This window comes from Streptomyces sp. NPDC085931, assembly GCF_044540565.1.
Taxonomy (GTDB): domain Bacteria; phylum Actinomycetota; class Actinomycetes; order Streptomycetales; family Streptomycetaceae; genus Streptomyces.
This window is the reverse complement of the sequence record NZ_JBITSK010000003.1, coordinates 228,817-342,155: the sequence shown is the minus strand read 5'-3', so window position 1 is coordinate 342,155 and position 113,339 is coordinate 228,817. Positions and strand designations below refer to the sequence as shown.

The following is a 113,339-nucleotide window of genomic DNA, read 5'->3' as shown; positions in this document are numbered from 1 at the left end:
CGGCTGGAGGTCGACCACCCGGACGGCTCCCGCACCACGCTGGTCACCGACGAGCAGTGGCGCATCACCGAGGGACCCACCCTGTCCAACTCCCTCTACGCCGGGGAGACCTACGACGCCCGACGTGAACCGGGGGAGTGGACCCGCCCCGGCTTCGACGACTCGTCCTGGCGGCCGGCGAAGATCCAGGACGGCCCCGGGGGACGCCTTCGCGCGCAGCCCCACGACGGCATCGAGGTCGTCGACTCCTTCCCGCCCGAGAGGATCAGCCCGCTGGCTCCCGGGGTCCACCTGGTGGACATGGGCCGGACCATGGCCGGCTGGGTCCGGATCACCGTGCGGGACCTCCCCGCCGGCACCCGCCTGCAGCTCACCTACGGCGAGAAGCTGAAGGCCGACGGAAGCGTGTCGGCCGAGACCTCGCACGTCCCCGGGCGCTTCCAGCGCGACGAGTACATCTGCGCCGGCCGCCCGGAGGAGAGCTGGGAGCCGTCCTTCTCGTACAAGGGCTTCCGCTACGTCCAGATCAGCGGCCTGCCCGCCACCCCCGACCCCGGCCAGATCACGGGCCGGCTGGTCCACACCCCGCTGGAGGAGGTCAGCGAGTTCGCCTGTTCGGAACCCTTCTACGCGTGGCTCGACCGGGCGATGCGGCGCACCGTGCTGAACAACATGCACGGCATCCCCACCGACACGCCCATGTACGAGAAGAACGGCTGGACCGGTGACGCCCAGCTCGGCACCCCCGTGATGACGTACGCCTTCGACATGCACCGCATGCTCTCCAAGTGGCTGGGGGACCTCGCCGACAGTCAGACGGACGAGGGCCAGCTCCCCGTCATCGTGCCGAGCGGCGGCTGGGGCTACGGCGAACTGGGTCCGTCCCCGGAGTGGACGACCGTGTACCCGTTCGTCATCCGGGAGTTCTACCGGGTGTACGGCGACGACCGGGCGGCACGCGAGCACTGGACGACGCTCACCCGCTACCTGGACTGGGAGTTGTCCCGGCTGCGCGACGGCCTCGCCGTCACCGCCCTGGGCGACTACCTGCCGCCCGGCTACGGAGGCAACCCGCCCGAGGACACCCGCCTGACCGCGACGGCCTACCTGTACCGGGCGTTGCTCGACACGGCCGAGATGGGCGAAGTCCTGCACGAGCACGAGGTGGTGACGCGCTACCGGCAGGCCGCCGCGCGGCTCAAGGACGCCCTCAACGCGGAGTTCCTGGGCCCGGAGGGCCACTACCGCACGGCCAGGGATCCCGGTTACCGGCAGACCAGCAACGCGATCCCGCTCGCCTTCGGCCTCGTACCGGACCACGCCCGTGCCTCGGTCTTCGCCAGTCTGGTGCGGGACGTCGAGGAGCGCGGGAACCACCTCAACACCGGTGCGCTGGGCACCAGCGTGCTGCTGCGCGTGCTGTGCCAGGAGGGCAGGCCGGACCTGGCGCACGCCATCGCGACCCAGCGCACCTACCCGAGCTGGGGTTACTGGCACGAGCACGGCGCGGACACCATGTGGGAGATGTGGCCGCTCGACTCCCGCTCCCGCGACCACTACTTCCAGGGCACCGTGGCCCAGTGGCTGTACGAGAACGTGGCGGGACTGCGCCCGGGCGACGACGGCTACGCCACGTTCACCGTACGGCCCGACGCGCGCACCGGTGTCGACTGGGCGCGGACCTCGATCCGTACCGTGCGGGGAACCGCCGGCGTCGCCTGGGCGCAGGAGGGGGCGGTCTTCCGGATGGAGGTACGCGTGCCGGTGGGTGCCGTCGCGGACGTCCACGTGCCGGCGGCCGGCCGTGACGAGGTGCGGGCGCCCGAGGGCGTCCGCCGGCTGCGGACGGAGTCCGGCTTCGCCGTCTACCGGGTGGCGCAGGGGAGTTGGCGCTTCACGAGCCGGGGGCGGACGTCGAGCTGAGCGTCGGCGGCCGGCGAGACGAGGCGGGGGGCGCCCGCCTCGTCCGCTGCGGTGCCGTCAGCGGGGGCCGGTGAGCTGAGCGGCGAGGAGATGGGAGTCCAGCAGGGTGGGGTCGGCCGTGCGGGCGGCTCTCGTGTAGCCGGTGAGCATGCGTCTGGTCAGCAGCAGGGCCTGGGGGGAGCGCCGGGACAGGGGTCTGGTCCAGGCGGTGACGGTGTCGTCCAGGGCGTCGAGCGGGGCGACCTTGTGCAGCAGGCCGAGACGGTGGGCGGTGGCGGCGTCGAAGGTCTCGCAGGTGAGCATGAGTTCGCGGATCCGGGCGGCGCCCGCTTCCGTGATCAGACGGCCCATGGCACCGCCCCAGGCGGGTGCGAGCCCCAGCCCGACCTCGGGCATGCGGAACCGGCAGGTGTCCGCGCCGGCCCGCAGGTCGCAGTAGGCGGCCAGGGCCAGCCCGGCTCCCACGACCTTGCCGTGCAGCCGGGCGATGGTGACGGCGTGGGTGTTCTCCAGCGCCTGGCACAGGCGGTGGGCCTTGTCCGCGATGCGCAGCAGGCTGCCGCCGGTGGGATCGGTGTCCAGGGCGTCCTGGTACTCCCGGCGGTCGGCCCCCAGGCAGAAGTCGTCGCCGAGCGAGGAGAGCACCAGGATCCGTATGTCGGGCTGGTCGTGGAGGTCGTCGAGGACGTCGATGAGCGCGTCCAGGACCGCCGTGTTGAGCACGTCGTCCTGTGCGGTGGGGTTGAGCCGGACGTGGAGGACGGGGCCGTTCCTGACGAGGGCCAGGGGAGCGGGCGGGAGCGCGGTCTCGGCGGGGAGCGCGGCTTCGGGGGTGACGTCGGTGGCGGGGGCGGACACGGTGGCCGGGGCGGAGACGGTGGCGGGGGTGCGGGGGAGGTTCATGCGAGGGCTACATCCAGGTTCAGCAGGCGCCGGAACGCGACCCGGGGCGCCAGCGCGGGGCGGCGCACCAGGGTGAGTCTCGGCAGGCGGGCGGTGAGGTGGCGAAGCAGGGTCTGCGCTTCCAGCCGGGCCAGGGGTGCTCCGAGGCAGTAGTGGATGCCCCAGCTGAAGGCCAGGTGGGAGGGGTTGCGGGCCGGGTCGAAGGTGTCGGGGTCGGCGAACCGGGCAGGGTCGCGGTGGGCGGCCCCGACCATGAGGTGGACCATCTCACCGGCGGCGACCTCGGTGTCCCCGAGGCGTGTGTCCTGCCCGGCGACCCGGCTGATGACATGGGTCGGCGGGTCGTGGCGCAGGGTCTCCTCGACGAAGGCGGGCACGAGGTCCGGCTGCAGGACGAGCCGGTCCCAGCGGCCGGGGTCCTCGACGAGTCGCAGGGTCATGGTCGACAGCAGGGTCGCGGTGGTCTCCAGCGCCGCCAGCAGGACGAACAGGGCGAGGAAGTAGACGGCCTCGTCCGCCTTGTCCCGGTCCGGTTCGAGTTCGTCCCAGGTGCTGATCCACCGGGAGACCGGATCGTCGCCGGGCCGTTCGCGCCGGGTGCGCACCAGGTCGAGGAAGTACGTGCGCAGTTCGGCCATGGCGGCGTCGGAGCGGGCCAGTTGGCTGGCGTTCGGGAGCAATTCCTGGGTGAAGACCTGCTCGTGGGTGAGTTCACGCAGCCGGGGCCAGTCGGCGCTGGGCAGTCCCAGCCAGTCGCCGATGGTGGCGACGGGCAGCTCCTCGCTCACCAGCTCCGAGAAGTCGGCCTCTCCCGCGCGTACTCGCTCGTGCAGGGTGTCCAGCAGCCGGTCGACGATGGCGGACACCCGCAGGCCGATGCGGTCGATGGTGGTGCGGTCGAAGCTGCCGGCCGACCGGCGCACCCGTGTGTGCTCCGGGGGATTGAGAGCCGGCAGAGTGCGGCTGATCTCCCGGGACGAGGGGGCACTCCAGCGGGTCCGCGCGCCCTGTTGTTCTCGCCACCGGGTGTCCGGTTCGAGCCAGACGCCGTTGCGCAGCACCTGCTCGCAGGTGCTGTAACCGGTGACGAGAAACCCACCCCAGGGCGCGGGGCTGACAGCGCCGCGCGCCCTGAGCTCTGCGTAGATGGGGAAGGGGTCGGCCTGTCCCTCAGCCGTCCGGAGACGGGAGAACAGGGAAATCGTGGCCCGACGGTCCGTAGACGGAGTCGTGACGCTTCCCACGGTAGCGGCTCCTTTCTGCCAGCCGCTATCCGTACCCGAGTGATAGTTGAGTCATACAGTAACTCTGTCGTTTCATATGGTTACTTGCGTCACTCGCCGTTCATCCAGGCCCGGAAGCGGCTGAAGAGTCCTCCCTTCGGGCGCGCTGCGGCATGGGACGGCCGGTGCGCCGCGGGTGGCTGGTGAACGCCGGCGGGCGAGGGGGCCTGGACGGAAGGCGACGGCGCCTTGCGCGTGCCGACGGGCTGCGCCACGGTCCGGGGGGTGAACCGGATGGGCACGGTGACCAGCGAACGGCTCCACGGCGCCGCCACCCACGCCAGTTCGCCGAAGGGGACCCGCATCTCCACGTCGGGCAGCCGGTTGAGCAGGGACTCCACGGCCGTGGCGGCGATCATGAACGCGGGGTCCTTGGCCGGGCACGCGTGCGGGCCGGCGCCGAACGCCAGATGGGCCTTGGGGCTGAGCTGTTCGCGGTGCGCGGTGAGCTTGGGGTCGGTGTTGGCCGCCGCGAAGGAGATCAGGACCGGGTCGCCGGCCCGCAGCGTGCGGTCGCCCAACTCGACGTCCTGAGTGGGGTAGTGCCCCGCGTAGTTGGCGATCGGGGCGTAGTTCCACAGCGTCTTCACCACCGCGTCCTCCACCGGCAGGCCGGTCGGCCAGTCGTCGCTGAGGTACAGCGCGGCGCTGGTGCCGATCGCGGCCGTCAGGGGCGCGGTGCCGCCGGAGAGCAGGGTCACCAGCTGGTGCAGCACCTCCTCGTCGCTCAGCCGGGCCGAGTGCACCATCAACCGGGTGGTGAGGTCCTCGCCGGGCTGCCGGCGCTTCAGCGCGATCAGTTCGCCGAGCGCGGCGCCCAGGATCTCGTCGGCCCCCGGGGTGCCCTGGAAGATCCCGGTGATCCCGGCGATGACGCGGTCGCCGATCTCGGGCGGGCAGCCGAACAGGTCACCGAAGACCAGCAGCGGCAGCGGCTGGGCGTAGGCGGCCATCAGCTCGGCCTGGCCGAGGGGCTCGGAGCTGAACCGGCTGATCAGGTAGTCGGCCGACTGCTGGGTCAGCCGGATGAGCCGGCTCTGGTCGACGGTGGCGAGGCTCTCCGTGACCGCCTGCCGCAGCCGGGCGTGCGCCGCGCCGTCGCTGAACAGGGCGTTGGGGCGGTACCCCATCATGGGCAGGGCCGGACTGTCCTCCGGGACCCGCCCCTCGTTCAGGGCGTTCCAGCGGCGGGAGTCCCGTACGAACAGCTGAGGGTTCTGCAGGATGTACAGGCTCGCGTCGTAGCTGGTGACCAGTTCGACCTCGACGCCCGGCGCGATGTCGACGGGGGCGCTGTGCCCCATCGAGCGCAGCTTGTCGTAGGTGCGCTCGGGGTCGGAGCCGAAGTCGGGACCGTACAGCGGGATGTTGCCGTGTGCGGGGCATTCGGCAGGTACCCCGGTCGTCTCGAGGGGTTGTTGCATGGTGTGGCTCCTAGCCGAGTGAGGACAAGAGGTGCTTCACGAGCGTGATGAGGGCCTCCATCGAGGAGTCCTGGTCGCGGACGTCGCAGTCGATGACCGGGGTCTCGTCGGAGAGGTTGAGTGCCTCGCACACTTCGGACAGGGGGAAGTGCGTCCTGCCGTCGAAGGTGTTCACACCGACCACGTAGGGCAGACCGAAGGACTCGACCAGGTCCAGGATGGGGAAGGTCTCCTCCAGCCGTTCGGGGTCGACCAGGACGAGCGCGCCCAGCGCCCCCCTCGACAGGCCCTCCCACATCTGCTTGAACCGCTCCTGCCCGGGGGTTCCGAAGATGTAGAGGACCAGATCGTCACTCAGGGTCAGACGCCCGAAGTCCATCGCCACGGTGGTGGTGGTCTTGTCAGGCGTGTCGGAGAGATCGTCGAGGCCCACGCTGGCCTCGGTGATCTCCTCCTCGGTCTGCAGCGGCTCGATCTCGGAGACGCTGCCGATGTAGGTGGTCTTCCCCACCGCGAAGTGGCCCACGACCAGGACCTTGACGGAGCGGGAGACCTTGGGATCCAGATACACGGACTTACGCTCCGGTTCGAATGCGCTCCAGGCCATGGAGCACGGCGGTGAGCAGGGCGGGGTCATGGCGTTCGGCATGCGGCACCGGATTGCGCACATGGATCAGGTCGTCCTCGGCCATCTGCGCGAGCAGGATGCGCACGATGCCCAGGGGCAGCTGGGTGTGGGCCGCGACCTCGGCGACCGAGAGGTATCCGTCCGCGAGCAGGTCGATGACCGCGCGCGCCTCCGGAGCCAGGGTGCGTACCGTGGCCAGGGCCGAGTCCTGTGCCGTGATCATGGTGGTGTGCTCGTACTCGCTGTCCCGCGGCAGTACGCGCCCCTTCGCCATGACGAAGAACGGGACTAACGGGGCGGTCAGTTCGAGCTCGTCATCGGACGGGTCGTCATGCATCGCTGGCCCCTTCTCCCGGCACAGCCGGTGACGCGGGCATCGCGTCACTCAGCCGTGCGGCGAACTCCTCGATGTCACAGTCGTGTTCTGCGGCCGCGGCGAGGAAGGCACCCTCACCGGCGGCGATCAGGAAGACCCAGCCGTGCTGGAACTCGATGACCGTCTGGCTCCACTCGTCGTCCCGTTCACCGCCCGCGAAGGGCGCGGTGGCCCGGCTGTAGGCGTGGATGCCGGTCATGGCGGCCGAGATCGTGTCCGCGAGGTCCCGGTCGACCCCGGCGCTGGCGCCGCGCGGCAGACCGTCCGCGCCGAGCAGCAGGGCGTGCAGGGCGCCCGGCACCGAGGCCACCGCCCGGTCCAGCCGGTCGAGCACGGCGACGGACCTGCCCGTCTCGGCCGGGTGCGCCTGCGGGCCGTCACCGGCCTGGGCCGCGTCGGCGGGGGTCACCCGCGGCGGAGCCGTGAGGTTGTTGCCCAGCCGGGCGACCAGCCGGTTCATGCGGAACGAGAGCTGCTCCATGTCCACGTCGGGCTCAGCGGCGGCCGCCAGGTAGGCGCCCTGCCCGGCCCCGATCAGGAAGACCCAGCCGTGCTGGAACTCGATGACGGTCTGGATCCATCCCCGGTCCGGCGAAGGACCGGCGAAGTGGGCCGTGGCCCGGCTGAGGGACTGCATCCCGGCCATGGCCGCGGAGACGGTGCCCACGTCCTGGCGGGTCAGGCCGTCCGTGGAGCCGCGGGGTATGCCGTCCGCCGACAGCACCACGGCGTGCCGTGCCTTGGGCACGTTGGTCACGATGTCCTGGACCATCCACGACAGGTCGGTCGTACTCATGCGTTGTCGGACCCTTCGGACATGGGGGTGTCGAGGGAGGCCACGTCGCGCCCGGTCTGGGTGCCGCGCTGCAGGGCGCCCAGGCTGCCGGCGCCGCGACGCCGCACGGCGCGCCTGGCCGGCTGGTCGGCCCCGGGGGAGTCGCTGACGGACGTGATGCGGGTCCCGCGCTTGGGCAGACCGTTGGCCGTGCGCTCCGGGGTGCGGCCCTGCACCGGCCGGATGCTGCTCACGGGCGCCGCCTCCGGGGCGGCGGGGGTCTCCTCCATGGTCCACAGCTCCTCGGGCAGCAGGACGACGGCCCGGACGCCGCCGTACCGGGAGACACCGGTCACGTCCACCTTGAAGCCGTACTGCCGGGCGATCAGGCCGATCACCGGGAAGCCGAACTTCGGCTGGGTGCCCAGCTGGGACAGCCGGGGGGCGTCGTCGCCGGACAGCAGCGCACTCGCCCGCTGCCGGTCCTCGTCGCTCATGCCGACGCCGGCGTCGTCGATGATGATGCAGAGATTCTGCTGGACCTGACGGAACGTCACCTCGATCGGCGCGTCCGCCTGGGAGAAGCTGGCAGCGTTGTCAAGCAGCTCGGCGACGGCCAGGGCCACCGGTGCGACGGCGGAGGCCTTCAGCGCGATGCCGCTCGGCTGCATGATCTCCACGCGCTGGAAGTTGCGGATCTGGCTCTGGGCGCTGCGGACGACGTCGTAGACGCTGGCGGGCTGGTTGCGCCGGCCCAGCGGCGCACCGCACATCACGGCGATGCCCTGCGCCTTGCGCGCCATCTGGGCGTTGGCGTGCGTGATGTCCATCAGGTCGTTCAGGACCGGGTGGCCGCCGTACTCGCGCTGGACCCCGTCCAGCAGCGTCGTCTGCTCGGCCGCGAGACTCTGCAGGAAGCGCGCGGCGCCCTTGAGGACCGCCTTGATGTTCTCCTCGGCCGCCTGCTCCGCTTCGCGGATGACCCCGTCCTGCTCGTTCCTGATCCTCGCCAGCTCGGCCTGGACGCGTCCCAGCTCGTTCTGGCTGTACTGCAGCCGCGCCTGAAGCTCGGCCTCGGACTCCTTCTTCCTCCTCGTCACGCCTCTGCTGCGGAGCACGAGTGCCACGACGGCGGCGACGGCTGTCACCGCTATCGCAACCAGGCACCAAAGAAGCACGTCTTGAGTCATGGAAACCTTTCCCGGCGCGTCACATGCGGGCGTCGGGGGTACGCCGCGCAAGAATCCGCAACCCGTCCAGCGCACTGCACGGGGGAGTTCAGCGCGTTCGGGGTTCAGGGCCCTGAGCAAAAGTGGATCAAGGTCGCAGACGGCGGAATGCTATCACCGTCAACCCGGTGCGCCGGAGGTCGCTCCTCGGGGCTTCACACCATCAACATGCCGTGCAGCTCAGGGGGGTTGACGGTCCGTTCGCCCGCCTCGGGGATCACACCGGGTGCCATCCCGGCGTCGCCGCCGCCGGGGGCGTGGGCGTGGCCGCCGCGTTCAGGCTGAGCCGGGAGACGATCCGGTAACGGTCGCCCCGGTAGATCGAGTGGACGTACTCCACGGGCCGGCCGTGCGTGTCGCTGGTGTGGCGCTCGAAGAGCAGCGCGGGGGACAGCTCGGGCACGCCCAGGAGCCTGGCCTCGGCCTGGCTGACGACCGTGGGCTCGATGGTCTGCGTCGCCTCGCTGACCTGCACCCGGTGCCGCTCGCGCAGATGCTCGTACAGATCGCCCGTCTCCAGCTCCCGGGCGGTGAGCGCGGGGACCAGATCGGCCGGGATGTGCAGGTGCTCGATGGCCATCGGGGCGCCGTCGACCAGCCGCAGGCGTGCCGCGTAGACGATGCCGGCCGCGGGGGACAGGCGCAGTTTGCGACCCACCCGGGCGCCCGCCGTGATGGTGGCGAACTCCAGCAGGCGGCTCGACCAGGTGCCGGACGCCTGCGGCAGGATCATGCCGTGGGACTCCGAGACGAGTTCCTGGGTGATCTTCTCGGGGGCCACGAACATGCCCCGCCCGTGCTCGCGCACCAGCAGCCCGGCCGCGACCAGTTCGTCCACGGCCGCCCGCAGGGTGGGGCGGGACACCTTGAGCGTGGCGCACAGGGCCCGTTCGGAGGGGATCGCGTCCCCGGGGCGCAGCGTCTCGATGAGCTGCAGGATGTGGTCGCGGACCCGCTCCCGCTTGAGTACCGCCCCCGACTCGCCCGCGTTCATGCCCGACCGCTCCCGCCCCGCCGTACGCCGATGCTGCTCGTCCCGTTGGGTGGACTGTTTACCACTCGCCGCCCACTGGTCAAGTGGGCGGCCGAAAAGTGAGGCCGACGCGGGGGATTGACGCCTCTATTGGTCTATGCCATTTTCATCGACCAACGAGAGGTCATCTGTCCAGTTGCCCAACTGGTCAAGTGCCGTGGCGCCTTCCCTCCCGAGGTGAACCGTGAAGCTCCGCATGCTCGCAGGACTGTCCGCACTGGTGATCGCCTCCGGCGTCAGCGCCTGCGGCGACGGCTCGGAATCGTCCGGTGACTCCGCCGGCGGCGCCACGACGATCGACGTCTGGCTCATGCGCGACAGCGTCTCGGCGCAGTTCCAGAAGGAGTTCGTCGCGGGCTTCGAGGCCGCGCACCCGGACATCGACGTGCAGGTCCAGATCCAGGAGTGGGACGGCATCGGGGAGAAGGTCACGGCCGCCCTCGCCAGCAACGACGCCCCGGACGTCATCGAGACCGGCAACACCCAGGTCGCCCAGTACGCGCAGAGCGGCGGCCTGCTCGATCTGAGCGACAGGACCCGCGAACTCGGCGGCGAGAACTGGCTCAAGGGCCTGGCCGAGCCAGGATCCTTCGACGGCCGGCAGTACGGCATCCCGTACTACGCCGCCAACCGCGTCGTCATCTACCGCACCGACCTGTTCGACAAGGCCGGCATCGACGCGGCCTCCCTCACGACACGCGAGCGGTGGCTGACCGCCACCGAGAAGCTCGACTCCGGCGGCACCCAGGGCATCTACCTGCCGGGACAGATGTGGTACGCCCTGGCCGGGTTCATCTGGGACGAGGGCGGCGACCTGGCCACCCGGTCCGGCAGCACCTGGAAGGGCGCGCTCGACACCCCGCAGGCGCTGCGCGGCATGGACTTCTACCAGAGGCTCCAGGCTCTCGGCAAGGGCCCCAAGGACTCCGACGAGGCGGAGCCGCCGCAGGCCGAGGTCATGGCCAAGGGCCAGGTGGCCCAGATCATCTCCACGCCCGGCGGTGCCAACGTGGTCACCGAGAACAACCCCGACCTCAAGGGCAAGCTCGGCTTCTTCCCCATCCCGGGCAAGACCGCCGAACGGCCCGGCTCGGTGTTCATCGGCGGCTCCGACCTCGTCATCCCCGCGGCCTCGGGCAAGCAGGACGCCGCCTTCACCTTCGTCAAGGAACTCACCGGCGACCACTGGCAGCGCAAGCTGGCCGCGGCCATGAGCTACGTGCCCAACAAGACGACCCTGGCCGACGCGGTCGCCTCCGACCCCGGCGCGTCGGCCATGGCGGCGGGCGCCGCCGTCGGCCGGGCCACGCCCAACACCCCCGGCTGGGCTGCCGTCGAGGCGAAGAACCCCATCAAGGACTACATGACCGCGGTCCTCACCGGCGCCGACGCACCGGCGGAGGCGGCCCGGGCCTCCGCGGCGATCACCGCCGCCATGAACGGCTCCTGACCCGCGACCGGCCGGTCACGGCACCCGCACCCCCGCCCCATGGGACGACACATCCGAGGAGACGGCACCGTGTCGGTCATCCGCGACTCCAGCGCGCCACCCGCCCGGCCCCGGCCGCCCGCACCGCTCCCCGCGAAGCCCGGGCGCGCGGGAGAGCACCGGGCCGGCCGCGCGGGCCCGTGGCCCTACCTGCTGGCCGCCCCCACGGTCCTGGGCATGCTGTACCTGCTGCTTTACCCGCTGGCCCGCGCCGTGCTGATCTCGCTCCAGGACTTCCGGCTGCGCCAACTCATCGCGGGTGACGCGCAGTTCGTGGGGCTGCGCAACTACCGGACCCTGCTCACGGACGAGCGCTTCTGGCAGGTCGTACGGCGCACCTTCGTCTTCATGGCGGTGAACGTCGTCCTGATCATGCTGCTCGCCACCCTGGTCGCCCTGCTGATCGAGCGACTGGGCCGCCTGTGGCGCACGGCCGTGCTCAGCGCCCTGGTGCTGGCCTGGGCGATGCCCGTCATCGCCGCCACCACCGTCTTCCAGTGGCTGTTCCACTCCGAGTTCGGCATCGTCAACTGGACGCTCCGGCACCTGGGCTTCGACTCCTTCGAGCGCTATCCCTGGTTCGCCCACGGCCCGGCCGCCTTCACCATCCTCGTGCTGCTGATCGTGTGGCAGTCGGTGCCGTTCGCGGCGATCACCCTCTACTCGGCCCTGACGACCGTCCCCGCGGAACTGTACGAGTCGGCCCGCCTCGACGGCGCCTCGGCCGGACGCGTCTTCCGCGCCATCACCCTCCCCATGATCCGGCCGATCTTCCTGCTGGTGCTCTCCCTGGAGGTCATCTGGACCTTCAAGGCGTTCGTGCAGATCTGGGTGATGACCAACGGCGGACCCGGGGACGCCACGACCATCCTGCCCGTCTACGCCGTCCAGACCGCCCTGTCGAGCCAGCGCTACGACCTCGGCTCGGCGGCGTCGATGGTCACCGTCCTGCTCATGGCAGCCGTGCTCGTCCTGTACTTCCGCCAGATGTTCCGTCAGGAGGGCGAAGCCCTGTGAGTCCCGTGAGCCCGGTGCGAGCGGCACCCCGCCCCGTGCCCCGTCGGCGCGTCCTGCTGCACACGGCCGCCGCCTCGACGATCGTCCTGTGCCTCTTCCCCGTCTACTGGATGATCACCACGGCGTTCAAACCCAACCGGGACATCCAGTCGGACACCCCGCACCTCATGCCCCACACCTGGACGTTGGAGCACTTCCGCACCGCCGTCGAGGCGGACGGATTCGCCCTGTTCTGGCGCAACAGCATCCTCGTGACCCTGAGCGCCGTCCTGCTCGCCCTCGTCGTCGCGCTGGGTGCCTCCTTCGCCGTGGCCCGCATGCGCTGGCGCGGCCGGCGGCAGTTCATGCTGCTGGTGTTCATCGCCCAGATGGCGCCTTGGGAAGCGCTGATCATCCCCGTGTACATCATCTCCCGGGACACCGGCATGCTGGACCGCCTGCCCGCCCTGACGCTCGTCTACTTCATGATGACGCTGCCGTTCACCATCGTGGTGCTGCGCGGATTCATCGCCGCCATCCCGCCCGAGCTGGAGGAAGCGGCCCAGGTCGACGGCTGCACCCGCCGGCACGCCTTCCGCCACATCACCTTCCCCCTCCTCGCCCCCGGCCTGATGGCCACCTCCCTGTTCGGCTACATCACCGCCTGGAACGAGTTCGCCTACGCCAACTTCCTCATCATCAAGCAGCAGGACAGCCGCACCCTGCCGGTCTGGCTGTCCTCCTTCCAGAACGTGTTCGGCACCGACTGGGGCGCCACCATGGCGGCCTCCACCCTCTTCGCGCTCCCCGCGCTCGCCGTCTTCCTGCTCCTGCAGCGCCATGTGACCTCCGGCTTCGCCGCCGGCGCCGTCAAGGGCTGACCCCCGCGCCCCCACCCCTCCCGGAGACAGCCGTGACCTCGCCCTCACCGCGGACACCGCTCCTGCCCCGCCCCACCAAAGCCCGTTTCAAAGCGGGCCACTTCACCCTCACCGCCGACACCCGGCTGCGCGTCACCGGCGGCGCCGAACCCGCCGCCGACCTCCTGCGCACACTCCTCGCCCCCGCCACCGGACTGCCGCTGCGCCCCGCCAGCGACGGGCCGGTCGTCCTCGCCCTCGACACCGCCCTGACGGGACTCGGCGACGAGGGGTACGGGCTGACGATCGGACCGCACTCCCTGCTCCTGCGCGCCCGCGACCTCACCGGACTCCTGCGGGGCGTGCAGACCGTCCGCCAGCTGCTGCCCGTGCAGGCCCTGTCCGCCTCGCCCCGCAAGGGCGTCGCCTGGACCCTGCCCTGCGCCGACATCACCGACGTCCCCCGCCTGCCCTGGCGCGGGGCCATGCTCGACGTGGCCCGCCACTTCCAGCCCCACTCGTACCTGCTGCGCTACGTCGACCTGCTCGCCCTGCACAAGATCAACGTCTTCCATCTGCACCTGACCGACGACCAGGGGTGGCGGATGCCCGTCGCGGCCTACCCCAAGCTCACCGAGATCGGGGGCCACCGCCGGCAGTCCCCGATCGGCCCCGGCGGCGACCGCTACGACGGCACACCCCACGGCGGCGCCTACACCAGGGCCGAACTCATCCGGCTCGTCGCCCACGCGGCCGCGCGCGGCATCACGGTGCTGCCCGAGATCGAGATGCCCGGCCACGCCCGCGCCGCGGTCGCCGCCTACCCGCACCTGGGCAACCGGCCGGAGCACACCCCGGACGTCTGGACGCGGTGGGGGGTGTGCGACACCACCCTCGGCGTGCACGAGGAGGTCTTCGACTTCTGCCGGACCGTGCTGGAGGAGGTCATGGACGTCTTCCCCTCGCCCTACGTCCACATCGGCGGCGACGAATGCCCCACCACCGAGTGGGAGCAGAGCCCCGCGGCCAGGGCCCGGGCCCGGACCGCCGGGCTCACCGGCCCCGCGGCCCTGCACGGATGGTTCCTCGACCGCGTCGGAACCTTCCTCACCCGGCACGGACGGCGCCCGGTCGCCTGGGCGGAGAGCGGCACCGAACTGCCCGACGGATTCACCGTGATGGCCTGGCGCGACCCCGCCCACGCCCTGGCGGCGGCCCGCCGCGGCCACGATGTGATCAACTCTCACTACCGTGCCACCTACCTCGACTACCCCCGCAGCGCCGACCCCGGCGAGCCGCCCGGACAGCCCGGCGGCGTCGTGACACTGCGGGACGTCCACGGCCACGAGCCGGTACCCGCAGCGGCGACCCCCGGGGCGGCCGCCCGGGTGCTGGGCACCCAGGCCCACCTGTGGACCGAGTACGCCGCCACACCGGCCCGCATCGAGTACCTGACCTACCCCCGGCTGTGCGCCCTGGCCGACGGCGCCTGGAGCGGCCCCTCCAGCTGGACCGACTTCAGCACCCGCATGGCCGGGCACGCCGCACGGCTGGACGCGCTGAAGGTCAGCCGCCACCCCTGAACCGCACCACAGCACGGCACAGCCCCGCGCGCCCGGCCCCACCGGGCGGCGGGACCATCCGTCCCATCCGGAAAGGAACGAGCATGCATCGGCCCACCGCTCCCCGCAGATGGCGCATCGCCGCAGCCGCCGCCCTGGCCATGGCCACCGGTACCACCGGCCTCGCCGCCCTGACCGGCACGGCCAGCGCCGCCGGCGAGTCCGTCACCGTCCAGTACCGCACCGGCGCCGGCTCCGCCACCGCGGACCAGTCCGAACCCTGGCTCAAGGTCAGGAACACCGGCAGCGCCCCCCTGCAGCTGTCCACCGTCAAGGTGCGCTACTACTTCAAGGCCGACTCGGCCGGAGCCGCCTACCGCTTCGCCTGCTCCTGGGCGGTGAAGGGCTGCGCCCACATCACCGGCACCTTCGGCACCCTCGCCCGCCCGACGGCCACCGCCGACCGCTACCTCGACATCGGCTTCACCGCGGGAGCCGGCAGCCTCGCCCCCGGCTCCGACACCGGGGACATGCAACTGCGCTTCCACCGCACCGACTGGCAGACGCTCCGGCAGAGCGACGACTACTCCTTCAGCGCCACCCGCACCACGTACGCGGACTGGCCGAAGGTCACCGCCCAGGTCTCCGGCACCACGGTGTGGGGGACGGCACCCGAGGGCAACGACCCGACCGACCCGCCGACCGACCCGCCCACGGACCCCCCGGCCGGCGGACAGAGCCTCTTCGACGACTTCAACTACACCAGCTCCAGCGACCCGAGGATCTCCGCGAACGGCTGGAGCGTGCGGGCCAACTCCGGTGGCCCCGGGGTGCCCGGCGCCACCTGGGCCCCCGAGAACGTGACCTTCGCGGCCTCCGGCGGCAACTCCGTGATGAACCTGCGGACCTCCACCGCCGGCACGCCGGAGTCCACCAAGCACACCGAAGTGCTCACCAAGGCGACCAAGTTCAAGAACGGCACCTACGCCGCCCGCGTCCGGTTCTCCGACGCACCCGTGTCCGGCCCGGACGGCGACCGCCTCGTCCAGACGTTCTTCACCATCAACGACCTCAAGGCCCCCATGGCCGACGACTACGCCGAGTACGACTTCGAGTACCTGCCCAACGGGGGCTGGGGCGAGCCCGCCAACATCCTCTACACGACGTCCTGGGAGACCTACAACCCCGACCCGTGGCAGGCCGTCAACCAGCACACCGAGTCCCGGCAGAGCTACGCCGGCTGGCACGACCTGGTGCTCACCATCGACAACAGCACCATCAAGTACTACGTCGACGGGCAGCTCTTCGGCACCCATGACGCCGCCTACCTGCCCGAGCGCCCCATGTCGATCAACTTCAACCAGTGGCTGATCGACCTGGCGGGCCAGACCAGCACCACTCCGCGCGCCTACGACGAGCAGGTCGACTACGTCCTGCACGTCAAGGACCAGGTGCTGACCCCGGCCCAGGTCACCGCGAAGATCAACGCTTATCGCTCCGCCGGCACCACCTTCGAGGACACGGTCCCCGCGGGCTAGCCGGACCGCTCACTCCGTGAGCCGGGCTGCCCCGCCGGCCAGGCGGGGGCAGCCCGGCAGGCGGCCTGATGCCGGGCCCGTCCGGCCCGGCTCAGGTGTTCGTCGCGCGCGAGCGGCGTTCTCCGCGCCGGCGCAGGTACAGGGGCAGGGCGTACCAGCACAGGCCGAACCAGAGCATGACTGCGGCCGCGAGCAGTTCGGCGAAGACGCCGGGCAGGACGAAGCGGAGGATCAGCAGCAGCGTGCAGCCGATGGTCAGGGCGAGGAGGACCATGCCGCACATCATCAGCCGCCCGGCGGTCTCCACCACCTCGTCCTTCATGCGCTGACCGGAGAGGAACCGGTGGATGGAGACGGGGGCGATGAGCGTCCCGGTGGACGCCGCCCCGAGCACGACGGTGGTGACGTAGATGGCGCGGTCCAGCGTCTCCAGCTCCCGGAACAGCGGGGTGAACGCGACGCTGAGCAGGAAGCCGAAGAGGATCTGCACACCCGTCTGGGTGACCCGGGTCTCCTGGAGTATCTCGTTCCAGCGCCGGTTGACGCGTTCCTGCGGCGTCTCCTCCTCCTCGGCGCCGGTTCTCTTCGCCGGGCCGTCCTGCTGCGCGGCGCACGTGGTGTTCTCGCCTTCCGGCCCGGCGGGCTGCTTCGTCGTCGTCACGGCTTCCTCCCCATGTCAGAGGCTCCGTTTGCCCCGCCGGAGCGGCTTTCATGCTGGCCGGCGGCCCACGACCCGCCCGTCCGGCCGGGCCTCGCCGGGCGCCGGGCCGTCCTGGGGGGAGTGGACGTGCGCCGCGAGGGTGGTGGCCAGGGCCTGCCAGACGTGCGCCGCGAGATCGCGGCTGCCGGCCTCGGTCGCCTGACGCGCCAGCCGTTCCAGGGCCGCGACCCCCTCCTCGACGCGGCCCGCCAGGATCGCGAGCCGGCCGTCGAGGACCGACAGCCGCACCCGCTCGCGGTGGGCCAGACGGAGGTGCTCCTCGGACAGCACGGCCCGGCACAGCGCGCGGGCGTCGTCCAGCCGGCCCTGCGCGAACGCGAGGTGCGCCTGGAGCACGCGCAGTTCCTGCAGTTGCGCGGGCGTGCCGATCAGGCCGAGGACGGGGGCGGCCTCGGCCAGCCAGCGCTCGGCCGCGGCCGCCCGGGGTGGTGACATGTGCAGCGCTGTCGCGGAGGCGGCGGCCCGCAGCCGGGCCCACAGGGCCACGTCGTCCCCGCCCTCCAGCAGGCCCAGGGCGGTGTCCAGCCGGGCCAGGGCGGTCGCCTCGTCGCCCCGGCGGTCGCTGACCTCGGCGGCCGCCCACAACGCCTCGGCCGCCAGGGCGGAGGGGGCCCCGGGCAGCAGCTCGCGTTCCATCTCGGCGACGTGCCGGGAGGCCGCCTCCCACCTGCCCAGTTCCGTCTCGACGCCGATCAGCACCGTGAGCGCGGCCAGGGTGTCGGGCACGCCCAGCTCCGCGGCGCGGGCCACGGACAGCGCCTCCACGGCCGCCGGTTCCGCGCCGCCGGCATCGCCCAGGGCGCGGCTGCAGCGGGCGTACCGCACCAGCGACCTGGCCCGCAGGTCGGGTGCCTCCAACACGCGGCTCAGTTCCAGGAGTTCCAGCAGCCGGGCGCGTTCGAGCGCGTAGTCGCCGTCGCGGCCCGCGGCGCGGCTCAGCAGCCACAGGGCCTGCCAGCGGGCGGCGGGATCCTCGCCCGGGTCCTCCTCGACCGCGCGGCCGAGCACCTCCGTGCCGTCCGAACCCGCGGGCGCCGAGGCCACGGACGCCAGCACCGCGGTCAGGGACCTGCCGTCCGAGGGGCCGGTCAGCGCCGAGGCGTCCACCCCGAGCCGCCGGGCGAGATAGGCCACGGTCCGCTCCGTGGGCCGCCGTTCACCGGACTCCAGACGGGACAGATGCCCCGTCGACATCCCGTCGCCGGCGACATCGGCCTGGCTCAGGCCCCGCGCGGCACGCAGCCTCCTCAGCCGACGGCCGAACTGCGGCTGATCCAGCATCTCCCTCCTCGGGTTCGGTGGCCCGGCCGGCACGGTATCCGCGGTTCCGTTTGCCCGAACGGGCGCGTGAGTTGTCCACACTTTAGGGAGCGCGGCACGGGGCGACAAGCCGTGTTGCGAGGCCGGCGGCGCATTACGGAGGCGGTGCCGCCACTCCGCCGGGATTGTTTGCATCGGGGGTTCTCCGTGCCCGAAATGGGCCCGGTCGCAGGGTAGTTGACGCGTTGCCGAGTTCACCTGACAAACTCTTGCCTCAGGGGTTGCCTCCGCTTAGTCTCGAAGGCGACCCCTCAAACGAACCCCCTCTCCGTATCGTGGAGGTTTCCGTGCCGCGCACTGCCCGTACGGGCTTCTCGCCACGGCAGGACTTACGGTTCGCCCGCCCGGTCGCTGCGTCGTCCGCCGACGGGACCGCGCCGCGGGATCGAGTGGTCATGACAACGTTATCCAGGTGACCCGGACGACGGTCGCCTCGGCACCGCCTCCTCAGCTCACCCCGACCCGCCCCGGGGACCCGGCGCCCGCCGCCGGCCCGGAACGACGCGGACACCCGGCCCCGGCCACCGACGAGGTGGCACGCCGTCACCGGGCGCTCGCCCGCACCCTGGCACAGCGCATCGGTCCGCTCCGCGTCCGCACACCCTTCCCAGCCCCCCACGCGCAGGAAGAAGGACGGTACGTCCGTGGCGACCACGAGTTTCCCCGACGCCTCGCCCCGTAAGAAGAAGACCGCCGCCGCGGCCGTGCCGGTCCGCCGTGACCTGATCGGCGCGCCGGACGGTGCCACCGCGGAGACCGCCTGCACGGCCCATGTCTCCCCCCGGACGCTGGCCGTCACGGCCGCGGAACCGGAATTCGCCCGCCAATTCGGCCTGAGCGCCGACGAGATATGCGGACGCGGCCTGCTCGAACTCCTCCGTTCCCCGATTCCCGGACCATTGCGGGAACAGTTCACCGCGCTTTCCTCCGGGCGTTGCCGGAGATTCAGGGAAAGGGTGACGGGCCGCGACGGAGCGGGCCGTGAATTCCCGGCCGAAATCAGCGCGATCGCCGTCGCACAGCCCACGGGTGAAATCGTCGGCCTGGTCGTCTTTCTGCGCCGGATCGAAGAGGCGGCCGGCGGCGGACCCGTACTCAGCGCCCTCGACGCGCAGGTGCTGGAAGGTGTCGCGAGTGGTGAATCCACGGTGCAGTTGGCCTCCCGTCTCTATCTGAGCCGTCAGGGAATCGAATACCGCGTCGGCCAGATGCTGCGGCGTTTCGACGCCCCCAACCGGCCCGCCCTGGTGGCGCGGGCGCACGCCCTCGGGATGTTCGCCCCCGGCCAGTGGCCCCCGCGGGTCCTTGCGGAACGCGTGCGGTAGTGCGGAGCCGGGGCCTGCCGAGCCCCGCGACGGCGGCCGTGGCGGAGACACTCCGCCACGGCCGCCGTCGTACCGGCCCGCCCCGGCAGGGGCGCCGGCCTCACGCCGCCGAGGGCTGCCACGCCTCCTGGAACCGGCGGCGGGCCCGGAACAGGCGCGAGCGGACGGTGCCCACGGGCAGCGCGAGCACCTCGGCCATCTCCTCCTCGTTCAGCCCGTAGGCGCGCAGGGTGAGGACCTGCCGGTGCGCCTGGGACAGCCGCTCCAGCACATCACTGATGTGCACCGCGTCGAGGGGATTGGCCTCCTCCTGCGAGTCCACCTCGGAGCGGCAGCTCTCCGCGCCGTAGCGCCTGGCGGTGCGGATGGCCTCGCGGACCGTCACCGAGCGCACCCAGCCGTAGAACGCCGCCGGTTCGCGCAGGGAACCGAGACCGCGGTAGACGGCGAGCAGCGCCTCCTGCGTGGCGTCGGCACCGTCGTCGTGGGTGATGGACCTGCAGATGCGCGCCACGTAGGGCGTGATGGCGGTCAGCAGGTGGTTCATCGCGTGCTCGTCGCCGGCCTGGGCCCGGGGGAGCAGCGTCAGGGGGGAGGGCAGTTCGCTGACGGTCGTCATGGCGGACAGGGGTTCCTTACACGGCCGGGCGGGCGGGGGTCGGGAGGGCGAACGGGCGGTGCTCAGCCGGCGGTGTGGGCGAGCCCCGGTTCCACCGCGTCCGTGAAACGCAGCAGCCCGGCGCGCACGTCGTCGCGGAACGCCCGCATGAAGGACGGGCTGTAGCAGGCGGTGGAGTGCGGGAACTCGATGGACAGCCGGCCCTCGAAGGAGACCACGCACGCCATGACGGGGCTGCGTCCCGCCTGCGGGAAGTAGTGCTCGCGGGCCGGAACGAGGCGCACGTCGGCCGCCCGCAGCCCGTCCGGCAGCCGCGGACCGGGGACCACGCCCATGTTCGTGGCGATCACCGTGGCCAGTTGCAGCGCGGGATTGCGGGGGATCTCCGGCGTGATGCGCATCTCGTGGAAGTGGTCGCCGCGGGCCAGGAAGTCGCCCAGCCGGGCGTGCACGGCACGGGCCAGCTCCAGCGGCTCCGCACGGGCGGACACCTCCACGGTCTGCAGATGGGTGGTGACCGCGGGAACCAGGTCGGAGGCGGGCACCGGCGGGGTGAGCCGCGTCCGCAGGTCGACGGGGGACAGGCAGCCGAGCGTGCGGGCCCCGTCGTCCCCGGGCAGGCGCCGCCGGGCCGTCGCCAGCAGCGTCGCGGCGATCAGGGCGTGCACGGAGACACCCGAGGCGCGCGCCGTACCGCGCAGCCGGGAGGTGAGGTCCGCGTCCAGGGTCAGCCGACGGACCTCGATGCGCCCCTCCGGGGCGGCACCCTCACCGCCGGCGGCGTCGTACGGGACCAGCTCGACCGGGTGCCGCCGGATCTCCTCCAGCCGGCCGTCGAGGTACTTCGCCGTGTCGGCCTCGTCGGCCGGAGGCAGCAGCCGGCTCACGGGCTCGGGCCAGCGCGGGAGTTCCGAAGCGGCAGTGCCGTCGGCAGTGCCGTCGCTGGTGCCTTCGACCAGCGCCCGGTAGCGGTCCCACAGCGCGTTGTGCGCCTCGATGCTGCTGTGGCCGTCGGCGATGGTGTGGTCGATCACCAGCACGAACAGGTGGCTCCGCCCGTCCGGAGCGCTGACCAGCACGGCACGGCTCAGCGGGCCGCCGACGGGCAGCGGCCTGTTCAGCTCCGCCGCGTAGGCCTCCTCCTCGTCGCCGGTCCGGGTGATCAGCCGGGGCCGCTCGTCCTCGCCGAGCAGGCGCAGCACGTGCCCGCCGCCGTCCTGTTCGATGCGGGACCGCAGCGGCGGGTTCGCCTCCGTCAGGGCGTCGAACGCGGCGGACAGCGCCGCGAGGTCCACCGGTCCACGCAGGGTGCAGGACAGCACGGCCCTGCTTCTCTGGCCCACGTAGAGCGTCTCGACCGGACACAGCACACGGTGCATGCCGTCAGCCTTCTTTCCGTCGTTCGTTCCGGAAATCCACGGTCCCGGGACACAATTGCCACCGCGGCGGTCCGCGGGGAGGCCGGGGGCCTTTCGAGAGTGCACGGCCGACAGTGGCCGAATCCAGCCGAGGGCCCGGCGCGCGGGGAAATCGCGTGATTTCCCTAGAAGATGCGTCCCGACGCACACTCCCCGGCACCCCGAACTCCAGGGAAACCCCTGAATCGGTGCCCCTGAAACCGGTTCACCTTGACCCCGCCGCTGCCGGTGCAGCACCGTGCTGTGCCGTGAAACCGGGGCGGGTGACGTGATCCCCCTGACCTCGTCGTGCGGTCCCTTTCCCCGCCCCGCGGGCCGGCGGTCCGGCGCGTCACCACACGCGCGGGCGGCACGGGGGCGGCCGCACCCGTCCGATCCGGCCGGGCCTTCGCCGTCCGGGACATCTACGGCTTGCCACGTGAGGGTTGCGCTATGTCACTCCAGGAGGACGCACGTCGACCGCTGTCCGGAGCCCAGGAAGGGCTCTGGTACGCCGGACGGCTCGCACCGGACAGCGCCGCGTACAACACCGCGGAGGCCGTGGAGATCCACGGACCCCTCGACACCGCCCTGTTCGAGACCGCGCTGCGGCGCGTCGTCGCCGAGGCCGACACCTTCGCCCTGCGTTTCGCCGACACCGACGACGGGCCCCGCTGCCACCCCGCACCGGACGCGGACGACTGGCCCCTGCACCGGGTCGACGTCAGCGGCGCCGGGGACCCCGAGGCCGCCGCGTGGGAGCACGTCCGCACCGACCTCGCGACCCCCGTCGACCTGGAGAAGGGCCCCCTCTTCGCGCACACCCTGCTGACCCTGGCGCCCGACCGCCACCTGTGGCTGCTGAGGGCACATCACCTGCTCCTGGACGGCTACAGCTACAAGCTCCTCGGGCGCCGCCTGGCCGACACCTACAACGCCCTGGCGCAGGGGCGGGAGCCGGAGCCCAGCGCCTTCGCACCGGTCAGCCGGCTCCAGGAGGAGGAGGCGGCCTACCTCGCCTCCGAACGGCACGCCCGGGACCGTGACCACTGGGCGCGGCGCCTGGCCGATTTGCCCGAGCCCGCCCGGCTCACCTCCCGCACGGCGGCCCCCACGGCGCCCTTCCTGCGCCGCACCGCCGAACTGACGCCCGCCGAGACCGAGGCGCTCGACGCCGCGGCGGCCCGCCTCGGGGTCCGGCGCACCGACCTGCTGACCGCCGCGACCGCCGCCTACCTGCACCGGATGACCGGCGCCGAAGACCTGGTGCTGGGCCTGGCCACGATGAGCCGCCTCGGCAGCGCCGCCCTGCGCACCCCGGGCACCGCCTCCGACGTCCTCCCGCTGCGCGTGGCGGCCGGCCCCGGCACGCCCGTCGCGGAGCTGGTCGCCGCCGTCGCCGGTGAACTGAAGGCCCTGCGCCGCCACCAGCGCTACCGGGGCGAGTTCCTCCGCCGCGACCTGGGCCTGCTGGGCACCGGGCGCCGGCTGTACGGACCGGTGCTCAACATCGTCCCGTTCGACGAGTCCCCGGTCTTCGCCGGACACCCCACCACCTGGCACCACCTGTCCGGCGGGGCCGTCGACGACTTCCAGATCTCGGTGCGCCCCGGACCCCGCGGCGGCGGCCTGTGGCTGGCCTTCGACGCCAATCCCGCCCTGTACGAGGAGGACGAACTGGCCCTGCACCGCGAGCGGTTCCTCGCGGTGCTGCACCGGCTGGCCGCGGCCGAACCGGTGACGCCGCTGGGCGACCTGGACGTCCTGCTGCCGGGTGAACACCCCCGCGACACGCCCGTCCGCACCTTCCCGGCCGAGCGGACCCTCACGGAACTGTTCGAGGCGCAGGTGGCGGCCGGGCCCGAGCGGACCGCCGTCAGCCACGGGCACGAACGGCTCACGTACGCCGCGCTCAACGCCGAGGCCAACCGGCTCGCCCGGCTGCTGACCGCGCACGGCGCGGGGCCCGGCCGGGTCGTGGCGCTCGCCCTGGAACGCGGCCTGCGGCTGCTGCCCGCCCTGCTGGCCGTCCTCAAGACCGGCGCCGCCTACCTGCCCCTGGACCCCGGCCAGCCGGCCGAGCGGCTGCGGCTGGTCGTCGAGGACGCGGCCCCCGTGGTGCTGGTCACCGAGCAGGCCCACGCCCACCTCGCCGACGCCACCGTCCCCGCCGTGCTGCTGGACGACCCGCAGGTGACGGCGGACCTCGCCCGCCGCTCCGGCGCCGACCTCACCGACGCCGAACGGCACGGCCCGGCCGGGCCGTCCGACACCGCCTACATCATCCACACCTCCGGCTCCACCGGCCGCCCCAAGGGCGTGCCCGTGCCGCACGCCAACGTCGTACGGCTCTTCGCCGCCGCGGCCGAGCACTTCGACTTCCGTGCCGACGACGTGTGGACGCTGTTCCACTCCTACGCCTTCGACTTCTCCGTGTGGGAGATCTGGGGCGCCCTGCTGCACGGCGGCCGGCTCGTCGTCGTGCCCTACGCCGTCAGCCGCTCCCCGCGCGAGTTCCTGGACCTGCTGCACCGCGAGGGCGTCACCGTGCTCAACCAGACGCCGTCCGCGTTTGAGCAGCTCGTCGACGCCGACGCCGAACACGGGGGCGACGCCGGGGCGTTGCGCTACGTCGTCTTCGGCGGGGAGGCCCTGCGCCCGGCGCGGCTGCGCCCCTGGACCGAACGGCACGGCCTGGACCGCCCGGCGCTGGTGAACATGTACGGCATCACCGAGACCACGGTGCACGTCACCCACCACCGGCTCACCGCGGCCGACCTGGACGACCCGCGCCGCGCCGGTGTCATCGGCACTCCGCTGGCCGACCTGCGGGTCCACCTGCTGGACGCCGCGGGACGCCCCGTGCCGCCCGGAGCGACCGGAGAGATGTACGTCTCCGGCGCCGGTGTCGCCACCGGCTACCTGCACCGCCCCGAACTGACCGCCGAACGCTTCCTCGACGACCCCTACGGCCCGCCCGGCACCCGCATGTACCGCTCGGGCGACCTCGCCCGGCGCCGCCCCGACGGCACCCTCGACTACCTCGGCCGCGCCGACGCCCAGATACAGCTGCGCGGCTTCCGCGTCGAACCCGGCGAGATCGAGGCCGTCCTCGCCGCCCATCCGGGCGTCTCCCGCGCCGCCGTCGTGCCCCGCCACGCCGGCAACGGCGCCCTGCACCTCGTCGCCTACACCGTCCCCTCCGGCGACGCGCCCGCGAGCCCCGCCGACCTGCGCGCCCACGCCGCCGCCCACCTGCCCGAGCACATGGTCCCCGCCGTCTGCGTCCCGGTGGACGCCCTGCCGCTGACCGCGAACGGCAAGCTCGACGTCCAGGCCCTGCCCGACCCCGACTTCACCGCCGCCGCGTCCGGCACCCGCCCCACCACACCCGAACAGGCCCTGGTCTGCGCCTTGTTCGAGGACGTGCTGCAGCTGCCGCACGAGTCCGTCGGGGTGGACGCCGGTTTCTTCGACCTGGGCGGCGACTCCCTGCTCGCCACCCGACTGCTGGCCCGTGTGCGGCACGAGACCGGCGCGGAGATCCCCATCACCGCCCTGTTCGAGACGCCGACCCCGGCCGCGCTCGCCCTGCGGCTCGCCGTACGGGCGCAGGACGCCCTGCCCCGGCCGGTCCTCGGCGAGGCCGCGCGCCCCGAGCGCGTGCCGCTGTCCTTCGCGCAGGAACGCATGTGGTTCCTGAACCGGCTCGACGAGGGCGCGGCCACCTACCACATCCCGCTCCTCGTCCCCGTCGGGCCCGGCCTCGACGCCGAGGCGCTCGACGCGGCCCTCGGCGACCTGGCCGACCGGCACGAGAGTCTGCGCACCGTGATCGCCGAGCACGACGGAGTGCCCTACCAGCGCATCCTGGCGCCGGGAGAGCTGCGCCCGGTGCTGCGGCGGATCGACTGCCCCGCAGCGGAGGCCGCCGCCCATGTCACCGCCGCGCTGCGGCGCCGCTTCGACCTGACCGCCGAAAGCCCTCTCGCAGCCTGGCTGCTGGGCACCGGCACCGAACGGGTCCTGCTGTTCGTGCTGCACCACGCCGCCGCCGACGGCTGGTCGCTCGGCCCCTTCGCCGCCGACCTGTCCGCCGCCTACGCCTCCCGCCGCGCGGGGCGGGCACCCGACTGGGCTCCGCCGGCGGTGCAGTACGCCGACTACGCGCTGTGGCAGCGCGCCCTGCTGGCCCCCGGACCGGACGGGCCCGGCCGGCTGGAACGGCTCACCGCCCACTGGCGCACCGTGCTGGACGGCCTGCCCGAGGAGTGCACCCTGCCCGGCGACCGGCCGCGGCCCACCGCGCCGCGCGGCGACGGCGCGCACGTCGAACTCGCCGTCGACGCCGCCCTGCACCGTGCCCTGCTGCACCTCGCCGACCGTGAGGGCGCCAGCCTCTTCATGGTGCTGCACGCCGCTGTCAGCGCCCTGCTCACCCGCTGCGGCGCCGGCGAGGACATCGTCCTCGGCACCCCCGTGGCGGGCCGCACCGAACCCGGCCTCGACCCCCTGATCGGCCTGATCACCAACACCCTGGTGCTGCGCGCCGACACCTCCGGGGATCCCGCCTTCCGCGACCTCCTCGCCCGGCTGCGCACCGCCGACCTGGCCGCCCTGGACCACCAGGACCTGCCCTTCGACCGCCTGGTGGAGGACCTCAACCCGCCCCGCACGCCCGGCCGCCACCCCCTGTTCCAGGTGATGCTCGCCCTGCAGAACAACAGGCCGGCCGTCCTCGAACTCGACGGCCACCGCACCGAGTTGCGGCCCACCGCCACCGGCACCGCCAAGTTCGACCTCTTCGTGGACGTCCTGGAGCGCCACGACCCCGAGGGCGGCCCCGACGGCCTGACCCTGCACGTCGAGTACGCCACCGACCTCTACGACGCCGGCACCGCCGAAGCGTTCGCCCACGCGCTGCACGACGTCCTCGGCACGGTGAGCGCCGACCCCGGGACCCGCCTCGGGGACCTGCCCGCGCTCCCCGAGCGCACCCCCGCCCCGGCCGCGGCCGACCCCGCCGTCCTTCAGGACGCGGCCCTGTCCGTGCCCGGCATCCGCGCCGCCCACGCCCTGCCCGCGGGCGGCGACACCCCGCCGCGCCTGTACGTGGTGCCCGGGCGGTCCGACGCCGCCGAACGCGTCGAGGAGTTCCTGCACCGCGCGGGCCACGGTTCCGTCCGCGTCACGGCGGTCAACGCCCTGCCCCGGGCCGAGGACGGCACCGTCGACGGCGCGGCACTGCGCGCCCTGCCCGCCGTCGACGCGACCGCGGCCCGGACCTGGCGGGAGCGGCTCGCACCGCTGCCCGGCGTCACCACGGTCGACGTGTCGGTGGAGAACGCCCCCGAGGAACTGGACCGCCGCCACACCGGACTGCCCGACCGCTCCGCCCAGGCCGCCCCCGCCGCCCGCACCGCGCAGGCCTCCGGCGTTCCGGCCGTCAGCGAGGGCCCCGCCCTCGCCGAGCCGTCCGTGCCCAGCTGGGCCGAGGCCCTGCGCCGCGCCGCCGCACGGGACCGGGGCGACATCGTGCACGTCCACGCCGACGGCAGCGAGCACCGGCGCACCTACGCGTCCCTCGTCCCCGAGGCCTCCCGCGTCCTGGCCGGACTGCGCCGGGCCGGGCTGCGCCCGGGCGACCAGGTCATCCTCCAGTGCGACGTCACCGAGGACTTCCTCGCCGTGCTGTGGGGCTGCGTCCTCGGCGACTTCGTCGCCGTCCCGCTCACCGTCCCCGCCTCCTACGACACCCCGTCCGCGGCGCTGACCAAGCTGGAGGGCATCTGGCGGATGCTCGGCCGCCCCTGGATCGTGTGCTCCGCCGGCCGCGAGGCCGCTCTGCGCGCGGTCGCCGCCCGGCAGGACTGGCCCGAGCCGCGCATCACCACCGCCGACGCCCTGCGCGAGGCGCCCGAGGACCACGACTGGCACCCCGCCGAACCGGACGACCTCCTGCTGATGCTCATGACGTCCGGCAGCACCGGCCTGCCCAAGGCGGTGCGGCTCACCCACCGCAACGTGCTCACCCGCTCGGCCGCCACCGAGCAGATGAACGGCCTCGGCGCCGACGACGTCTCCCTGAACTGGATCCCGCTCGACCACGTCACCGGCGTGGTGATGTTCCACCTGCGCGACGTGTACCTGGGCTGCCGCCAGGTGCACGCCCCCACCTCCTGGATCCTGCAGGACCCGCTGCGCTGGATGGACCTCGCCGACCGGCACCGGGTCACCGTCACCTGGGCGCCCAACTTCGCCTTCGGGCTCCTCGCCGAACAGGCCCACCGCTTCACCGGCCGCGCCTGGGACCTGTCGCCGATGCGGCTGGTCATGAACGCCGGTGAGGTCGTCGTCGCCTCCGCCGCCCGCGCGTTCCTGCACACGCTCCAGCCCTTCGGCCTGCCGCAGGACGTGATGCACCCCGGCTGGGGCATGTCCGAGACCTGCTCCGTGGTCACCGACGCCGTCCTGCCCGCCGAACCCGTCCCGGGCGAAGGGACGTTCGTCAGCTGCGGCCGGCCCTACCCCGGCTTCGCCATGCGGATCGTCGACGAGCAGGGCACGGTCCTCACCGAGGGCGAGGCGGGCCGCTTCCAGGTCCGCGGCACCTCGGTGACCGGCGGCTACCACGACAACCCGGCGGCCAACGCCGAGGCGTTCACCGACGACGGCTGGTTCGACACCGGCGACCTGGCGTTCCTGCGCGACGGCGAGCTCTACATCACCGGCCGCGCCAAGGACGTCATCATCGTCAACGGCGTGAACCACTACAGCCACGAGATCGAGGCCTGCGTCGAGGAACTGCCGTACGCCGAGCGGAGCTTCACCGCCGCCGTCGCGGTGCGCACCGATCCCTCGTCACCCACCGACGAACTCGCCCTGTTCCTGCACCTCACCCCGGAGGCCACCGCCGACCCGGCCCGCGCCCTGCGCGAGATCGCCGGCAAGGTCACCCGGGAGATCGGCGTCAGCCCGTCCTTCCTCATCCCCGTGGCGCGGGACGCCGTCCCCAAGACGGAGATCGGCAAGATCCAGCGCACCCGGCTGCGCAAGAGCTTCGAGGCGGGCGACTTCGACGACGAGGTGCGCCGGACCCAACTGCTGCTGGGCACCGCGGCCACCGTCCCCGACTGGTTCCTGCGCCCGGTGTGGCAGCGCGCGGAACGCCCCGCCGCCCGTCCCACGACGTCCGGCCGGCACACCCTCGTCCTCGCGGGCGGCGACCCGCGGGCCGGCGCACTCGCCCAACGGCTCGCCGACGCGCTGCGCTCCGCCGGGGGCCTGTGCACGGTGGTCTGCGAAGGACCGTCGTACACCCGGACCGACGCCGCGCACTACCGCGTCCGGCCCGCCGAGGAGTCCGACTACGCCGCGCTGCTGGACCGGCTGGAGCACGACCAGCGGCCCGTCGACGCCGTCCTCCACCTCGACGGACTCCGGGCGGGCCCCCGGACGGCGCCGGAGGACACGACCGGTGCGGAGCGGCTGCTCGCCTTCGCCCGGGCCCTCATCGCCCGCCCCGGCCGGCAGCGCCCCGTGGACCTGGTGCACGTGTCCGCGGGCGCCCAGGCCGTCCGCCCCGGCGACCACCCCTCCCCGCCCCACGCCCTGGCCGGAGCGCTGCTGAAGTCGCTGGCCGAGGAGTGCGGCTGGCTGCGGACCCGGCACCTCGACCTGCCCCCGGACGACGGCACCGACCCGCTGGCCCTCCTGACGGCCGAGACGGCCGCCGGCGCGGACGGCGCGGACGTGGCGTACCGCGACGGACTGCGCTACGAACGCCGCCTGGCCGCCCTGCCCGACAGCCCGCCCCGCGCCGAGCCGACCGCGCCCGACGGCTTCACCCTGCTCACCGGAGGCCTCGGCGGCGTCGGCACCGAGATCGCCGCCCACCTGCTGCGCACCCCCGGCACCCGGCTGCTCGTCCTCGGGCGCACCCCCGAGGACGAGGCCCACGCCCTGCCGCGGCTGCGCGACCGCGGAGAGGTCCGCTACGCCCGCGCCGACGTCACCGACGAAGCCCGGGTCCGCGCCGCGGTCGAGGCCGCCACCGAAGCCTGGGGCGTGCCCCTGACGTCGGTGCTGCACCTGGCCGGGACGCTCGTGGAGCGCCCCGTGGGCGAACTGGACGGCCCCACCTGGCGCCGGGCGCTGGAGGCGAAGGTGCGCGGCGCGTGGACCCTGCACCGGCTCACCGCCGACCACCCGGTCCACTCCTTCGTCATGTTCTCCTCGGTCAACGGCTTCTTCGGCGGCGCCATGAACGCCGCCTACGCCGCCGCCAACGCCTACCTGGACGCCCTCGCCGGGTACCGCCGCGGCCTCGGCCTGCCCGCCCAGTCGCTCGCCTGGAGCATGTGGCGCGAACGCGGCATGAGCCGCGGCTACGGTCTCACCGCGCTCACCGAGGCCCGGGGCTACCGGCTGCTCGACGTTCCCGCCGCGCTGCGCTCCTTCGACCTCGCCCGCACCCTCGACGAGCCGCACCTGCTGATCGGCGCCGACCGCACCGCCCCCTGGGTGCGCAGCCACGTCGTGGCGCCCGTCCGCCAGACCCGCCGCCTGGCCGCGCGGGTCGGCCTGCAGGACGGCACCGACCTCGGCGCCCTGTACCGCGCCGTCACCGGCCGCGCCCGCGCGGCCGGCCTGTCCGACGACGGGTGGACGCTGCGCTCGGCGGGCACGAGCGCCCGCCCCGACGAGACAGGCACGGAAGACGGCCTGCGGCGGCTGGAGAGCCGGCTCGCCGAGGTGTGGTGCGACGTCCTGGGCCGCGACCGCGTGGGCCTGGACGACAACTTCTTCGACCTGGGCGGCAACTCCCTGCTCCTGGTCACCGCCCAGAGTGCCGTCAACCGCGCGTTCGGCAGCGACCTGTCGGTGGTCGACCTGTTCGCACACCCCACCGTCCGGGACCTGGCCCGCCACCTGTCGGCCACCGGCGCGGGCCCGGTGCCGGACGCCGAGGCGCCCTCCCGGCCGGAGACCGGCGACGGCCTGGACCGCGCCCGGGAACAAGCCCGCCGGCAACGCGCCGCCCGCGCCCGCCGCACCGCCCGCCAGGGCAAGGACCGCGGCCATGCGTGAGCGGGCCGACGGCACACCGCACACCCACGAACCGGGAGAGGACGAGGCACAGGCCGTGCACGACACCACCGCACCCCTCGACGAGGACTTCCCCGCCGTAGCCGTCATCGGCATGGCGGGCCGCTTCCCCGGCGCCGACGACCTCGACGCCTTCTGGGACAACCTCGCGGCCGGCCGGGAGTCCGTACGGCCCGTCACCGACGAGGAGTTCCTCGCCGCGGGCGGCGACCCGCGCGACCTCGACGACCCGTCACTGATCCGCAAGGTGTCCGTCGTCGAGGGCATCGACCGCTTCGACTCCGGTTTCTTCGGCTACAGCCCCGCCGAGGCCGCCGTCGTCGACCCGCAGCAGCGACTGCTGCTGGAGACGGCCTACCACGCCCTGGAGGACGCCGGCTGCCTCGGCGCCGACCGGTCCGACGAGGCGTTCGGCGTGTACGCGGGGGCGGGGGACAGCCGCTACTACCCGGCCCACGTCCACCCCCGCTTCGCCGGGCAGCCCGGCTCGGTGGCCCTCGTCCACGCGGCCACGGCCAACTCCCTCGGCACCCTCGCCACCCGCATCTCCTACGAACTCGGCCTCACCGGGCCCAGCGTGTCCCTGCAGACGGCCTGCTCCACCGCGCTGGTCGCCGTGCACACCGCCTGCCAGGACCTGCTCGACCACCGCTGCGACACCGCGCTCGCCGCCGCCGTCTCCCTCAACCCCTCGGCCGTCCTGGGCTACCGCCACGTGCCCGACGGGCCCTTCTCACCCGACGGGCACTGCCGGGCCTTCGCCGCGGACGCCGCCGGCACCTCCTCCGGCGACGGAGTGGGAGCCGTCGTCCTCAAGCGACTGGAGGACGCCCTCGCCGACGGCGACCGCATCCGCGCCGTCATCCGCGGCAGCGCCGTCAACAACGACGGCCGCCGCAAGGTCGGCTTCAGCGCCCCCAGCGCCGCCGGGCAGACCGAGGTCATCCTCGCCGCGCAGGCCCAGGCCGAGGTCGACGCCGGCACCATCGGCCTGATCGAGGCGCACGGCACCGCCACCAAACTCGGCGACCCGATCGAGGTGTCCGCCCTGACGGAGGCCTTCCGGCACAGCACGGACCGGACCGGATTCTGCGCGCTCGGCTCGGTCAAGACCAACATCGGCCACCTGGGAGCCGCCGCCGGCATCGCCGGACTCATCAAGGCCGTCCTGGCCCTGGAACACCGGCAGATCCCGCCGAGCCTGCACTTCGAGAGGCCCAACCCGCTCATCGACTTCGACGCGAGCCCCTTCCGCGTGCCCACCGCCCTGGAGGACTGGCCCGAGGGGGAGCACCCCCGCCGGGCCGCCGTCAGCGCCTTCGGCATCGGCGGCACCAACGCCCATGTCGTCCTGGAGGAGGCACCCCGCGTCGCACCCGCCGCGCCGCGCCCGCCCGAGGAGGAGCGCCGCGTGGTGCTGCCGCTGTCGGCGCGCACCGCCGGAGCCCTGCGCGGCCAGGCCGAGGCACTCGCCCGGCACCTGGAGCGCCGGCCGGAGCTGCGCCTGGACGACGTGGCCCACTCCCTGCGCACCGACCGGCCCGCGCTGCGCCACCGGCTCACCGTCTCGGCCGCCTCCCGCGCCGAGGCCCTCGACGCGCTGCGCTCCGCCGCCCCTGCCACCCCGCCGCTGACCGACGACCCGGTCCGGGTGGCGTTCCTGCTGCCCGGCGGCGGCACCCAGTACCCCGGCATGGGCAAGGAGCTGTACCGCGACCACGCCGTCTACCGCGACACCGTCGACGAGTGCGCCCGCATCCTGCGGCCCGTCCTCGGCACCGACCTGCGCACCGCCCTCTTCGAGGAGCAACGGCCCGACGACCTCTGCGCGTTCCTCGGACTCGTCGTCACCGAGTACGCCCTGGCCCGCACCCTCATGGAGTCGGGCGTGCGCCCCGACGCGCTGATCGGCCACTCGCTCGGCGAGTACACGGCCGCCTGCCTGGCCGGCGTCATCGACCTGGCGGACATGCTGCCCCTGGTCACCGAACGCATCCGACTCATCAGCTCCGCCGGCGGGGCCACGGTCGGCGTCGCCGCCCCGGCCGAGGAGATCCGGCCCCTGCTCGACGCCGACCTGTCCCTGGCCGCCGTCAACGGCCCCAGCGCCTGCACCGTCGCCGGGCACCTCGACGCCGTCACCCGCTTCGAAGCCGAACTCACCCGCCGCGGCGTCCCGTTCCGCCGCCTGCGCATCCCCGTCGCGGCCCACTCCCACGTCCTTGACCCCGTCCTGCCGGCCTACGAGACCCACCTGCGCCAAGTCACCCTGCGCCCGCCGCGCATCCCGTACGTCACCAACGTCACCGGCACCTGGATCACCGACGCCCAGGCCACCTCCGTACGGCACTGGATCGACCACACCCGCGACACCGTCCGGTTCGCCGACGGCATCACCGCCCTGTGGGACCGGCTGCGCCCCGTCCTCGTGGAGATCGGGCCCGGCGACACCCTGACCAAGCTCGCCACCGGCCGGCTCACCGACGCGGCGCCGGTCACGGTGACCACCATGCGGCACGCCAAGGCCGAGGCGTCCGACGGGTTCGTCCTCGCCGAGGCGCTGGGACGGCTGTGGAGCGCGGGCGTGGACAGCGCCCTGCCCCCGGTGCCGGGCTCGCCCCGGCGGGTGCCGCTGCCCCCGTACGCCTTCGAACGCCTGCGCCACTGGATCGACGCGCCGGGCGCCCGGACGGACCCCGCCGCGTCCGACGACACCCCGGCCGCCGCGGACGCCGGCCTCGCCCCCCGGCCCCGGCTGACGACCGAGCACGTACCGCCGCGCACCGACCGCGAACGCGAGGTCACCCGGCTGTGGGAGGAGACCCTCGGCATCGGCGGCATCGGCCTGCACGACAACTTCTTCGACCTCGGCGGCGACTCGATGCGCGCCGTGCTGCTGGCGGGCCGGCTGCGCCAGGCCGGTGTCCTCGACGTCCCGGCGGCGACCCTGCTGGCCGCGCCCACCGTGGCCGGGGTCCTCGCCTCGGCCGACCAGCCGGCCGAGACGGCGCCGGACGGCACCACCACCGCGCTCGGCCCGCTGCTGCCGCTGCGCGCCGAGGGCACCGCCACGCCCCTGTTCTGCGTCCACCCCGGCGCGGGCATCGCCTGGCGCTACACGGGGCTGCTGCCCCACCTCGGCGGTGACCAGCCCGTCCACGGCATCCAGGCGGCCGGCCTCGACGGCACCCGGCCGCCCGCCCCGGACGCCGCCGCCATGGTCGCCCACTACCTCGACCTGGTGCGCGAGGTGCAACCCCACGGCCCCTACCGGCTGCTGGGCTGGTCCTACGGCGGATTCGTCGCCCACGCCATGGCCTGCGCCCTCCAGCGCGACGGGGAGCAGGTCGAGCTCCTCGCCATGCTGGACGCCCCCCAGCCGCACGGCACCGTCCACGACCCCGAGGCGGCCGAACGCCAGGTCGCCGCCCTGCTGTCCAGGGTGGCCGGGCTCGCGGTCGACGGGGCGTCCGTGGACACCGTCCTGGACCGGATCGACGCCCGGGTCACGGCCGACCCGTCGAGCGTCCCCGTGACCCGCGCCGAGGCCGCCGCCATCGCCGCCGTCATGCGCAACAACCTGCGCATCGCGCCACAGTTCACCCCCGGCGTCTACCGCGGCGACGTGCTGTTCTTCAGCGCCGCGGAGGAGCAGCCCACCGACTTCCCGGCGGATCTGGCGGTCCTGCCGGGCAAGGCCGACAGCTGGCGGCCCTACGTCGACGGCACGCTCCACGACCACCACGTGCCCTGCGGCCACTACGAGATGACCGAACCCGAACCGATCGCCCGTATCGGTGAAGCGGTCGCCAAGGCCCTGCGCGGTCTCGGCGACCGGGCCGCCACCTCCCCTTCCCCCTGAACCCGCGTCGAGGAGAACCAGCGTGAGTGCGACCCAGGACCTCTACGAACTCGGTGACGCGCCCGAGATCGGCACCGCCCCGAAGAAGATGTACGCCTCGCTCATCCGCCGTGAGCGCTACGGACAGCCCGTCGACGCCTTCCGCACCGAGGTGGTCGACGTCCCGCCCGTGGGGCGCGGCCAGGTCCTGGTGAAGGTGATGGCGGCCGGCATCAACTACAACAACGTCTGGGCGGCGCTCGGTTCGCCGCTCGACGTGATCGCCGCGCGGCAGAAGGCGGGCGCCACCGAGGACTTCCACATCGGCGGCTCCGACCTGTCCGGCATCGTCTGGGCGGTCGGCGAGGACGTGCGCGGGGTGAAGCTCGGGGACGAGGTGGTCGTCCTCGCCAACCGCTGGGACGAGAAGGCCGAGGACATCCGCCTCGGCGGCGACCCCACCTGGTCCACCAGCCAGCGGGTGTGGGGCTACGAGGAGAACTACGGCTCCTTCGCCCAGTTCGCGGTCGTCGACGACTACATGCTCCACCCCAAGCCCGCCCGGCTGTCGTGGGCGGAGGCCGCCTGCTACATGGCGACCGCCGCCACCGCCTACCGCCAGCTGTTCGGCTGGCAGCCGCACACGGTGCGCCCGGGTGACCCGGTGCTGATCTGGGGCGGCGCCGGCGGACTCGGCTGCATCGCCATCCAGCTCGTCCGGCACGTCGGCGGCATCCCCGTCGCGGTCGTCTCCAGTGAGGAACGCGGTGAGTTCTGCCTCAAGCTGGGCGCCGAGGGCTTCATCGACCGGCGGCGGTTCGACCACTGGGGGCGGCTGCCGGACACCTCCGACGACGAGGCCATGGGCCGCTGGCTGTCCGGGGCCCGCGCCTTCGGGCGGGCCTTCTGGGACGTGCTCGGCGAGCGCCGCAGCCCGCGCATCGTGCTGGAGCACTCCGGCGCCGACACCATCCCCACGTCCCTGTACCTGTGCGACAACGGCGGCATGGTCGTCCTGTGCGGCGGCACCACCGGCTACAACGGCGACGTCGACCTGCGGTTCCTGTGGATGCGGCAGAAGCGCCTGCAGGGCTCGCACGTCGCCACCGCCCGCGAGGCACGCGAGGTGACGCGGCTGATCGACCAGGGAATCATCGACCCCTGCCTGTCCCGGACCTTCGATTTCGACGAGATCGGCCTCGCGCACCAGCTCATCCACGACAACCGCCACCCGGCGGGCAATATGGCCGCCAGGGTCGGCGACCGCGGGTGATTCACGCCCGGCCAGAGGGGTACCTGCGGCGGGGTACGACGCACACGGACCTCCCGGAGGTACCCCCATGGGCAAGCTGGGCGACATGATGAACAAGGCCAAGCAGATGGCCAAGGGTCACCCCGACCAGGCGGACAAGGGCGTCTCGGGCGCCGAGCGCATGGTCGACGAGCGGACGGGCGACAAGTACGACGCCAAGACCGACAAGGCGGCCGACGCGGTGCGGCGTTCCTACCGGGACGGTGGCACGCCGGAGCGCTGAACCGCAGCGCCGCCCGTCCCCGGTGCGCCGGGGACGGGCGGCGTCCGCTCAGTCGCGGGTGCCGGCCCGGCCGGTGACGTAACTGAACACTCCCGCACCGACGCGCACGACCCGCACCCGCACGGCGTGCGCGGGCTCGGCGCGCAGGCACACACGCAGACTTTCCCCGCCGGGTGAGACGCGCAACTCCCGCAGACTCCCCGCCGGGCCCTCCCGGCCCTCAGCCGTGATCACGGTGAGGGCCTTCCACGCGGCCTCCTTCGCGGAGAACAACGCCGTCACCGACCCGGCCGCGCCCGCACCGGGCGGCAGCCCCGCGTCGGTGAGCAGGGACTCCTCGTCCTCGCACAGCACCAGGCGGGCCGCTTCGCGGGGGAGGGGCCGCAGCTCCAGGTCGCAGCCGACCGGCAGGCCCCGGCCGGGGGCAGCGGCCACGGCGACGGCGATCTCGGCACTGTGCGAGATCGACGCGGCCCGCCCTGGCGGGAACACCGGCAGGCGCCCCCTGCGCGGGATCTCCCCGCAGTCCAGCCCCACCGCACGCAGCGCCCGCCGGGCGGCCCGCCGGCCGGCCAGGAACTCCAGCCGGCGCCTCGGCGGCATCGCCGCGGCGGCGGCCGCCTCGGCGGGCCCCGCCGGTTCCGGCCCCGGCTCCGACACGGCGGCCACGCCGAGACCGAGCCCGGCAGCGGCCAGGAGCGGCCCGAGCGCCACCAGGCCCTCGACCGTCGACAGTGCTTCCCCGTCCCCCGACGCCGTCCCCAGGGATTCCGCACCGGCCGGAACCCGCGCGGCGGCCGCCCTCCCGGCGTCCTCGCCGGCATGCGTCGTCCGCGCGACGCCGGCCCGTGCCCGGGCTGCCCACGAGGGCTTCACCTGCACCTGAGCCGCCCACGAGGACTTCACCTGTACCTGAGCCGCCCATGTGGGTTCGGCACCTGCCTGGGCCGGCCCGACGGGTTTTCCATCTGCCTGGGCCGGCCCGACGGGTTCTTCATCGGCCTGGGCCGGCCCGACGGGTCCTGCACCGGCCTGGGCCCGCCCCACGGGGCCATCTGCCTGGGCCCGCCCCCCGGGTTCTGCGCCGGCCCGGGCCGTTCTGGGCTGCGCACCGGCCCGAGCCCTCCTGGGCTCCGCACCGGCCCGGGCCGTACCCGCCGGCGCTCCGGTCGCAGCCCCCGGTCGCCCCTCGTCCTGCGCCGTCCGCCAGGACTCCGTGTCCGTTCCGGGCGTCCAGCCGTGCTCCGTTCCGGTGGGCCCGGGTCGCATCGGGCTCCCGGTCATCGCCGTTCGCCGCCGCACGCGCTCACGCCCGCAGCAGCTTCTTGATGATCTTCCCGGCGGGGTTGCGCGGCACCTGCTCGATGAACTCGACCCGCCGCGGCCGCTTGTACGGCGCCAGCAGCCCCGCGACATGCGCGAGCAGTTCCGCCGTGCCCGGCTCAGCGCCCGGCTCCAGGGCGACGTACGCCAGCGGCACCTCGCCGTAGTCCTCGTCGGGCATGCCGACGACCGCCGCGTCCCGGACCGCCGGGTGGGTCATCAGGGCGCGCTCGATCTCCGAGGGGTAGACGTTCTGGCCCGCCCGGATGATCACGTCCTTGGTGCGGTCCACCAGGCTGATGCGGCCCTCCTCGTCCATGAAGCCGAGGTCGCCGGTCCTGATCCAGCCGTTCCGGGTGATCTCCCGCGTGGCCTCCGGGTCGTTCCAGTAGCCCTGCATGACGCCCGGCCCGCGCACCACGATCTCGCCGATCTCGCCGGGCGGCAGCTCCCGCCCGGTCTCGTCCACGGCGCGGGCGGACATGCCCGGCACGACCCGCCCGCACGGGATGCGGGCGGTGACGTCCCCGGGCGCGGGGTGCTCGTCGGGACCGAGCGTGACGAACGGGCCGCCGACCTCGGTCATGCCGTACACCTGCCGGAAGCCGCATCCGAGCCGTTCCACCGCGTCGGCGTAGACGTCGAGCGGCATCGGGGCCGCCCCGTACAGCACTTCCCGCAGGGAGGACAGGTCGGTGCGCTGGGAGGCCTTCGCCTGGAGCATGAAGCGCAGCATCTGCGGCACCAGCCACATGTGGGTGGCGCGGTGCGTCTCCACCGCGGACAGCGCCCGCTGCGGGGTGAACCCGGGCATCAGCACGACCGTCGCGCCCGCCGCCAGGTAGGTGAGGGAGACGACCATGCTGCCGTGGTACAGCGGGCAGCAGTTGACCATGACGATGTCGTCCGTGGGGCGGGCCATCACCAGCCAGCCCAGGGCGATGGCCCGGAACGACGCGCTGTCGACCGTCACCCCCTTGGCCTGCCCGGTGGTCGCCGAGGTGTGCAGCACGGCGATCGGGTCCGTGTCGGCGACGTCCGGCAGCTCCCGCTCGGCGGCGAGCGTGCCCAGCGCCGCGAAGGCGGGCTTGTCGAAGGCCACCCGGATCCGCACCGAGGACGGCAGTGCGGTGTGCCGGTCCAGCAGCTCGGACTCACCGAGGACGGCCACCGCGCCGACGCGCTCGACGATCCCGGCGACCTCGGGCTCGGCCAGGCTGTGGTTCAGCGGCACGAACAGCGCGCCCAGCCGGGCCAGCGCGAAGTAGCTCTCCAGGACCTCGATCCGGTCCTTGGACAGCACGGCCACCCGGTCGCCCCGCCGGATCCCCAGGTCGGCCAGCCCGTGCGCGAGTTGCAGCGTACGGTCATGCAGTTCGGCCCAGGTGACGCTGCGTTCCTCGTCCACCAGCGCGGTCCGGCCGGGCCGGCACTGGCGGTTGCGTTCCAGCAGTTGCGTCAGCCACATCACGCACCGCCGCTCGCGCCGGCGACCGTGCGCTCGGCCACGAAACGCTCGTAGTCGCCGATCGTGCGCAGCTCCTCCATGTCCTCGGCCGTGATCTCGACGCCGAGCCGCTGCTCGACCAGCAGCACGAGACGCACCAGGTCCCCGGAGTCGATGCCGCTGGCGGCCAGGTCGGCGTCGTCGCCGATCCGGTCGGCGTACTCGACGGTGCCGGTGAGTTCGACCAGCAACTCCCTGATGGTGCTCATGGTTTCCCCTTTCGCCCCGGCGTGCCGGCCGCCGCGGTCTACGACTGTCACCTCCTCAAGAGGCGGCCGCGGGCGACCCCACTCCCCGGGCCTTGCCGTGAGCTTTGTCACGCGCCCGAACCCGACGCGGCGGGGATAGCCGGGCCACGCCCGCGGCCTCTTACCGCAACGAAGCAACCCGCTCCGCCCGGCCCCGCGGCGGGCGGTTCCCCAGCCGAAGGAGTGATGCGCGTGCCCAGGCAGCCGGTACGGGACCGGGCCCCGGGACGGTGCCCGCAGCACGGCACCGCCGCGACGGCCACCGGACACCCGGGCGGTGCCCGGTGACCGCGCCGACCACCACCCCCGCCACCCCCGCCACCGCGGACGCTGCGGCCGCCCCGGACGAGGACGAGCTGCTCGCCCACTTCGACGCGCTCATCGCCGACGGCGAGACGATCGAACCGCGCGACTGGATGCCCGACGGCTACCGCCGCATGCTGGTCCGCCAGATCGCCCAGCACGCGCACTCCGAGATCATCGGCATGCAGCCGGAGGGCGCCTGGCTCACCCGCGCCCCCTCCCTGCACCGCAAGTCGGTCCTGCTCGCCAAGGTCCAGGACGAGGCGGGCCACGGCCTGTACCTGTACTCCGCCGCCGAGACGCTCGGCGTGGACCGCGCCGACCTGCTGGACGCCCTGCACCACGGCCGCCAGCGCGCCTCGGCCACCTTCAACCACCCCGCGCTGACCTGGGCGGACACCGGCGCCATCGCCTGGCTGACGGACGGCGCCGCCGTCATCAACCAGGCACCCCTGTGCCGCACCTCCTACGGGCCCTACGCCCGGGCGATGCGCCGCGTCTGCCAGGAGGAGGCCTTCCACGTGCGGCAGGGCTACGACCTGATGCGCGCCCTGTGCGAGGGGACACCGGAGCAGAAGGAGATGGCACAGGACGCGGTGAACCGCTGGTGGCTGCCGGCCGTGGCGCTGATGTTCGGACCGCCCGACACCGAGGCGGGCGGCGCCGACGCGCGCACCGCCGCGCTGGGAGCGGCCGTCTCCCGCCGCGCGATGGCCTGGGGCATCAAGCGCCACACCAACGACGAACTGCGCCAGCGTTTCGTCGACACCTGCGTCCCGCAGGCCGAACGCCTCGGCCTGACGCTGCCCGACCCTGCGATCCGCTGGAACGACGAGCGCGGCCACTACGACTTCACGCCCGTCGACTGGGACACCTACCGCCGCGCCCTGGGCGACGACACGCACTGGGCGCGGCAGCGCATCGCCCACCGCCTGGCCGCGCACGAGGACGGCGCCTGGGTCCGGGAGGCCGCCGTCGCATACGCCGCGAGGACGGACGAGCCGGCGGGAGCGGCCGCATGAGCGCGGCACGGGAAGGCGCGCCGGCGTCCTGGGAGGTGTTCCTGCGGGCCCGCAGGGGCCTGGCCCATCAACACGTCGGCTCGGTGCGCGCCGCGGGGCCGGACGCGGCCCTGGCCGCCGCCCGCGATCTGTACACCCGGCGGGGCGAGCCCCTGTCGCTGTGGGTGGTCCGCTCCGACGCCGTGCACACGGCCTCCCCGGACGAACGCGACCCGTACTTCGCGGGCGCCCGCCACAAGCCGTACCGCTACCCCGAGCACTACGCGCCGCTGACCGAGAAAGGCCCCGAAGGTGAGCACCACGAGTGACGTCGCGGCGGTGCGTCCCGGCCGCCCGCCGGGCGAGCCGCCGGCCGCCGCCGATCCCGACCTGGCCCGGCACCTGACGCGCCTCGGCGACGACGCCCTCGTCCTCGGCCAGCGGCTGTGCCAGTGGATCACCCGCGCGCCGACCGTCGACGAGGACCTGGCCCTGTCCAACATCGCCCTCGACCTCATCGGCCACGCCCGCACGCTCCTGTCCCGCGCCGGACGCCTCGACGGGTCCGGCCGCAGCGAGGACGACCTCGCCTACACCCGCTCGGAGCGCGAGTTCACCAACGCCCTGCTGACCGAACTCCCCAACGGCGACTTCGCCGTGACCGTGGCACGGCAACTCGCCTACACCCACTACGCCGTCCTCCACTACGAGGCCCTGGCGCACAGCGCCGATGCCGAACTCGCCGCGTTCGGCGTCCGGGCCGCCAAGGAGGTCGCCTTCCACCGGCTGCACGCCGACCGCTGGACGGTGACGCTGGGACGCGGCACCCCGGAGAGCACCCGCCGCATGCGACGGGCCCTGGAGCGGGTGTGGCCCTACACGGGCGAACTCTTCGAGGAGGACGACGTCGCGCGCCGCCTGGCCGCCTCCGGCACGGTGCCCTCACCGGCGGCGCTGCGCGACACGTGGCTCGACCGGGTCACCGAGGTCGTCAAAGAGGCGGGACTCGCCGTGCCCGCTCCCACCTGGTCGGCCACCGGCGGCCGCTCGGGCCTGCACACCGAGGAGTTCGGCCCGCTGATCGCGGAACTGCAGTCCGTGCGGCGGCAGTTCCCCGGAGGCACCTGGTGAGCGGGCCCGCACCGGTCACGGCCCGCCGTTCCGCCGAGGAGGTGCGCGAGCGGGTGGCCGCGCTCCCGGACCCCGAACTGCCGGTGATCGGCCTCGGCGACCTCGGCGTGGTGCACTCCGTCGCGCCCGGCGCCGACGGTGTGCTGGAGGTGGAGCTGATGCCCACCTACCTGGGCTGCCCCGCGCTGCCCGAGATCACCGCGGCGGTGCGGGAGGTCCTGATCGCCTGCGGTCACCCCGACGGCCGCGTCCGGCACGTCCTCACACCCGCCTGGACGACGGACCGCATCACCCCCGAGGGGCGCCGCGCCCTCGCCGCGCACGGCATCGCCCCACCCGTGTCCCCGGCACCCGGCGGCCCGGTCCCCGTCGCCCTGGGCGCGGTGCCCTGCCCGCACTGCGGCTCGACGGCCACCCGGCCGCACAGCGCCTTCGGGCCGTCCCGCTGCCAGTCGGTGCTGTGGTGCACGGCGTGCCGCGAGCCCTTCCCCCACCTGACCGCGCTGTGAGGCACCCCGTGAACACCACCTCGCCCGCCCTCCGCGACCAGGCGCCGGCCGGTTCCCGCCGCCGCACCGGCCGGCACACCCTCGACGTCACCGAGGTCCGGCGCCTGACCGCCGACACGGTTGCCGTCACCCTCCACGTGCCCGCCGAACTGCGCGACGTCTTCGCCCACCACCCCGGCCAGCACGTCGTCGTCCGGCACCGCCGGGCCGGTACCGAACTGCGCCGCAGCTACTCGGTCTGCCCGCCACCGAGCACACCGGAGGCGCTCCGCCTGGTGATCAAGAGGTCCGGCCCGGGAGGCTTCGGCGACCATGCCACCACCCGGCTCGCCGTCGGCGCGCGGCTGGAACTCTCGCCGCCCACCGGCACCTTCGCCCTGCCGGAGGTGCCCGGCGCCCACCACGTCCTCCTCGCGGGCGGCACCGGCATCACCCCCCTGGCCCCGATGGCCGTCCACGCCCTGCGCCGGGACCCGGCCTGCCGCGTCAGCCTCGTGCACTCGGTGCGCACCTCCGCCGACGCCGTGCTGGCCGACGAACTGGCCGAGGTCAAGGACGAGTTCGTGGACCGCTTCACCGTCCTGTACGTACTGACCCGGGAGGACCGGGGGAGCGGGAGCGGGCCGCTCGCCCGGCGGCTGGACGCGTCCGGGGTGCGCCGGCTGCTGGCGGCCGTGGACGCCCGCCCGGGCCCGGACACCACGTTCGCGCTGTGCGGACCGCCCGGTCTCGTCGCCACCGCACGGCGTGTCCTGGCCGATGCGGAAGCCGACCCGTCGCTCGTCCGCTGGGAGCTGTTCACGGCCGACGGCGCCGAGCCGGTGCCGGCGCGGCCGGCCGCGCCGGCACCGGAGGCGGGGGAGTACCGGGTCACCGCCCTGCTCGACGGGCGCCGCCGGGCCGCCACCGTGCTGCCGGACGACCCGGCCCTGCTCGACGCCCTGCTGCGCAGCCACCCCGACGTGCCGTACGCCTGCCGTGAGGGCGTCTGCGGCAGTTGCCGCGCGAAGGTCCTGTCCGGGCAGGTGACGGCGGACGGCGAGCACGCCCTGGACGAACGGGACCGCGCCGCCGGCTACACCCTCGTCTGCCGCGCCAGGCCCCGCACCCCCGAACTCACCCTCGACTTCGACGCCTGACCCGCCCGCCCCGCCACCCCTCAGCGAAGGAGACCCACGATGACCGCCACCGACCGCCACGCGGGAAAGACCGCCCTGGTCACCGGAGGCAGCCGCGGCATCGGCCGAGCCATCAGCCACCGCCTCGCCCGCGAGGGCGCCCTCGTGGCGGTCCACTACGGCCACGACCTGACGGCAGCCGAGCGGACCGTCAAGGAGATCCAGGCCGACGGCGGCCGCGCCTTCCCCGTACACGCCGAACTCGGCGTCCCCGGCGACGCCGACACCCTGTGGGCCGCCTTCGACGAGGCCCTGGCGGACCAGGACGCCCCGGCCGGCCTGGACATCCTCGTCAACAACGCGGGCATCACCGTCCCCCGCCCCATCGCCCAGGTGACCGAAGCCGACTACGACCGCGTCTTCGCCATCAACACCAAGGCGCCGTTCTTCATCATCCAGCGCGGACTGGACCGCCTCCGGGACGGCGGCAGGATCATCAACATCTCGTCCGTCGCCACCCGCGTCGCCTTCCCGGCGATCGTCTCCTACACCATGACCAAGGCCGCCCTCGACTACCTCACCCTCTCCCTGGCCCAGGAGCTGGGCCCCCGCGGCATCACCGTCAACGCCGTCGCGCCCGGCTACACCGAGACGGAGATCAACCCCACCCTCGCCGTCCCGGAGATCCGCCGCCGCTACTCCGAGGCCTCCACGTTCGGCCGGCTCGGCGACCCGGTGGACATCGCGGACGTCGTCTCCTTCGTGGCGAGCGACGACGCCCGCTGGGTGACCGGCCAGTGGATCGACGCCTCCGGCGGCGCCCACCTCGGTGTGTGACCCGTCCGCACCTCTAGGAGATGTGATGAACGACCGCACGACCACCCTCGACGGGCCGGCCACGGACGACACCCTGACCCGCCCCTTCGAGGGCGCCAGTCCCTACGACACGTACGTGCACGCGTCCGTCCTCAACACCCTGCAGCAGCCGCTCACCGAGGCCCCGGACGAGATGGGCTTCCTCGTCACCACCCAGGTGATGGAGCTGTGGTTCACCCTCATCGTGCACGAGTGGCGCACGGCCAAGGTCGCCTTCGCCAAGGACGACCTGCCCGCCGCCATGGACGCGCTGGTGCGCAGCCGCCGCGCGCTGACCGCCCTCGGCGGCGCCTGGGCGCCCATCGCCGCCCTGACCCCGGCCCAGTTCAACGGCTTCCGGGCCGCGTTCGGCCGGGCGTCGGGCTTCCAGTCGGCGATGTACCGGCACATGGAGTTCCTCCTCGGTGACAAGTCCGCCGGGCTGCTGCGCGCCCACCGCGGCGACCCGGCCGTCCACGAGGCGCTCGCCGAGACCTACCGCGAACCGTCCCTGTACGACGAGGTGCTGGCCTACCTGCACCGCCAGGGCCTGCCCGTCCCGCGCCACGTCCGCGAACGGGACGTGACCAGCCCCTACGACAGCGACCCCGGTGTGGTGGAGGCCTGGCGGCACGTCTACGCCGGGCCGCAGCACCACCCCCACCTCGCACTCGGCGAACTGCTCACCGACATCGCCGAACTCGTCACCCGCTGGCGCACCGACCACGTCCTGGTGGTCCGCCGGGCCATGGGAGCCAAGCCGGGCAGCGCCGGATCGGCCGGGCTGGCCTGGCTGGAGCAGCGTGCGGCCCGGCCGGTCTTCCCCGAACTGTGGGAGGTGCGCGGTGACGTCTAGGACGATCTCCGCCTTCGCGGCCGAGGAGGAGCAGCGGGTCCTGAGCCTGAAGCCGGTCCTCGCACCGGTGCACGGCCGCTACGGGGACCACCCCCACCACTCCTACGACGCCTGGCCGTCCGAGGACCCCGACGCCCCGCTGGTGATCCTGCTGCACGGCGGCTACTGGCGCTACGACCGGATGCACCTGACCCCGTTCGCGGCCTGGCTCTCCACCCAGGGCTTCAGCGTGCTGCTCCCGGGCTTCCGCCGGTCCGGCGGCGCGGGCGGCTATCCCGAGACCTTCGACGACGTCGCCCGCATCGTGGACACCCTGCCCGAGGGGCGGCCCTACGTCCTGGCGGGCCACTGCTCCGGCGGGCACCTGGCCCTGTGGTGCGCCGCCCGCGGCCTGCTGCCGCCAGGCTCCCGCTGGCACACCCGCACCCTGCCGACCCGTGTGCTCGCCCTCGCACCGATCACCGACCTCACCGCCACCCGCCGCGACCGCCTCAGCAACGACGCCGCCCTGCAACTCCTCGGCGGCGAGGAGCAGTTCACCGAGCGTCTGGCCGAGGTCGACCCCCTCACCCTGCTGCGCGACGCCGGGACCACCGGTGTCCCCACCGTGCTGCTGCACGGCGCCGCCGACGAGGAGGTCCCGCTCAGCCAGTTCAGCGACTACGCGGCCGTGCACCGGGACCTCAGGACGGTCGTCCTGCCCGGCACCGGCCACTACACCCTCATCGAACCCGGAGCACCCGGCGCCCGCGCGGTCGCCGACACCCTCCGGAACATGGCGGCCGCCTTCCCCCAGGCGGACGCCGGCCGCGCGGGCGAGGAGGCCGCACACCGATGACCACCGCACTCTCCGCCGCAACCGCCCTGGGCGAGCAGGCCGCACGGCTCGACGCCGACGACCCCCTGGCCCCCCTCCGCGAACGGTTCCTGCTCCCGCCGGACGTCGTCTACCTCGACGGCAACTCCCTGGGCCCGCTGCCCGCCGCCGTGCCGGCGGCCCTCGAGGACGTCGTACGGCGCCAGTGGGGCACCGGACTCATCGGCTCCTGGAACGCGGCCGGCTGGTGGCAGGCACCGCTGCGCGTGGGCGACGCCATCGGCACGCTCATCGGGGCCGCGCCGGGGCAGACGATCGCGGGCGACTCCACCAGCGTGCAGTTGTTCACCGCGCTCGACGCCGCCGCCGCGCTCCGGCCGGACCGCCCCCTGCTGGTCACCGACCCCGGGCACTTCCCCACCGACCGCTACCTCGCCGACGCGGTCGCCCGCCGCCGCGGCCTTGAGGTACGGCACGTACCGCCGCCGGACCTCGCGCGCTTCCTCGCCGACGAGGGCCGGCGGGTCGCCGTCGTCAGCTACTCGCCCGTCGACTTCCGCACCGGGGAGCTGTACGACATGGGGGCCCTGACCCGGGCCGCTCACGACGCGGGCGCCCTCGCGCTGTGGGATCTGTGCCACGCCGCCGGCGCCCTGCCCCTGGAGGTCGACGCCCTCGGCGTGGACCTCGCGGTCGGCTGCGGCTACAAGTTCCTCTCCGGCGGCCCGGGCGCCCCCGCCTTCCTCTACGTGGCACAGCGTCATCACGCCGCGCTGGAGACGCCCCTGCCCGGCTGGACCGGCCACGCCGACCCGTTCGGCCTGGCACGGGACTACACCCCCGCGCCCGGCATCGCCCGCGCCCGCATCGGCACCCCGCCGATCCTGTCCCTGCTCGCCCTCGAAGCGGCCCTCACCGCCTTCGGCGGCGTCGACCTGCACCAGGTCCGCGCCAAGAGCCTGTCCCTGACGGGCTTCCTCCTGCGGTGCGCGGAGGAACTCCTGGCGCCCCTGGGCTTCACCTCCGTCACCCCGGCCGACCCCGGCCGCCGCGGCAGCCAGGTCACCCTGCGCCACCCCCACGCCCACGGACTGGCCGTCGCCCTGGCCGGGCGCGGTGTCGTGGCCGACATGCGCGCGCCCGACCTGCTCCGCTTCGGCGTCAACGCCCTCTTCACCCGTCACGGCGACCTGCTCACCGCCGCTTCGCGCCTGCGCGACCTCACCGTGGAGGGCGCGTACGACCCGGCTCCTCCCAGCGCCGGACCGGTGACCTGAGCGGGCCGTCACGCGGCGGCTGCCCCGACGTCACGCCCGGGCGGACAGGCGGAAGCTCTGTGAGGCTTCACAGCCTGGTACGTCAAGGCCCTGTCCAAATGGCGTGCTGCGGTGGCTCGGTGGGGGAGGGGCGAAGGTCACAACCTCATATCGGGCGTTTCGGGCTTCGATCTTCACGGAAGAGTCACAAGTTGGCTAAGTTGGCCACTGCGTGCACGACTTCCATCGACAGGCGGACGGTTCCGTGCACTCCCGGACGGAAGGAGCGCGCCAGTCCATGGCGTCGGAACGAACCTCGCGCCCTGAAGTGGCCGACAGCGGCGGCAAGGGCAACTCCCTTGCGCCGGAGGCCTCCACCGGCTCGGCCCGGCCCGCACGCACCGGTGGTGCCCGCGATGCTGCCTGAGAGCGAGAGGCCGACCCCCGAAGAGGTCCAGCGGTACGTCGACAGCCTCTACGACCGCGCCGAGAGCGACACCGGCACCTTCAACGCCACCCGCGCCGCCGCGATGATTCCGCGCCAGCGGGGCACGGCCGCCCGTGACCGGTCGCAGAAGGACACCGAGCCGGCGATCGGGAACCTGGCCCGGCAGTGGCTCGACGCCGCCCGGGCCAAGCTGGGCCCCACCGTCGCCGCGTCGCAGCCGGACAGGAGGCCCGCCGTGGCTCCCGACCGGGCACCCCGGGCGGCGCGCCCCGTGGAACGCGCCCCGGAGCCCCTCGCCCTGGAAGCGCCCAAGGCGCCCAAGGCGCCCACCGCTCTCGCCGCGGACCGGGCCGCGCTGCCCGGGGGGTCGCCGCAGATGACGACGACCGGTTCCCTCCCCGCGCTCCCGGACCAGCGTGTCGCACTGGCCGGGGCAGGGCGGTCGGGGCAGGACGAGTGGGCCACCGGCGCCCGGTCCGCCCTCACCGATGACGCGGCCCGGTGGCCGCTGTACGAGCCCGCGTCCGCGTCCGACGCGCATCCCGGCTCGCTGCCTGACCCGCAACCCGCCGTCCCCGACCCCCTGGTGGACGGCTACCGCACGCAGCTCCCGGCCGGCGGGGCGGCGACGTACGCGGACCTTCCCCCGGCGGACGTGACCGCCTCGTACCCCGTCGTCCAGCCGGCCGACACCACGACGCAGCCCTCGGTCGGTGGGGCGGCGACCTACGCGGACCTTCCCCCGACGGACGTGACCGCCGCGTACCCCACCGCCCAGCCGGCCGAGACCACCACCCCCTTTACCTCCGGTGCGGCGGCCGACCTGCTCACCGCCTCCTCCACGCCCGGTGCGGTGGCCGACCTGCTCACCGCCTCCTCCACGCCCGGTGCGGTGGCCGACCCGCTCACTGCCCCGTACCCCGCCGCCCTGCCGGATCTCGCCGCACCTGTTCTGGAGGCTCCTGTTCCGGTGCTGCTCACCGCGCCCGCCGTCCCACCCGGCCCGGTCCTCACCGCATCGCCCGTGGCGGGGATGCCCTGGGGCGCGCCGGACGCCGGCCACCGCACCCGGGCCGAGCGGGTGATCGCCTTCGCCCGGGAGCAGCTCGGCCGGCCCTGCGTCTGGGGCGCGGTCGGACCGGGGTCGTACGACGCCCCGGGGCTGACCCAGGCCGCGTGGAAGGCCGCCGGTGTGACACTGCCCCGGACCGCGCAGGCCCAGTGGGAAGCAGGAGCGCAGGTCCCGCTCGCCGGCGTCCGGGCCGGGGACCTGGTCTTCTTCCACGACGACCTCGGCCACGTCGGCATCTGGAGCGGCGACGGCATGATGATTCACGCCCCAGGCCCGGGAGCGCTCATCCGCGAGGAGTCGGTGTTCTTCGCCGGCCAGTCGGCGATCAGAGGGGCGGTCCGCCCGACCTGATCGCCCGGCGACAAGTGAGATGAGCGGTTCCGTCATGTCCCCGGTGAGCCCGGGCACCTGACGGCTCATGACACTGCCCAAACCGTTGAAGAACGCCCTGATCGCCGTACTGGCCTATGTCTGCGTCGTCCTGGTCATGCGCTATCGGCGAGACGGCATGGACTGGGGTCCGGCCCTGTTGATCGGTCTGGTCGTCACGCCGCTGGCTCTGCTGTGGTCGGCGGGCCGGGACCGGCTCATGGGCAAGGCGGCGAGAGCGGGTGAACGGATGCGGGCCCGCCGCCGAGGGGAGGCGGCCGAGTGACGCCGGACCGGCGCCACGCCGTGGCGCCGGTGGCACGCGTGGCCGCGGTGCGCGGGCGCGGCGTCAGCGCACCGATCGGCGCCGGGCGGCCGTGACCAGGTCCTCGACGGTCGCGAGCTTGGCGCGTGGCCGGCCGTCGCGCCCGCCGCGCAGGCGCTCGGCCCGGTCGATGGCCGCCATGCCGCGGGCGTCCACCAGCTGCGGCGCGCGGCGCCGTGCCAGGCGCGGGAAGGACTTCGCGGGGTGGCCGGGCGCGGGGAGGACGCCCTGGACGGCATCGGCGAGCAGACTGGTCACCGTCTCGGCGGCGCACGCCCGGTTGGCTCCGATGCCGCCCGAGGAACCCCGCTTGATCCATCCCACGACGTAGGTGCCCGGCAGCCCGGCCACCCGCCCCTTGTCGTGCGGCACGGTTCCGGTCGTCTCGTCGAACGGCAGGCCCGGCACCGGTGTGCCCCGGTAGCCGATGGCCCGCAGCACCGTCGTGGCGGACAGCAGCGTGTCGCCGCCGCCCCCGGTGACGCGCACGGCCCGCACCCTCGCGTCGTCCTCGCCGTCGCCGCCGACGAACTCCGTGGGCGCGGAGTGGAAGCGCAGCACGATACGGCGGCCCGCGGCGGGCGGCCGCGACCAGTCGACCTGTTCGCGTCGCACCTCGCGCAGCAGCGCGGCGACCTCGTGGGGTCCGGCCGCGTCGATCGCGCGGCCGATGCGCGGGTCGTGGTCGTCGATGACCAGGTCCACACCGGGCAGCTGGGTCAGGGCGAGCAGTTCGGGCCGGGTGCAGGCGGCGTGCTCCGGCCCGCGCCGGCCCAGGAGCACGACCTCGCGCACGGCGGCGTCGCGCAGGGCACGCAGCGCGTGGTCGGCGATGTCGGTGCCGGCGAGCCGCTCCGGGTCGGTGACCAGGATGCGGGCCACGTCGAGGGCGACATTGCCGTTGCCCACCACGACCACGCGCTCGGCGGACAGGTCCACCGCGTCGGGGGCGACGTCCGGATGGGCGTTGTACCAGGCCACGAACGTCGTGGCGGACAGACTGCCCGCGAGGTCCTCCCCGGGGATGCCCAGCCGCCGGTCGCCCGAGGCCCCCACGGCGTACACCACGGCGTCGTGGTGGGCGGCGATCTCCTGAACCGACACGTGTTCCCCGACCTCCAGCCCCAGCAGCATCCGCACCCGGGGGTGGGTGTGGAAGCGGGCGAAGGTGTCACCGATCTTCTTGGTCGCGGGGTGGTCGGGGGCGACGCCGTAGCGCACGAGGCCGCCCGTCACCGGCAGCCGGTCGACGAGGGTGATCTCGGCGTTGGTGTGCAGGAGCAGGTCCTGGGCCGTGTACATGCCGGCCGGGCCCGTGCCGACGACGGCGATGCGCAGGGGGCGGAAGTCCGCGGGCAGGACACGGTCGAAGGCCGGCCGGTCCCAGGCGTGGAAGTTCGGGCTGTCCTCGGCGGGACCGGGGACCGGGGTGCCGGCGAAGTAGGCCGCGTTGATCTCGGCGTACGCCTGCTGCGGGCCGGTCAGCCGGTCCACCGGGACGATGGCGTCCACGGGGCAGGCGTCGGCGCACGCGCCGCAGTCGATGCACGCCCTGGGGTCGACGTACAGCATCTCGGTGCTGCCGAAGTCCCGTTCCTGCGGCGTGGGGTGGATGCAGTTGACCGGGCAGACGGCGACGCACGCGGCGTCGGCGCAGCAGGTCTGGGTGATGGCGTAGGTCATGGGGTCCGCTCTGTTCGAACAGCGCTGCCGGCGGGCCGGTCAGATCAGGTGGGCACGCTGGTAGAACACCAGGGCCGGCTTGGTCAGCAGCCCGGCCGAGGCCAGGAACTCCATCAGCCCGGCGCAGCTGGACCGCAGCATCGCCTTGTGGTGCTCGTTGGCACGCGCCTCGGAGATGGCCCGCTCGGGGTCCAACCCGGCGTTGGCGTACACGGACTTGTTCACCATGCTCGTCACGATCACGTAGGCGGCCACGGCGATGACGAACGCGTGGAGGTGCCGGCGGACCGGCCCCGCCTTCGCCAGGTGCCGTCGTGTCTCCTCGCGCGCGAACTTCATGTGGCGGGACTCCTCGACCACATGGATGTTGTTGATGGTCCGGACGAACGGCACGACCCGCTCGTCCCGCATCCAGTCGCGCTGCATGACGTCCAGGACCTCCTCGGCGACGAGGATCGCGGCGTAGGCGGCCTCGCCGAACGCCAAGGTCTTGAACGCGCGGCCCAGTTCGACCGCGACCCGGGGCGGGCGGTAGGCCGGTGCCTGGAGCTTCCGGGCGCCCCGGGCGAACATGATCGAGTGCCGGCACTCGTCGGCGATCTCGGTCAGCGCCCACTGGACCGACTCGTCGGTCGGGTCCTTGGCGTAGACGTCCCGGAGGATCAGCTGCTGGAGGATCATCTCGAACCAGATGCCGGTGCTGGCCACGGAAGCGGCTTCCTGCCGGGTCAGCTCCTTGCGCTGCGCATCGGTCAGCTCGTTCCAGTACGAGGTCCCGTACAGCGTGCTCCACTCCGGGCTGGCGCCGTGGAAGTTCTTGTCCAGCGGCGTCTCCCAGTCCACCTCCGTGAGGGGGTCGTAGGAGAGTGTCGCGGCCGAATCGAGCAGTCGGCCGGCGACTTCACCGGTCCGGGCGTCGTGCTCGACGCGCGGCCGGGCGGTGCTGCTTGCCATGCTCCCAACTCCTCAGTCTCGAGTGACGGACCGTCTCCGTCCGTGGCGCATGCGATCGCGAGGGCTCCGGCACGGTCCGGGCCACAGGGCCCCTCCGTCCGTCCGCGCGGAGGCGGGGGGTGTGCCGCCGGGCGTGACGGGTCAGGGGCGGCGTGCGGTCGTGTCGCCGCCCGGGCCCTTGTTAGACGGAATGTATAACAAGGGGATGCGCTGAGCCTACCCCCGAGTAAGGAGGAGTACGCCGCTCCGCCGCGGACCCGGCGTTGTCAGTGGTGGGTGCGATGCTGGCCCGCATGGACTGGGCGGAGATCATGCGGGGCCGGGTGTACGGCGCCGACCACGACGATGCCGGGCCCCGGCCGGACCGTGTCTACGCAGAACTGGTCGGCGGCCCGCTGGACGGGCTGCTGCTGGATGTCACCGGCCGCCCCGAGCGGGAGCTGCGCGAGGGAGTGGCGCTCCCGACGGAGATAGGGGCCCACGGCCCGGGCGGCCGTGCGCGGTACGCGCTCCGGGCGCCGGACGACCGTCACCTGGACTGGCGGGGCGACAGCCCCTGACCCCGGCCCTGCGGTGGCGGCGGGGAAGTGGCAGCCGTCCCGGGCGCGGGCCGTCCGCGATCGGCCCGGTCCCGCCCGTCCTGGTGCGACGGGCGGGACCGGGCCGGGGGCCGGGTCAGCTGGTCGGGAAGTCGTCAGGGGTGCGGATCTGGTCCCTGATCCACACCCCCGCCTGCTTCAGCGGAGCCGTTCCGGTCCACGGGCCGTTCGCGTGGCACGTGCCCGGCTTGAACACGGCTCCGGAACGTTCGTCGTCGGAGAAGTTCCAGTTCACCCAGCTGATCTTCTTCGCCGCCATCAGGTCGATGTACCGCTTGGTCATGGTGAAGTCGTTCGCGCCTTCACCGGCGGAGTTCTGGGAACCGAACTCGGTGACGAACACGGGCAGCTTGTCGGCGGCCCGCGACAGGGTGCCGAGGTACTCCTCGCGGTGCGAGGCGGCGTAGAAGTGGAACGTGTACATGATGTTGGTGGCGTTGACGGGGCTGGCTGTGATCTCGTTCTCGTCGCTGCCGTCGGACACGCCGAGCGAGGACCAGGCGCGGGTGCCGACGAGGACGGGGGTCTCGGGGTCCTGCCGGCGGATGACCGGGATCAGCTGTTCGGCGTAGGACTTGATGTTCGCCCAGCTCACGCCGTTGGGCTCATTGGCGATCTCGTACAGCAGGTTGGTCTTGTTCCCGTGGCGCTGGGCGATCTCGGTGAAGAAGGTCCGGGCGCGGGAGAGGTTGTGGTGGGGGTCGCCCGGGGTCAGCTGGTGCCAGTCCACGATCACGTAGAGGCCGCGCGCGGTGGCCTGCTCGATCAGGCTGTGCACCAGGTCGGTGAAGCGCCGGGGATCGGTCTCGTAGCCGCCCTCCTGTACGTAGGTGGACACGCGCAGGACGTCGGCGTTCCAGTCCCTGGCCAGGGCGTCGAGTGATCCGCCGGTGAGGCACTGGCTGTACCACTGGGTGCCGTGGCTGCTCATGCCGCGCAGCTGGACGGGCTTGCCGTACTGGTTGCACAGTTTGGTCCCGCACACGCGCAGTTGTCCGTTGACGGCGGCGGGCGTGTCCGCTGACTGGCCGCCGGTGGCGACGGAGACGTGGTCGACGTTCGGCCCGCCGTCGGCGGTGGTCGCGGTCGCCCTGACGGTGTTCGCGCCGGCCTTGAGGTTCACCGTGAGCGTGGTGGTGGTCCAGTCGGTCCACGCGCCCGTGCCCGGGAAGGCCCGGCCCGCGGAGGCCACCGCACCGTTCACCGCGATGTCCATGGGGCGGTTGGTGGTGGTGCCGTTGGCGAAGCGCAGGGTGAGGGCGGCCGGGCCGGCCTGCGGTGCGTGGACGGTCCACTGGACGTAACTGCCCTGGACGTTCTCGTAGTTGACGAACCCGCTGCCGGTGAAGCCGGCGTGGTTCGACTCGACGACGCCGCGTGAGACGGCGGCGGACTCCGCTTCGTGCACGGTGGCGGCCCGGGGCGAGGCGGGGGCCGCCTGGTCCGCCGCCGCGACGGCGGACGTGGGCAGGGCGGCGGCCACGGCCAGCGCCAGGGTGGCACCGGCGGCGCGCAGGGCGGGACGGGACGAGCGTAGCCAACTCATGGTCAGACTCACTCCATCGGGGAGAGGGGGGTGGATTCCGCGGCCGGGCAGGCAGGGTGGGGCGACCGCGTCTCACTGAAAGGAAACGTTCCTAACGATCCCTGACGATTCCAAGAAGTAGCGCAGGTTCCCGGTGCCGGGCAAGAGTCCGGACGGCTGTCATGTACACGAACAGACGGTCGGCTGCGCGGTCGCCCTGCCCGCCCGTCGGCCGGATCATGTGCAAGCGGCGGCCGGGTGGGTACCTGCGTTCGGCGGCCCGTCGACGGCGGGCCGCCGAGCGGTGCCGACGTGCGGAGTGGGGAGAACGAGGTGGGATTGCGCGAGGCGGGGGACGCCCGGGCCTTTCGGGGCTGCGCCCGGATACTGGCGGGCCGCTACCGGCTGGATGCGCTCATCGGCTCGGGTGGCGCGGCGGACGTGTACCGCGGTGTCGACCTGCGGCTGCGGCGGCCGGTCGCGGTGAAGGTCTTCCGCGCCGGCACCGGCTTCGACACGGAGGACGCCTTCCGCAGCGAGACCGTGATCCTCGCCCGGCTGCAACACCCGGGACTGGTCACCGCGTTCGACGCCGGGCACCACGGCGGCGAGGCCTTCCTGGTCATGCAGCTCATCGACGGACCCACACTCAAAACCCGCATCGCCGAGGCGCCCCTGTCCTGCGAGGCCGCGGCCACGCTCGGCGCCGCGCTGGCCGAAGCCCTGGCGCACGCCCACGAGGCGGGCATCGTCCACCGGGACGTCAAACCGTCCAACATCATCCTGGACCCCTCCGGCCGCCCCCACCTGACGGACTTCGGCATCTCCCGCCTGCTGGACGCCACCACGCGCACCGCCACCGGTGCCCTCACCGGAACCGCGGCCTATCTCTCCCCCGAGCAGGTGCTCGGCCGCCCCGTGGGCCGCCCCGCGGACATCTACGCCCTGGGTCTGGTCCTCCTCGAAAGTGTCACCGGCCGGCTCGAATACGACGGCGGTCCCCTGGAGTCCGCCATCGCGCGCCTGCACCGCAGCCCCGGCCTTCCGGACTTCCTGCCCGACGCCTTCGCCGCCCTGTTGCGGGCCATGACCAGCCTGGAGGAACAGGATCGCCCCACGGCGGCCGACTGCGCCCGGACTCTGGCCCGTCTCGCCGGCACGGCCACGGCACCCCCTGCCGCCTCCCCTGCCCGGCCCGTGCTCAGCGTGGTCCCGCCCGCGGCCGGGGGCCGCACCGACGCCACCCACCGGAACCCGTCGCCGTTCGTGGAGGCCCCCCGGATTCCGAGCGTACCGACGGAGACCCCGCAGCACGCTGCCCGTTCCACCTCCTTGCGTGGCCGCTTCCGCGTGCAGGGGGCGGCAGCGGCACTGGCCGCGCTCGTCGCCGCCGGGCTCCTGGCCACCGACGGTTCCTCACATCACGACGCCGCGGACGGGGCGTCGCCGGAGGCGGCCCCGACCGCCCCCGATCCGTCCGCCCCCTCCACGTCCTCCGACAGTGCGGCCCGCACCGACGGCACACCCTCCCCGTCGCCGGCGCGGCCCTCGCGCAGCCCGTCCGGGTCCACCCGGCCGCTCAGCGAGATCGCCCCGGCGCACACCGGCCCCGCTTCCCCCGCGTCCGTGCAGCCGGCTGCGGGCGCCAAGGCGGCGGGCAAGGGCGGGGCGGCAGGTGAGGGCGGGGCGGCAGGCAAGGGCAGGGCGAAGGCCCCCGCCGATCCGCCGGGTGAAGGGCGGAAGAACCAGAAGGGCAAGAAGGCGGCGCACGCCAAGTAGCGCGCATGACCCCGGGGTTGGACTCCGTGCTGGACTCCGTGACCGCTGCGGAGGCACCGCGCCCTCGCGCCGCGGGCCCGACGAGCCCCGCTACCGGGGCGGTGGGGACAGGATCGCGTCGAGTCCGAACCGGAAGCGTTCCTCGAAGGACTCCGGGCTCAAATGGGTCAGGGACCGGAACAGTGCCGGGTGCGTGCCGGCGGTCACGGCATGGGCCAAGCGCTCGTCGCCCCTGGCGGGCGCCGCCTGTTCCTCCTGGGTCAGCCCCAGGGTGAAGTAGCCGACCGTCCATGCCGTCCACGCCGCCCGCCGTTCGTCCACCCCCCACTTCAGCAGGGCGTCGACCAGGTGCTCGGCGAAGCGGAGCGTGTGGACTTCGGCCGGGTAGGTGCCGGTCACCAGGGCGGCCCCGTCGCGGCGGGCGAGCAGGGCCTGCCGGTAACGGCCGGCCAAGTCCCGTACGCGTGCGCCCGGTTCGGCCGGCAGGTCGTCGTAACGGATGCCGGCGAGGACGGCGTCGGCCATCAGCTCCAGCATCCGCGCCTTGGTCTTCACATGCCACAGGACGGTGTTCATGCGGACGCCGAGGCGATCGGCCACCGCACGGGTCGACAGTCCGTCCAGCCCTCGCTCCTCCAGCACCTCCAGCGCCGCGTCGATCACGGCCGCACGGCTGAGCTGGCTCCCGGCCTCTTCCCCCACTTGCTTCTTGGTCACTGACCTAGTTTACTTCAGGCCTGCTCTTGGTCACTGACCAACATTCCGTGGTCGTGGGCCGAGACCCGAGAGAGGGGAAGCCCGTGGAGTACCAGGTTGTCGTCGCCGGCGCAGGCCCGGTCGGCCTGTGGCTGGCCGGCGAACTGCGCCGTGCCGGCATCGCCGTCGCGGTCGTCGAGCCCCGCACGGAACGGGACCCGCGGTCCCGCGCCCTGACCGTGCACCCGCGCACGCTGGAGACCTTCGCCTCCCGCGGTGTGCACGAGCCCTTCGTCCGCGAGGGCGTCCCCCTGCCCGGCGGCCACTTCGGCGTACTGGAGTCGCGGCTCGCCTTCCACCGCCTGCCCAGCCCCTTCCCGTACACCCTCGCCCTGCCCCAGGAGCGCACCGAGGCGCTGCTGGAGCGGCAGGCTCTCGACCTGGGCGCGGACATCCTGTGGGGACGGGCGGTCACCGGCTTCACCGAGACACCCGACCATGTCACGGTGCATCTCACGGGTGGGCAGGGACCCCGCACTCTCCGGGCTGCCTACCTGGTCGGCTGCGACGGCAGCCGCAGCACCGTGCGCACCACGGCCGGCATCGACCACCCCGGCACGCCCGCCACCGTGTTCGGCTGGCTCGCCGACGTCCGTCTCGACCGGCCCCCCGCGCCCGGCTTCAGCCGTTTCGGCCCGCAGGGCACGCTCATGGTCGTGCCCCTGCCCGGCGGCATCCACCGCATGGTCGGCATCACCCCTCGCGATCTGACGACCACCTGGCCCGGCGAACTCACCCGGGAGGAAGTGCACGCGAACGTCACCACCATGGCCGGAACCGACTTCGGTATGGGCGAACCGGTCTGGCTCTCCCGCTTCGGCAACGCCACCCGCCTGGCCGCGCGGTACCGCAAGGGCCGTGTCCTCCTCGCCGGTGACGCCGCCCACCAGCACTTCCCCGCCGGCGGAGTCGGCATGAACGTCGGCATCCAGGACGCCGCCAACCTGGGCTGGAAGCTCGCGGCCACGCTCAACGGCCGTGCCCCGGACAGCCTGTTGGACACCTACCACGCCGAACGCCACCCCGTCGGTGCCGACCTCACCGAGACCAGCCGGGCCCAGGTCGCCCTCATGACCGCCTTCACGCCGGAGGGGCTGAGCCTGCGCGGTCTGCTCGCCCGGCTGATCACCTCGCTGCCCGACCTGAACGACCGACTGGCCGCCAAGGTCGGCTCACTCGACGTCTCCTACCCGCCGGCCGATCCCCGGGCCCACCCGCTCGTCGGGACGCGCGCCCCCGACCTCGACCTCGGCGACACCACCCTGTTCGCGCTCCTGCGCGTCGACCGCCACCTCCTGCTGGACCTCACCCCCGGCGGGCGTCTCGGCCGGCTCGCCCGGCCCGGACTGCACGTGCACAGCGGCGCTGCCGGCCTGCCGCCGGGGGAGTGGACCGGTGTCCGCGCCGCCCTGGTCCGCCCGGACGGCCATGTCGCGTGGGCCGGTGCGGACGAGGAGGACGCCGCCCTCGCGGAGGGCGTCACGGTCACCCTCGCCGACACCCACCGACCGTGAGCCCGCCCCGCATCCGACCCGGCACGGCGTACCCGGAGGGAAGCCTCGATCCCACGCGCGGGCGTTGGCTTATACAGCCCCCGGACGCCAGCAGCGCCGGGGCGGAGGCCTCGAAGGCCCCGAACGCCAGGAGAGCCCGAACGGAAACCGCGCAAGCCCCCGGACGGACGCCGCGAACGCCCCGGACCGCGCCGCGAAAGCCCCCGGGCGCCAGGAGCGCCCAGGCCGGGGCATCGAGGCGGTCCCGGCAGAAGCTGGCCCGAAAGGCCTCGCTACGCGGCGTCGCCGTGGCCCGCCTCGCCCGGGGAGCCCACCGGCCGCGTCGGCCCGTCGTCCTCCACCGTCCGGCGCGCCGGCTCCGTCCCGTCCAGTTCCCAGTAGTGCCGGCACTCCTCGCACCGGGGACCTTCCACCGCCACGTCGAGCACCTCCCCGTTCGGGCAGTCCGTACCGTCCCCGCGACCCGCACACGCTTCCTCGCCGTCCCCCATGTCTTCGACCGTGCGCCCGACCGGCCCGGCCGGGGAGGGCGCCGACGGGGCGCACAGGCGCTCGGCTCCGTACGACACCCTCCCCGGCGGCACGAAGGGGCCGCTCCCTAGCACACGGGGTCCGCCGCACATCAGCCGGTCCGGGTGATACGCGACGGCCTCCTGTGACGATGATGGGGAGGTGGGCGAGAGAAGCGGCAGACGCGGGGAGGCGCCGGGTGCAGCGGCGCGTGGAACGGTGAGCGTCGCGGACGCCCCGGCGCAGACGGAGGGGGATGCGCCGGCTCCGTCGGCACGGCCCGCCGGGGCGGCGGGCAGCGGCACCCACCACGCGACCGTGCCCGGCCGTTCGCTCCTGGGCCGCCGGGCCGAGCTCGCCCACGTGATCGGCCTCGTCGAGGCAAGCGCCGAACAGCGGACCCTGCTCCTGCTCGGCGAGGCGGGCACCGGCAAGTCGAGGCTGCTCGCGGCCGCCGTCGAACACGCCCGGGACAGCGGCCAGCTCGTCCTCGCGTCCCAGGGCATCGAAGCCGAGTCGCGCCACTCCTTCGCGTCCCTGCACCAACTGCTGCTCCCCGTCCTCGCCGATGCCGCAGCGCTGCCCGCCCGGCTGCGCACGGCGCTGGACACGGCGTTCGGGATCGCCCTGGACGACGGGCCGCCCGACTCCATGCTGCTGCGCACGGCCGTCCTGACCCTGCTCGGCGGCGTCGCGGGCCGGCAGCGCGTTCTGCTGGCCCTCGACGACGTCCAGCACATGGACCGGGACTCCCTCGACGTGCTCGGGTTCGTGATGCGCCGGCTCGCGGCGCAGGACGTGACCGTGCTGATGACCGCACGCGGTCACACGGCCCCCACCGGTCTCCCGGCCGGCGTGCCCACCGTGCTGCTGGGACCCCTGACCGAACAGGCCGCCGCCGCACTGGTGGACGCCCAGCCGCACGCGCCCACCGGCCGGACACGGATCGAACTGCTGCGGCAGGCCGACGGGAACCCGCTGGCCATCATCGAACTGTGCCGCGCGGCCGGAACGGGCGGCACCGGCGCCCTGCCCGGCGGCGGCCTGCCGCACACCGAGCGCATCCAGGAGCTCTACGCCGCCCGCCTGCGCGCTCTGCCGGAGACGGCACAGCGGCTGCTCCTGTACGCCGCCGCGTCACAGGGCGAGGACCTCGCCACCGTCATGACCGCCGCCGGTGCCCGGTCCGACCTGTCGGCCTGGGCCCCGGCCGAGGAGATCGGCCTGGTGGCCGTCATGGACGGGCAGGTGCACTTCCGGCACCCCCTGGTCCGCGCGGGTGTCTATCACGCGGCGCCGGCCCACGTCCGGCAGCAGGCGCACCGGGATCTGGCGGCCGCCCTCACCGCCGACCCGGCCCGCCGTGCCTGGCACCTGGCCGCGGCCTGCGTCGGCCAGGACGAGTCCGTCGCCACGGCCCTGGAGGACACCGCCGAACTCGCCGAGCGGCGCGGCGGCTTCTACGCGGCGGGCCAGGCGCTGCAACGCGCCGCCGAGTGCAGCCCGGAGCCGGCCGACCGGGCGCGCCGCTACACCAAGGCGCTGCGGGCGGCCCAGAACGTCGGCGACCCCCTGTGGGTGTCCGAGCTGTACGACCGGATCACCGCGCTCACCGAGGACCGGGACCTGCTGGGCATGGCGGCCTGCGGGGCCGGCATGGGACTGTCCCTGTTCGGGCACCAGCGGCAGGCGTTCGCGGTGCTGATGCGGGCCCTGGAGCCGGAGCCGCCTGGGAATGCCATGACCGTGATCGCCCTGACCAGCATCCTCGCGGCGATCGGCTACCAGTCGGGCCTGCCCGAGATCAGGCGCCCGGTCACGGCCGTACTGGAGGATGCGCGGCCCGGCGGCGGGGAGACGCCCTACGCCGAGCTGGCGACGACCGACAGCTCGGACGCGGTCCGGGCCGCCTCCCTGGCCGGGGCCGACCCCACGCGCGCGCCCGAGCTGGTGCGGCGCGTCCGGCCGGAGCCGGCCGTGCGCGCACCGGCGGCCGATGTCGCCGAGATGACGCGGCTGCTGGGCCTGGGCGGTGTCTCCTGGTACGCCGACGAGTCCGATCTGTGCATCGAGGCGCACCGGCAGGGCTACGCCATGCTCAGCGCCTTCGGCGCCATGGGCTCGGCCGCGCCCTCCCTCGCGGCGGTGGGCGCGGCGCTCATCGACACCGGCCGCTGGGCGGAGGCCGACGAACACCTCGACAGAGCCGCCGCGTTGGCCGCCGTGCACCAGTGGGCGCACCTGCAGAGCGACGTCGAGGCCCTGCGGGCGACGCTGCGGGCCCTGCGCGGCGAGCATGCCGGCGGCCCGGCCGACTCCGCCTGGACGGCGGTCGGCCTGGAGGAGAACCGTGCCACGCACGCCCGTCTCCTGCGGGCCGCGGGCACCGCCGCGGCGGCGGCCGGCGACTTCGACGGCGCCTACCGGCACTTCCGGTCCCTGTTCGCCGAGGACGGCACCCCCCTGCACTACTTCCTGTCCCCCCGGTCGGTCGCCGATCTCGCGGCGGCCGCCCGGCGCACGGGCCGGGAGCAGGAGGCCGCACCCGTCGTCGAGGCCGTGCGCGCGGCGGTGGGACCGCAGCCGACGACGCGGATGACCCTCCTGCTGCACCACGCCGCGGCGCTGACCGGTGCCCCCAAGGACGCCGAGCACCACTTCCGGCTGGCCACGGTGAACCCGCTGGGCGACCAGTGGCCGCCGGCGCGGGCACAGGCCAGGCTGCACTACGCGCAGTGGCTGCGCAGGCGACGGCGCCCCCTGGACGCCCGCCCGCTCCTGGTCACCGCGCTGGAGTCGTTCACCCGGCTCGGCGCGACGGGCCTGGCCGACGAGGCACGGGTGGAGTTGCGGGCCAGTGGCGTCACCACCGGCGCCGCTCCGGCCCCCACCGACCGGCTGGCCGAACTGACCGCGCAGCAGCGGGAGATCGTACGGCTGGCGGCGCGAGGGCTGCGCAACCGGGAGATAGCCGAGCAGCTGCGGCTGTCCCCCCGCACGGTCAGCTCCCATCTCTACAACGTGTATCCGAAGCTGGGCGTCAGCAGCCGCAACCAGCTCCGCGGGCTCTTCGAGGATCTGTGAGAGCGCCGTCAGGAGCAGTAGGGTGGCGGCACTTCCGCGGCGCGGCCTCGCACGCCGCGGCCCCGCACCAGGAGGCGTCCCCCGCCGCGACCCCTCGGCGCGGGGCCATGGAGCGACCACCCGTGACCGTGCAGGGAGCCGCGTGAACCCCGAACCCCCCGCGCACGACGACGGGCGCGAACCGCCCGCCGTCGTCCTCGACCCGCTGGTCCAGCGGCTGGTCGACGCCTCGGCGGCGCCGCCGTACCTGCACCAGCTGGGCCCGGCCGACGGGCGCCAGGCCCTGCTGGAGATGCAGGGCCGGGCCCTCGACGACTTCGCCGTGAACGCCGAGTTCGCGGTGGCACCCGTGGGCCCCTCCGGCCTGGTCGGCTTCTGGCTGTTCCGGCCTGCGCGGCCGGCCGGCCCGCTGCCCGTGGTGGTGTACCTGCACGGCGGGCGCTGGATGCTCGGCGACGCCCGGACCCACGCGCGGACGATCGGCGAACTGGCGGCCCTCAGCGGTGCCGCGTTCGTGGTGCCCGAGTACACCCGCACGCCCGAAGCCCGCTACCCGGTCGCGCTGGAGGAGTCGTACGCGGTGCTGACCTGGGTGGCCGAGCAGGCGGCCGAACTGGGGCTGGACGACCGCAGACTCGCGGTGGCCGGGGACTGCGCCGGCGCGACCATGGCCACGGCCCTGACCATGCTGGCCAAGCAGCGCGGCGGCCCCCGCATCCGCGCGCAGCTGCTCTACTACCCGCTCACTGACCCGGAGTGCGACACGGCGTCGGCGGAACAGTTCGAGTCCGGCTACCTCCTGACGCGGGCGGCCGTCGAGTGGTACTGGCGGCAGTACACCGACGACGCGGGGGAGCTGGCCGAGCCGACGGCCGCCCCGCTGCGGGCGACCCCCGAGGACCTCGCGGGGCTGCCCCCGGCGCTCATCGTGTCGGCCGAGGCGGACGTCGTCCGGGACGAGGGCGAACGGTACGCCCGTCTGCTGCGCGAGGCGGGCGTGGCGGCCACGGCCGTGCGCTACCTGGGTACGGTGCACGACTTCGTCTCCCTGAGCCCTCTGTGGGACAGCCCGCCCACGCAGGCCGCGATCCGGCAGGGCGGCCACTTCCTCGCGGACGCGCTGGCCGGCCCTTCCTGAACCCGGCTCCGCACACGGCCCGGGCGGCGGTGGGAGGTCCCGCCCCGCCGGCCGCGGAACCGACCGTCAACTTACTGATGCCCGCACAGGAAGCGCTTGCCAGGGTGGGGGGCGTCCCCCTGTCCGCCGCGCCGCTGTGGAGAAGCCCCTATGACCGAGCCGACCCCGCCGTCCGCAGGCATCTCGATCGTCCCCGCCGTGCCGGACGAGGGAGACGAGGGCTTCCTGTACCTCGGAATGATCGTCCGCACCTCGTCGGCCACCACCCGGGACGGGAACAAGGTCGTCCTGGAGCCGAAGGACCTCGTCTTCTGCGATCCGGACCGGCGGGACGTCCCGCAGTTCGACGACGACTGCCGGATGACGGTCTTCCGCCTGGCCCGGTGCGACCTCGGACTGTCCGCGGCGGACGTGGACCGCGTTCTGGGGGTGACTGTGCCGGGCCGCGGACACCCGGGCGCGCTGGTGTCGGACGTCCTGTGCGCGTTCGCCGCCGAGGCACGGTCCCCGAGGCCGCTGATCGGCGACCGGCTCACCCGCAGCGCCCTGGACCTCGTCGCCGTCCTCGTCATGGAACTCCTGGAGACGGAGCCCGCGCCGGAGGCGTCGCAAGCGGAGAGGGCCGGCAACGAGATGCTGTCCCGGATCCGGGCCTACATCGACCGGCGGCTGAGGGAACCGGACCTGTCGCCCGGGTCGATCGCGCGCGCCCACCACATCTCGGTCCGCTACCTGCACAAGCTCTTCCGGAACGACGGCACCACGGTCGGCCGGTGGGTACGCCAGCGCAGGCTCGACTCCTGCCGGCGCGAACTGAGCGGGTCCCGCAGCGGCGGCATCACCGTGGCCGCCGTCGCGCACCGCTGGGGTTTCAGCAGCCCGGCCCACTTCAGCCGCACCTTCCGCGAGGCGTACGGCATGACCCCCAGCCAGTGGCAGGCACGGGCCACGTCGGGCGCCGCCGCACCGGCCCTCCGCTGAGAGGCCACGGCCGTGGCACCGACCGGCCCGCACGCCCCTCCGGTGCCACGGCCGCCCCATCGTGTCGGCGCCGCGTCGGAGGACTGTCGGGGATCGCCCGGGGCTGTCGGACGGCTGTCGGCGGCATGTCGGCGGCACTTGACACCTTTCCGGTGACGGCCGAACGGAACCCGCCGGGCGGCCCCGTCCCGAAGGAGTCACCATGCGCACCCCGGTCACGATCATCGGAGCCGGACTCGGCGGCCTCACCCTGGCCCGCGTCCTGCACGTGCACGACATCCCCGTCACGGTCTACGAGGCCGAATCCTCCCCCTCGGCACGCGCCCAGGGCGGACTGCTCGACATCCACGATCACAACGGGCAGCTCGCACTCAAGGCGGCCGGGCTGACGGACGAGTTCCACGCCGTCGTCCTGGAGGGCCGCCAGGCACTGCGGATCCTCGACCGGGACGGGACCGTCGTGCTCGACCAGGCCGACGACGGCACCGGCGGCCGCCCCGAGGTGCAGCGCGGCGACCTTCGGCAGGTGCTGCTCGACTCCCTCCCGGCGGGGACCGTGCGGTGGGGGCACAAGGCCAGCGGTGTCCGGGCCCTCGGCGAGGGGCGTCACGAGGTGACGTTCGCCGGCGGCGGCACCGTCGTCACCGGCCTGCTGGTCGGCGCGGACGGCGCGTGGTCCAGGGTCCGGCCCCTGCTGTCCACCGCCGCACCCGAGTACATCGGCAAGTCCGTCGTCGAGACCTACCTGTTCGACGCCGGAACACGGCACCCGGACGCCGCCCGAGCGGTCGGCGACGGCATGCTGATCGTTCCCTCACCGGGCCGGGAGATCTTCGCCCACCGCGAGAAGGACGACACCCTGCACGCCTACGTGGGGCTGGCCGAGCCCCGGGACTGGTTCGCCGCGATCGACTTCTCCGACACCGCCACCGCCACCGCGCGCATCGCGCGGGAATTCGACGGCTGGGCACCGGAACTGACCGCGCTGATCACCGGCACCGACACCGCGCCCGTCCTGCGCCCCCTGTACGCCCTGCCGGCCGGGCTCCGCTGGGACCGCGTGCCCGGAGTGACCCTGCTCGGCGACGCCGCCCATCTCTCCGCCCCCAACGGCGAGGGCGCCAACCTGGCCATGCTGGACGGCGCGGAACTCGGCCAGGCCCTCGCCGCGTACCCCGGTGACGTCGAGACGGCGCTCACCGAGTACGAGCGGGCCATGTTCGCCCGCGACGCCGAGGCCCACGCGGACGACATGCCCCGGTTCGACTCACCCGACAACACGGCCCGCGGCCTGGCCGACTGGTTCACCGAGAAGGAAGGGTGAGTCCCCGCGAACGCCGGCGGGTGAACCTGCCGCCGTTCGCGAGCCCTGTCAGGCGATGGACGCGGAGATGACGGCGGAGACGGCGAGGTTGCAGGAGGCGGTGACCCAGACGGCCGGGTGGGGCTCCGTCTCGACCAGCGTCGCGCCCAGCCGTCCCGGCGTGATCAGGTCCACCACCAGGAACGCGACGGCCATCATCACCAGCCCGAGCAGCCCGAAGGCCGCGGTGGAGACCAGCCCCTTGCCGAAGTCCTCGTAGGTGGTCCAGATGGACGTGAACACGATGCCGCCGATGCCGAGCAGGGCGGAGCTGAGGACCACGGCGGCGTTGCGGTTCCGCTGTTCCCAGATCTGTCGGCCGAGCTTTCCGGGCGTCAGTACGTCGACCAGGACGATGCCGAGGACGAGCAGAACCAGTCCCAGGCCGCCGTAGGCGGTGGCCCGTCCGAGTCCGTTGACGATGTCGCTCATGGGGTTGCCGACTCCGTGGGTGAGTGAATGATCGCGGTCAAGCAGAGGTAAAAGGTAGCGCACCCGTTCGCCCCCCTGACCAGCCCCCGTGCCCGCTCCCCACCGGGCACCCCGATGCCCAACCCACCACGCGACCACGTCAGGAGTCGGCTAGCCGCACCACGCGTCGGTAGTGCCCGGCCTGCCTCCCGGCCAGCCCCCACAGCTCGCCGACGCCGCTCTCCCGGAGCTGAACCTTCGCCTCCTGCTGACAGGCCAGTTCATAGGCGCGGAGATGGAGGGAGGACGGCAAGGCGGACGCGGCCCGCAGAGCGGAGTCCATGCCGAGCGAAGCGGTGATCTGCGGTTGGTCCCTCAAAGTCAGCGCAAGCGCGACGAACACGACATCCGACCAGGCCCTGAAGAAGGACCGCCCGGGGAGCTGCGCCGGGTACTTGCCGTCGAGGAACCAGTTCTCGGCGAACGCCGAACTCACCACATCGCGATCCAGCGGGTGGCCTTCGAGAAAAGCCGCGATGTTCTCCACTCCCGCCACGATCCGGCGGTAGCCGTCGGTCAGGCCGGCTCGGGCGGCCAGCACTCCCGTCGCCCCGCCCAGGCGTATCACCGCGGCACAGCACAGCGCCTCACCCTTGGCGTCGAACGTCTCGGCCACGTTGACCACCCCCCCCGTCGACGATGACAGCCCGAGCGGGCCCCGGGGGCGGAAGGCGCCGGCGGGACCCGCTCGGTCGTGCTGTCGGGTGTTCAGGCGGTGTGCAGCCTCAGCCCGTAACGGTTGAGGATCTCGTTGACGGGCTGGTGCCAGGTCTCGCCGCCGCTGCTGCAGTTGCCCCAGCCGCCGGAGGTGACGCCCTGCGCCTGGTCACCGCTGATGAAGGAGCCGCCGGAGTCGCCGGGTTCGGCGCAGACGCTCGTCTTGGTCATCTGGTAGACCGCGCCCTGGCTGTAGTTGACCGTCTCGTTCTTCGCCAGGACCGTGCCGCAGTGCCAGTGGGTGGTGGAGCCGGACCGGCAGATCGAGGCTCCGACGGGGGCCTCGGCGGAACCGCGCACGAGCTGGTCCGGGACAGTGCCCCAGCCGAGTACGACCGGAACGGTCCACCAGCCGCTGCCGACGTTCACCCAGGCGTAGTCGTCGCCCGGGAAGGACGAGCCCTGGAAGTTGCCGATGTAGGACCGGTCCCAGCCGTACACGGCCGCGCTCGGCCTGCCGCAGTGGCCGGCCGTGACGAAGCCGCCGTGCACCGAGAAGCCGATGGAACAGCGGACGTTGCCGGTGTAGTAGGGATCGCCGCCCACGGTGCCTGCCGCGAACGTGCGCGGCGCTGCGGCGGTGTGACGCACCGTCACCGGTCCGGCCTCGCGGGCCCGGTCGAGGAAGGATCGGACATCGTTGTCGTCCCGGTGCGCGGTGACGACGTTCACCACGACGGTGTTGGCCTTCGCGTCCACGTGCCAACTGCCCACGCCGTCGGGCGCGGACAGGGCGTCGAGCCGCTTCTTCGTCGCGTCGAGCTGCGCGGCGCTGTGGCGGACCACGCGCACGCTCGCCCCGGTCGCGCGCACGGCGTCGGCCCGGGCGGCAGTGGTGACGGCGACGGTGAGCCGGCCGCGGTCGGCGTCGAACCAGGAGCCCGCGTAGGCCGATCCGGCGGCGCTGCGCGCCTTGGGCTCGACGGCCGTGGCGGTCTTCTCCGCGGCCAGGCGGGTCACCGCCTGCTGCCGGGTGAGCCCCAGGTCGCGCTGCATCGCGTCCAGCAGCGCGGGGGAGGCCGGGGCCTGGGCGGAGCGGGCGGGAGCGTCGGCCGCGGACGCCGGCAGGGCGCTCGCGGTCGCCCAGGTGCCGAGGAGGAGCACGGCGGACAGTCCGGTGCGCAGGAGTGTGATGCGTCTCAAGGGAGTGACCCTTCGTTGTTCCAGCAGGGTGGGGGTGGAACAGCAATGCTTGAGAGCGCTCTCTTAGCGTGCGGCAGAGCATAGCCCCTGATCATGGAAGGGTCTACACCAACTGCGCTCGTTCGTCGGGACGTTGGCGGGGCCGCTGCCCGGCGGCCGGCGGCTGGACCGCCCGGCGCGGCCGGTCCGTCCCCGGCGAGTCGCAGTCGAGAACTCGCCGGACAACTCCTCCGGTTCCGCCCACGCGCCGTTCACCGCTTCCTCATGTGCCGCACGCGCCGTCGAGGTTCCGGACATTCGCGGAAAGGGCGAGGGCGGTGGGGCCGGTGACCGGGGCGAGCGCACGCGGTGGGAGCAGGGGGAGCGGACGGGGAACCGGCCAGAACGGGCCTCGCCCGAGACGCCCGGCGCGGCCTGCCCGGAAGTGCACTGGGGGCACCGCCGCGCGCCCGGAAGTATCGCGGCCATGCATACATCTCGCAGAGTCGCCGCACTCGGTATGGCCTCGGCCGCCATGGCCGCCGCCGCGATCGCCACGGCGCCCGGCGCCGCCGCGGACAGCTACAACGGGTGCGCCTACCCCCGCGTGTGCTTCTATCCCACCGTCACCCAGTGGAACAACGGCGCGCCCACGGCCGCCTACCAGGACGTGACCAGCAGCTACCAGAACCTCGGCTCCAACAGCCGGGGCGCCGACTACGTCCACAACACCCGCAACGACGACCGGGTCTACCTGCGCTACACCTACAACCCGACCGGCCAGACCGGGGCCCTGTGCGTCAACCCCAACACGACCGCGGTCTTCAACGCGAACTACACGGTCACCGGCATCATGATCCAGACCGCGTCCAGCTGTCCGTAACGACGGAGATCCGCGGAAGCGACCGGGGCGGCGCAGCGGAGTCGCACGCCGCCCCGGCACACGCAGTCACCGCCCGACGTCACTCGCCGTCACCGGCTTCCGATCACGAACAGGAGCCGCTGTCCCACTTGTCACGATGGGTAACCGTCGTATGACCCCCGCGTGCTGCCACCGGTGGCCGAGCGTGCATCGCCCGGGACGGGGGACACGAGGCGGTATGGCAAGAGACAACGGGAACGAAGCGCTGGCGGAGAGACAGGACGGAGCACGGGAGGGTACGGCGCTCAAGCGGGCGCTGACGACCCCGCTGCTGTACTTCTTCATCCTGGGCGACGTGCTCGGCGCGGGCGTGTACGTGCTGGTCGGGCAGGTCGCGGCCGACGCCGGCGGAGCGGTGTGGGTACCGCTGCTCGTCGCGCTGCTGCTGGCCCTGCTGACCGCCGCCTCCTACGCCGAGCTGGCCACGAAGTATCCGCGCGCGGGCGGCGCCTCCCACTACGCGACCCGCGCCTTCGGGCCCTTCGCGGGCTTCGTGGCGGGCTTCTGCATGCTGGCCGCCGGGATCGTCTCCGTCGCCGCGCTCGCCCGCGGCTTCGGCGGCGACTACCTGTCGGCCTTCGTGACCCTGCCCGTGGGGCTCGTCGCCGTGCTGTTCCTGGCCCTGCTCGCGCTGGTCAACGCGCGAGGCATCAAGGAGTCGACCCGCGCCAACGTCGTCGCCACCGTCGTCGAGGTGGGCGGGCTGGCCGTCATCGTCGTGCTGGGCGCGTGGCTGCTGCTGCGCGGCGACGGCGATGCCGGGCGGCTCACTCAGCTCGGCACGCCCGAGAAGGGAGCGGCGGCGGCCGTCCTGAGCGGCTCCGTTCTGGCGTACTACTCCTTCGTCGGGTTCGAGACCTCGGTGAACGTCGCCGAGGAGACCCGCGACCCGCGGCGCTCCTACCCGCGCGCCCTGTTCGGCGCCCTCGCCACCGCCGGAGCCGTGTATCTGCTGGTGGGCCTGGCCGCCAGCGCGGCGGTGCCGACCGACCGGCTGGCCGGGTCCAGCGGGCCGCTGCTGGAGGTCGTCGAGGAGGCGGGCGGCGTGCCGACCCGCCTGTTCAGCGCCATCGCGCTGGTCGCCGTGGCGAACGGCGCGCTGCTCACCGGCATCATGTCCTCCCGCCTGGCCTACGGCATGGCGAAGGACGGGCTGCTGCCCGCCGGACTGACCAAGGTGCTGCCGGGCCGTCGCACACCCTGGGCCGCGATCGCGGTCACCACCCTGCTGGCGATGTTCCTGGCGCTCACGGGCAGTGTCGCCACCCTGGCGTCCACCCTGGTCCTGCTCCTGCTGGTCGTCTTCCTCATGGTCAACACGGCGGTGCTGGTCCTGCGCCGCGACCCGGGGGAAGCCGACCACTTCCGGGCCCCGACCGTGCTGCCGGTGCTGGGCATCGCCTCCTGCGTCCTGCTCGCCACGCAGATCGAGGCGCAGGTGTGGCTGCGAGGGCTGGTGATCGTGGCGGCCGGCATGGTGCTCGGCGCGGTCGCCGCCGTGCGGCGGACCAGGCGGGCCGACCAGGACCCGCGCAGCACCGGCTGACGGTCACCCGGGCGGGCCGGTCGCGGCCCGTTCCGCGCACGGGGGCCGCGGTGCCGTTCCGGGGCCGAGTAGACAGGCCGGACCGCGGGTACCCGGGCCGCCCGATGGAGGGAGGCGCTCGTGGGCAGGAGCTCTCGTCCCGTGCCCGGCGCGACGGTCGCCGCCGCGCACGGTGCCTGCAACATCGTCGGCGGCCTGGCCCTGGGCCGTCCGGAGGGCCCCCGGCACGCCCGCCGCAGCGGCCCGGTCACCGCTGCCACGCTGCCGGCCGGCGACCTGGTCGGTGTCCCCGAGGGGCGGCTCAGGCCGACGTACCTCCTGAACGCCGCGGTGGAGGCGGCATCGATCGCGGCCAGGTTGCGCCGCGCCCCCGCCGGTGGCGGCCGGTGGACCGGGAGGCGGGGACGGTGAACGCACCCCTGCCGTTCTCCCCGCCGGGGCGGACGCTCGACGGCCAGGAGCTCCAGGAACTGGCCGCCGCCGTCGCCGGGTCGGAGGAGCTGTGGACCGGTCTGCTGGAACACCGCACCGACGACCGCGGCTACGCGGAGATCTTCCTCGACCGGCACGTGGGCGTCTGGGTCCTGGAGTGGACGGCGGACGACCACGACACCGGGTACCACGACCACGACCGCTCGGCCGGCGCCGTGCACGTGGCACGCGGAGCGATCCGGCACGAGCATCTGCGGCTCGGGAACCGTCCGGTGGGCGACCGGGTACCGGCCGGGGAGGGCTTCTGCTTCGACGAGACCTTCATCCACCGCATGCGCCGCGAGCCGGAGGCGGGCCCGACGGTCACCATCCACGCCTACTCGCCGCCGCTGGAGCGGACCGGCCAGTACGGCGAACTGGCGGACGGGCTGCTGCACCGCGTGCCCACGAGTTCCGAGGAACACCTTTCCCCCAAGGGCCGCCAGGGCACTCCCAGCACCTTCTCCGGCAGCGCGGCCGACGCCGGGGAGCGCGCGGGCGGGCGGCCGGAGTCATGAGCGTGCCCGGCACGTCCACCGACGTGGTCCGCGCGGCCGCCGGGCGGCCGTCGCCCCGGTCCCGGCCCGCCGCACTGGTCGAGGCCGCCTTCCGTGCGCTGGCCCGGCTGCGCCACGCCCCCGCCCTGCACCCCCGAGGACTGACCTGCATCGGTGAACTGGAGGTGGTGGCGGACAGGGCCGGATCGTGGGACGTGCCGTGGCTGGAAACCCCCCGGCGGCTGGCCGTCACGGTCCGCCTCTCGCGCGCGGGAGGGCTGCCCCGGCGCCTGCCCGACGGGCTGGGCCTGGCCGTGCGCGTGACGGACGCCGACGGCCCGGGCCGCACCCTCGACCTGCTCATGACCAGCAGCGGCCGTGGCCGGGCCGGACGGCATCTGCCGCTTCCCCGAGCCGACGCGCTGCGCGGGCCGTACTCCAGCCTGCTCCCGTACCGGGTGGCCGGGCGTTCCCGGCTGCTGGCCGCCTTCCCCCGCCGGACCCGGCAGGCACCGGTACCGGGCGATCCTGAGAGCATGGCCGCCGCGCTGGCCGCCGGGCCCCTCGTCTACGACCTGTGCGCCGAGACCGGCGACCGGTCCTGGCGGCGGTTCGCGGTGCTGACGGTGCGGGCCGCGCTGCCGGTCGGGCAGGAGGACACCGCCGACTTCGACCCCTACCTCAACAGCGTGCGCGCGTTCACGCCGGGCGGCGCCCTGGCCGCGACCCGCCGCGCCGCCTACCGCGGGTCACGCACGGGCCGTGGTGGCCCTAGGGAGCCTCGGCGCGGCTGACCTGCCGAAGCGCTGACAGGGCATCGCCTGGCGGTGTCGTCCTGACAGGTGTCAGGACGACACCGCCAGGCGGCGCGAGTAGGTTCCGCTCCACACCACACACCGCAGGAAAGGAATCGCGTGTCCCTACTCAAGCGGTACGCATCCCTCGCAGTGGCCGCCCTGGCACTGCTGTCCGTGGGCCTGGCCGGCCCGGCATCCGCGGGGACGGCGCAGTCCCGTGCGGCCTTCGGGGAACAGGCCCGCGCCGCCGGCCTCAGCCGGGGCGAGGCCGACGCTCTCCAGGCGAAGGTGGACCGTTACCTCGCCCGCCACGACGGTCGTCAGGTCGCGGCGAACGAGATCGCCCTGGCGGACGGTGCCACGCTGACGGTCACCGTGCCCGGGGAGAAGGCCGTGCGCGACCTGAGCACGCCGACCGGAACCCGCGCGGCGGCCCAATGGGAGTGCGAGGACGGCTACTTCTGCATGTACCGTCAGCAACTCGGCCTCGGCGACCGGCTCGCGTTCTACCACTGCCAGGACTACGCGCTGCAGGGCTGGACCGGCGACGGCTCCTACTACAACCACCAGACCCCCGGCACCCGCGCCCTGTTCAAGGCCCAGAACCGCAACGTCATTTTCACCACGCCCGGCGCCACCTACAGCGAGCCGAGCTACAACTGGACCCCTGTCTGGTTCGTCAGGCCGTGCTAGGGCCTGTCGTTTGGATCACGCCGCAGACGCGCGGTCCGGCACGCGCATCTGCGGCGTTGTCGTCGGTCGCCGACGCTCCGCGTCGACTCCCTCCTCCGCCTTGCAGCTGCACGCACCGGACCACGCTCCCCGGCGGTGAACGGCACCGTCACTTTCCTGCGACCTGATCCAAACGACAGGCCCTAGACGCGTCCGGCACCTGAACCCTGCGACGCCACTCCCGACGACGGCCGCCCGGGCGCCACGAGGAACAGGTGCCCGGGCCGCTCCGCCCCGCCCTCACCGCCGTTCGGCGAGCACCGTCTCCAGAGCGGCGACGTGTCGCGCCTCCGCTTCCTTGCGTACCGCGGCGAAACGGCGGTCGACGAGCAGGACCGGAAGGATCCACGACAGGCCCCAGGCGCTGTAGGAGTCGATGACGCCGCTCTGCCGCAGGGCCGTGTTGGTGAGGAAACACAGGATGCCGCTGATGGTCCACGCGGCCGTGCGGTGCCGCCCCAGGAAGCGCATGGGCGCATTCCACGGTCCGGACAGCGCCTCCAGGGTCGCCGCACGTACGACGGAGTCGCGGTCCACCGTGTTCACGGTTTCCGTGGCCGTACCGGCACCTCGGCGGAGATCGTCGGCGAGGGTTCGCGCCTGCGCTTCGGTGTCGCGGCCCGCGACCGCACGGGCCGCCGCCCGCATCCGCAACTCGTCCCAGTAGCCGCGGCGGGCCCAGCGCTCGGCACCGGCGAGCCGGTCGGCTTCGGCGGACCGTGGTGCGAGTTCCTTCAGGCGTCCGGAGAGGGTGACGGCCTGCGCGGCCCGGCCGGGGTACTCGAAGGAGTCCGCGCGCAGGCACAGTTCGGCGTAGCCGGCCAGAAGACCGAGGTGGTCGGGGTCGAGAGCGAGCCCGGCCCGGAAGGCCTCCTCGGCGGCGTCGTCATGGTCGTCGTCGTCCTCGGCGGCATGTCCGAGGGCCAGCCAGCAGTACAGGTCGGGGTGAGGGCCGAGCCGGCCCAGGCCCTCCTGGGCGGCGCGCCGCACGGCCGCGTGTCCTCCGGCCACGAACAGCTGCTCGCAACGCCGTTGGTAGTCATCGATCGTCGTCATGCGGGCTCCCCCCGATCACAGCCGCCCGACGCTGACGGGGCGGACACCTGTGCGGCCTGATCTTCGCAGGCCGCGGATCGCCCCTGGCTCCAGGGGGGGCGGGCCGGCCGGGGGGAGCGGGAACGGGGCGCCACCGGCCGCCGGATCGCAGGCAGGGAGCGTCCACGTGTCCGGGGCGGCGCCGAGTGTTGACGGGTACATGTCCGCTCAGTTTAATCAGGGCTTAACTTAAGGCAGTTGCATGCCATTGAGGGTGAGCTCCCCCCACAGAGAGGTCATGCCATGACCCTGCTCCTCAGACTTCCGTTCCTGCGTGGTACGCCCCCTGCCCGGCGGCGTCCGGGCGCCGCGACAGCCGTCCTGCTCCTGGCCCTCGCCCTGGTCGCCGGTCTCGGCCTCGCCTCACCGGCCGTGGCGGCGGGGGAGCGGGTCGACGTCTGGCTCACCACGACATCGGACTCCGCGGGCCGCAATGTCACCCGCGGACTCGCGCAGCAGGCCGCCGTGAACTTCGGCCCCACCGGCGGCAGCGCCGACCAGACCATCAACGTCGACGAGACCACCACGTACCAGCAGTTCGAAGGGGGCGGCGCGTCCATCACGGACACCACCGCCCACCTGCTGCGGGGCGGCGCGATCAGCGCGTCGACCCGGGACGCCGTGATGCGCCGCCTGTTCTCGCCCACCGAGGGCATCGGCCTGTCCTTCGTCCGCAACCCCATCGGCGCCTCGGACCTGTCCCGGCCCGGCCACGTCTCCCTCGACGACACCTGCTGCGACCTCAGCGACTTCGGTGCCAACGGCTACGACACCCATGTCCGCCTGCTGACCGCCCAGGCCAAACAGCTCAACCCCGCCCTTCGCGTCAAGGGCGTTCCGTGGAGCGCGCCGGGCTGGATGAAGGACAACGGCCGGATGGACCAGATGGGCTGGCTCAAGTGGGAGTACTACCCCATGTACGCCCAGTACCTGGTGAAGTACATCCAGAGCTACCAGGCGGCCGGCGTGGACATCGACTACATCTCCGTGCAGAACGAGCCGAACTGCTGTCAGGCGAGCAACCCCACCGCCATGGACTACCCGGGCATGAGCTGGAACGCCTCCGGGCTCATCGAGTTCACGAAGAATCACGTGTACCCGGCCTTCCGCGCGGCCGGCATCGACACCAAGGTCCTGGTCCACGACTGGAACTACGGGGACTACCCCGCCATCGGGGCCCCCATCCTGGCGGACGCCGGTGTGCGCAACGACCCCCTCTTCGGCGGCATCGCCTGGCACGGCTACTCCGGAGACCCCGCCGTGGGCAGCCAGGTGCACGACCAGTACCCGAACGTGCGCCAGTTCAGCACCGAGCACTCCGGCGGCACCTGGATCGGCAACCAGCACAACGAGGACCTGGCGGACATCATCAACTACGCGCGCAACTGGAGCGGCAGCCTGGTCAAGTGGAGTCTGGCCCTGAACCAGAACATGGGCCCGCACAACGGCGGTTGCGGCACCTGCACGGGCCTGATCACGGTCCAGGAGGGCGGTCCGCGCGCGGGACAGGTGGACTACACCGTCGAGTACTACACCACCGGCCACCTGACCAAGTTCGTCCGGCCCGGCGCCCACCGGATCGCCTCCACCGCGGGCACCACCGTGCCCAACGTCGCGTGGCGCAACCCGGACGGCTCCAAGGCGCTGATCGCGCACAACGGCAGCACGTCGGCCCGGTCCGTCCGGGTCGACTGGGGCTCCCAGTCGTTCCACTACACGCTCCCCGCCCGCACGACCGCCACCTTCACCTGGTCCGGCACACCGTCGGGCAACCCGGGCGGCGCCTCGGGCGCCCTCGTGGGACTCGCCGGAAAGTGCCTGGACGTCGCGGGCGGCAGCAGCGCCGACGGCACGGCCGTGCAGCTGTACACGTGCAACGGCTCATCGGCCCAGCGCTGGACGGTCGGTTCGGACGGTACGGTCCGGGCGCTCGGCAAGTGCCTCGACGTCAGCGGAGCCTCGACGGCCGACGGCTCCAGGGTGCAGCTCTACACCTGCAACGGCACCTCCGCGCAACGGTGGTCGTACAACTCCGCCACCCACGACGTGGTCAACACCGGAGCGGACAAGTGCCTCGACGTGACGGGCAACAACTCCGCCGACGGTACTCCCGCCCAGATCTGGACGTGCACCGGCGGCGCGAACCAGAAGTGGACGCTGAACACGGGCTGACCCGGCCGGCCGGGCCCTCCGGGGCCCGGCCGCACCGCGCCCCCGCCGGCCGGCCGGGTCGTGCCGCCCCGCGTCACCGGTGAGCGTGACGGTCGCGCTGGGCCTCGTACAGGTTGCGGGGGCGCACCACGTCGGCCGTGCCGTACAGCTCCAGACGGCTGTGCAGGTCACCGGCGAAGTCGGGGACGTCGATCTGGTCGAACTCACGGACCTCGTTGATGCCGACGGTCGCCGAGAACGGGGCCAGGCCGTCGATCTTCATCAGGCCCGCGCGTCCGTTGGTGACGCGGATGTTCCAGTGGGCGAACCGGGCGCCGAAGAGCGGACCGGCACTGGCGTCACCACCGTGGCGGCCGTTGTTGTTCACAGTGATGTCGGTGCGGACGTTGGCGAACGGCATGCCGCGGTGGCTGTCGAAGGTTCCCATCCGCATGTCCCCGCGCGACCAGACGTTGTACGAGGACAGGCCCTCCACGTTGATGCCGTGCAGCTGGGTGCCGGCCGGAGCCGGGGTGGTGCGCTCCTCGATGGTGAAGTCCTCGATCAGGTTGTCGTGCGAGCCCTCGCGGCAGAAGTACGGGTGGTGGGTGCCTCGCCCCGTGACCCGGGTGCGGCGCAGAGTGCAGGCGGAGGCGGCCACCAGACCGAAGCCGTTGTCGGTGTGCCGGACCGTCACGTCGTCCACCCAGCAGTCGTACGCGCACTGCAGGACGACGCCGTTGTGACCCGCATCGAGCAGGTGGGGCCGCTGGGGAGTCTCCACCGCCTCCAGGGTCAGGCCCTCGACACCCGCACCGGTCAACTCCGGTACGTGCGTGGTGAACCGGGGATCCCACTCGGGGCGCACGTCGAGCGGGAGGGGGCGCTCCAGCGTCACCCTGCGGCCCGTGACGCGGGTGACGCGGACGGGCCACTCGTACGGGACGTAGGACAGCAGCTTGGTCTTGTCGCTCCACGTGTAGGCGACGGCGCCGGGACCGTCGCCCGCCATGTGGCGCAGCAGGGTGTGCCCGGCGTCGTCGGAGAGGCGCAGCAGCACCAGCGCACCGGGACGCAGACCGGCCGGGTCGGTGACCGTGACCGTCCGATCACCCCTGCGGGCGGCCTCCAGCGCGGTGAGCGTACGCCACTCGTCGCGCCGGTTGCCGGTCCAGCCCTCGAACGGCCACGACCGCGCTCTGATCGCCTCGGTCAGCGACGCGAACCGGGCTTCGGGGGCCAGCCAGATGAGGCCGCCCGCCCAGGACCAGGACGACTTGTCCCCGCCGTACCGGGAGCCGTACGGGCCGATGAGTTCGGTGAGGTTCTTCGTCGCGTACAGCGTCGTGCGGTCGCTGCCGGCGCCCCGCAGGACGACGTGCGAATGGCCGAGGCGTACCAGGCCGTCGATGCGGAAGGTGCCGGGCGGGAGGGTCACCGTGCCGCCACCGGCCCGGCCGGCGGCGGCGATGGCGCGGTTGATCGCCGGGGCGCAGTCGGTCCGGCCGTCCGCCACGGCGCCGAAGTCGCGGACGTCGGCGACCACCGGCCGGCGGGGAAGCCGCCGCGCACCGCCACCGCAGCCCGCCCGTCCGACGAACGGGATCTGGGCGTGCCGGTACGGATCCCGCGTGAACTCGTCCCACAGCTGCGGCACCTGTGCGGAGGTGGCCGGGGCGGCGAACGCGGTTGCGCTTCCCGCCGCGGCGACGGCGGCCACGGCCGCGGCGCTGCCGAGCAGCGCGCGCCTGCTGATCCCGGGGGTGCTGCCGTCCTCGTTGCCTTCCATGTCGCGTCCCTCCTGCTTTTCCGTGCGGCGGCCATGCGGCCGGCAGGGGCCGCGGCCCGACGCTCCCGCGGCCGTTCACCGGTCGACTGAGTGTCATGAGCCTGGCATGACGGGGGAGGGGTGTACACCCACGTGCATGGGGTCTATGTACATGAACGTCACGAGGGGCATGGGTGGGAAACGGTCCGCGCGCGGTCAGGAGAAAACCGCAGGGCCGGGCCGGTGCAGGGCGTGGCGGGGACCGGGGCACCGCTCACCGGGCCCGAGCGGTCTCCGGACCGGACCGCCCCTCGCGGAGTCGCACGACCCGCCTCGGCGAGGAGAGTGCGGGAGTCAGGCGGAGCGCGCCGGCGGCTCCACCGGCTCGTCGAGACGGGCCGTGCGCACGGGGCGGAACTCCACGGCCACGACCCCGTCGACGTCACGGCACATGTCCTCCAGGACGGGCACCGCGGTGCGGGCCAGGTGCCCGCTGAGCACGACATGGCCGTGCGTCACGTCCACCTGCACGGCGGAGGGCGCCTCCCCCAGGGCCTTGACGAGGACCTCCTCGACGATCTCCCGGCGGATCGCCTGGTCCGCCCGCAGGAACACCCGCAGCAGATCGCTCCTGCTCACCACCCCGATCAGGCGGCCGTCGTCATCGACGACGAGGAGCCGCTTGACCCCGTGCCGTGACATCACGCGGGCCGCGTCGACCACACTCCAGTCCTCCCGCGCGCACAGCGCCGGTGACGTCATCAGCCCCGCCGCGTCGGTGGCTCCCGCCTTGGCCGGCTGCGACAGCCCGGCGACCCCGTCTGCCGGCCCGCCCTGCAGCTTGTGCAGAAGATCGGCCTCCGACACCACACCCACCGGCCGATCCTGCTCGTCGATCACGGGCACCGCGGTGATGTCGTACTCCTGCAGCAGATGGGCGATCTCCTTGAACGGCGTACCGCCCTGGACCCGCACGACCGCGTCGCTCATCACGTCGCGCACCTTGAGGTGGCTCATCGAGTATGCCTCCATCTCCTTCCTCGAACTTAGCCGGACGAGGGGTCGGCGGGGCATAAGGCCGACGTTGCGTCGAGTGAAGGCTCACCCACCGTACGAACCCGTCAGCCGAGACGGGACAGCCTGTCGGTGAACGTGGGCTCCGCGACCTGGCGGCGTACCGTCACCGGGACCGACGGTGCTTGCGGCCCGCTGCCCACCGTCAGCGTGCCGATCTCGGTCCCGGCCTTCGCGGCGCGGGGAAGCGCCCCGCCGGGGCCCGTCAGGACGGCCCTCAGCTTTTGCCCGGGCACACCGATGACCGTGAGGTCCTTCGCGGCGATCACCGGTGTGCGCCGGCCGAAGCCGTTGTCCAGGTGCCCGACCACCTCGCCCTCGGACACGACGGTCACCGACCGCAGACCCGAGCGGACGGCCGCGACGACCTTCTCGCTGTTGGACTTCACCAGCTCCAGGCTCTTCGTGGCATTGGGGTCGGGCCCGTCGACCCGCTGCCCCATCATCGAGCCGAGGATCAACGGAGTTCGCGAACCGACGGTCTTGTACGCGGCCCACACCAGTGTGCCGCCCGCCGGAGTGCTGGAACCGGTCTTGATGCCCTTGATGCTCAACCCGGCCAGCAACAGGCTGTCGTTGTTGTTGTACAACGGCTCGGGCAGGCCCTTGATCGTGGCGTTCGGCATGGCGACGATCGCCCGGAACACGTCGGACTTCATGACCGCCTCGGCCAGTTTCAGCTGGTCGACGGCCGTGCTGACGGTTTTGGGGTCCAGCCCGCTCGGGTCCGTGTAGGTGGTGTCGTCCATGCCCAGCTCCTCGGCGGCCGCGTTCATCTTGGCGACGAAAGCCGCTGTCGAGTCACCGCCGCCGTCCCAACGGGCCAGCAGCCGGGCCGCGTTGTTGCCGGACGGGATCATCAGCATCTTCAGCATGTCCTGCTGGCTGAACGTGGCTTCCGCGGTCAGACCCTCGATCCGGGACTCGTGCTTGGCCTTCCCCTCTTCGACGGCCTTGGCGTCCACCGTGATCCGCGGCCCCTCCTCGCCCTTCTTGAGGGGATGCTCCTTGAGGATGACGTACGCGGTCATGATCTTCGCGACGCTGGCCGTCGGTACCGGCTTCTGCTCACCGAACACCGCGATCTCGCCACTGCCGGGAATGCGCACGGCTCCCTGCCCGTGATCCGGCCAGGGAATCTCGAAACTGCCCGGCAGCACGTACGAGGTCCGCGCAGCACCGAGTGCGGGATCCGGCAGGGGCCGCAGGGCCTGTGCGCCGATGAACACCACCGCGAGCAGCAGGAGGACCGGCGTCCAGATCCTGATCCGCCGTACGAGCGTCCGTGTGGGGGTCTCGGGGGGAGGGGGAGTGTTGGTGAGGCGCGCGAGCAGGTCGAGCGGGGGGAGCGGGGCTTCTCGCGTCTGCTCCGGCTCCGTGTCGACGCGGCGCACTTCCGGCGAAGGTGCGGGTGCGGGTGCGGGTGCGGGTGCGGGAAGGGGAGCGGCTTCCTGGGAGGACTCGGAGGACTCGGAGGGCACCTCGGGGACGGGGACGACCTGGTCCTCGTCCCGGTCGTGATCCGACTCCTGGTCCGAATCCTGATCCGAGTTCTGATCCGAGTCCGAATCCTCGGTCTCGTCCGCATCGTCGCCGGAATCCGAGTCGGTGTCACCGCGACCACTTCGTCGGCCCTCGGCGCGGACTCCTGTTCCTCCTCCGGATCGGAGTCCTGCTCCCCCTCTGGCGCGGAGTCCTCCGTGTCAGAGCCGGTCTCCTCCTGCTCTGCTTCCGGAGCCGGAGCCTGCGCGGCGTCAACATCAGCGTCGCTGTCGCCGTCAGCGTCAGCGTCAGCGTCAGCATCGGCCTCGGCCTCGGCCTCGGCGTCCGCGTCGGCGGGATTGCCGCCGGCGCCCTCCGGCGCCCCCTCTGAACTGTCCGCCCGCCCCTCTCGCCCGCTGTCCGAAGGCTCCTCGCCTTCCGGCTCCTGGGCGGACGTCTCATCAACCGGTACCGCGTTCATCGTTCGGCCCTCTTACCCGCGTCTGACCATGTCGCGTACTGAGATGACCGAGGAGGTGCGAAAGTTGCTCACTCGGCGGGCTCGGCGATCAGTGCCGTCGCCACGGAGCGGAATCCGAGTCGGGCGTAGATGCGGGCGACATCGTCGCTGCCCGCGGACAGGAAGACGGTCGTAGCGCCTCGTGACCGGGCATCGGCCACCAGGACCGCGGTGACCGCCTGCGCGAGCCCTCGGCGTCGCGCGGTCGGCAGGGTGCCCACTCCCACGATCTCGGTGACCGCGCCCACGGGTTGGTGCTGACCGGCGCACAGGGCGAGTCCACCCTCAGCCGCGGCGGCGACGAACGTCAGCCCGGCCTCGATGCGTGCCACAACCCGTTCCACCGATCCGTCGCCGGTACCGCCGAGCACCGCCTCGCGAAGTTCCGCCGGACCGGCCGCACCGACCCCGGTGCCGGGCTCGGCGAACGCCAGCTGCGGAACGGCCAGCGCGCTCGGCAGGAGGGGATCACCGGATCCGAGCATCCGCACGACGACGCCGTCGGACCTCTCTGGCACGGCGGGAGCCGGCCCAGCGGGGTCGAGCACCATCAGGGGGTGCTCGTGCACCGCCAGCCCCGCCTCCTCGACTGCGGCCCGCAGTGCGGGCGTGGTCTCCGCCACCCACTCGAAACTCTCCGGGACACCCAGCTCCCGCTGTCTGGCGCGGACCCGGTGCACATCGGCGGCACTCACCGCTCCGGGCCACCCCGGGGTCGGCCGTGCATAGAAGGGCCACCCCTGCCCGTCGCGTACGAACAGGGTCAGCGGCCCGAAGTCCTCGACCCGGGCGCCCGTGCGGGGAACCGCGTCGTAGTACTGCTCGAGGAGGTTCAGCAGCGCACGACGATCACCATCACCCACAAGATCCTCAGACATCACGCCGAGCATCCAAGCAAGAACCCGAAGCCCACGGCCACCGCATTACCGGGAAGCCTCGTCGGGCAGGCGCATCAGGTCGAGCAGTGTGTCCAGCTCGGCCAACTGCTCGGGGCCGAAGGCGTCGAAGACATGCCGTAGGGCCTGTCGGCCCGCCTGCTCGGCGACGGTGAGTGCCTCGTGTCCCTTCTCCGTCAGGGAGACCGCCTTGCGGCGTCGGTCGGCGGGGTCGGCGGTGCGGGTGACCAGACGGAGGCGTTCGAGCGCCTCGACGGTCTGCGTGACCGAGCGCGGTGCCTGACCGAGTGCTTCCGCGAGTTCGGCCTGGTGCATGGCGCCGTCGCGCGCGAGCAGCTGGAGCAGTTTCGTGCGGGACAGGGACAGTCCGGCAGCGGCCATGTGCTGGTCGACCGCGCTCCTCGTCCGGTAGGCGACGGTCAGGAATCGAAGTCCCAGGTCGGCCGCGTCGGTCCCGTTCGGTGCTGTGTCGCGCTCGTTCATGGCATCGAGTATGGTCGCACCCAGAGAACGTGAGGTACCTCAGGAAATGTGGAAACGGAGTGGCGATGGCTCGGCCTCTTGCTGTGATCACTGGTGCGACCTCCGGACTGGGCCGGATCACCGCCCTCGACCTGGCGCGGCGCGGCTACCGGCTGGGTGTCGTGGCGCGCTCCGAGGCCAAGGCGGCGGCGTTGCTGGAGGACCTGAAGCAGGTGACGGACGGCGTCCGGGCCGATGTCTTCCTGGCCGACCTCGCCCTGCTGGCGGAGGCCCGTCGGGTGGGCAGGGAGATCGCCGCGCGGTACGGCAGGCTGGACGTACTGGTCAACAACGCGGGTCTGCACGCCTTCTCCCAGCGCGTCACGGCCGAGGGCCTGGCGGAGATGACGGTGGTGAACCATCTCGCACCCTTCACGCTGACCCAAGAGCTGACCGGCGTGCTGCTGGCGTCGGGCGCCGGACGGATCGTGAACGTGGCCTCGGAGGCGGCTCGGCAGGCGGACGGCATCACCCCGGCGACGGACCTGCGCGACACCGCCCCCTACACGCGGCGTGAGTCCATGGCCCGGTACGGGCGGACGAAGCTGATGACCATCATGTGGACGCAGGAGCTGGCACGGCGCCTGGATCCCGGGCTCGTCACGGTCAACTGCTGCGACCCGGGCTTCAACGTCACCGGCCTGGGGCGGGACCTGCCGGGCTCCGCCGTACTGGAGCGTGTGCTGAAACTGCTCCGAGTGGGGGATCCGCGCAAGGGCGCCGGGATCATCGTGCGTCTGGCGACCGACCCGGCCTTCGCCCGGACCAGCGGCGGCTACTTCTCGGTACGTGACGCCGCACCGCTGCCGTGTCCCGAGGCAGGGCGTGACGAGCGGATCCAGCGAGAACTGTGGACACAGTCCTCGTCCCTCCTCCACGACATCCTGCCGCTGCCCTGACCGTCCCTCCGACGAAGTGGCCCGTGAAGAAGGCCCGCACATGGAGCGCATGGCGCGGCCATCGGTGTGGCGTGCGTCAGGTCGTCCGGGTCTCCTCGGCATGAACGGCCGTGATGTCGGTCCGCTGGTGCGGGACGCCGCCGTGACGGCGGTTGCGGCGGGCGTAATCCTCCAGTGCCGCCCACAGGTCCCGTCGGTCGAAGTCGGGCCACAGAGTGTCGGTGAAGTGCAGTTCGGCGTAGGCGGCCTGCCACGGCAGGAAGTTGGAGACGCGCTGCTCCCCGCCGGTGCGGATCAGCAGGTCCACGTCGGGCAGGTCGGGCTGATGCAGGTAGCGGGCGAAGGCACGCTCGGAGAGACGGGACGGCGTGACGCGTCCGGCGACCGCGTCCACGGCGAACCTCGCGGCCGCCTCCGTGAGTTCGGCACGGCCGCCGTAGTTGACGCACACCGTGAGGTTCAGTCCGGTCCGCGTGTGCGTCTCGCGTTCCAGCGCGCTCAGGGCCGCGGCGAGTTCGGGCGGTACGCCCGCCGCGACTCCGGCCCAGCGGACGCGCACATCCATGGAAGCGACGGCGAGGCCCCTGTCGTCCGGGGCGGCGAAGGAGCCGGTGAGCAACTCCATGAGCACGTTCAGTTCGTCCACGGAGCGCTTCCAGTTCTCGGTGGAGAGCATGTAGACCGTCAGGTGGCCGAGCCCGATCTCCAGGGCACCGTGAACCACGTCCGTCAGCGCGTCGGCCAGGCCTGCGCGGTGGCCTTCCGAGCGGGGGAGGCCCCGGTCGGTGGCCCAACGTCCGTTGCCGTCCATGATGATCGCCACATGCCTGGGCAAGCCGTCGGCCGGCAGCTGTGGCGGCCGGACCCCGGAGGGATGCGGTGCGGGTGGCCGGGGCGGCGACGACCGGGGCCTGGTGCCGGGGGCGGGGTCCGGCGGCGGTGTGGCAGCGCTCGTCGGTGCGTCCGGGGCCGGGGCGTGATGGCCGAGGGACACCGGGCACAGGCTCCACGCCAGCGCGGCCCGGGTCCGGGCGGGGAGCATGACGCGCGCCCGGGCGAGGCGGGACAGTGCCGGCCGGCCGGGCCGCAGGGGGTTGCGGGCCCGGCGGATTCCGTCCAGGCGGGCCTTGCACAGCGCGGTGACCGTCTGCAGACCGACGCTGAGAGCCGGGTGCAGTCCGCCCGACAGGGGCGCCGTCGTGGTGAACCAGCGCTCGGCCCGCAGGGCCAGTTCCCTGACCATGGTCAGTACGGCGGGTGTGCACCGGCCCGCGAGGAGGTCCCCGGCACGCACACCGAACTCGTCGAGCGCTTCGGCCGGCAGCATGACGCGCCGTTGGGCGGCGTCCTGGCCGAGGTCTTCGAGGGTGTCGGTGAGGCTGAACGCGTCGAGCCACAACTGCCAGGTGCGCAGCTCGACACCTTTCACGTGGTAGGGGACGGGGGCGGCCGGGCCTTGGACGGCCACCAGGTTGCGCAGGGTGTCCGTCCACCCGTTCAGGTCGAAATGCCCCAACCGGACCGGGACGGACATCCCTGCCCCGTTGAGCACCAGGGCGCCCTGCATGACGTACACGGCGTTGACCGATTGCGAGTAGCTGCTCCACTCGTCCCAGGTGGCGAACCGGCGCCCCTGGATGTCCTGGTGATGGGCGGCCAGGACGCGGTGCCAGCCGGCGGCGGGGAGGTTCCACTGGTGCAGGGTGTGCACGACGGCGCACCGCACCGGGTCGCCGCTGGTCCCCTGACGGAGGTCCTCCTCCAGGTCGGCCACCCACTGCTTCAGCCGGGCCGCGCGGTCCTCCGGATCGTCCGGGCCGGTGTCGGCGAGGTCGTCGGTGACGCGTCCGCAGGCGTACAGGGACCACATCGCGGGCCGCAGCGCGGGCACCATCAGCTGGGAGACGGCGTATTCGGTGCCGCCGGCCTGCCGGGTGATCCGGCGGCAGGCCTCGTAGGCGGCGATCAGCTGACGGTCGCGGATGCCGGCCTTGCGGTAGACCGAGAACAACGGTGGCTCCTTGGATGCGGGGGGTGTGCGGGCACGCTGCGGCGTCCGCACGGGGACGGGGCGGCAGGCGGGGACGGCTCGCAGGGGCGGCGGCCGGAGACCCCTCAGGCTCGGGGGCCGGAGGCGGTGGGTGCGCGGGGTGCGGAGGCCGGAGGGGGCGGGGTCCAGGAGAAGGCCAGGCAGCCGCCGAGCACACCGAACATGGTGCCGAGCAGCAGTCCGCCGAGGTTGCAGGTGATCAGAGCCAGCACGGCCAGGCCGACGGCGGCGACTCCGGCGACGCCGTGCAGCAGGGGAAAGCGCAGCGCGACCAGGCCGCACAGCGCCAGCGGCAGGCTGACGCCGAGACCGGTGCTGGCGGCCACGCCGGGTTGCAGCAGGGCCATCGGAGTGCCCAGGAGCGGAAGGGCGATCATCCAGGTGCCGCCGGTGATGATCAGCAGGGCCGAGCCGCACGGCCGGGTGCTGCTCCAGGCGGCGAGCCGACGCCGCGCGGCCGGTCCCGGGCGGCGGGAGCGGGGCGTGGTCAGAAGCATTCGTGTTCTCCCGGCAGCAGGCGCATGCTCATGTCCTTGAGGTGGAAGGAGCCCGCCGTTCCGCGCCAGCCGGTGAACTTCGGTCCGATCACGACCACACGGTCCGTGCTCGCTTCCATGCCGCCGGGATTGTCGCGGTGCGGACCGGTGGCCTGGGCAAGGACGTCGCCGAACCGGATGTCTCCGCTGAGCTGGTCGCTGTGGACGACCAGGCCGGTCGCGCGCACCGGCTCATCGGTGCCGGCCTTCACCCGCAGCGTGATCTCACCCAGCGGAGTCGGGACCAGGACGCTGACACACAGGTTGCGCAGCTCGGCCTGCTGGGCGCTCACCACGACGACCGGATGCATCGCGCCGCCGGGTTCGGTGTTGACGCCGGGCAGCGCGGCGAACCCCCGTCCCGACAGCCGGTCGCCGGAGACCTTGAAGGCGCGGCCCGACGCACTCGCCGAGGCGGCCACGGCTCCCTGTGCGACCAGGGCGAGCACAGCCGTGGTGGCGAGCGCGGAGGGTGCGAGCAGCAGCCAGAAGCGCCGCCAGCGACGTCTTCCGGTTCCGGGGGGAAGAGTTGATACGCCGACGGCATCGTGGTGTGTGCTCACGATCATCAGAACGCCGTGTCCCGCGGCCTGTTACGGCCGTGACGCACAGTTGACCTTCACGGGTGACCGGCCCTTCGTCCTCGGGGGTGGCAGGTCATCGGCAGCCGGCCCGGGGAGATGACGATGCGGGCGCGCGGGCGGTAGCGGTGGCCCGGCACGGCGCGCAACTGCCAGCGGGCGGCGATCGTGGCCACGGCGGTGAGGAGCTGGCTCATCGTCCAGGTCTCGCCGATGCACTTGCGCACCCCGGCGCCGAAGGGGATGTCGGCGCAGCGCGGCAGCGCCTTCACGCGGTCGGGCTGCCAGCGGTCGGGGTCGAAGCGCAGCGGGTCGCGATGGACATCGGGATGGCGGTGCAACGCGTACGTGCAGTAGGCGAGTTCCGTTCCGGCGGGGAGTTCGGCCCCGCCCAGGCGCACCGGGACGAGGGTGCGCCGGCCGAGCATCCAGGGAGCGGGATGCAGCCGCAGGGTCTCCTTGACGACCTGGCGGGTGTAGACGAGCGCGGGCAGGTCGCCGGCCTGCACGGGCCGGCCCTGCAGGACCGAGTCGATCTCCTCGTGCAGCCGCCGCTCGACGGCTGGATGCCGGGCGAGTTCGTGGAGGACGTGGGGCAGGACGTCCTTGAGGGCGTGGGTCGCGGACCAGAGCAGGAACAGGGTGTCGGCGATGATCTGCCGGTCGTCCAGCGGTTCGCCGGTGTCGGTGTAGCGGGCGTGCAGCAGCTGTGCGACGACAGCGTCGTCCGTCGCGCCGTGCCTGCGGTGGTGGGCGACGGACTCTGTCACGCCGGCGCGCAGGCTGTTCAGGGCGCGCCGGAACCCGCCGGTCCCGGGGACGTGCCGCAGCGGGGCGAGCTGCGGCAGGGCGAGACGCCAGTACATGCCCGCGGTGGTGCGGGAACTCATCCGGGCGAGGGCGGACGTCACCCGGTCGAGCGCCGGTGTGTTCCCGCACACGGCACGGGCGTTGACGAGGTAGGCGAGGCGGGCCATCTCCCGGTCGACCCGGATCGTCGAGCCGGGGGCCCAGTGGGCGCAGGCATCGTGCACGGCGCGGCGGACCTGTGGTGTGCGGGCGGTGATCCGCTGCGGATGGAAGGCCGGCTGCACGGCACGGCGGTGCCGCATGTGCGAAGTGAAGAGCGTCAATCCGTCGAACGCCACGTCCATCACCAGGCTGACGCCGAACTGGGAGCCGATCCCCGCGGTGATCCGGGCCTGCGAGTAGTCGCGCGCGTCGGTCACCAGGACCTGGTGGAGCAGTTCCGGCGAGTTGACCACGTAGACATCGGGTGTGAGAACAGGGCCCCGCAACCGCACCAACGGACCGAGGGCGTGCAGAGACCCCATGAAACCCAGGGGATCCCGCAGGAGTGCGAAGCCGTGCCCCAGCAGGGGCACGGCGCCCGGAGCGACCGGGACGGCGGAGGCAGACACGGGAACGGCCACAAACCCTCTCTCGAAGCCTGATACAGATTGAGATCGACAACCTACCGGCTGTGACGAAAGGGTGGTTGGGTGTCGGTCTCGTGCGACGTGCTCGTCGTGGGCTCGGGGTTCGGCGGCAGCGTCGCCGCGTTGCGACTGGCGGAGAAGGGCTACCGCGTCACCGTCGTCGAGGCCGGGCGGCGATGGCGCCCGGCGGACTTCGCCTCGTCCGCGTGGCAGGCCCACCGCCTGGTGTGGGCGCCCTGGATCGGCTGGCACGGCATCACGCGGCTGCGGGTGCGGCGCCGGCTCGCGACGTTGTCGGGTGTCGGGGTCGGCGGCGGTTCGCTCGTCTACGCCGGGGTCCACCACCGGCCCGGCGCCCACGTCTTCCGCTCGGCCTGCTGGGACCCCGCCGTGCGGTGGGCAGCGGAACTCGCACCCTGCTATGCGCTGGCGCAACGGATACTGGGCACCACGCGTGTTCCGCACCGGTCGGCCGCGGACCTCGTCCTGGGCCGGACGGCCGCCACGCTCGGCCTGCCCGCTCCCCGGGCCACCCGGGTGGGAATCCACTTCGGCCCGCCCGGCACGACCGGCCCGGACCCCTTCTTCGGCGGTCAAGGACCTGCCCGGACCGCCTGCACCACGTGCGGCCGCTGTGTCCTGGGCTGCCGCACCGGGGCGAAGAACTCCCTGGACCACAACTACCTGCACCTCGCCGAACGGGCCGGGGCCGACATCCGGCCCCTCACCCAGGCCCGCACCCTGCTGCCGCAACCGGACGGCTCCTGGGTCGTGCACGCGCGGACCGGAACAGGCATCGCACGACGCCGCACCGTACTGTCGGCGCACCAGGTCGTCCTCGCGGCCGGCGCCTGGGGCACCGCGGAACTGCTGCACCGCTCCCGGCCGCACCTGCCCCGGCTCTCCCACGCCCTGGGCACCCGTACGCGCACCAACCGCGAGGTGTTCGCCGTCGTCTCCGCCAAAGGGTTCGACGTCGGGCCCGGCGTGGCGATCAGCTCGGCCCTGCCGGCGGGACCCGACCTGCTCGTCCAGCTGTGCCGGCTCGGACCCGGTTTCCACCCGGCCGCACTGCTCGCCCGGCCGACGGGCTCGCCGTGGCGGGACTTCGGCCGGAGCACGGCGGTGCTGTTCGCCATGGAACTCGGCGACTCGCATCTGACCAGCCGTTATCGCTACGGCAGGATGACCTTCGCGCCGGGTGGCGAGCGTCCCGAACCCGTACGCCTGCCCGGGGCCGAGACCGTGGCACGCCACTACGCCCGGCACATCGACGGCCGGGCCGCACTCCTGTGGAACACCGCCCTGCGCCTCCCCGTCACCGCCCATCTCCTGGGAGGCTGCCCGATCGGCGGCGACCCCGCCACCAGCGTCGCAGACCCCTACCACCGGGTCCACGGCTACCCGACGCTGCACATCACCGACGCGTCCGCCGTACCGGGCAACCTCGGCGGCAACCCCGCCCTGACCATCGCCGCGATGGCCGAACGCGCCTGCGCGGCCTGGCCCGACGCCGGCCGGCCCGACCAGCGCCCCGCGCAGGGAGAGCCGTACCGGCCCGTGGGGTGGCCGAAGTGAAGGAACTCCCCCTGCTCCGCGCGCTCTTGGCCCGCTTCGCCACGAACCGTGCCGTGCTCCGCGTCGCACCGCACGTGCTGCCGCACGTCGATCTGCTCCTGCACCGCCTGACCCGGGGAAGGCTGCTGCCCAGTCGGCTCGTCCTGAACACGATCGTCCTGGGCACCACGGGGCACCGCACCGGCAGGCCCCGTACCACACCTCTGGCCGCCCACCGGGCCGCGGACGGAACCTGGCTGGTCGTCGGCAGCAACTTCGGCCGCCCCCACCATCCGGCCTGGAGCACCAACCTCCGGCTCCGCCCGCAGGCCACGGTCACCGCACACGGACGAACCTGGCAGGTCCAGGCACGAGAACTCGGTGACCACGAGAAGGAACGACACCGCGGCCGCATCCTGCTGGCCGTCCCCTTCTACGACGCCTACGCCGCCCGCACCGACCGGCGTATCCGCGTCTTCTGCCTCACCCCGACGCCGGCCGTGCCGCAGCAGTTCGCCGCGGGGCGGGCCGGAGGTCTCACGCCACGTTCCCGTCCCACCGAGTGAAGGGCGAAGGAGCGGCGGGCCGAGCGGTGCGGTCGCCCGGCGTCTCACCCGGACGGGGCGGGCGCGGGCTGTGGGCCGGGGAGCGGGAAGGACTTGTCGCCGAACAGCACGCGGCCGGCCGCGGCCCGGCCCGCACGGGTGCGCAGCAGGGCGAACGCCGCCGTCGCCACGGCCGGTGTGCGGACCTGGGCCAGCCCTCTGCGCAGCAGCAGCCGCCCCTGGAAGCGCGCCCGCAGCGCGGCTCCGTCGTAGGGGGACAGCGCGTCCGGCCGACCGGTGCGCAGCGCGTCGTCGAGGACCTCGGCTGCGAACTCCGACAGCCGCAGGCACGGATCCAGGCCACCGGCGGTGAGGGGCGAGACCGCACCCGCCGCGTCGCCCACCAGGATCCCGTCCGCGCAGCTGATACGGCGCAGCACACCACCGACCGGAATCGGCCCGCCACGCCGTTCGACCGTGTCGGGTAGCTCGACGCCGGCCAGTCCGGGCGCCGACGCGCTGAACCGCCGCAGGGCACCGCGGAGTCCCTCCGGGAAACGGTCGCCGTAGCCGGCGACGCCGACATGCGCGTGCTGCCCGTCGTTGACCACCCAGGCCAGATAGCCGGGGGCGAGCGTCGGATCGAGCACGCAGTGGAACGTCGGTGGCTCGTCGTCGAGGTCGTGCCCGGCGAGGCCGAAGACCTCCTCGGCGCCGACCAGCAGGTGCCGGTTGCGGTCGAGCCCCAGGTCGCGGGCCACGCCGGAGCGTGCTCCGTCGGCGCCGACGACGAAGCGCGCCCGGATCGTCGCCGGCCCGTCACGACCGATCAGGTGGAACGTCCTGCCCCGACGGCCGGCGTAGCGCGTGCCCAGGGCGATCCGCACCCCCGCGGCCGTCGCCGCGGCCGCCGTGCTCGCGTAGAGCGGCCCCATGTCGCCCACCCGGTATTCGTCGCGGGCGCTGACCAGGCTGACCGGGCGGCGCAGATCGGGCGGGTAGAGCAGCACCCGCCGGATCGGCGGCCCGAGGTGCTCGGGCGGCAGCGGGAAGTCGTCGAGTGTCTTGCGGACGAAGATCCCCGTGGTGCGGATCGCGCTGGAGAGGCTGGCCCGCCGGTCCACCAGGAGCACGTCGTGGCCGTGCCGGGCGAGGAGCGTGGCGGTGTGCAGGCCGGCCAGTCCCGCGCCGACGACCAGGACGTCGGTACGGGCATCGGTACCGAGGGCGCCGAGGTCGAACGAGTTCACCGTCGGCCTCCCGCCCGCGGGGCCCCGTCCGCCGCCGCGACCTGCTCTCCGTGTGCGGCCCCGGGCAACGGATCCTCCGCCTCCCAGCGCAGCAGATCTCCGGGCTGGCACTGGAGCGCCTCGCAGAGCGCGGCCAGCGTGGCGAAACGCACGGCCTTGGCGCGTCCGTTCTTCAGCACGGCCAGGTTGGCGGGGGTGATGCCCACGCGTTCGGCCAGCTCGCCGACGGACATCTTCCGTCTGGCCAGCATCACGTCGATGTCGACGACGATCGGCATCAGATCACCTCCGCCAGCTCTGCCCGCATCCGCGCTGCCTCGACGTCGCGCGCGACCGCCTGGCCCAGGAGCATCCGCAGCACCCAGACGATCAGGGTGACTCCCAGGACCGCCAGGCAGACCCCGCCCAGCAGGAGCACGATGCCCGGGGCCACCGCCTCACCCGGGGCCAGTACGACACCCAGCGCGAACACGAGCAGCGCCGCCGCGGCGAAGGCACCGATCACGACGTGCACATAGCGGAAGGCGGCGTGGGAGAACACGGTCCCGCGCCGGACCATCGCCGCCAACTGCCATACGCAGACCAGCACCACCTGCGCCGCCACGATGCCCAGCACCACGATCAGCACGATCGGCACCCGCCGGTCCGCCAGCACACCGCCCTGCGAGCCATCGGCCAGCAGCGCGACCATCACCGCCTGCACGAACAGTGTCCCGGCGAGCAGTACGACGACCACGGCACGCAGCGCGAGCAGCGCAAAGTTCCCCATCACTTCCCTCTCGATCGAAACGCATCGAAACGCGATAGGAACTTATCGAAAAACGATAGGTGCGGCAAGGCGTCCGGTAAGGCGGGGGAGGACGCCGAGGGCTTGTTATGACCGCTGTCATGATGGATGCTGCCTCTCGGCGTTCGCCGCAGCCGACCAGGACGAGCCGGGAGGACCTGTAATGATCGACAACGTCGCACGGGTGATGTGGGAGAGGTTCGAGCCGGTCCACCAACTGGTCTACTTCACGCCCGAGGTGCGCGAAGCCATGGAGGGTCTCGGCCTGCGCGGCTACTGGACGGGCTACTTCGCCCTGCGCGCGGCGCCCCTCGGGCCGGTTCCCCCCTCGGTCGTCACCGGTTGCTTCTACGTCTTCCACCCCGACCGGGCGGCGAAGGCGCTGCCGGACGCCTGGTCCGTCGCCTCCCCGCGGCAGGTGATCGAGGCACGCCAGCGGGCCGTGGACGCCGCGATGACCGGCCTGTACGGACCGGAGGTCCTGGCGTCCGCCGAACTCGCCGAGGCCGCCGACCTCGCGTGGGAAGCCGCCTGTGCCGCGGACACGGCCGGACGGGTGCTCGGCGCGGCCAACCAGGCCCTGCCCCGCCCGGCCAGGCCCCACGTCCGGCTCTGGCAGGCGGTGACCACCTTGCGCGAACACCGCGGCGACGGCCATGTCGCCGTGCTGGTGGCCCAGAACCTGGGACCGGTCGAGGCGCTGGTGCTCAAGAGCGCGACGGGGGAGACCGACGCGGAGTTCCAGCGACGCATCCGTCAGTGGAGCGACGCCGAATGGCGGGCGGCGCAGGCCGAGTTGGGCGAGCGCGGCTGGATCGACGAGGCGGGGCGGCTCACAGCGGCCGGAGCGGCCGCTCACCAGCGGATGGAAGCCGACACGGACGCGGCGGCGCTCCGGCCGTGGCAGGCGCTGGGCCCGGACGCCACCACGCGCCTCGCCCACCTGCTCGAACCGCTCGCCCGACGGGTCCTGGACTCCGGAATCGTGCCGGCCGCCAACCCGGTCGGGCTGACGGACACCACATGGGCCTCCGCCGGCTGACGCCCCGGCTCTTTACGCCAACTCTTTACGCCAACTCTTTACGGCCAAAGGGCGGGAGATGGCCATGCGCCAGTGCTTGCAACTGCCGCACGGAGACGGCCGGGAGGCGCAGCCGTATCGCCTGGCCGCAGCCGAACGGATCACCCCGCCTCCGTGCAAGTGTTGAAGTTTCACTCGCGTCGCGAACGATGCGTCAGAAGGCCTGCACAGGTGTGCGCGTGATGGGCTCGCAAGCACGCCCGCGTCCGGAAGCCGTCTCCCTGCCTTGCCTCCTCGCCGAAGCGCTGAAACCTTCGGTTCTTGAACTAGGTTCGCGCCGCAACAAGGCCTAAATCGCGATTACTTGAACACCATCAGCGCCATCCGAGGAGTGAAGCCATGCTGAGAGGGATGCCGATACCGGCGTTCACACTGGGACCCGTCGCAGCCCTGGGTCTCCTGCTGGCAGGGGCTGGGCCGGTCTCCGCGGAGCCGAGCCTTTCCGGGCCCGCCCCGTCCTGCGTCGTGATGTACGAGAGCTGGCGGTACACCGACGCCGCGAACACCTGCGCAGATACGTGGAGCGTCTCGGTGCTCTACCAGGACGGCGCGACGAGCCGCTGCTCCACCCTCCCGCCGGGCGCTCGAGCGACGGTCGGTGAGGGCTACCTCGGCGCACACGGTCACGCCGACCGTCTCGTCCTCTGCACCACACCCTGACCGCGGGCGCTGACCGCGTGGCGTCAGGCGAGGATCGGCCAGGCCATGATGCACGAGCCGGACCCACCCTCGGTCGACGGCTGTCCGCTCCCGGCGGGACCTGCCCGGTCGCGGTCTCCCCGCCCGTGGCGAACGTGTGATCTCCTGGCACCGTGAAGCGCACCACCCTCGACACCAACCGCCGTATGCTGCGCGCCCGGGACCTGATGGACCGCTCCTACGCGCAGCCCCTGGACGTGCCGGCGCTGGCCCGCGTCGCCCATGTGTCCCCGGCCCACTTCGCGCGCACGTTCCATGCGACCTTCGGTGAGACTCCGCACCGCTACCTGCAGCGCCGCCGCATCGAACGGGCGATGTTCCTCCTGCGCGAGAGCGACCGCTCGGTCACCGACATCTGCTTCGAGGTCGGCTTCAGCAGCACCGGCACCTTCAGCCGTACGTTCCGCGGTATCGTCGGCCGGTCGCCGAGGGAGTACCGCAAGCAGGCCGTCGCCTCGGACGTGCCGACCTGCTTCACCATGGCCTGGATGCGGCCGGCCGCAGGACCCGCGGCAGACTGAGCAGTTCTGGATAAGTACGGCGGGGCCCCGGCCCGTAGCGTGATGGGCATGTTCACGGCTATCACGCACTCGCAGATCTACGTCCTCGACCAGGACGACGCCCTCGACTTCTACGTCGGCAAGCTCGGCCTGGAAGTCGCCGCCGACGCCGACCTGGGTTTCATGCGCTGGCTCACCGTCAGCGTTCCCGGCCACCCTGAGCGCCAGATCCTGCTCGAAGGCCCGGCCCGCCGCGCCTGTCCGAGGAGATCGCGCAACAGGTCCGCGACCTGCTCACCAAGGGGGCCATGGGCGGCCACCTCATCCTCAGCACCGACGACTGCCGCGCGACGTACGAGACGCTGCGCGGCAAGGGCGTCGAATTCACCGAGGAGCCCACCGAGCGGCCGTACGGGGTCGACTGCGGGCTCAGGGACCCCTTCGGAAACAGCATCCGCTTCACACAGCCGAAGGCGTGAGCGACCGCTTGTCCTCCACTACTCCGCCGGCTTGAACGGGCCGGACGCGGGAGCCACGCACATTTCGACTTCGGTCCTCTTCGCGGCCGCCGAGCCGTCCAGGCAGAGTCGTCCGCCGCGGTCGCGCAGGTCGAGAAGGAACCGGGTGGCCGGACCGGACTGCCTGAGGTCGTGAATGCGTGCGTCGACATAACCGAGGTCGTTCAGCACCGTCCTGACCTTGGCGGGGGTCGGCTGCGGCAGATACCAGAGTGCCTGCGCGACGCGCTGTTCATGGAGGATGCCCGCGCACCAGTCACGAGCGTTCAACTCCACCTCCGGCCCCGCCGTGGGAGCGATCGGCTCGACCGGGCCACTCGGCGGTGTTTCCACCGGACCGGAGGGCAATGGCGCGGCCGAACCGGTCGGCAGCGTGTCAGCCGGCCCCGTCCGCGGCGCCCGGGCGGGGCCGGTCGGTGGCGCCTCCGGCGACGCGCTCGACGGGCACTGCTGCGCGACCCGGCTCAGCATCTCCGTGAAGGCCGCCTCGGGCTCCGCTCCCGCCGAGCGAGCGGAGCCACTGTCCGGCCTGTCGGCGCCCGCCCGCTCGGTGCCGCACGCGGTGACTGCCAGCATGGTGACGGTCGCTGTCGCCAGCAGCGGCCGTGGGCGGCGCAGGAGGCGGGCAACCGAGCGGGCGGGAAAGGGGCTTGGTCTCATGCCCCAAGTCTCCGGGCCGGCCACGGCTTCCACGTGAGTGCGCGTACTCACCTGCGTAGGGAGATCCACTCAACTCGTGCCCGCGCCGGCAGGGTTCGGCCCGCTGGTGACACAGCACGAGCACGCCGCCGGGGTCAGGCCGCCGCGGGTTCCTCCGCGAGGAACTTCTCCACGAACTCCCGCGCACGGGCCTCGAACGCGGCGTACTGAGCGGCCCGTTCGGCCCCCGCGACCGCTTCGCCGACCAGGAGGTTCCCTGCGGCGTCGATGCGCTGCGGGCGCTCCTCCGCGTCGGTGAGCAGACCGACGGTGGAGTGGGAGAAACCGCAGTAGTACGCGATGCTCTCGCTGAGGTTGGTGTCGAGGACGGCCTGCATCCCCGCCACGACGGGATCGTCCGAAGTGGCGCCGGCCAGCCCCAGCCACAGGATCCGCTTGCCCGCGAGCCGAGGGCGGCTGCGGCCGTAGGCGAACCCGTAGTTCCACACCCGGTCGATCCAGCCCTTCAGGATCGCGGGCACGCTCTGCCAGTACACCGGGAACACGGCGACGACGGCATCGGCGTCGAGGACGCGCCGCATGTGCGCGCGCACTTCGTCGGAGTACCTCTTCTCCCTGTCGCCCCAGTCCGGCTGGTCCGCCACGTTCATACGGGGGTCGAACCCCTCGGCGTGCAGATCGAGCAGGTCGACGCGGTAGCCGGCCGCTTCGAGCCGGGCGGCGGCACGGCGGGCCGTGTGCGCGGTGAGGGAATCAGGGCGGTGGTGTGCGACGACGACGAGGGCAGTCCTGCCCTTGAGGTCCTGCTGCGTCACGGTGTCTCCCGGCTGGTCTCGGTCAGTTCGACGAGTCCAGTACATCCCTGACGGCATGGATGATCCATGGGAGAAGCGCTCCAGAACATAGGCGATCGTCTACGGTGGTCTCCGTGGATCCTCTGAGTTCGCTGCTGAGCGGCATCCGGGCCGAGGGGTCGGTCGTCACCCGTGCCGTGCTGACCCGGCCCTGGACCATCCGCTTCGCCGACGCCGCGCCACTGACCATGATCTGCGTGCTGCGCGGCGGTGGCACCCTGTTGCTGCCCGACGGAACCGAACGCGCCGTCGGTGCGGGCGACACGGCCCTGGTGCGCGGCCCCGAACCCTTCCACCTCGTGGACCACCCCGCGACGTGCACGGCCCTCACGCCGCCTACGAGATCGCCTGCTTCACGGCGAGCACCGCATGCGCCGCCCAGGAACTGGGCGGTATCCACTGGGGCGCCGACTCGGAGGACGCGACCGCGTTGATCGTGGGCGCCTACCGTGCCTCGGGCCACCGTCACGAGCGGCTCCTGCGTGCCCTGCCGCCCCTGCTGGTGGTCGAGGAGGACGCCGAGGTCTGTGCGTGGCTGGAGACGGCCGCCGCCGACGCGGCCCGGCAATCGGCCGGTTCGCAGGCGCTGATGGACCGGCTCCTCGACTGGGCCCTGGTGTGCACCTTGCGCAGCTGGTTCGAGCAGGCGGGCGACGACGCGCCCGGCTGGTACCGGGGCCTCGCCGACCCGGTCCTCGCCCCCGCGCTGCGGTCCTTCCACGACCAGCCCGCCCAGGCGTGGACGGTGGCCTCGCTGGCCGCCCGCTCCGGCGTCTCCCGGGCCCTGTTCGCCAAGCGCTTCACGCAGCTGATGGGCCGTCCACCCCTCGCCTACCTCACCGAATGCCGCCTGGACGAGGCTGCGGCGCTGCTCATCGACACCGACCTCACGGTCGCCCAGATCGCCAGATCCGTCGGTTACGCCGACGCTTTCGGCTTCAGCGCCGCGTTCAAACGCCACAAGGGCCAGAGCCCCAGCAGGTACCGCGCGGCGGCGGCTCCGGCGGTGCCGGGCGCTCTCCGGTCGGGGTAGCCGAGGCCACGGCGGCTACGGCTCCGCGAGCCACGGCAATGGCCTGCCGCCCGGGTGGCGTAGCGGGTGGTGCCCGCGCGGCGCCGACGCAGGCCGGTCGGCGTCGCGGTTCAGGACGGCGGTGGGACGAGGTGGCGGGCGGGATGGTCCGGGCCGAGGAAGACGACGATGCCGTTGCCGTCGGGGGAGGGGTGGGTGACCTGCGTCCAGCCCTGGCGGTGGTAGAAGGCCATCGCTCGGGGTGCCTGGACGGAGGTGAGCAACCAGGAGCGGCCCTCGGGGGCGTCCGCGGTCACCGCCTGCAACAGATGTCCGGCGATCCCGGTGCCGTGCGCGCCGGGCCGGACGGCGAGTTCGTCCACTTCGAAGGCGCCGCACAGCCAGTCTTCGGCCCGCCGGGCACCGAGGCCGGCGGCGGCCTGCGGATAGCAGCGGTCCGTGGGGAAGGGCCAGGGAGTGGTCCACCCGCCGGCGAAGCCGAGCACCTCCCCGCCTGCGGAGGCCACGGCGGCGGTGAACCCGGGACGCCGAGTGTCTTCCGCCAGGCGCGCGACGAACTCATCGGCCTTCCCCTCGTCCTCGTTCCAGGGCGGTCCGCAGTAGGCGTCGACGTAGACCGAGCGCAGAGTGTGGACGTGGGCAAGGACGTCCCCGCCGTGCAGGACGCGCACGACGGGGCTTGACGCAACGGTCACGGGACCCCCTCCTCTTCCTGCGACCGAGACCTTATTGCAAGCATTGTGCAGCAAGGCGGACGTCCGGGTGTTCCCGAGCGGGCGTGCACGGTGACCGGCCCCGCAAAGGCATGCCGGCGATCCTCGCGTTGGGCCGGGGCGGCGATCCGGAGACGGCGTCGCTGCGAGGGCCGGCCGAGGAGTGCGCGAAGACGGGACACGAACGGGCCCCCGAGCAGGGGCGGCGAGTCGCCTAGCAGGTCTGGGAGCCGCTCACGGTCGGGTAGTCCGTGTATCCCTTCTCGTCACCGCCGTAGTACGTGTCGCGGTCGCCCTCGGTAAGGGGATGGCCGTGCGCGAACCGCTCGACGAGGTCCGGGTTGGCGATGAAGGGGGCGCCGAAGGAAACCGCGTCGGCCAGCCCTCGTTCGAGCAGCTCGTTGCCGCTCGCCTGGGTGAAGCCGAGGTTGGCGATCACGGCGCCGCTGTAGTGGGCGCGGTAGCGGGCGAACGCCGTGAAGGCGTCGTCGGTGCTCGTGCCGGGCTCCGGTCCCAGGAGATGGAGGTAGGCCAGGTCGGTGTCGCCGAGGCGCTTGAGGAGCAGGTCGTAGTCGGCCAGCACCTCGGCGTCCGCGGTGAAGGACGGCTCGTGGCGCCAGTAGGGGGAGAGCTTGACGCCGACGCGGTCGCCGCCCCACACGCTGCTGACGGCGTCCACGATGTCGAAGAGGAACTGGGCCCGCTTCTCGCTGCTGCCGCCGTAGGCGTCACTGCGCCGGTTGAGGCGGGGGTTGAGGAACTGGGCCACGAGGTGGGACGCCTGGGCGTGGATCTCCAGACCGTCGAAGCCGGCGCGCAGGGCGTTGGCGGCCGCCTTCCGGTAGCTGTCGATCGTGGTGGCGATCTCCGCCGCGGTCAGGGCGCGGGGCGTCACCGTCTCCTTGGGGCCGCCGGGGGTGAAGGACATCTCCTGCGGGTTGATCGCCGAGGGACCCGCGGGGAGCCGGCCACCGAGGTGGTCGGGATGGGAAACGGCCCCGACGTGGCCGATTTGCGAGACGATCCTCCCCCCGGCGGCGTGCACGGCTGCGGTGACCTCGGCCCAGCCCGCGGTCTGAGCGTCCGTGTAGATGCCGGGGACGTGGATGAAGCCGATGGCGTCCGGGCTGACCCAGGTCCCCTCGGTGACGATCAGGCCGGCACTGGCGCGCTGCGTGTAATAGGTGGCGTGCAGGGCGGTGGGGGCCAGTTCCGCGTTGGTGGCGCGGGAGCGCGTCATGGGTGCCATGACGACACGGTTGGGCAGCTCGAGCGCGCCCAGCCGGACGGGCTGCAGGAGGGGCTGGGTACCGGATGCCGGAGTCGGGTCGGACATGAGGTCTCTTTCGCGACGGAGGGTGCTCCTCGCGGACACGAGGAGCGGGAACAGGGGGTGGAGTCAGTCCTGCTTGAGGACGTGGAGGCCGGACAGGGGCCCGCCGAGCTGAATGAGGCGGCCTCCCTCGCGCAGCGTGCCGAGATCGACCGGCGCGAAGCCGAACTGCGAGGTCAGGCCCTTCACGGTGTTCTTGGCGTCCAGGTCGTCGCCGGCGAGGAACAGCACCTGACGCCCGGCCTCGTGGCGGGGATCGGGTGCGATGTACTGCGCGAAGAGGGCGTTGAAGGCCTTGACCACGCGCGCGCCGGGAAGCAGGGAGGCCACGTATTCGCTTCCGGTGAGGTCGCCCAGGTCGGCGATCTCCGCGTTCGGGGGAGGGGAGGCGAACTGGTTGGTGGCATCGATGACGATGCTCCCGTTCAGGGGCGGGAGTTGGGCGGCCACGTCGGGTACCTGCGGCCAGCCGACCGCGAGTACGACGAGATCCGAGGCGGCGGCCTCGGCAGGGGGCGCGGCCGTCGCGCGTGCGCCGAGGTCTTTCACCAGCGGGGCCAGGGAGGCGGGTCCTCGGCTGTTGCTGAGCACGACCTCGTGACCGTGGCGGATCGCGTGCCGGGCGACGGCCTGGGCGATGGTGCCGGCTCCGAGCGTTCCGATCCTCATCGGGCGTCCCCCTGCCCGGAGTCGGTGGCCCGTGGTGTGGTGAGCAGGACGGTGCCGCTCTTGGCCGGGCGGCGGGCGTGCTCGATGGCGGCCTTGAAGTCGGCGAGGTCGTAGCTGGCCGCCACTTCGAGCAGCTCCGGGGTGTTCCGGGCCAGGTCCACGGCGAAGGCGACGTCCTCGGCCCGCTCTTCCGGGGTGCGGCCGATCCAGTGCAGCACGGTCACGCCCCGCACGGTCAGCGCCCGGTGGACGAGTGGCAGCTGCTCCAACGCGGTGCTGCCGGAGCCGAGTCGGCCGTACGAGAGCAACGTGCCGCCGTCGGCGAGCAGCTCGACGAGGTCCCGGGTCATGGCACCGCCGACGCAGTCGAGGACGACCTGAACGCCCCGGTCGCCGGCCTGGCGGCGGACCTGCTCCGGCCAGTCGTCGTCGCAGGTCGCGATGACGGGCAGGGTGGGGTACAGCGTTCGCATCTTCCGGGCACCGGACTCGCTGCGTACGAGGTTGATCAGGGGCAGGTCGTGCCGGACTGCGGCCACGCTGACCAGACGGCCGACGGAGGAGCCGGCGGCCGTCTGCAGGACGGCGCCCTCCCGCCCGCGCAGGGCGTTCTCCAGCGCGCGGTACAGCATGCGCAGGGTCAGCGGATTGACCAGCATCAGGGCGGCGGTCTCGTCGCTGACCTCATCGGGCACCGGCACGGCCCGGTCGGCCGCGACGACGACCACATCGGCCCACGTCCCCGGCGCCGGGAAGACCGCCACGCGTTGGCCGGGACGCAGCGTGCGCACCTCCGGCCCGACGCTCTCGACGACCCCCATCCCCTCGACCCCGGGAGTCCGGGCCTCCGGCAACTGCTCCGGCAGGCCCGGCAGTTGCTCGACACCGACCAGGTCACCCGGGTGGACCGGCCGGACCAGCATGCGGACCAGGACCTCGCCGGCGCCGGGACGCGGCGGGTCGGGCTGCTCCCGCAGCGCGAGTACCTGGGCGGGTTCCCCCAGCCGGGTGTGCACCACCGTGCGCATGGCTTCTCCACTCACCTTTTAATGATGGACAACATTAAAACAATGATGAGGGGTAACCTTGAAACCGTCAAACACAGTCGATGCCGGAGGGCGGGCATGCCGCGGATCACCAGGGAAGACAAGGCCAGGAACCGGCAGAACATCGTTGAGGCGGCCGGACGCATGTTCCGCGCCCAGGGCATCGACGCCGTCGGGATCGCGGAACTGATGAAGGAAGCGGGCCTGACGCACGGAGGCTTCTACAACCACTTCGCGTCCAAGGACGATCTGGCCGCCGAGGTGTGCAGCGCCTCGTTCGAGGCGTCGCTGGGCGTCCTGGAGCAGGCCGTGGCGCAAGGGGACGACCCCGCCGGCTCACCGCTGAGGCGCGTGGTGGACGACTATCTCTCGGTCGCCCACCGCGACGCCCCGGACGGCGGCTGCCCCTCCGCCTCCCTGGTCACCGATGCCGGGCGGCACAACGACACGATCCAGAGCTCGTACGCCGCCGGTGTCGAGGGATATCTCACGGGTTTCGCGGCAGAACTCGCCCGTGAGCAGGACGAGGAGATCACCCCGGACCAGGCACGGGAACGGGCCGTGCTGCTGCTCAGCACGCTGGTCGGGGCGATGGTGCTCGCCCGGGCCGTGCGTCACGTCCAGCCCGACCTGTCCGAGGAGATCCTGCGGACCTGCCGCGCTCACGCCCTCGACTGATCATCCGAACAGACAGGTCGGCGAACAGACAGGTCGGCGATCAGACAGGTCAGTGACCGGACAGGGCAGCGATCGGACAGGCCACTGTCACAGAGACATGCCGCCGTGGCCGATCTTGTCCAGCTCGGTGAGTTCCTCGCTGGAGAGCGAGAGTCCCGCGCCGGTGACGTTCTCGCGCAGGTGCGCCACCGACGAGGTGCCGGGAATGAGCAGGATGTTCGGTGACCGGTGCAGCAGCCAGGCCAGGGCGACCGACATCGGCGTCGTGTCCAGCCGGGCGGCCACGGCGGAGAGCGCCGTGGACTGCAGGGGCGTGAAGCCGCCGAGCGGGAAGAACGGTACGTAGGCGATGCCCTGGCCGGCGAGTTCGTCGATCAGTGCGTCGTCCCGGCGGTAGGCCAGGTTGTACATGTTCTGCACGCACACGATCGGCGCGATTCCCCGCGCCTCGGCGACCTGCTCCGCCGTCGCGTTGCTCACCCCGAGGTGCCGGATCAGGCCCTTCTGCTGAAGTTCGACGAGGGTTTCGAAGGGCTCCGCGAGCGAACCGGGCCGGGGCCCTTGAGCGTCGCCGAGCCGGAGATTGACCACGTCGAGCGTGTCGACGCCGAGGTCCTCCAGGTTCTCGTGCACGGCGCGGCGTATGTCCTCGGGCCGTCGGGCAGGCGGCCAGCCGCCCTGCTGATCACGGACCGCGCCGACCTTGGTCACGAGGTGCAGCGATGCGGGATAGGGGTGCAGCGCTTCCCGGATCAGCCGGTTCGTGACGCGCGGTCCGTACGCCCCTGAGGTGTCGATGTGACTGATCCCGAGTCCGGCCGCCGCACGCAGGACGGCGAGAGCGCCGTCGCGGTCGGCGGGCGGGCCCATGACCCCGGGGCCGGCCAGCTGCATGGCCCCGTAGCCGAAGCGGGTGACGGTCAGATCGCCCAGGGTCCAGGTACCGCCGGGCAGTTGGGCGGAGGGTGTGTTCAGGGTTTCGCTCATGCCGTCGATGCTCGCCCCACCCCGAGCGGCGCAGCCAATACCGATGCGGTGACCTGCCATACCCGGCGGGTATCACCGAAGTAGGCTGTGGCCATGGACACGCTGGAGACCCGCGAGCTGCGGTACTTCGTGGCGGTCGCCGAGGAGCTGCATTTCGGCCGTGCCGCCGAGCGCCTCGGCATGGCCCAGCCACCACTGTCCCGGGCCGTCCAGCAGCTCGAGCGGCGCCTCGGCGTCAGCCTGCTGCAGCGCAACCGCCGCGGTGTCGCCCTCACGAACGCCGGACAGACGCTGCTGGACGAGGGCCGCGCAGCCCTCGACGCGGTCGCCGCCGCAGCTCGCCGCACGCGGCGCGCCGGCGGCGCCGACGGTTCGGGCGGCCCTGGAAACCGGCTGGTGCTGGCGGTGAAGGCCGGTGCGTCCCACGAGCTGCTGCACAAACTCCTCGACGCCTACGCGGCCGAGCCCGATGCCGCCGAGATCGAGGTGCTGCCGAGCGGCACGTGCGAGCAGGGGGAGATGCTGCGCGACGGCCGGGCGGACGTGGCGCTCATGCACACGCCGTTCAACACCCTCGCCGGTTTCGACAGCGAGGAGCTGATGACCGAGGGCCAGATCGCCATCCTCCCCGCCGGGCACCCATTCGCCGCGCGCAAGAGCCTGTCCCTGGCCGAGGTCGGCGACATCCCCGGCCTCCCGCTCGCCCGCTGGTCTCGCAACGGCACCTTCCCACCCGGCCCGGGCCCCGAGATCCACGACCAGACACAACTGGCCCAGCTGATCGCTCTCGGGCGCACCGCGGCGGTCTTCCCCGAATCCGCCCGCGCCTGGCTGTGGGCCGAACACGCCGCCGTCCCGCTCGACGACGCGCCCCCCGTCGTCACCCACATCGCCTGGCCCGCGCACAGCCGCTCGCGCGCCCTGGCCGGGCTGATCCACACTGCTACCCGGCTGTAGTCACTCACTGGGTGGTCATGCCCACCCGCCTGCCGCTCGTCGTCCGCCGCTGCCACACCTGCGCCTCATCGCGTGCCAGGGCTGACGGGAAGTTCCGCGTCAACGCGCATCACAAACGCATCGATGCCTGGCTTCTCGTCCTGTGCACCGTATGCGGCGAGACGGCGAAGCTCACGCTCCTGGAGCGGGCCCCGGTGCGTTCCGTACGCCCCGGCCTGCTGAACCGGCTGCACGCCAACGACACCACGCTGGCGGCCGAGTTGCTCCAGGACCCTGCCTTCGGGCACCGCAACCACATCGCCCTCGACTGGGAGGACGCGTGGTCTGGACACCAACGGGTCGGACCACATCGACCGCGAGGTCATCGACGTCTCGGTGCGCTTCGCCGCACGCATCCCGGTCCGGCCCGCCCGGCTGATCGCTCGAGGCTGCGGCCTCCCACGGGCCGAGGTCGGCAGACTGATCACCGCAGGGAGACTCGTGTCGGCGGTCCGGCTGGGCGGCACGCTCTGCGGTGACTTCAGCTTCACGTTGAAACGTTGAGCCCGACAGACGCTGAGCCGTTGCTCATGGCGCGACGTCGGCGGCTGGCGAACAGCGCCCATCGCTGTGACCGGCCGTCGGTAGCCTGAGGTCCGTGATGGTGGGCACCGAAGAGACCCGGCTGGTCGTGCTGCGAGGCAACAGCGCCTCGGGGAAGTCGTCCGTCGCGGCCGGTCTGCGGGAGAAGTTCGGCCGCGGTCTGGCCCTGGTCGAGCAGGACAATCTCCGTCGCGTCGTGCTCCGCGAGCGCGACCGCCCCGGCGCCGCGAACATCGGCCTCATCGACCTGACCGCCCGCTACGCCCTGGACGCCGGGTACCACGTCGTGATCGAGGGCATCCTCTACGCCGACCACTACGGCGGCATGCTCACGCGACTGCGCGCCGACCATCGCGGACCGACCCACGCCTACTACCTGGACGTGCCGTTCGAGGAGACCCTCGCCCGGCACGCGACCAAACCGATCGCCGACGCGGTCGACGAGACAGAGCTGCGCGACTGGTACCGGCCGCGGGATCTGCTGCCCGGCCGGCTCGAGACCGTCATCGGCGCCGGCAGCGCCCTGCACGAGACCGTCGCCCGCATCATGTCGGACACGGGCCTGGCGCACCTGCCCGCCACGGACCGCTGACCAGCAGCCGCACACCGTACCCACCGGTGGCGGCGGGCCGGCCCGAGGCTCATGACGTCCGAAGTGTCGACAAGTAGGTCGCCACGAGGCCGCGCGCCCAGTCCGCGGAGGCCGGCTCGGAAGTGAAGATCGCGCGGTAGTAGAGCGGACCGAGCAGGAAGTCGGCGGCACTCTCCACGTCGGGTGCGGATCCCGCTCGGTCGAACTCGCGCTGGAGGATGGCGCCGAGCTGGCGATGGCGATCCTCGACGCACGCGCAGCCGCCCGCCGGTCCGGCGGCGATGGTGGCCCGCATGAGGGCGAGCGTGTCGGGATCTGCGACGTCGGTGGCGACGTCGGCGAGCCAGCGTTCCAGGTCACCGGCGAGTGAGCCGGTCTCGGGGACGACCAGGTCGTCACTGAAACGGCTGGTGGCGACATCGGTGAGCAGCTGGGCGGTCGACCCCCAGCGGCGGTAGAGGGTCGTGGGGTGCACCTTGGCGCGGGCGGCGACAGCCGGGAGCGTCAGCGTCTCGGCTTCCTCCTCCGCGAGGAGTTCCGCGACGGCGCGATGCACGGCGGCCCTGACCTTCGCGGAGCGACCGCCGGGGCGTGCCTGAGTGGACGATTCAGCCATGGAGAAATTATCGCACTGATCATTGCGTTAGTGGTAGCGTCTTAACGCATCGATCACTGCTTTTGGAGTCGCTTGATGTCCGGACCCGTCCCTTCGCAGCTCCAGCCGTCCCCGCCTTCGCCCCTGGGCGGCGCCGCACCCGTTCCGGGGCGGCGACGGCTGAGCCACCCCGTCGCCTTCGCCGCCCTCGCGGTCGTCTTCGTGCTGTTCATGGCCGCCTCCAGCGCACCGTCCCCGCTCTACGTCGTCTACCAAGAGCAGTGGCACTTCTCCGCGTCCACTCTCACCACCGTCTTCGCCGTCTATGTGCTGGGCATGATCGCGGCCCTGCTGGTCCTGGGCGCGCTCTCCGACCATCTCGGCCGCCGCCCGGTCCTGCTGTCCGCGATCGCCCTCGAAGCCGTCTCCATGGTCCTGTTCCTCACGGCGGGCGACGTCGGGGTGCTGCTGATCGCGAGACTGGTCCAGGGCATCGCCACGGGGGCCGCCATGACCACCCTCGGAGCCGCCCTGGCCGACCTCAACCCCAGCCACGCCCCGCACCGTGCCGGGATCGTCACCGGCACCGCGCCCACCTTCGGCCTGGCGCTCGGCTCCCTGGGCTGCGGTCTTCTCGTGGAATACGAGCCGCACCCCACCCGGCTCGTCTACGTGCTGCTGCTGGCCGCACTGGTCGTGGCAGGCGCCGTCCTGTCGGCACTGCCGGAGACCTCACTGCGGCGTCCCGGTGCTGCCCGCTCCCTCCAGCCCCGCCTGCGCATCGCGCCCCATCTGCGAGCTGACCTTCTGAGCCTGGTGCCCATCCTCATCGCCAGTTGGGCGCTCGGCGGCCTCTACCTCTCCCTGGGCCCGTCCGTCGCCGCCGGCCTGTTCGGCCTGTCCAGCCATGTCGTCGGTGGACTCGTGGTCACGCTGCTGACCGGTCCGGCCTTCCTCACCGCCCTGGCCCTGCGCGGCTGGCCCGTCGGACGCACCCTCGCCACCAGCGCCGGTCTCCTTCTCGCCGGCACGGCCATCGCCCTGATCGGTGTTCAGGAGCACTCCCTCGTCACCGCCGCGCTCGGTACCGCGACAGCGGGCGTCGGCTTCGGCGGCTCCGCGCTCGCCAGCTTCGGCACCCTGGCGCGGATAGCCCGCCCCGCCGAACGCAGTGAGCTCTTCTCCGTGGCCTTCGTCATCTCGTACTTGTCCTTCAGCATCCCCGCGGTGATCGCCGGGATCGCCACCACCCACGCGGGCCTGCGGCAGACGTTCGTCGTGTACGCGGCGACGGTCGCCCTGCTGTGCGCCCTCGCCCTGCTCGCGCAGCGCCTGCGCGCCACCCGCACCGCGGCCGCCGCGACCTCCCGGTAGGAGCCGCGGCGCGTCGTGAACAAACCGGGCGCCCGCCCTGGAGCAGCACCCCGCGGGGCGCCCGGCGTGACACCGGGCGCCCCGCATCCTCGAACTGACCACTTTTGCGCCATCTCGTCCCCGGCCTGGGCCGGTCGGCAGTCCTGATGCCCGGGCGGTGGCGGCCGCTGACGCGGGCTGACCGGCTGGAGTGCGGAAAACGGAGGTGGGCAGGCCGTGCCGCCGGAAAGAATGGCCGCCATGACGTACGAAGGTTCTTCCATCGACCCGGGAAAGCCGAGCATTGCCCGCGTGTACGACTACCTGCTCGGCGGCAAGGACAACTACGCCGTGGACCGTGAAGTCGGCGACGTGTTCAAGCGCGACCTCCCCGGCTCGGTGGCCATCGCCTTCGCCAACCGCGCGGCCCTGACCCGCGCGGTCAGGGAGATCGCCCGGACCACCGGCATCCGGCAGTTCATCGACCTGGGCAGCGGCCTGCCGACGGCGGACAACGTCCACCAGGTCGCACAACGCCACGCCCCCGAGTCCCGAGTCGTCTACGTCGACATCGACGACCAGGTGCTGGTCCACGGCCGCGCACTGCTGGAGGACAACGACCGCACCCGCGTCGTCGCGGTCGATGTGCGCGACCCCGAGGGCATCCGCTCCCATCCCGTCACGCTGGAGCTCATCGACTTCTCCCGCCCCGTGGCCGTCATCCTCAGCGCCATCCTTCACCACGTCAACGACGATGAGGACCCGGCCGGCATCGTCCGCTACTGGCGCGACCACGTGCCCTCCGGAAGCCACTTCTTCATCAGCCACTTCCGCTCAGGCAACAACCCCGAGACCATCGAGGCCGAGAAGGTCCTGCAGCAGACGTTCGGGCGCGGCCGGTGGCGCACGGACGCGGAGATCGCCTCCCTGCTGGACGGCCTGGAGATCCTCGACCCCGGTATCGTCGCGGCGCCCCTGTGGCGCCCCGACAAGTCCGACGACGCTCCGTGGAACAGCGGCGAAGGACGAGAGCTCACGGTCTGGGAACACCTCATCGCGGCCGGCCTGGCCCGAAAACCGTAGGCGTACCCCCGGGAACGCAAGGCGGTCGGGCCTCGGACGGCCGCAGAGCGGAGGTTCCGGCAGCCGGGCCCGCCTGGTTCCCACGGCATCCCGGTCAGGCGTGGTGTATCACCTTCCGCGACACGGGTACTTGCGCTCGGACATCCGACAGGTCGAACCACTCCCAGGAGAGTCATGACACAGGGGACCGAGAACGAGACGGGCAACCGCTTCTGCAAGGCGTGCGGTGCGCCGGCCGAAGACGGAAAACTGTGCAACCACTGCGGGACGGTTCTCGAATTCCCCGATGAGAGTGGGCTGATCGAGGACCAGGGCGCTGCGGTACGCCGAGACTTCGAGGGACGCACCCCTCGCTCGGAGGCTTGAGTTCCTGGCCAGGTGCCTGATCGCCCGCGAGGCTCTCGCCCGCGTCCTCGACGACGAGGCCGGGCCGGCCCCGAACCGGGTCGGCCCGGCGGATTCGAAGCAGTGGCGAGCGATGCTCGACCCCCTCCGCGCAGCACTGGCCCCGCCGCCACTAGCCACGGCCGGTCCGCCGCAGAGGCCCGTTGGTGGAGGCCCGTTCGTGGAGCCCGCTCGGGTCAGGACGACTCGGCGTGTGCGTTCGCCGTGCGTGCGGCACGGTTCACCCTGCGGTGTGCCCTGGCCTCCCGGAGGCACCAGGCCGACCAGAGCAGCAGGACGAGGAAGACGGCGAGCAGCCCAACCAGCAGCACCAACTGCCGTGCCGAACCGTCACGTTGGACCAGGTTCAGCAGCAGGCAGAACGTCCAGGCCACCACACCGCCCGCATACACGCCCCTGAGCTGTCGCAACTGACTGATCGAACCCATCGTCACCCTTCCGGGCCGTAACCTCTTGCCTTGCCCCGTCGGTACCCCCGCCACGCGAGTTCACCGCTTCAAAGGGCCACCGATTTCGCGGACTTGCCCACCGTCCTCGTCCCGTCCCGCCGGTCACTGCTCGCGCAGGGCCTGGCGCATCCTGTGGAGGCGGTCGAGGGAGCGGCGGCGCATCCACAGGACCCAGGTGCACAGCAGTGCCATGCCGAGTGTGAAGAGGACCGGGAAGGTGAGGGACCCGGTGGCGGCGCCCAGGACGAGCATGCCGACCGCGATGAGGCCCATGGCGCGGACCCAGTACGGCAGCCACTTGCCCGCCCGTTCCAGCTGGCCGAGCTGCTCGGCGACGAGCCGTCGCATGGCCGCCTGCTCCTGGGGGTCCCGGGGCACCTGCTGGTGGCGGATCTTCCGGCTCAGATCGGCGAGTCCGCCCGCGTCGGTGCCCACGGCTCGAGCGGCCCGCCGGCGCTGGACGGCCAGGACCGCGATGGCGACGCCGGTGTAGAGGGCGCTGTGGAACACCCAGACAGCCGGGTGCTCGTCCCTGCGGAACAGGGCCGTGACACCCAGTCCCAGCAGGAAGATCAGGGTCGCCTGCGCGGTCAGACTGCGGTCGAGTAAGCGCTTGAGGGAGAGCACGGCGCATACCTCCGTCTACGGGAAGCGGGTCAGCGTCGTCTCCTCGGATACCCCGCCCTCTCCCGTTCATCTGACCGGGCGAGGCCACCGGCATCAGCCACCGCCCGTCGGTATCAGCCACCGGCACCGGCACGACGGCTCGCCTATGCGAAAGCCGTGCGCGCGTTCAGGAGTTCGTCGGTGTCAGGACCTGCAACCCCACCACCCGCAGCAACTGCAAGCGCTCGTACGACTCCGTGCCCGGGCGGGCCGTGTGGATGACGAGTTGCTGATGGTGCTCGGAGTTGACGAGGACCTCGCAGTCGAGTTCGAGGACGCCGACCGCAGGATGCCGGAAGCGCTTCGTGGAGGCGCGACGTACGGCGACCTCGTGCTCGTCCCAGAGGTGCGCGAACTCCTCGCTCGCGGCACGCAGTTCGGTGACGAGGGCGGCGGGTTCGGGGTCCGTGGGGCGGGCCGAGGCCACCGCCCGCAGACCGGCGACCTGCTCGCGGGCGCGCTCCGGGCGGTCCTCGGGCGGGAACAGCTCCTGGGCCGCCGGGTCCAGGAAGAAGCGGCGGATCATGTTGCGTCCCCGGGGCGGGCCGGCGAGGACGTCTCCGCTCAGTGCCCGCGACAGCGCGTTCTGGGCCAGGACCTCGCCGCAGTCGGTCGCCACCATCGCCGGGGTGTCGTGCAGCCGGTCCAGTACCAGGAGCAGACCCGGACGCACGTGCGTGCTGGTCGCCTCCCGGCGCGGCGGCTGTTCACCGGTCAGATGGAAGAGGTGGTCGCGTTCGTCCTCCGTCAGGCGCAGGGCGCGGGCCAGCGCGGTGAGCATCTGGCGGGACGGGCGCGGGCCCCGGGACTGTTCCAGCCGCGTGTAGTAGTCCACGGACACGCCGGCCAGCTGGGCCACCTCCTCGCGGCGCAGCCCCGGTGTACGGCGGCGGGCTCCGGGCGTGAGTCCCACGTCGGTGGGGTCCAGGCGGGCGCGGCCGCGGCGGAGGAAGTCGGCGAGTTCGGCTCGGTTCACCCCTCCAGGGTGCGGGAGGCCGGCCGGCTTATCCAGGGACTCCCGATCCCCTGATCGGAAGGGCTCTCCCGGTCGTCCCCGCATCCGCCGAAGCTGGTCGTCGACGACAGGCGAGCACGTGAGGAGCACATCATGCTGACGTTGGTGACCGGTACGACAGGACAGGTCGGGCGCCGTTTCGTGCCGAGGCTGCTGGCCCAGCGGCAGCCGGGCGAGCAGGTGCGGGTCCTGGTCCGGGACGCGGCCCGCGGCGAGCGCTTCCAGGAGCTCGGCGCCCAGGTCGCCGTCGGGGACATGCGCGACGAGGAGACCCTCGGCAAGGCGCTCGCCGGGGTGGACGCCGTCGTGAACATCGCGGCCTCCTTCCGCGGCGTGCCGGACGAGGAGGCGTGGGCCGTCAACCGGGACGCCGCCCTGGCCCTGGGCCGCGCCGCGCAGGCCTCGGGCGTGGCGCGGTTCGTGCAGGTCAGCACGGGCAACGTGTACGGCGTCGGCCGGGGCCGCCCACTGACCGAGGAGGACGAGAGCCGGCCGGGCGGCGAGCTGTGGGGCGCCTACCCCGAGTCCAAGGCGGAGGCCGAGCGCGGACTGCTCGCGCTCGACGGCCTGGACGTACGCATCGGGCGGCTGCCCTTCGTCTACGGCGAGGGCGACCCGCATCTGGCCAACGCCTTGCACTGGGCCGCCCGCTGGGCACCCCACCAGCGCCTGCAGATGGCCCACCACGCGGATGTCGCCCAGGGGCTGCTGCGTCTGCTGTACGCGCCGGGCATCGCCGGCCGGATCTACAACGTCGCCGATGACGCCCCCGTCACCACGGTCGAGCTCTACCAGCTCAACGGCGTCGAGGTACCGGCCGGGCTGCACGACCTCACGGACCCCGACCCGTGGTTCGGGATCATGTCCAACCAGCGCATCCGCCGCGAGCTCGGCTTCCGGCCGATCTACCCGAGCGTCTGGACGGCCCGGGACGCCGGGGCCCTGTGAAGGCCCCCGCGCCGGGTCCGTGACTCCCTCAGCCCTGGGCGGTGGGGCGTACGACGATCTCGTTGACGTCCACGGTGACCGGCTGGTCGAGGGCGAAGCCGATCGCCTCGGCGACGGCGGATGCGGGGATGGCGAGCTGTACTGCCGGTGGGATCGGCGCAGCCGGGCAGTCGCAGCGCGCAGGCCCTCGCCTCCCTGGCGTCCCCGGCGGCCCTCCCGCCGCTGACCGGCCCGGGCCTGTGCGGGAGGGCCCGGTGTGCGGCAGGCCGCGCGGCGTGCGTCACGCCACGACGTCGACGATGACCTTGCCGCCGGCCGTGCCGCTCTGCACGGCCTGGTGGGCGTCCGCCACCTGTCCGAGGCTGTAGCGGGTCTCGTCCAGCAGGGGACGCAGCCTGCCCTCGTCCGCCAGCACCGCGGCTTCGCGCAGGATCTCACCGTGATGCTCCCGGCCCTGGCCCGTCAGCATCGGCAGCAGGGTGAAGACGCCGGAGTAGGTGGCTCCCCGGAACGACAGGGGTGCCAGCGCGTGGGTGCCCCAGCCCAGCGAGCTGACCACATGGCCGGTGTAGGTGCGCACCGCCTGGAAGGAGGCGTCCAGGACCGGGCCGCCCACGGTGTCGTAGACGATGTCGAAACCGGCACCGCCGGTGTGCTCGGCGACGTACTCGTCCACGGGCACCGTGGTGTAGTCGATCGGTACCGCCCCGAGGTGCCGCACGAGCGGCGCCTTGGCCTCCGAGGCGGTGGCGAACACCTCGGCGCCGTGGGCGGCGGCGATCTGCACCGCGACGCTGCCCACGCCGCCCGCGCCGCCCTGCACCAGGACTTTCTGGCCGGGCCGTACACCGGCGCGGTCCACCAGGCCCTCCCAGGCCGTGATCACGGCCAGCGGCAGAGCGGCTGCCTCACGCATCGACAGCGTGGCCGGCTTGCGGGCCAGCAGGCGGGCGTCGACCGCCGCGTACTCCGCCAGCGAGCCCTGCAGGTCACCGACGCCTCCCGTCAGGCCGTACACCTCGTCGCCCACCGTGAAGCCGTCGACTCCGGGGCCTGTCCGCACCACCTGGCCGGCCAGGTCCATGCCCAGCACGGCCGGTGGCCGCACCCGGGCGTGCGGTGCCCGGCCCGCCCTGATCTTGATGTCCAGCGGATTGACGCCGCTGGCATGGATCCGCACCAGCACCTGCCCTTCCCCGGGCGTCGGCCGGTCGATCTCCCGCATCTCGAGCGGGCCGGCGACGTTCTCCAGCACCACCGCACGCATCACAGCACCCTCTTCCGTCCGTCGTTCCCGTGCCGGGGCGACCCGGCTAATCAGACAGACTAGTCCGTTCGATTAAGAGGGGCAACAGAGGTCGGGAGCAGCGGCCGGAAGCGCCGAGAGGAACGGACTAGTCTGTCTTGTATGGCGACGCGCGTACGCAAGACGAACACCGAGCAGAAGATCCTCGAGACGGCGGCAGGCCTCTTCCACCGGCACGGACTGCGGGGAGTGGGGGTGGACCAGGTCATCGCCGATTCCGGGGTGGCGAAGTCCACGCTGTACGCACACTTCCGCACCAAGGACGAACTCATCGCCGCCTACCTGCGGCGCACGGACGAGTCGTGGATGGGGCGCTTGCAGGCGGCGGCCGAAGCGGCGGGGGCCGACCCCGCCGAGCGGTTGGTGGGCTTGTTCGACGCGCTGCTGGCGTCCTTCGACCGCCACGGATTCTTCGGCTGCCCCTTCATCAGCGCCGCGGTCGAGGCCGAACTCGACTCGAAGGCCCATGAGGCCACCGTCGCCCACACCCGGCGCCGCCAGGAGTGGCTGACCAACCTCGCCGGAGCCGCGGGAGCGGCGGAGCCGGCTGCGCTGGCCGCACATCTGGGGCTGCTGATCGACGGCGCCCTGGCCTCCGGACGCCTGCTGCAGGACCGGGCGGTCGTCGACGCCGCCAAGACGGCCGCCCGGGCCGCCGTCCTCGCCCAGACCCCACAGCACGCCGGAACCGCCGAGTGAGGTGATCTCGGCGCCGGCCCGCACGGTCAGGCGTACGCCGACCCTGGGTCTCCGCCGAAGCAGGCGCTCCTGCCGACGCGTTGGTGAGGGCGGTCATCAGCGCCGCCGAAATCGACCAGGACCACACCCGGTTGCGGATCGTACAAGCGCGGGTCGACGTGGGAACGAGCCGGGCAGGGCGACTCCCGCAACGGGGGCGCCCTGCCCGGCTCGACGGTCAGCTGCTCACGTCAGGGCATCGACGTGAGGGACCTGATTGAGTTCCGCCACGAGGTCGCGGTAGCGGCGAAGCCCCTGCGCACCGTCCTCCTCGGCCGCCGGGTCGGGCTCGGTCACGAACCGCACCCGGGAGGCCAGCGACCGGGCCAGTTCCCGCGCGGCCCCGGCCGTCTCGGCCGTCACCACCACGTACCCGGCCCGGTCGAGCGACCAGCGGACCCGGGGGATGAGCTGGCCCACCTGGAAGTTGAGGTGGAACTCGACGACACCGGCGTGGGCGCGCGCCTCATCGGCGCCCTCGATGGCGACCAGGCGGCCGGGCTCCGCCTCGAAGAAGACCACGGCCGCACCGCCGTTCGCCGC

Annotated in this window: 101 protein-coding genes and 4 pseudogenes (2 of these 105 only partly in view); 54 read left to right on the top strand and 51 right to left on the bottom strand. The window is 73.0% G+C overall.

Annotated elements, in window-relative coordinates:
- Positions 1-1,923, top strand: the 3' portion of a protein-coding gene (locus ACIGAN_RS07600) for a family 78 glycoside hydrolase catalytic domain (protein ID WP_399855830.1). 1,368 nt of this gene lie to the left of the window's left edge; the window shows 1,923 of its 3,291 coding nt (coding positions 1,369-3,291); the start codon falls outside the window, past its left edge; its stop codon occupies positions 1,921-1,923.
- 57 nt (positions 1,924-1,980) lie between these two features.
- Here ACIGAN_RS07600 and ACIGAN_RS07595 read toward each other — a convergent pair whose 3' ends face one another.
- From ACIGAN_RS07595 to ACIGAN_RS07560, 8 genes are all read right to left on the bottom strand, one after another.
- Entirely contained in the window at positions 1,981-2,826 is an 846-nt protein-coding gene (locus tag ACIGAN_RS07595) for an enoyl-CoA hydratase/isomerase family protein (protein WP_399855828.1), read from the bottom strand.
- Entirely contained in the window at positions 2,823-4,070 is a 1,248-nt protein-coding gene (locus tag ACIGAN_RS07590) for a cytochrome P450 (RefSeq protein ID WP_365740645.1), read from the bottom strand. Before ACIGAN_RS07590 ends, ACIGAN_RS07595 begins: the two co-directional genes overlap by 4 nt.
- 89 nt (positions 4,071-4,159) lie before the next feature.
- Positions 4,160-5,533 (bottom strand): cytochrome P450, encoded by a 1,374-nt coding sequence (locus tag ACIGAN_RS07585; protein ID WP_365740646.1) that lies wholly within the window; start codon positions 5,531-5,533, stop codon positions 4,160-4,162.
- Between the two features lie 10 nt (positions 5,534-5,543).
- A complete protein-coding gene (locus ACIGAN_RS07580) occupies positions 5,544-6,104 on the bottom strand; it encodes a GTP-binding protein (protein ID WP_365090193.1) in 561 nt (186 codons plus the stop codon).
- 4 nt (positions 6,105-6,108) lie between these two features.
- On the bottom strand, positions 6,109-6,498 hold the full coding sequence (locus ACIGAN_RS07575) for a DUF742 domain-containing protein (RefSeq protein WP_399855826.1): 390 nt from the start codon (positions 6,496-6,498) through the stop codon (positions 6,109-6,111).
- Complete coding sequence (locus ACIGAN_RS07570; RefSeq protein WP_399856239.1) at positions 6,491-7,309, bottom strand: roadblock/LC7 domain-containing protein; 819 nt, start codon at positions 7,307-7,309, stop codon at positions 6,491-6,493. The genes ACIGAN_RS07575 and ACIGAN_RS07570 overlap by 8 nt, the downstream gene beginning before the upstream one ends.
- Before the next feature lie 20 nt (positions 7,310-7,329).
- On the bottom strand, positions 7,330-8,502 hold the full coding sequence (locus tag ACIGAN_RS07565; RefSeq protein ID WP_365090189.1) for an ATP-binding protein: 1,173 nt from the start codon (positions 8,500-8,502) through the stop codon (positions 7,330-7,332).
- A gap of 256 nt (positions 8,503-8,758) precedes the next feature.
- Positions 8,759-9,535 (bottom strand): GntR family transcriptional regulator, encoded by a 777-nt coding sequence (locus ACIGAN_RS07560; RefSeq protein ID WP_365740648.1) that lies wholly within the window; start codon positions 9,533-9,535, stop codon positions 8,759-8,761.
- Between the two features lie 235 nt (positions 9,536-9,770).
- Between ACIGAN_RS07560 and ACIGAN_RS07555 the strand changes: the two genes are divergently transcribed.
- From ACIGAN_RS07555 to ACIGAN_RS07535, 5 genes are all read left to right on the top strand, one after another.
- Positions 9,771-11,024 carry an extracellular solute-binding protein gene (locus ACIGAN_RS07555; RefSeq protein ID WP_365740649.1) on the top strand — a complete coding sequence of 418 codons (1,254 nt, stop codon included), beginning with the start codon at positions 9,771-9,773 and terminating at the stop codon, positions 11,022-11,024.
- A gap of 69 nt (positions 11,025-11,093) precedes the next feature.
- Positions 11,094-12,080, top strand: coding sequence for a carbohydrate ABC transporter permease (locus tag ACIGAN_RS07550; protein WP_365090180.1), 987 nt, complete (start codon positions 11,094-11,096; stop codon positions 12,078-12,080).
- Between the two features lie 5 nt (positions 12,081-12,085).
- Positions 12,086-12,940: a carbohydrate ABC transporter permease gene (locus tag ACIGAN_RS07545; protein WP_399856236.1), complete on the top strand. Its 855-nt coding sequence runs from the start codon at positions 12,086-12,088 to the stop codon at positions 12,938-12,940.
- Positions 12,941-12,972: 32 nt separating this feature from the next.
- Entirely contained in the window at positions 12,973-14,502 is a 1,530-nt protein-coding gene (locus ACIGAN_RS07540) for a beta-N-acetylhexosaminidase (protein ID WP_399855822.1), read from the top strand.
- A gap of 83 nt (positions 14,503-14,585) precedes the next feature.
- Positions 14,586-16,019: a cellulose binding domain-containing protein gene (locus ACIGAN_RS07535; RefSeq protein ID WP_365740652.1), complete on the top strand. Its 1,434-nt coding sequence runs from the start codon at positions 14,586-14,588 to the stop codon at positions 16,017-16,019.
- Between the two features lie 91 nt (positions 16,020-16,110).
- Here the strand turns inward: ACIGAN_RS07535 and ACIGAN_RS07530 are convergent, their stop codons facing one another.
- Both ACIGAN_RS07530 and ACIGAN_RS07525 read right to left on the bottom strand, forming a co-directional pair.
- Positions 16,111-16,680, bottom strand: a complete 570-nt coding sequence (locus ACIGAN_RS07530; RefSeq protein WP_399855818.1) for a DUF6328 family protein — start codon at positions 16,678-16,680, stop codon at positions 16,111-16,113.
- Positions 16,681-16,728: 48 nt separating this feature from the next.
- Complete coding sequence (locus ACIGAN_RS07525) at positions 16,729-18,021, bottom strand: helix-turn-helix domain-containing protein (protein ID WP_399855815.1); 1,293 nt, start codon at positions 18,019-18,021, stop codon at positions 16,729-16,731.
- Between the two features lie 683 nt (positions 18,022-18,704).
- Between ACIGAN_RS07525 and ACIGAN_RS07520 the strand changes: the two genes are divergently transcribed.
- Positions 18,705-19,385, top strand: a complete 681-nt coding sequence (locus ACIGAN_RS07520; RefSeq protein ID WP_399855812.1) for a PAS domain-containing protein — start codon at positions 18,705-18,707, stop codon at positions 19,383-19,385.
- Between the two features lie 100 nt (positions 19,386-19,485).
- On the opposite strand, the gene ACIGAN_RS07515 is transcribed toward ACIGAN_RS07520, so the two are convergent.
- Together ACIGAN_RS07515 and ACIGAN_RS07510 are read right to left on the bottom strand one after the other, a co-directional pair.
- Positions 19,486-20,004, bottom strand: a complete 519-nt coding sequence (locus ACIGAN_RS07515; protein ID WP_399855810.1) for an RNA polymerase sigma factor — start codon at positions 20,002-20,004, stop codon at positions 19,486-19,488.
- Between the two features lie 62 nt (positions 20,005-20,066).
- Positions 20,067-21,383 carry a phthiocerol/phthiodiolone dimycocerosyl transferase family protein gene (locus ACIGAN_RS07510; RefSeq protein WP_399855807.1) on the bottom strand — a complete coding sequence of 439 codons (1,317 nt, stop codon included), beginning with the start codon at positions 21,381-21,383 and terminating at the stop codon, positions 20,067-20,069.
- A 471-nt stretch (positions 21,384-21,854) separates the two neighbouring features.
- Between ACIGAN_RS07510 and ACIGAN_RS07505 the strand changes: the two genes are divergently transcribed.
- The 4 genes from ACIGAN_RS07505 (at position 21,855) to ACIGAN_RS07490 (ending at position 35,885) form a co-directional block, all read left to right on the top strand.
- Positions 21,855-30,491: an amino acid adenylation domain-containing protein gene (locus tag ACIGAN_RS07505; protein WP_399855805.1), complete on the top strand. Its 8,637-nt coding sequence runs from the start codon at positions 21,855-21,857 to the stop codon at positions 30,489-30,491.
- Positions 30,484-34,371, top strand: a complete 3,888-nt coding sequence (locus tag ACIGAN_RS07500; RefSeq protein ID WP_365740658.1) for a type I polyketide synthase — start codon at positions 30,484-30,486, stop codon at positions 34,369-34,371. Before ACIGAN_RS07505 ends, ACIGAN_RS07500 begins: the two co-directional genes overlap by 8 nt.
- Before the next feature lie 22 nt (positions 34,372-34,393).
- On the top strand, positions 34,394-35,623 hold the full coding sequence (ccrA, locus tag ACIGAN_RS07495) for a crotonyl-CoA carboxylase/reductase (protein ID WP_365740659.1): 1,230 nt from the start codon (positions 34,394-34,396) through the stop codon (positions 35,621-35,623).
- Between the two features lie 67 nt (positions 35,624-35,690).
- Positions 35,691-35,885: an antitoxin gene (locus ACIGAN_RS07490; protein WP_365090152.1), complete on the top strand. Its 195-nt coding sequence runs from the start codon at positions 35,691-35,693 to the stop codon at positions 35,883-35,885.
- A gap of 48 nt (positions 35,886-35,933) precedes the next feature.
- Here the strand turns inward: ACIGAN_RS07490 and ACIGAN_RS07485 are convergent, their stop codons facing one another.
- From ACIGAN_RS07485 to ACIGAN_RS07475, 3 genes are all read right to left on the bottom strand, one after another.
- Positions 35,934-36,761, bottom strand: coding sequence for an enterobactin synthetase (locus ACIGAN_RS07485; RefSeq protein WP_399855802.1), 828 nt, complete (start codon positions 36,759-36,761; stop codon positions 35,934-35,936).
- 430 nt (positions 36,762-37,191) lie between these two features.
- Positions 37,192-38,676: a class I adenylate-forming enzyme family protein gene (locus ACIGAN_RS07480; protein ID WP_365741162.1), complete on the bottom strand. Its 1,485-nt coding sequence runs from the start codon at positions 38,674-38,676 to the stop codon at positions 37,192-37,194.
- Entirely contained in the window at positions 38,676-38,924 is a 249-nt protein-coding gene (locus ACIGAN_RS07475) for an acyl carrier protein (RefSeq protein ID WP_106410833.1), read from the bottom strand. Before ACIGAN_RS07475 ends, ACIGAN_RS07480 begins: the two co-directional genes overlap by 1 nt.
- 323 nt (positions 38,925-39,247) lie before the next feature.
- Between ACIGAN_RS07475 and paaA the strand changes: the two genes are divergently transcribed.
- The 12 genes from paaA to ACIGAN_RS07415 all read left to right on the top strand — a co-directional run bounded on the left by paaA (position 39,248) and on the right by ACIGAN_RS07415 (position 48,984).
- Complete coding sequence (paaA, locus tag ACIGAN_RS07470; RefSeq protein ID WP_399855799.1) at positions 39,248-40,288, top strand: 1,2-phenylacetyl-CoA epoxidase subunit PaaA; 1,041 nt, start codon at positions 39,248-39,250, stop codon at positions 40,286-40,288.
- On the top strand, positions 40,285-40,596 hold the full coding sequence (gene paaB / locus ACIGAN_RS07465; RefSeq protein ID WP_085572033.1) for a 1,2-phenylacetyl-CoA epoxidase subunit PaaB: 312 nt from the start codon (positions 40,285-40,287) through the stop codon (positions 40,594-40,596). The genes paaA and paaB overlap by 4 nt, the downstream gene beginning before the upstream one ends.
- Before the next feature lie 10 nt (positions 40,597-40,606).
- Entirely contained in the window at positions 40,607-41,398 is a 792-nt protein-coding gene (paaC, locus tag ACIGAN_RS07460) for a 1,2-phenylacetyl-CoA epoxidase subunit PaaC (RefSeq protein WP_399856233.1), read from the top strand.
- Positions 41,395-41,907, top strand: a complete 513-nt coding sequence (gene paaD / locus ACIGAN_RS07455; protein WP_365090144.1) for a 1,2-phenylacetyl-CoA epoxidase subunit PaaD — start codon at positions 41,395-41,397, stop codon at positions 41,905-41,907. The genes paaC and paaD overlap by 4 nt, the downstream gene beginning before the upstream one ends.
- Positions 41,908-41,915: 8 nt before the next feature.
- Positions 41,916-43,046: a 2Fe-2S iron-sulfur cluster-binding protein gene (locus ACIGAN_RS07450; protein WP_399855796.1), complete on the top strand. Its 1,131-nt coding sequence runs from the start codon at positions 41,916-41,918 to the stop codon at positions 43,044-43,046.
- A 39-nt stretch (positions 43,047-43,085) separates the two neighbouring features.
- A complete protein-coding gene (locus ACIGAN_RS07445) occupies positions 43,086-43,862 on the top strand; it encodes an SDR family oxidoreductase (RefSeq protein ID WP_365099250.1) in 777 nt (258 codons plus the stop codon).
- A gap of 25 nt (positions 43,863-43,887) precedes the next feature.
- Positions 43,888-44,736, top strand: a complete 849-nt coding sequence (locus tag ACIGAN_RS07440; protein WP_365741166.1) for a tryptophan 2,3-dioxygenase — start codon at positions 43,888-43,890, stop codon at positions 44,734-44,736.
- Positions 44,726-45,574, top strand: coding sequence for an alpha/beta hydrolase family protein (locus ACIGAN_RS07435; protein ID WP_399855794.1), 849 nt, complete (start codon positions 44,726-44,728; stop codon positions 45,572-45,574). Before ACIGAN_RS07440 ends, ACIGAN_RS07435 begins: the two co-directional genes overlap by 11 nt.
- Positions 45,571-46,830 carry a kynureninase gene (locus ACIGAN_RS07430; RefSeq protein WP_399855792.1) on the top strand — a complete coding sequence of 420 codons (1,260 nt, stop codon included), beginning with the start codon at positions 45,571-45,573 and terminating at the stop codon, positions 46,828-46,830. Before ACIGAN_RS07435 ends, ACIGAN_RS07430 begins: the two co-directional genes overlap by 4 nt.
- Before the next feature lie 277 nt (positions 46,831-47,107).
- Positions 47,108-47,236 (top strand): hypothetical protein, encoded by a 129-nt coding sequence (locus ACIGAN_RS07425; RefSeq protein WP_365099246.1) that lies wholly within the window; start codon positions 47,108-47,110, stop codon positions 47,234-47,236.
- A complete protein-coding gene (locus ACIGAN_RS07420; RefSeq protein ID WP_399855789.1) occupies positions 47,226-48,680 on the top strand; it encodes a C40 family peptidase in 1,455 nt (484 codons plus the stop codon). The genes ACIGAN_RS07425 and ACIGAN_RS07420 overlap by 11 nt, the downstream gene beginning before the upstream one ends.
- 67 nt (positions 48,681-48,747) lie before the next feature.
- The gene (locus tag ACIGAN_RS07415) at positions 48,748-48,984 is read left to right on the top strand and encodes a hypothetical protein (RefSeq protein ID WP_365099244.1); all 237 of its coding nucleotides are present in this window, start codon (positions 48,748-48,750) and stop codon (positions 48,982-48,984) included.
- Between the two features lie 63 nt (positions 48,985-49,047).
- Here ACIGAN_RS07415 and ACIGAN_RS07410 read toward each other — a convergent pair whose 3' ends face one another.
- Both ACIGAN_RS07410 and ACIGAN_RS07405 read right to left on the bottom strand, forming a co-directional pair.
- The gene (locus tag ACIGAN_RS07410; RefSeq protein ID WP_399855787.1) at positions 49,048-50,706 is read right to left on the bottom strand and encodes an FAD-dependent oxidoreductase; all 1,659 of its coding nucleotides are present in this window, start codon (positions 50,704-50,706) and stop codon (positions 49,048-49,050) included.
- Positions 50,707-50,745: 39 nt separating this feature from the next.
- Positions 50,746-51,660 (bottom strand): diiron oxygenase, encoded by a 915-nt coding sequence (locus tag ACIGAN_RS07405; RefSeq protein WP_399855784.1) that lies wholly within the window; start codon positions 51,658-51,660, stop codon positions 50,746-50,748.
- 293 nt (positions 51,661-51,953) lie between these two features.
- Here ACIGAN_RS07405 and ACIGAN_RS07400 point away from each other — a divergent pair, with 293 nt between their 5' ends.
- Positions 51,954-52,220, top strand: coding sequence for a hypothetical protein (locus ACIGAN_RS07400; RefSeq protein ID WP_365099252.1), 267 nt, complete (start codon positions 51,954-51,956; stop codon positions 52,218-52,220).
- Positions 52,221-52,335: 115 nt separating this feature from the next.
- On the opposite strand, the gene ACIGAN_RS07395 is transcribed toward ACIGAN_RS07400, so the two are convergent.
- Complete coding sequence (locus tag ACIGAN_RS07395) at positions 52,336-53,382, bottom strand: cellulase family glycosylhydrolase (protein ID WP_399856230.1); 1,047 nt, start codon at positions 53,380-53,382, stop codon at positions 52,336-52,338.
- Positions 53,359-53,805: pseudogene (locus tag ACIGAN_RS07390) on the bottom strand (CBM35 domain-containing protein); the annotation flags it as partial. The gene ACIGAN_RS07395 and the pseudogene ACIGAN_RS07390, both read right to left, overlap by 24 nt.
- A 312-nt stretch (positions 53,806-54,117) precedes the next feature.
- Here ACIGAN_RS07390 and ACIGAN_RS07385 point away from each other — a divergent pair.
- Complete coding sequence (locus ACIGAN_RS07385) at positions 54,118-55,563, top strand: serine/threonine-protein kinase (protein ID WP_399855781.1); 1,446 nt, start codon at positions 54,118-54,120, stop codon at positions 55,561-55,563.
- 90 nt (positions 55,564-55,653) lie between these two features.
- Here ACIGAN_RS07385 and ACIGAN_RS07380 read toward each other — a convergent pair whose 3' ends face one another.
- Entirely contained in the window at positions 55,654-56,280 is a 627-nt protein-coding gene (locus ACIGAN_RS07380) for a TetR/AcrR family transcriptional regulator C-terminal domain-containing protein (RefSeq protein ID WP_399855779.1), read from the bottom strand.
- A gap of 83 nt (positions 56,281-56,363) precedes the next feature.
- Between ACIGAN_RS07380 and ACIGAN_RS07375 the strand changes: the two genes are divergently transcribed.
- On the top strand, positions 56,364-57,833 hold the full coding sequence (locus ACIGAN_RS07375) for an FAD-dependent monooxygenase (protein ID WP_399855777.1): 1,470 nt from the start codon (positions 56,364-56,366) through the stop codon (positions 57,831-57,833).
- Between the two features lie 272 nt (positions 57,834-58,105).
- On the opposite strand, the gene ACIGAN_RS07370 is transcribed toward ACIGAN_RS07375, so the two are convergent.
- Positions 58,106-58,252, bottom strand: a complete 147-nt coding sequence (locus ACIGAN_RS07370; RefSeq protein WP_365099237.1) for a hypothetical protein — start codon at positions 58,250-58,252, stop codon at positions 58,106-58,108.
- Positions 58,253-58,562: 310 nt separating this feature from the next.
- Between ACIGAN_RS07370 and ACIGAN_RS07365 the strand changes: the two genes are divergently transcribed.
- From ACIGAN_RS07365 to ACIGAN_RS07350, 4 genes are all read left to right on the top strand, one after another.
- Positions 58,563-61,427 carry an ATP-binding protein gene (locus ACIGAN_RS07365; protein ID WP_399855774.1) on the top strand — a complete coding sequence of 955 codons (2,865 nt, stop codon included), beginning with the start codon at positions 58,563-58,565 and terminating at the stop codon, positions 61,425-61,427.
- A gap of 142 nt (positions 61,428-61,569) precedes the next feature.
- A complete protein-coding gene (locus ACIGAN_RS07360; RefSeq protein ID WP_399855772.1) occupies positions 61,570-62,565 on the top strand; it encodes an alpha/beta hydrolase in 996 nt (331 codons plus the stop codon).
- A 150-nt stretch (positions 62,566-62,715) separates the two neighbouring features.
- Positions 62,716-63,546: a helix-turn-helix domain-containing protein gene (locus tag ACIGAN_RS07355; RefSeq protein ID WP_399855770.1), complete on the top strand. Its 831-nt coding sequence runs from the start codon at positions 62,716-62,718 to the stop codon at positions 63,544-63,546.
- Between the two features lie 202 nt (positions 63,547-63,748).
- A complete protein-coding gene (locus tag ACIGAN_RS07350) occupies positions 63,749-64,870 on the top strand; it encodes an FAD-dependent oxidoreductase (RefSeq protein ID WP_399855767.1) in 1,122 nt (373 codons plus the stop codon).
- 48 nt (positions 64,871-64,918) lie between these two features.
- Here the strand turns inward: ACIGAN_RS07350 and ACIGAN_RS07345 are convergent, their stop codons facing one another.
- From ACIGAN_RS07345 to ACIGAN_RS07335, 3 genes are all read right to left on the bottom strand, one after another.
- On the bottom strand, positions 64,919-65,341 hold the full coding sequence (locus ACIGAN_RS07345; RefSeq protein WP_351345892.1) for a DUF350 domain-containing protein: 423 nt from the start codon (positions 65,339-65,341) through the stop codon (positions 64,919-64,921).
- 139 nt (positions 65,342-65,480) lie between these two features.
- Positions 65,481-65,996 carry a hypothetical protein gene (locus tag ACIGAN_RS07340; RefSeq protein WP_399855765.1) on the bottom strand — a complete coding sequence of 172 codons (516 nt, stop codon included), beginning with the start codon at positions 65,994-65,996 and terminating at the stop codon, positions 65,481-65,483.
- Between the two features lie 92 nt (positions 65,997-66,088).
- Positions 66,089-67,240 (bottom strand): S1 family peptidase, encoded by a 1,152-nt coding sequence (locus ACIGAN_RS07335; protein WP_399855762.1) that lies wholly within the window; start codon positions 67,238-67,240, stop codon positions 66,089-66,091.
- A 466-nt stretch (positions 67,241-67,706) separates the two neighbouring features.
- On the opposite strand from ACIGAN_RS07335, the gene ACIGAN_RS07330 reads away from it, so the two are divergent.
- The 6 genes from ACIGAN_RS07330 (at position 67,707) to ACIGAN_RS07305 (ending at position 72,145) form a co-directional block, all read left to right on the top strand.
- Positions 67,707-68,102, top strand: coding sequence for a hypothetical protein (locus ACIGAN_RS07330; protein ID WP_399855760.1), 396 nt, complete (start codon positions 67,707-67,709; stop codon positions 68,100-68,102).
- 217 nt (positions 68,103-68,319) lie between these two features.
- A complete protein-coding gene (locus tag ACIGAN_RS07325) occupies positions 68,320-69,687 on the top strand; it encodes an APC family permease (protein WP_365741199.1) in 1,368 nt (455 codons plus the stop codon).
- Between the two features lie 120 nt (positions 69,688-69,807).
- Positions 69,808-70,098 carry a hypothetical protein gene (locus ACIGAN_RS07320; protein ID WP_399855756.1) on the top strand — a complete coding sequence of 97 codons (291 nt, stop codon included), beginning with the start codon at positions 69,808-69,810 and terminating at the stop codon, positions 70,096-70,098.
- Positions 70,095-70,676, top strand: coding sequence for a cysteine dioxygenase (locus ACIGAN_RS07315; RefSeq protein ID WP_399855754.1), 582 nt, complete (start codon positions 70,095-70,097; stop codon positions 70,674-70,676). Before ACIGAN_RS07320 ends, ACIGAN_RS07315 begins: the two co-directional genes overlap by 4 nt.
- Positions 70,673-71,449: a phosphodiesterase gene (locus ACIGAN_RS07310; RefSeq protein WP_399855752.1), complete on the top strand. Its 777-nt coding sequence runs from the start codon at positions 70,673-70,675 to the stop codon at positions 71,447-71,449. The genes ACIGAN_RS07315 and ACIGAN_RS07310 overlap by 4 nt, the downstream gene beginning before the upstream one ends.
- Before the next feature lie 120 nt (positions 71,450-71,569).
- Entirely contained in the window at positions 71,570-72,145 is a 576-nt protein-coding gene (locus ACIGAN_RS07305; RefSeq protein WP_399855750.1) for a peptidase inhibitor family I36 protein, read from the top strand.
- 279 nt (positions 72,146-72,424) lie between these two features.
- On the opposite strand, the gene ACIGAN_RS07300 is transcribed toward ACIGAN_RS07305, so the two are convergent.
- On the bottom strand, positions 72,425-73,240 hold the full coding sequence (locus ACIGAN_RS07300; RefSeq protein WP_399855748.1) for a hypothetical protein: 816 nt from the start codon (positions 73,238-73,240) through the stop codon (positions 72,425-72,427).
- 282 nt (positions 73,241-73,522) lie between these two features.
- Between ACIGAN_RS07300 and ACIGAN_RS07295 the strand changes: the two genes are divergently transcribed.
- Positions 73,523-75,451: a ricin-type beta-trefoil lectin domain protein gene (locus tag ACIGAN_RS07295; RefSeq protein WP_399855746.1), complete on the top strand. Its 1,929-nt coding sequence runs from the start codon at positions 73,523-73,525 to the stop codon at positions 75,449-75,451.
- 73 nt (positions 75,452-75,524) lie between these two features.
- Here ACIGAN_RS07295 and ACIGAN_RS07290 read toward each other — a convergent pair whose 3' ends face one another.
- The 5 genes from ACIGAN_RS07290 to ACIGAN_RS07270 form a co-directional block, all read right to left on the bottom strand.
- The gene (locus ACIGAN_RS07290; protein WP_399855743.1) at positions 75,525-77,219 is read right to left on the bottom strand and encodes a glycosyl hydrolase family 28-related protein; all 1,695 of its coding nucleotides are present in this window, start codon (positions 77,217-77,219) and stop codon (positions 75,525-75,527) included.
- Positions 77,220-77,552: 333 nt separating this feature from the next.
- Entirely contained in the window at positions 77,553-78,215 is a 663-nt protein-coding gene (locus tag ACIGAN_RS07285) for a CBS domain-containing protein (protein ID WP_399855742.1), read from the bottom strand.
- A 104-nt stretch (positions 78,216-78,319) separates the two neighbouring features.
- Positions 78,320-79,666 (bottom strand): D-alanyl-D-alanine carboxypeptidase family protein, encoded by a 1,347-nt coding sequence (locus ACIGAN_RS07280; RefSeq protein ID WP_399855740.1) that lies wholly within the window; start codon positions 79,664-79,666, stop codon positions 78,320-78,322.
- Positions 79,667-80,303: 637 nt separating this feature from the next.
- Positions 80,304-81,152 (bottom strand): GNAT family N-acetyltransferase, encoded by an 849-nt coding sequence (locus ACIGAN_RS07275; protein WP_399855738.1) that lies wholly within the window; start codon positions 81,150-81,152, stop codon positions 80,304-80,306.
- 45 nt (positions 81,153-81,197) lie between these two features.
- The gene (locus tag ACIGAN_RS07270; RefSeq protein WP_399855735.1) at positions 81,198-81,653 is read right to left on the bottom strand and encodes a MarR family winged helix-turn-helix transcriptional regulator; all 456 of its coding nucleotides are present in this window, start codon (positions 81,651-81,653) and stop codon (positions 81,198-81,200) included.
- An 83-nt stretch (positions 81,654-81,736) separates the two neighbouring features.
- Between ACIGAN_RS07270 and ACIGAN_RS07265 the strand changes: the two genes are divergently transcribed.
- Positions 81,737-82,591: an SDR family NAD(P)-dependent oxidoreductase gene (locus ACIGAN_RS07265; protein ID WP_399855732.1), complete on the top strand. Its 855-nt coding sequence runs from the start codon at positions 81,737-81,739 to the stop codon at positions 82,589-82,591.
- A 76-nt stretch (positions 82,592-82,667) separates the two neighbouring features.
- Here the strand turns inward: ACIGAN_RS07265 and uppS are convergent, their stop codons facing one another.
- From uppS to ACIGAN_RS07245, 4 genes are all read right to left on the bottom strand, one after another.
- Positions 82,668-84,602 carry a polyprenyl diphosphate synthase gene (gene uppS, locus ACIGAN_RS07260; protein ID WP_399855731.1) on the bottom strand — a complete coding sequence of 645 codons (1,935 nt, stop codon included), beginning with the start codon at positions 84,600-84,602 and terminating at the stop codon, positions 82,668-82,670.
- Positions 84,603-84,706: 104 nt separating this feature from the next.
- Positions 84,707-85,138 (bottom strand): DUF6114 domain-containing protein, encoded by a 432-nt coding sequence (locus ACIGAN_RS07255; RefSeq protein ID WP_399855728.1) that lies wholly within the window; start codon positions 85,136-85,138, stop codon positions 84,707-84,709.
- Positions 85,129-85,740: a DUF6230 family protein gene (locus ACIGAN_RS07250; RefSeq protein ID WP_399855724.1), complete on the bottom strand. Its 612-nt coding sequence runs from the start codon at positions 85,738-85,740 to the stop codon at positions 85,129-85,131. The genes ACIGAN_RS07255 and ACIGAN_RS07250 overlap by 10 nt, the downstream gene beginning before the upstream one ends.
- Positions 85,741-85,796: 56 nt before the next feature.
- A complete protein-coding gene (locus ACIGAN_RS07245) occupies positions 85,797-87,143 on the bottom strand; it encodes a cytochrome P450 (RefSeq protein WP_399856227.1) in 1,347 nt (448 codons plus the stop codon).
- A gap of 117 nt (positions 87,144-87,260) precedes the next feature.
- Here ACIGAN_RS07245 and ACIGAN_RS07240 point away from each other — a divergent pair, with 117 nt between their 5' ends.
- A complete protein-coding gene (locus ACIGAN_RS07240; RefSeq protein ID WP_399855723.1) occupies positions 87,261-88,775 on the top strand; it encodes a GMC oxidoreductase in 1,515 nt (504 codons plus the stop codon).
- Positions 88,772-89,320 carry a nitroreductase/quinone reductase family protein gene (locus ACIGAN_RS07235; RefSeq protein WP_399855721.1) on the top strand — a complete coding sequence of 183 codons (549 nt, stop codon included), beginning with the start codon at positions 88,772-88,774 and terminating at the stop codon, positions 89,318-89,320. The genes ACIGAN_RS07240 and ACIGAN_RS07235 overlap by 4 nt, the downstream gene beginning before the upstream one ends.
- A gap of 44 nt (positions 89,321-89,364) precedes the next feature.
- Here the strand turns inward: ACIGAN_RS07235 and ACIGAN_RS07230 are convergent, their stop codons facing one another.
- From ACIGAN_RS07230 to ACIGAN_RS07220, 3 genes are read right to left on the bottom strand one after another with little or no spacing between them, the layout of a single operon-like run.
- Positions 89,365-90,549: an FAD-dependent oxidoreductase gene (locus ACIGAN_RS07230; protein WP_399855718.1), complete on the bottom strand. Its 1,185-nt coding sequence runs from the start codon at positions 90,547-90,549 to the stop codon at positions 89,365-89,367.
- On the bottom strand, positions 90,546-90,827 hold the full coding sequence (locus ACIGAN_RS07225) for a helix-turn-helix domain-containing protein (RefSeq protein WP_365741240.1): 282 nt from the start codon (positions 90,825-90,827) through the stop codon (positions 90,546-90,548). The genes ACIGAN_RS07230 and ACIGAN_RS07225 overlap by 4 nt, the downstream gene beginning before the upstream one ends.
- The gene (locus ACIGAN_RS07220) at positions 90,827-91,318 is read right to left on the bottom strand and encodes a DUF2975 domain-containing protein (RefSeq protein ID WP_365096653.1); all 492 of its coding nucleotides are present in this window, start codon (positions 91,316-91,318) and stop codon (positions 90,827-90,829) included. Before ACIGAN_RS07220 ends, ACIGAN_RS07225 begins: the two co-directional genes overlap by 1 nt.
- 181 nt (positions 91,319-91,499) lie before the next feature.
- Between ACIGAN_RS07220 and ACIGAN_RS07215 the strand changes: the two genes are divergently transcribed.
- The 4 genes and pseudogenes from ACIGAN_RS07215 (at position 91,500) to ACIGAN_RS07200 (ending at position 94,095) form a co-directional block, all read left to right on the top strand.
- Positions 91,500-92,378 carry an SCO6745 family protein gene (locus ACIGAN_RS07215; protein ID WP_399855715.1) on the top strand — a complete coding sequence of 293 codons (879 nt, stop codon included), beginning with the start codon at positions 91,500-91,502 and terminating at the stop codon, positions 92,376-92,378.
- 378 nt (positions 92,379-92,756) lie between these two features.
- On the top strand, positions 92,757-93,077 hold the full coding sequence (locus tag ACIGAN_RS07210) for an alpha-amylase (protein WP_399855713.1): 321 nt from the start codon (positions 92,757-92,759) through the stop codon (positions 93,075-93,077).
- Positions 93,078-93,262: 185 nt separating this feature from the next.
- Positions 93,263-93,637, top strand: a complete 375-nt coding sequence (locus ACIGAN_RS07205) for a helix-turn-helix domain-containing protein (protein ID WP_399856224.1) — start codon at positions 93,263-93,265, stop codon at positions 93,635-93,637.
- 48 nt (positions 93,638-93,685) lie between these two features.
- Positions 93,686-94,095: pseudogene (locus ACIGAN_RS07200) on the top strand (VOC family protein).
- 18 nt (positions 94,096-94,113) lie between these two features.
- Here the strand turns inward: ACIGAN_RS07200 and ACIGAN_RS07195 are convergent.
- A complete protein-coding gene (locus ACIGAN_RS07195; RefSeq protein ID WP_399855710.1) occupies positions 94,114-94,794 on the bottom strand; it encodes a hypothetical protein in 681 nt (226 codons plus the stop codon).
- Between the two features lie 134 nt (positions 94,795-94,928).
- Complete coding sequence (locus ACIGAN_RS07190) at positions 94,929-95,654, bottom strand: NAD(P)H oxidoreductase (protein ID WP_399855708.1); 726 nt, start codon at positions 95,652-95,654, stop codon at positions 94,929-94,931.
- A 14-nt stretch (positions 95,655-95,668) separates the two neighbouring features.
- Here ACIGAN_RS07190 and ACIGAN_RS07185 point away from each other — a divergent pair, with 14 nt between their 5' ends.
- Both ACIGAN_RS07185 and ACIGAN_RS07180 read left to right on the top strand, forming a co-directional pair.
- Positions 95,669-96,082, top strand: a complete 414-nt coding sequence (locus tag ACIGAN_RS07185) for a cupin domain-containing protein (RefSeq protein ID WP_399855705.1) — start codon at positions 95,669-95,671, stop codon at positions 96,080-96,082.
- Positions 95,965-96,681 (top strand): AraC family transcriptional regulator, encoded by a 717-nt coding sequence (locus ACIGAN_RS07180; RefSeq protein WP_399855702.1) that lies wholly within the window; start codon positions 95,965-95,967, stop codon positions 96,679-96,681. Before ACIGAN_RS07185 ends, ACIGAN_RS07180 begins: the two co-directional genes overlap by 118 nt.
- Before the next feature lie 110 nt (positions 96,682-96,791).
- Here ACIGAN_RS07180 and ACIGAN_RS07175 read toward each other — a convergent pair whose 3' ends face one another.
- From ACIGAN_RS07175 to ACIGAN_RS07160, 4 genes are all read right to left on the bottom strand, one after another.
- Complete coding sequence (locus ACIGAN_RS07175) at positions 96,792-97,376, bottom strand: GNAT family N-acetyltransferase (protein ID WP_399855700.1); 585 nt, start codon at positions 97,374-97,376, stop codon at positions 96,792-96,794.
- A 232-nt stretch (positions 97,377-97,608) separates the two neighbouring features.
- Entirely contained in the window at positions 97,609-98,730 is a 1,122-nt protein-coding gene (locus tag ACIGAN_RS07170) for an alkene reductase (RefSeq protein WP_399855698.1), read from the bottom strand.
- A 63-nt stretch (positions 98,731-98,793) separates the two neighbouring features.
- Positions 98,794-99,396, bottom strand: coding sequence for an NADPH-dependent F420 reductase (locus ACIGAN_RS07165; protein ID WP_399855696.1), 603 nt, complete (start codon positions 99,394-99,396; stop codon positions 98,794-98,796).
- Positions 99,393-100,439, bottom strand: a complete 1,047-nt coding sequence (locus tag ACIGAN_RS07160) for a zinc-binding dehydrogenase (protein WP_399855694.1) — start codon at positions 100,437-100,439, stop codon at positions 99,393-99,395. Before ACIGAN_RS07160 ends, ACIGAN_RS07165 begins: the two co-directional genes overlap by 4 nt.
- An 81-nt stretch (positions 100,440-100,520) precedes the next feature.
- On the opposite strand from ACIGAN_RS07160, the gene ACIGAN_RS07155 reads away from it, so the two are divergent.
- Complete coding sequence (locus ACIGAN_RS07155) at positions 100,521-101,120, top strand: TetR/AcrR family transcriptional regulator (RefSeq protein ID WP_399855692.1); 600 nt, start codon at positions 100,521-100,523, stop codon at positions 101,118-101,120.
- Positions 101,121-101,207: 87 nt separating this feature from the next.
- Here ACIGAN_RS07155 and ACIGAN_RS07150 read toward each other — a convergent pair whose 3' ends face one another.
- Positions 101,208-102,107, bottom strand: coding sequence for an aldo/keto reductase family oxidoreductase (locus ACIGAN_RS07150; protein WP_399855690.1), 900 nt, complete (start codon positions 102,105-102,107; stop codon positions 101,208-101,210).
- Positions 102,108-102,200: 93 nt separating this feature from the next.
- Here ACIGAN_RS07150 and ACIGAN_RS07145 point away from each other — a divergent pair, with 93 nt between their 5' ends.
- The 3 genes and pseudogenes from ACIGAN_RS07145 to ACIGAN_RS07135 all read left to right on the top strand — a co-directional run bounded on the left by ACIGAN_RS07145 (position 102,201) and on the right by ACIGAN_RS07135 (position 104,238).
- Positions 102,201-103,064: a LysR family transcriptional regulator gene (locus ACIGAN_RS07145; protein ID WP_399855688.1), complete on the top strand. Its 864-nt coding sequence runs from the start codon at positions 102,201-102,203 to the stop codon at positions 103,062-103,064.
- Positions 103,065-103,081: 17 nt separating this feature from the next.
- A pseudogene (locus tag ACIGAN_RS07140) lies at positions 103,082-103,607 on the top strand (DUF1062 domain-containing protein).
- Positions 103,608-103,704: 97 nt separating this feature from the next.
- On the top strand, positions 103,705-104,238 hold the full coding sequence (locus tag ACIGAN_RS07135; RefSeq protein WP_399855685.1) for an AAA family ATPase: 534 nt from the start codon (positions 103,705-103,707) through the stop codon (positions 104,236-104,238).
- Positions 104,239-104,287: 49 nt separating this feature from the next.
- Here ACIGAN_RS07135 and ACIGAN_RS07130 read toward each other — a convergent pair whose 3' ends face one another.
- Positions 104,288-104,854, bottom strand: a complete 567-nt coding sequence (locus ACIGAN_RS07130) for a TetR-like C-terminal domain-containing protein (RefSeq protein WP_399855683.1) — start codon at positions 104,852-104,854, stop codon at positions 104,288-104,290.
- Between the two features lie 75 nt (positions 104,855-104,929).
- On the opposite strand from ACIGAN_RS07130, the gene ACIGAN_RS07125 reads away from it, so the two are divergent.
- Positions 104,930-106,207, top strand: a complete 1,278-nt coding sequence (locus tag ACIGAN_RS07125; protein WP_399855681.1) for an MFS transporter — start codon at positions 104,930-104,932, stop codon at positions 106,205-106,207.
- Between the two features lie 231 nt (positions 106,208-106,438).
- Positions 106,439-107,269, top strand: a complete 831-nt coding sequence (locus ACIGAN_RS07120; RefSeq protein WP_399856221.1) for an SAM-dependent methyltransferase — start codon at positions 106,439-106,441, stop codon at positions 107,267-107,269.
- 581 nt (positions 107,270-107,850) lie between these two features.
- On the opposite strand, the gene ACIGAN_RS07115 is transcribed toward ACIGAN_RS07120, so the two are convergent.
- The 3 genes from ACIGAN_RS07115 to ACIGAN_RS07105 form a co-directional block, all read right to left on the bottom strand.
- Positions 107,851-108,102: a hypothetical protein gene (locus ACIGAN_RS07115; RefSeq protein WP_365741277.1), complete on the bottom strand. Its 252-nt coding sequence runs from the start codon at positions 108,100-108,102 to the stop codon at positions 107,851-107,853.
- Between the two features lie 123 nt (positions 108,103-108,225).
- Positions 108,226-108,750, bottom strand: coding sequence for a hypothetical protein (locus ACIGAN_RS07110; RefSeq protein WP_399855679.1), 525 nt, complete (start codon positions 108,748-108,750; stop codon positions 108,226-108,228).
- A gap of 166 nt (positions 108,751-108,916) precedes the next feature.
- Positions 108,917-109,765, bottom strand: coding sequence for a helix-turn-helix transcriptional regulator (locus ACIGAN_RS07105; protein ID WP_399855676.1), 849 nt, complete (start codon positions 109,763-109,765; stop codon positions 108,917-108,919).
- Between the two features lie 132 nt (positions 109,766-109,897).
- Between ACIGAN_RS07105 and ACIGAN_RS07100 the strand changes: the two genes are divergently transcribed.
- Positions 109,898-110,752, top strand: a complete 855-nt coding sequence (locus ACIGAN_RS07100; RefSeq protein WP_365741282.1) for an NAD-dependent epimerase/dehydratase family protein — start codon at positions 109,898-109,900, stop codon at positions 110,750-110,752.
- Positions 110,753-110,780: 28 nt separating this feature from the next.
- Here the strand turns inward: ACIGAN_RS07100 and ACIGAN_RS07095 are convergent.
- Positions 110,781-110,888, bottom strand: a pseudogene (locus ACIGAN_RS07095) (oxidoreductase); the annotation flags it as partial.
- A gap of 144 nt (positions 110,889-111,032) precedes the next feature.
- Entirely contained in the window at positions 111,033-112,019 is a 987-nt protein-coding gene (locus ACIGAN_RS07090) for a zinc-dependent alcohol dehydrogenase family protein (RefSeq protein ID WP_399855673.1), read from the bottom strand.
- 141 nt (positions 112,020-112,160) lie between these two features.
- Between ACIGAN_RS07090 and ACIGAN_RS07085 the strand changes: the two genes are divergently transcribed.
- Positions 112,161-112,757 (top strand): TetR/AcrR family transcriptional regulator, encoded by a 597-nt coding sequence (locus ACIGAN_RS07085; protein ID WP_399855671.1) that lies wholly within the window; start codon positions 112,161-112,163, stop codon positions 112,755-112,757.
- A gap of 225 nt (positions 112,758-112,982) precedes the next feature.
- On the opposite strand, the gene ACIGAN_RS07080 is transcribed toward ACIGAN_RS07085, so the two are convergent.
- On the bottom strand, positions 112,983-113,339 hold the 3' portion of the coding sequence (locus ACIGAN_RS07080; RefSeq protein WP_399855668.1) for an ATP-grasp domain-containing protein. Its footprint extends 936 nt past the window's final position; only the last 357 of its 1,293 coding nucleotides appear in the window; the start codon falls outside the window, past its right edge; it ends in the stop codon at positions 112,983-112,985.

What these genes read in the sequence shown, in the direction of transcription:
- ACIGAN_RS07595 (WP_399855828.1), bottom strand. Translation starts at nt 2,826, where the DNA reads ATGAACCTCCCCCGCACCCCCGCCACCGTCTCCGCCCCGGCCACCGTG.
- ACIGAN_RS07585 (WP_365740646.1), bottom strand. Translation starts at nt 5,533, where the DNA reads ATGCAACAACCCCTCGAGACGACCGGGGTACCTGCCGAATGCCCCGCA.
- ACIGAN_RS07575 (WP_399855826.1), bottom strand. Translation starts at nt 6,498, where the DNA reads ATGCATGACGACCCGTCCGATGACGAGCTCGAACTGACCGCCCCGTTA.
- ACIGAN_RS07570 (WP_399856239.1), bottom strand. Translation starts at nt 7,309, where the DNA reads ATGGTCCAGGACATCGTGACCAACGTGCCCAAGGCACGGCACGCCGTG.
- ACIGAN_RS07565 (WP_365090189.1), bottom strand. Translation starts at nt 8,502, where the DNA reads ATGACTCAAGACGTGCTTCTTTGGTGCCTGGTTGCGATAGCGGTGACA.
- ACIGAN_RS07560 (WP_365740648.1), bottom strand. Translation starts at nt 9,535, where the DNA reads ATGAACGCGGGCGAGTCGGGGGCGGTACTCAAGCGGGAGCGGGTCCGC.
- ACIGAN_RS07555 (WP_365740649.1), top strand. Translation starts at nt 9,771, where the DNA reads ATGCTCGCAGGACTGTCCGCACTGGTGATCGCCTCCGGCGTCAGCGCC.
- ACIGAN_RS07535 (WP_365740652.1), top strand. Translation starts at nt 14,586, where the DNA reads ATGCATCGGCCCACCGCTCCCCGCAGATGGCGCATCGCCGCAGCCGCC.
- ACIGAN_RS07525 (WP_399855815.1), bottom strand. Translation starts at nt 18,021, where the DNA reads ATGCTGGATCAGCCGCAGTTCGGCCGTCGGCTGAGGAGGCTGCGTGCC.
- ACIGAN_RS07515 (WP_399855810.1), bottom strand. Translation starts at nt 20,004, where the DNA reads ATGACGACCGTCAGCGAACTGCCCTCCCCCCTGACGCTGCTCCCCCGG.
- ACIGAN_RS07510 (WP_399855807.1), bottom strand. Translation starts at nt 21,383, where the DNA reads ATGCACCGTGTGCTGTGTCCGGTCGAGACGCTCTACGTGGGCCAGAGA.
- ACIGAN_RS07505 (WP_399855805.1), top strand. Translation starts at nt 21,855, where the DNA reads ATGTCACTCCAGGAGGACGCACGTCGACCGCTGTCCGGAGCCCAGGAA.
- ACIGAN_RS07500 (WP_365740658.1), top strand. Translation starts at nt 30,484, where the DNA reads ATGCGTGAGCGGGCCGACGGCACACCGCACACCCACGAACCGGGAGAG.
- ACIGAN_RS07490 (WP_365090152.1), top strand. Translation starts at nt 35,691, where the DNA reads ATGGGCAAGCTGGGCGACATGATGAACAAGGCCAAGCAGATGGCCAAG.
- ACIGAN_RS07480 (WP_365741162.1), bottom strand. Translation starts at nt 38,676, where the DNA reads ATGTGGCTGACGCAACTGCTGGAACGCAACCGCCAGTGCCGGCCCGGC.
- ACIGAN_RS07475 (WP_106410833.1), bottom strand. Translation starts at nt 38,924, where the DNA reads ATGAGCACCATCAGGGAGTTGCTGGTCGAACTCACCGGCACCGTCGAG.
- paaB (WP_085572033.1), top strand. Translation starts at nt 40,285, where the DNA reads ATGAGCGCGGCACGGGAAGGCGCGCCGGCGTCCTGGGAGGTGTTCCTG.
- ACIGAN_RS07445 (WP_365099250.1), top strand. Translation starts at nt 43,086, where the DNA reads ATGACCGCCACCGACCGCCACGCGGGAAAGACCGCCCTGGTCACCGGA.
- ACIGAN_RS07440 (WP_365741166.1), top strand. Translation starts at nt 43,888, where the DNA reads ATGAACGACCGCACGACCACCCTCGACGGGCCGGCCACGGACGACACC.
- ACIGAN_RS07430 (WP_399855792.1), top strand. Translation starts at nt 45,571, where the DNA reads ATGACCACCGCACTCTCCGCCGCAACCGCCCTGGGCGAGCAGGCCGCA.
- ACIGAN_RS07425 (WP_365099246.1), top strand. Translation starts at nt 47,108, where the DNA reads ATGGCGTCGGAACGAACCTCGCGCCCTGAAGTGGCCGACAGCGGCGGC.
- ACIGAN_RS07420 (WP_399855789.1), top strand. Translation starts at nt 47,226, where the DNA reads ATGCTGCCTGAGAGCGAGAGGCCGACCCCCGAAGAGGTCCAGCGGTAC.
- ACIGAN_RS07415 (WP_365099244.1), top strand. Translation starts at nt 48,748, where the DNA reads ATGACACTGCCCAAACCGTTGAAGAACGCCCTGATCGCCGTACTGGCC.
- ACIGAN_RS07410 (WP_399855787.1), bottom strand. Translation starts at nt 50,706, where the DNA reads ATGACCTACGCCATCACCCAGACCTGCTGCGCCGACGCCGCGTGCGTC.
- ACIGAN_RS07405 (WP_399855784.1), bottom strand. Translation starts at nt 51,660, where the DNA reads ATGGCAAGCAGCACCGCCCGGCCGCGCGTCGAGCACGACGCCCGGACC.
- ACIGAN_RS07400 (WP_365099252.1), top strand. Translation starts at nt 51,954, where the DNA reads ATGGACTGGGCGGAGATCATGCGGGGCCGGGTGTACGGCGCCGACCAC.
- ACIGAN_RS07355 (WP_399855770.1), top strand. Translation starts at nt 62,716, where the DNA reads ATGACCGAGCCGACCCCGCCGTCCGCAGGCATCTCGATCGTCCCCGCC.
- ACIGAN_RS07350 (WP_399855767.1), top strand. Translation starts at nt 63,749, where the DNA reads ATGCGCACCCCGGTCACGATCATCGGAGCCGGACTCGGCGGCCTCACC.
- ACIGAN_RS07345 (WP_351345892.1), bottom strand. Translation starts at nt 65,341, where the DNA reads ATGAGCGACATCGTCAACGGACTCGGACGGGCCACCGCCTACGGCGGC.
- ACIGAN_RS07330 (WP_399855760.1), top strand. Translation starts at nt 67,707, where the DNA reads ATGCATACATCTCGCAGAGTCGCCGCACTCGGTATGGCCTCGGCCGCC.
- ACIGAN_RS07325 (WP_365741199.1), top strand. Translation starts at nt 68,320, where the DNA reads ATGGCAAGAGACAACGGGAACGAAGCGCTGGCGGAGAGACAGGACGGA.
- ACIGAN_RS07310 (WP_399855752.1), top strand. Translation starts at nt 70,673, where the DNA reads ATGAGCGTGCCCGGCACGTCCACCGACGTGGTCCGCGCGGCCGCCGGG.
- ACIGAN_RS07300 (WP_399855748.1), bottom strand. Translation starts at nt 73,240, where the DNA reads ATGACGACGATCGATGACTACCAACGGCGTTGCGAGCAGCTGTTCGTG.
- ACIGAN_RS07295 (WP_399855746.1), top strand. Translation starts at nt 73,523, where the DNA reads ATGACCCTGCTCCTCAGACTTCCGTTCCTGCGTGGTACGCCCCCTGCC.
- ACIGAN_RS07290 (WP_399855743.1), bottom strand. Translation starts at nt 77,219, where the DNA reads ATGGAAGGCAACGAGGACGGCAGCACCCCCGGGATCAGCAGGCGCGCG.
- ACIGAN_RS07285 (WP_399855742.1), bottom strand. Translation starts at nt 78,215, where the DNA reads ATGAGCCACCTCAAGGTGCGCGACGTGATGAGCGACGCGGTCGTGCGG.
- ACIGAN_RS07275 (WP_399855738.1), bottom strand. Translation starts at nt 81,152, where the DNA reads ATGTCTGAGGATCTTGTGGGTGATGGTGATCGTCGTGCGCTGCTGAAC.
- ACIGAN_RS07270 (WP_399855735.1), bottom strand. Translation starts at nt 81,653, where the DNA reads ATGAACGAGCGCGACACAGCACCGAACGGGACCGACGCGGCCGACCTG.
- ACIGAN_RS07255 (WP_399855728.1), bottom strand. Translation starts at nt 85,138, where the DNA reads ATGCTTCTGACCACGCCCCGCTCCCGCCGCCCGGGACCGGCCGCGCGG.
- ACIGAN_RS07225 (WP_365741240.1), bottom strand. Translation starts at nt 90,827, where the DNA reads ATGCCGATCGTCGTCGACATCGACGTGATGCTGGCCAGACGGAAGATG.
- ACIGAN_RS07220 (WP_365096653.1), bottom strand. Translation starts at nt 91,318, where the DNA reads ATGGGGAACTTTGCGCTGCTCGCGCTGCGTGCCGTGGTCGTCGTACTG.
- ACIGAN_RS07215 (WP_399855715.1), top strand. Translation starts at nt 91,500, where the DNA reads ATGATCGACAACGTCGCACGGGTGATGTGGGAGAGGTTCGAGCCGGTC.
- ACIGAN_RS07210 (WP_399855713.1), top strand. Translation starts at nt 92,757, where the DNA reads ATGCTGAGAGGGATGCCGATACCGGCGTTCACACTGGGACCCGTCGCA.
- ACIGAN_RS07205 (WP_399856224.1), top strand. Translation starts at nt 93,263, where the DNA reads ATGCTGCGCGCCCGGGACCTGATGGACCGCTCCTACGCGCAGCCCCTG.
- ACIGAN_RS07195 (WP_399855710.1), bottom strand. Translation starts at nt 94,794, where the DNA reads ATGAGACCAAGCCCCTTTCCCGCCCGCTCGGTTGCCCGCCTCCTGCGC.
- ACIGAN_RS07190 (WP_399855708.1), bottom strand. Translation starts at nt 95,654, where the DNA reads ATGTACTGGACTCGTCGAACTGACCGAGACCAGCCGGGAGACACCGTG.
- ACIGAN_RS07185 (WP_399855705.1), top strand. Translation starts at nt 95,669, where the DNA reads ATGATCCATGGGAGAAGCGCTCCAGAACATAGGCGATCGTCTACGGTG.
- ACIGAN_RS07170 (WP_399855698.1), bottom strand. Translation starts at nt 98,730, where the DNA reads ATGTCCGACCCGACTCCGGCATCCGGTACCCAGCCCCTCCTGCAGCCC.
- ACIGAN_RS07165 (WP_399855696.1), bottom strand. Translation starts at nt 99,396, where the DNA reads ATGAGGATCGGAACGCTCGGAGCCGGCACCATCGCCCAGGCCGTCGCC.
- ACIGAN_RS07155 (WP_399855692.1), top strand. Translation starts at nt 100,521, where the DNA reads ATGCCGCGGATCACCAGGGAAGACAAGGCCAGGAACCGGCAGAACATC.
- ACIGAN_RS07150 (WP_399855690.1), bottom strand. Translation starts at nt 102,107, where the DNA reads ATGAGCGAAACCCTGAACACACCCTCCGCCCAACTGCCCGGCGGTACC.
- ACIGAN_RS07145 (WP_399855688.1), top strand. Translation starts at nt 102,201, where the DNA reads ATGGACACGCTGGAGACCCGCGAGCTGCGGTACTTCGTGGCGGTCGCC.
- ACIGAN_RS07135 (WP_399855685.1), top strand. Translation starts at nt 103,705, where the DNA reads ATGGTGGGCACCGAAGAGACCCGGCTGGTCGTGCTGCGAGGCAACAGC.
- ACIGAN_RS07130 (WP_399855683.1), bottom strand. Translation starts at nt 104,854, where the DNA reads ATGGCTGAATCGTCCACTCAGGCACGCCCCGGCGGTCGCTCCGCGAAG.
- ACIGAN_RS07125 (WP_399855681.1), top strand. Translation starts at nt 104,930, where the DNA reads ATGTCCGGACCCGTCCCTTCGCAGCTCCAGCCGTCCCCGCCTTCGCCC.
- ACIGAN_RS07120 (WP_399856221.1), top strand. Translation starts at nt 106,439, where the DNA reads ATGGCCGCCATGACGTACGAAGGTTCTTCCATCGACCCGGGAAAGCCG.
- ACIGAN_RS07115 (WP_365741277.1), bottom strand. Translation starts at nt 108,102, where the DNA reads ATGGGTTCGATCAGTCAGTTGCGACAGCTCAGGGGCGTGTATGCGGGC.
- ACIGAN_RS07100 (WP_365741282.1), top strand. Translation starts at nt 109,898, where the DNA reads ATGCTGACGTTGGTGACCGGTACGACAGGACAGGTCGGGCGCCGTTTC.
- ACIGAN_RS07090 (WP_399855673.1), bottom strand. Translation starts at nt 112,019, where the DNA reads ATGCGTGCGGTGGTGCTGGAGAACGTCGCCGGCCCGCTCGAGATGCGG.
- ACIGAN_RS07085 (WP_399855671.1), top strand. Translation starts at nt 112,161, where the DNA reads ATGGCGACGCGCGTACGCAAGACGAACACCGAGCAGAAGATCCTCGAG.